The sequence below is a fragment of the Deltaproteobacteria bacterium genome, from assembly GCA_016709225.1.
Lineage (GTDB): Bacteria > Myxococcota_A > Polyangia > Nannocystales > Nannocystaceae > Xiheibacterium > Xiheibacterium phototrophicum.
The window spans coordinates 630,662-746,004 of the sequence record JADJEE010000012.1; the positions used below are offsets into that span (position 1 = coordinate 630,662).

Here is a 115,343-nt window from a genome sequence, read left to right on the forward strand (position 1 = left end):
CCCGAGAAGCAGCCATACAAGCCGTGGATCAAGCACAAGCGTGCGGCTTGGGACCGCAAGCACGCGGCCCAGGACGACGCTGCGACCCCCGAGTGAACCCAACGAGGCAAGCACCACCATGGCCATCCGCACGATCTCCGAGTTCATGACGCCGACCCCCGTGTGCATCGCGCCCGAGCTCCCGCTGGCGGAGGCGCGCGCGCGCATGTACCAGCTCGAGGCACGCCACCTGCCGGTCGTCGACGACGGCGAGCTCGTCGGCATCCTGAGCGAACGCGACATCGCGCTCGTCGACGCCGTGCTCGGACGCGCCGACACGCTCGCGGTGCGTCAGGCGATGACGCCGATGCCGTTCACCTGCGGGCCGCACGCGCATCTGCACGCCGTCGCGGCCGAGATGGCCGCACACAAGTACGGCGCCGCCGTGGTGGTCGATCCCGATCACCCCGGCCACGTGGTCGGCGTGTTCACGACCACCGATGCGCTGCGGGCCCTCAGCGAGATCGCCGGTCACGGCGTCGCGTAGACGCCGAGGCGCGGCCGCTAGCCGGTGACGATCGGCTCACCGGTGTCGACCACCTCGAAGGCGGCGCCGGTGATGTTGTCGATGTCGTGCAGCGCCTCGTCGTTCCACATCGGGTGCGGCGCGCCCGAGAGGTACCAATTGCTGCCGTTGTCGGCCACGAACATGCCGTAGGTCTTGAGCGCGGCGCAGATCACCTGCACCTCCTCGCCGTACGCGGAGCAGTCGTAGTCGGCCTTCATGCGCACGCGCAGGCCCATCGGCGGCAGATTCTCGTCGGTGAGATCCGAGGCGAAGTGGGTCGCCGGGTGGATGTACGCGCGGCGCGAGTTCTCGACGGTGAAGCGCAGCGCGTGGTGGATCGCGCCGGCTTCGACCACCTCTTCGTAGCGCACCAAGCCCGGGTAGATCGGCAGGCCGGCGGCGTCGGCCGAGGTCCAGCCCTCGGGCCGCAGCGCGTTGCTGCGCAGATCGAAGATCGCGCCCGAGCCCGCGCTCCACGAGCTGCCGCCGCCCTCGGGGTACGCGGCGAAGAGCTCGTACAGCATGCAGTTCTCGCGATCGAGCGCGATCACGTGGCGGTCGCCGTCGGCGTTGGGGCCACCTTCGATCGGCGCGTCGGGTGGGATCGGATAGGGCCCGGGATCGCTGTCGTCGTACTCGAAGGTCACCGGCACGCGCGGCTGGTCGCCGGGTATCTCGACCCACGGGATGCCAATGGGCGCGCCCTCCCAGACGGTGCCGAAGTCGGCATGCATGCCGGTGTCGAGCCCGATCGACGCGATGATGGCGTCGGAGTTCGCCATCACGGGCAGCGCCGAGACGTCGGTGTTCCAGGGGTTGTCGGCGGGGAAGATCGTGCACGTGCCGGCCTGGCCGGTGTCCTCGCCCGCGCTCGTGGTCGAGTCGGCGGCACTGGTCTGGCCAGCGCTGACCGAGCCCGCAGAGGTGTTCGACGCCGTGGTCGCGGTCGAGGCCGCGCTGGCGCTGCCGTCGGAACCACCGTCGGCGGTCCCACCGTCGACGCCACAACCGACGAACCCCGCGGCCATCAGACATCGCAGCGCTCGAACCCGAGGTGCTCCCATCGTCATCGCCCTCCCCCGCCCAACACGGTAGCCGAGTGCGGGCACGACCGCGACGTGCGCTACGCAGTTCGACGCATCGCCGCGACGCCGACGGTCGCAGGCTGCGATTGCGCACGCCCACAGACCCGATCGGCGAAGTCGTTCGGGGAACCCCGGCCACGCGTTCGGCAACCCACGGGGCAACCATGACGCCGCCTTGGAGCCCGCGCGCCCCCGCGATCCGTGCCCTGCCGCAACGCGGCGCGATCTTGCTCGGCCTCGCGCTCGCTGGCTGTGCCGACGTCCGCCCGCCCGAGGGCGACGGCCTCGGGGCCGACACCACCGCGGCCAACGGCGCCAGCGCGAGCGCCAGCGACGAGGCCGGCCACGCCGACACCGCCGACGTGCTCGACGTCGGCCAAGGCACCATGGGCAGCGGCTTCGACCCCGACAGCGGCAAGGGCTGCGACAAGGTCGACTTCCTGTTCGTGGTCGACAACTCGGGCTCGATGGCCGACGAGCAGCAGGCGCTGATCGACAGCTTCGGCCCGTTCGTGGAGGCGATCGAGGATCGCGTCGGCGACTCCAACGACTTCCACGTGATGGTCGTCGACGTCGACGCGTGGGTGTTCGGCGAGTGCCCCGACGCCTGCGATCGCGCCGCGACCTGCGACGCGAGCAACAACTGCGGCGTGACCGACGAGTGCTTGTTTCCGTGTGCGCTGCGCGAGGTCTGCAACGACGGCGGCTTCACGTGCAACCAGACCATGCCGATGACCTGCGAAGACGTGATGGGCGCCGGCGTGCAGTACCCGCGCGGGATCGGGGCCTCCAACGTCGACTGCGCGTTCGCGACCGGCCGCAGCTACATGGACGCGAACGAGCCCGACCTCGCGGCCTCGTTCGCGTGCGCCGCCAAGGTCGGCACCGGCTCGTCGGCCGACACCGAGCAGCCGATGGACGCGCTGACCCAGGCCGTCATGGCCGGCACCGCGGCGGCGAGCTGCAACGAAGGATTCCTGCGCGACGACGCGATCCTCGTCGTCACCGTCATCACCGACGAGAACGACGAGCCCGACGACTCGACCGGCTCGCCGCAGGGCTGGTACCAGGCGCTGAAGGACGCCAAGCACGGCGACGACGGTGCGGTGGTGGTGCTGGGCCTGGTCGGCGACAACGACCTGCCCGGTGGCATCTGCCAGCCGCTGTCGATCGACTTCGCGACCGGTGCCGAGCCAGCGCCGCGCCTGCGTGAGTTCGTGGGTCTGTTCGGTGAGCGCGGCCTGGTCGGTAGCGTGTGCGCGACCGACTACGCGCCGTTCTTCGCCTCGACGATCGAGGCGATCGGTCAGGCCTGCGACGCATTCGTGCCACCGGGCTGAAGCGACGGCCTGCGACGCCACGCGCGGCGTCGCGGGAACCGAGGTGCACGTCGCGACCACATCGCTGTCGACGTTGGCGATGACGACGATGCCGGAAGCCAAGACCGCCGCGCGTGCACTGACCTGGCTGCTCGCGCTCGCACCAGTGGCGTGCGACGAGACCGAGACACTCGACGAGCCCGTGGGGCACGACGAGCCCAGCGACCTCGAACCCTACGACAACCAGAAGTTCGACGGCCCGCTGCAGGCCTTCGATCGCGACGCCATCGTCGACGACGCGCTGTTCGAGAACGACGGCGCCGCCACCGTGGCTGCGATCCAAGATCTGCTCGAGGTGTCACCCTACGGCAAGCGCTCGTTCCTCGCCGACGAGCTCGTCGACGGGCGACGCTTCTCCGAGGTGCTGGTCGAGGTCGCGACCGAGCACCACTTGAACCCGGTGCTGCTGCTGACCCGCCTGCAGGTCGAGAAGAGCCTGGTCTCGAAGTCGGTGCGCCCGAGCGGCAACGCCGTCGACTTCGCGCTCGGCTGTGGTTGCTCCGATGGCAACCACTGCAACACCGCGTTTCGCGGGCTCGACCGCCAGCTGACCTGCGCGGCCGACGTGCTGCGTGCATCGTTCGACGCCTCGGTCGCCGGCTCCGGCACGTGGCTGCAGGGCAAGGCCCGCAAGACCCTCGACAAGATCACCGTACGGCCACGTAGCCACGGCACCGCGGCGCTGTACGCCTATACGCCCTGGGTGCTGCAGGGCAAGGGCGGCAACTGGCTGGTGTGGAACGTCAACCGCAAGTTCATCGGCGCGATGATCGATCGCGGCACCTGGGACGTGGGGCCGACGGCCGCCGATACCGAGGGCGACGGCGACGACGGGGGCGACACCGGCACCGCGGGCGACACCGGCACCACGGGCGCGTCGGGCTCGAGCGGCGATAGCGAAGGCGGTGCGCCCGAGCCCGGCTCGTGCGTCGGCCACTGCGGCGACGGCTCCGCGGTGCCGCTGGGCGATGGCCACGCGTGCTTCTGCGACGATGCGTGCGTGGGCCAGGGCGACTGCTGCGACGACTTCGCCCTCGCCTGCGGCGGCTGATCGCGTCGCCCGTGACCAAACGGCCCCGTGATCGGCGGCCGCGCCGTCGCCCGGCATCGACAGGGATCGAAATCGCCGCGCCGCGCACTGACGCCAGCGAGGCCCGCGATGGACATCCCCCGAATCCGACCGATTGCCATGCTCGTGCTGTGCTCGCTGCTGGGTGCGTGCGTCTACGACCCCGAGCGCCAGGACGACTCCAGCGCCGACTTCGAGGGCAAGATCGATGACCCCGGCGACGGCGAGGCCTGCGATCCACTCGACCAGGACTGCGGCGATGGCTATGGCTGCTACTACGACAACGGCAGCTTCGCCTGCTTCGAGGAGGGCGACGTGGGCGTCGACGGGGTGTGCGAGTTCCTGCACTCGTGCGAGCCCGGCCTGGGCTGCATCAGCGCCGCCGCGGTGCCGTGCACCGGCGACTACTGCTGCACACCGATGTGTGAGGTCGGCTCGTCGTGCGCCGGCGGTCGCGTGTGCTCACCGCTGATCGACGAGGTCGGCATCTGCACGCAGCCGTGATCACGCCGTCGGGTCGACCACGCGCCCGAGGAAGAGGATCGCGCCGCTGCGGGTGTCGCGGAGCACGAACAGGAACGGGCGATCCGCGACGACGTCGATGCCGTCGGGCTCCACGGAGGCCGACTCGGTCGCCATCACCACCGCGGTCGCGGCCGCGGCCTCGGTGCCCTCCTCGTCGACCGCGACGAAGGTCCGGTGGAACACGTCGTCGATGAACAGCGGACGAATCGTGCGCGACATGCCGGTGAAGTCGGCCCCTGTGCCGAACGCCAGCGGCATGCCCAGCTCGACGAGCGCCGGCTCGAGGGACAACGATGCCGGCATCTCGAGCTCGAACCTCGGCAACGTGAGCTCGACCATCGCGGGCTGTAGCGCGCCGACCATCGCGGCGAAGCCATCGGCATCGAGGCCACGCTCGAGCGTCTCGAGGCCATCGCGCTCGCGTGGGATGATCAGCGTCATCGCGAGATGCTCGCCGCGGTACGGCAGCTCGACCATCTGCACGGCGTCGGTGCTCGCGTACGCCAGCTGTGAGACCTGGCGCATCATCGTGCGGCGCTCGGGCGTCCGGCCACCGACGTAGAAGGCGCCCTCGTGGGTCGCGTTGGGGTCGAACGCCCGCAGCCAGTCGCCCTTGAAGTACACGGCGTTGGTGAGCACGAGCCGTGTATCGCCATCGATGCTGCCGGCGGGCAGCAGATCGACGATGCGGTCCTTGGTCTGCTGCTCGACCCAGCCGTTGATGCGCTCGCGCGCGCCCTCGAAGTCGCGGCGGAAATCGACCGACTCGAGCGGCGCTGCGAAGCGCTCCTGCAGCGCCGCGAGGAACTCGGGCTCGAAGGTCGCGGTCTGCTCGCCGAAGAGGCGCTCGACCACCGCGAGCTCGTACGCGCCGTCGACCGGCGCGTTCCACTGCGCGAGCTGCTCGCCCATCGCGGCTGCGGCCGTGCCCGCGTCGGCGAGGTGGAGCACCTTGGCCATCTGTGCGGCCGTGTCGCCGCGAGCCCCGAGCCAGGTCATGCCCAGCGCGATCGACACGCTGGCGGGTGCGATCGCGAGGTTGCCCGACTGGTGCAGGGCGCCCCACAGCTCGAAGCCGAAGGCATTGTTGGCGGCCGCGAAGCTGCGCGCGACCGCAGGGTCGCCGACGTGCGGCGTGCGGTCGATCGGGAGCGGCGGGTTGCCGCCGAGGGTCGTGTCAGGGGTCGTCGCGGCGCAGGCACAGGCCAGCATCGCCCAGCAGAAGGCACGTCGGTTCATGTGCCCTGCGAACGCGCGATCGCAGACGCAGGTCTCGCCAGTGGGCCCACGCGACCGGCCGTTACGAACTCGCGACAATCGTGCGGCCGCGACCGCGGGGCCGATACGCAAGCCCTCAGCTGCCGCAGGCGACGTTGCGCTTCTGCAGCGCGATGGCCTCGGCGTCCTCGACGTGCTCGGCCTCGCGGAGCAGCCAGCGGAACATCTGGTGCGCGTGCACGCGGTTCTTGCGGTCGTTCCACAGCCACGCCGCGAGCGCGCACACCGAGGCGTGCACGATCTGGAACGCCATGCGGTGCAGGCCCTCACCGGTCAGTCCGATCGCGCGCTCGTACGCGGTGCGGATCGCCAGGTACTCCCGCCACTCCTCGTGCACGGGCAGTGCCTTGCGGGCCTTCACGCGGGTGTGCAGTGCATCGGCGAGCACCTCGAGCTCGTCGAGCAACCGCTGCCGCACGGCGCGGCGCAGGCGGCCGAAGCTGTCGTGCTTGGCATGGGGATCCTCGCCGACCGCAAGCTCGGTGCTGCGCACGACGGCGAGCAGATCGCGATCGACGCTCTCGCGCAGACGCACCGGCGCATCGAGCTTGGCGCCGAGCTCCGCGGCGCGGGTGCGCATGGCCCTGGCGACCGGCGCGTCGTCGAGCACGCGATCCCACGCGCGGCACGTGGCCTCGAGGGTCGGCAGATCGATCCGCGCCCGACGCAGCGCGGCCGCCACGACGACCGCGTGCATCCGCAGCGCATGCTCGCGCGGTGTGCCGATGGTCGGTGGGATCGGCTGGGCCGGCGGCGGCACCGGAGCGGACGTGGCGTGGTCCGGCGCGTGGGCACTCGCGCGCTCCACCAGCGCAACGAAGCCGGCGCGACCCACCACCGCGCGCAGCAGCGCCTGCAGCTCGCGCGGCTCGGGCACCGGCGGCCGGCCCAGCAGGCGACGGCCGACCGCCGCCAACAGCCGCGTCGCCCGATCGGCATCGCGATCGTCGCCGAGCTCGATCACCCGGGCCCACGCACCACGCTCGGCAGCCTCGGCCGCGCACCACTGCACCGCCAGCACGCGCGCCATCCGGGGCGCACTCTTGCCCTCGAACTCGACCAGGCTCGCGATCCACTGCCGCGCCGCCGCACGATCACCCCGCGCCTGCGCGAGCAGGCCGGTGGCGAGCAAGTTCGCCGCGCCGGCGTCGTCGGGCCCGAGCCGCCGCTCCACGAACGCCATCGCGGCCGGCTTCGCCCCGCCACGCAGGGCCGCCCACGCGGCGGCGACGAGCGCACCACCTTTGTTGTCGTCGAACCACACCCAGGTGCTGCCGCGCACGACGAAGTGGGCCGCCGCGACCATGCCGCGGGGAATCAGCACGCGCGTCGCGAACGCCCACGGCCAGCACGACACCACGATGAATGGCAGCGCCACGAACGCGACCGGCTCGCCGGCGAGCATGCCGAGCACGCACGTCAGCGCGAGCCCGACGAGCAGGACCCACTGCAGCAGGCCGAAGAAGCCCGGCCGCGAGTCCTCCTTCTGCGCGCGCCCCAGCAGGTGGGCGAGCCCGAGCGCGACCGCGAAACCAGCCCAGCTCGGCATCGTCAGCGCCCGCTCCAACCCAGCGGGGTCATCGCGTCGAAGCCGAGCGCCGCGAGGTCATCATCCGCCGACATCGCTGCGTCGTCCGCCACCTCGGCCGCTGCCACACCCGCGTCGGGCGACCACCACAGCTCCGCGAGCGCGCGCTTGTCGGGCTCGCGCAGCTGCGCCATCGCGGCCCGCACGGCCTCGGGCGTGCGCGCGCGTGGGCCCAGCGGGGTCGCGTACAGCCGCGCGCTGGCCAGGCCCAGCTCGAGCATCGCGAGCCACTTCTGTCCGGCGCGCTCGACCTCGGCCCGCGTGGCGCTGGCGTCGAGCTCGAGCACGGCGAAGGGGTTCTCGGCGATCGCAGCTCCGAGCTCGGTCATCGGTGGCCGCGATCGTAGCGCCGCGACGACGCGGCGGCCACGACGAAGTCAGCGCAACGCCTCAGCGGACGCCGGAGTCGAAGCCCTGTCGCCGCGCGGCGGGATCGTGGGGCAGCAGCTTCCACAGCTTCTCGGTGATGCGCCGCAGCGCGACCACGTCGTCGCGGCCACGGGCGTCCTTGCCCTCCTTCACCAGCGCCTGCGCCTTGGGCAGGTCGGTGGCGGCGTCGAGGTGGCTGACGGCATCGTCGAACAGCGCCGGCCACGTGTCGGGGTCGCGGTACCACGCGGTCTCGCCCAGCTGCGAGGCCAACCGCAGCTGCCGCTGCAGCTCGCGAATGTTGCGCTCGTCGCGGGCGCGCTCGACCGCGTGGGCGATCTCCTCGAACAGCGCCTGCTCGCGCTCGGTGCCGAGCTGTGAGACCTGGCTGCCCGACCACGTCATCGTACGCACTGCGCGTTGCTCGAGCTCGGGCCACTGCTTGGCCTGCTCTAGCACGTCGAGCGAGGCATCGATCTCGAGCAGGTTGCGACGCGCCCGCTGGCCGGCGTCGTCGTTGCCGCCCTGGGCCGCGCCGAGATCCCGCGCGACGTCGCCGAGGTCCTGCTCCGCGCGCTCGAGCGCCGCGATGATCTGCGGCATGCCGCGGCGGAAGGCCTCCGCCCGCAGGTCGTCGACACGCTGCCGCAGCGCCCCCAGGCTCGCCAGCAGCACCTCGGGATCGGCGGCCGGCACCAACAGCTGCGCGACGTGATCGAACATCTGATCGAGTGCGGGCACCAGCGCGCGCACCACCAATCGACCGCCACGATCGAGCTCGAGTGTGAGCTCGACGTCGGATCCCGCGGGCAGCGAGCGCGGCAGCGCCGAGCCGGGGATCTCCAAGGTCCCCACCAGGCGGCACAGATGGGCGTGGTCGTGCTCGCCCTGCACCACCGGCACCTTGAGCACGCTCTGGGACGCGCCCTTGGCCACGCTCTCGACCGTCGCGTGGGTGAAGCTGCGCCGCGCCGGCAGCGGGGTGCCGCGCTCGAAGTAGACCTGCACGCGATCGTTGGCGAGTGCGACCCCGATCGAGCGCGACAGCGGCGGATCGGTGATGGTGAGCCCCTGCACGATCGTGATCGTCCGCGGATCGACCGGGATGCTGGCACCGGCGCCGTCGTCGGCGAGCACCTCGAACACGTTGGAGCGTCGCGGCTGCAGCTCGACGAGCAGCGCGAACGCCTGCTCGGCATCGAAGGTGGCCCACTCGCTGCGCCACTCGCCGTCGGCCCGCGCGAGCGCGACGCGCTTGGGCTGCGGCCCGCTGTCGCCTCCGACCACGCGCCCGACCACGTGCGGCGTCAGGTCCGAGGACACCGCGGGGTATTGCAGCCACAACCGCACGCCACGGCGTACCAGCGGACCGGCCGGCCGCGCGTCGAGCCCGGCGGTCGCGGCGTAGATCGCCGCGCCCTGGGCCACCAGTGTCATCGGATCGAGGCCGTCGGCGATCGGCGCGGCGAGGGCCTCGCCGACGCGCATGCGCAGCAGCGGCGTGACCGTCGGCCCGCCCACGAACACCACCCGCGCGAGCCGACCGACCTCGGTGTCGTGCTCGCGCAGCAGTCGCTGACAGACCTCGATCGAGCGCTCGACCAGCGGCGACACCGCGGCCTCGAGCTGCGCGCGCGTCATCACCAGCTCGGGCTCGAGCTCGCGACCGTCCGGCAACACCAAGGGTGACGCGAACGAGAACTCGGCCTCGTCGGCGCGGCTGAGCTGCACCTTGGCGTCCTCGGCCGCGTGCTTGAGCTGGGCGACGACGCGGGCGCACGCAGGGTCGTCGCGACGGATGTCGACGCCGTGCTCGCGCGAGAGCTCGCCCAGCGCCCAGTCGACCACCGCCCAGTCGAAGTCGCGACCGCCGAGGAAGTTGTCGCCGTCGTGACCGACCACGCGCAGGAAGCCGCCATCGGTCTCCAGCAGCGACGCATCGAACGTGCCACCACCGAGGTCGTAGACCAACCAGCGACCGTCGCCCTCGGCGGCGGTCCAGCCAGCCGCGAGCGCCGACGCGATCGGCTCCTGCAACAGCTCGACCTTGTCGAAGCCCGCCAGGCGAGCGGCCTCCGAGATCGCGGCGCTCTGCGGCAGCTCGAACAGCGCAGGCACGGAGATGACCGCGCAGGTCGGCATCACGCCCAGCTGATCGGCGACGTCCTGCCGCAGCGAGCGGAGCACCTCGGCGGCGAGCTCGGGGGGCGACGCCTGCCGCCCCGCCGCCGGGAAGTCGAACGCGCGCGCGGTGCCCATGAGACGCTTGAACTCGCTCTTGGTGTTGTCCGCGTCGCGCTCGAGCCACTTGCGCGCATTGGCACCGACGACCACCCGCCCCTTGCCATCGATACGAACCACCGAGGGCGTTAGGCTCGCGCCTTGGGCATTGCGCACGACGACGGTCGACTCGCCGTCGAACACTGCGACCGCGGAGTTGGTGGTGCCGAGATCGATTCCGACGTACACGGGGCGTTCGGACATTGATCGCGAGCATACCCCCGCGGCCACGCTCGCACGCGTCGCGGCCCCACCTGCGCCGCCGCCCGCGCCTGCCCGCGCCAATGCGCCGGCACGTCCGCGATCCCACGCCGTGCGATCACCCCGGGCCCACCGTGCTTGAAGTCGGGACACGGCTCGCAGTAGCGTCCGCGCTTCCACCCCTCGACCAGGGAAATCCGACCATGAACCTTCGCCATGCCTTCCATGTCCCGGCCCTGTGCGCACTGCTCTCGATCGCCTGCGGCGATGGTGGTTCCGACACCGGTACGACCACGGGCGACTCCGACACCGACTCGAACAGCAACTCCGCGTCCGACTCGGTGACCATGGGCGTCACGCTCTCGGCGGGCTCGATGAGCGCGACCACGACCGACGCCAGCAGCGACAGCTCGGCCACCGACGCCACCACGACCACCGCCACGGGCAGCGACAGCGGCTCGACCAACGCCGACGGCAGCTCGTCGTCGGGCGCCGCCGACGGCTCGAGCTCGTCCGGCGGATCGTCGAGCGGCGGCGACATGGGCAACACCATCTACGAGATCCAAGACGGCACCATCGCCGAAGACACCGCGGTCGAGGTCTACGGCGTGGTCGTGACCGCCGTGAACGTCGGCGGCTTCTGGGCGCAGGAGCCCGGCGGCGGCGAGTACAGCGGCGTGCAGGTGTTCTCCGGCATGGGCGGCCCCGACGTCTCGGGCGTGCAGGTCGGCGACATCGTCGACTTCAGCGGCACCACCAACGAGTTCTTCGAGGTCACCCAGATCGTCATCACCGACGGCACCTTCGACATCACCGGCAGCACGACCCCGCCCGACGCAGAGCTTCTGCCGATCGCGACCCTGATCGACGGCACCACCGGCGAGCCCTGGGAGTCGGTGCTCGTGCGCATCGAGGGCACGCTGACCGCCGGGGCGCTGTCGATGTTCGACGAGTTCCCGGTCGCCGACGGCCCGGACTCCATCATCATCGACAACTTCGCCTACAGCGTCTCGATGTCGGGCGACTTCCCCGGCTTCGGCACCGGCGCGACCTTCGACGCCATCCAGGGTCCGCTGAACTTCTCGTTCATGAACTTCAAGATTGCGCCGCGCGACGCCGACGATCTCGAGGGCTACCAGGCCCCGTGAGCCGCTACGGCGGGCCGGCCTCGAGGGAGACCACCCGCCAGTTGTTGATGCCGTGGTTGTGCAGGTGCATGACCACCGGCGCCCCCGCTGCGATCGCGCGCGGTGGGGTCCAGCTGGCCTGCACGATGTCGTAGGCCTTGGGGATCTCGATCTCGAGGTCGAACGCGACCTCACCGTCGATCGTGAAGAGCACGTGGCCGACGGCGGGCTCGGGCGCCAAGAGGTCGTCGTGGGTCAGCACGAAGGTGACGATGTCGCCGGCGTCGATCGCGGCGACGCTCGGCTGCGTGAACACGCCGTAGTTGCAGGCGCCGGTGTCGACCTCGAACAGGCCGATCTCGTCGTCGAACCCGAACTCGCACGTGACCGTGGCCGGTGCGTGTGCTGGCATCGGATCCACGGCGCCGTCGCGCACCCACGCCGACGACAGCACGAGGTCGACCGGACCATCGTGCGTCGCACCGCTGCTCTCGCCCGCGCCGCTGGTGTCGCCGCCCTCCGACGTCGCGCCGGGGTCGTCGCCGCTGCCGCGCTCGCTGGCGCACGCGAGCGCACAGGCGAGCGCGAGCAACGAAGGCACGGCGGATCGAGCTCGGTTCACGACACCTTCGAGCATGCACGAACACTCACGTGGGCTGAACACCGCCGACTGCAGAATCTGCTCCCACGCCGCGCCGCCCCGCACCCGCCCGCGATTCCACGAGCTTCGCGCGCTCCGGCCGGAGGCCGCACGGGGTCGCCATGGACGATGGTCCAGGGGCGCGCGCCCATCGGGCACCCGCGCTATTCTCGTCAGCGGTGCGAAGCCTCGCGTTGACGCTGGTGCTCGCGACGCCGGCCTGCGCGGAGGACACCCTCGAGGTCGAGCTGTCGCTGCGCGATCACGGTTGCAGCGCCGACGCACTCGCCGAGGTGTCGGTGGTGTCGATCGAGATCTACGGCGAGCACGACGGCACCCTGTGCACCCTCGGCCGTCGGTGCCTGTTCGGGGTCGGCCCACTCGACGACATCGCCGGGCTCTCTCAGACCCTCGCCGACGCCAACCAACCGCTGGTCGACGCCGCGCTCACCGGCGCGGAGTACATCCACGTGGTCGGGCGCGCCGAGAGCTGTTGGGACCTACCGGACCCGGTCGACGGCGCGGTGCCGGACCACCCGGTGTGCGGCTCCAACGATCTCGCGGCCATCGATGGCGACGTGCTGCCGATCGAGATGCAGTGTGGTGGTTGCAAGGCGATGGAGGTGCCGCTGTGCCCGTGAATTCGACCGCCGGACGGCGTGGTCGCGGGGCCATGGATCGCAGTCCATGGTGGGGCCGCGACGGCCACCCGCCGGGCGCGGTGCCGCGCCCGCCGGTGCGCAACGACGCGCCTGTGGTCGCCTCGCGCGCTGGCTCGGGCTTGGAACCGATCGTGCAGCGTCGCGGGCGTACCCGCATGCACCACCCACCGGCCCTGCTCGCCCTGTGCCTCGCCGTCGCGTCCGCCTGCGACGTGGCCGACGACGCAGTCGATGTCGCGGTCGCCGAGCGCAGCGTGAACGCGCTGTCGGCCAACACCAACCTCGCCTTGGTGGCGGAGCGGTTCGCCGGTGAGCCCGCGATGGCCGCGATGTCGGTCGACGCCGCACGCACCCGTGCGGTCGAGCTGGTGGCCCAGCGCGTCGGTGCGCTCGCGCTGCTCAGCTGCGACCCGCAGGTCACGGCCGACCCGGTCGCAGGCACGGTGCACGCCATGGTCGCCGACTGTCGCATCGGCCCGGTGCGACTCGACGGCGAGATCGACGGCAGCGTCGCGATCGAGACCGCCGCGTGCGACACCGGCGAGTGCCCCAGCACGGTGGTGTGGACGCTGGACGACTTCGACCTGCAGATCGGCGCCAATCTGCTGGCGAACCGCCGCCCGCACTTCGTCGGGCCGGTGACGTTCCGCGACCCGATCGACGCGGCGCTGCCGATGTCGTGGGCGACCGGTGAGGGCTTCGTGACCGACATCCCGTTCGGGCTGTTCGACACAGTCTCCCACGCGTCGTGGACCTTCGACGCCGACGACTGCGTGACCATGCAGGTCGAATCGCGCCTCGACCGTCAGCTCGAGGTCGGCGACGACGCGACCAGCCAACGCGATCGCGAGCGACGCATCGGCACCATGGTCGTCTCGGTATCCGAGCTGCGTCGCTGCCCTGCGAAGTGCCCCACCGCCGGTCACGTGCAGCTCGCCTTCGGCCGCGGCCACGTGCTCGCATGGGAGTACGACGACGATCGCACGGTCGAGGTCACCGCCCCGGGCGGCCGTCACTTCGAGACCGAGCTCGCCTGCGACGAGTGACGCCCCGTGCGGGCTCACCGTGTCCACGGGTCGCGGAAATCGAGCGGGACCTCGATCTCGACCGGCGCGTCGTCGGCGGGCGCGTCGAACACCAGGTCGAGCGCGCGGCTGCGAAGGCAGTCGCGAAAGCCGGGATCCTCGAGCTCGGAGTCGCGGGAGAACTCGGCGACGGTCACGACCCCTCGGCCGTCACGACGGACCACGGTCAACTCGAGCACGAGCTGGCCCGAGTACTGGACCGCGTTGATGATCAGCGCGCCGTGGCACATCTCGGCGAACGGCATGAAGTCCTCGCGCAGCGTGCGGCCGATCGCCTCGCGCGAGAGACCCGCGGCGGGCGCGGCCTCGATCTCGCCGGCGACCTCGAGTGCCGCTGGCGGTGGCGGTGCTGCGGACGGTTCCGATGATGGTGATGGCGACGGCGACCGCCACCACAGCACCGCCAGCACCGCGGCGGCCGCGGCGATGCCCGCGAGTACGATGACCGGTGCCCGACGCGGACGCGGCGGGGGCGTCGGGGGCACTGGGTCGAGTGACACGTCGTCGTCGTTCATGCGGGCGAGGACTTGATCGGCGAAATCGTCGGACAGTGGCGCCACGCGCCAGGCATCGAGCTCGGGCAGCCGGGGTGGTTCGGGCGTTTGGGGTGGTTCAGTCATGCGCCAGCTCCTCCAGCGCGCGTTGCAGCGCAGCGCGTGCCCGCCACAGTCGCGACTTCACGGTGCCGAGATCGATCCCCAACGATGCGGCGATCTCGGCGTACTCGAAGCCGTGGTACTCGCGCAGGACGAAGGCCGCCCGATGCGGCGGCGGCAGCCGACCGATCGCGTCGGCGATCGCCTCGCCGAGGCGACGACGATCGGGCGCGAGCTCGTCGGCATCGATCGACGCGTGGTCGTCCCCGTCGTCGAGGCTGGTGGTGGGTAGCCGTCGGCGCTCGATCGCCTGCAGCGCGAGCCGGGTGGCGATCGTGAGCAGCCAGGTCGACAGCCGCGCGGGCCCGTCGGGATCGAACCGCGGCAACGCAGCGAACGCGCGCAGGAAGGTCTCCTGCGCCAGGTCCTCGGTCAGCGCATCGAGCCCGGAGCCCGCGAGCACGCGCCGCAGCAGCGACCCGACCGCACGCTGGTGCCGCTCGATGAGTGCCCGACACGCCGCGCGATCGCCCGCCTGCGCTCGCAAGATGACGTCGCGCTCCTGCGTCGGGTTCGGCGGGAGCGGCACGCCCACGCTTGCTCTCATCGCATCGGCCACGTCGATGTACCCTGGCCCACGTCCTACGTCGCGTCACGGTAGCAGAACCCCTGCGCACCCTCGGGCAGCGAGGCGGGATCGGGACACTGCGCGCCCTCGGGGCACTGCTCGGAGCTCGTGCACAGCAGCAGACAGATGTGGTCCTCGCTCGAACACGCTGGGGTCGCGCCGGTGGCGGGATCGGGGCAGTCGTCGGCGACCTGGCAGGGCGGCGCGCAGATGCACCAAGGGCCGCCGTCGAGCTCGACCTCGTCGGGCCCGCAGGGGTCGCAGGTCCCGTATGGCGGCGGCGGCTCGGCGGTCCCGCTCGAGCTCGTGTCCCCACCCGAGCCCTGCGATCCACTCGAGCCACCGCCGCCGGAGCCCGACGACGAGCCTTCGCCGCTGCTCGCCGCACCACCCGTGCTCGCTCCCTGGGTACCCGCACCGCTGGTACCCGGCGTTCCGGTGCTCGGCTCGCCGAGCGTCCCGGTCGACGCGACCGTCGTGCTGTCGTCGCCCTTCGCGGCATCCATCCTGGGCGTCGGCGTGCAGGCGAACGCGGCGAGACCATGGACGACGAGCACCGACGATCGAAGCGCGACCATGTCCCCTTGCATCGCAGCGCGACCCGAATGTTCCCGATCCTCGGGTGCGGACGTCGAAGCAACGCGCCGCCCTACGGATCGTCGGCTTGCCTCGGGCACGAGCGTCACGGGCATTCCGCACGTCGCCCCGACTTGCGACCGCCGACCGCTCCGCGCTAGCATCACACCGATGCGTCGCGTCACCACCATCGAGTCCGCCTTCTGGGGCGGCTGGATCATGGGCGGGTAGTCGCGACGGAGTCATCCTCGTTCGCAGCAAGAACCCGCTCTCGGCCCCGCCGGAGCGGGTTTTCGCGTTTCTCACCCCTGCACGCTCTCGCCCTCCATGCGCCCCTTCCTCCACGCGCTGCACGAGCTCCTCGTCGGCGACCGCGCCCGCTTCGCGGCGGCCGTGGTCGCGCTCGTGGTGGCGTCGTGCCTGCTGTACGTCGCGCCGTTGGTGCCGCAGCTGGTGATCGACGGCGTGCTGGCACCCGCCGACCAGGCCTCGCCCGCGATGCAGCGGGCGGTCGCTGCGCTCGGTGGCCGCAGCTGGCTGCGCGAGCACCTGTGGGCCCCGGCCACCTGGCTGGTGGCGATCACCGTGGCGGCCGGCGTGTTCACCTACCTGCGCGGTCGGCTGTCGTCGATCGCCAGCGAGAACACGATTCGTCGTCTGCGTGAGCGGCTCTACGATCGCCTGCAGCACCTGCCGTCGTCGTACTTCGACCGCGCCGAGACCGGCGACCTCGTGCAGCGCTGCACCTCCGACGTGGAGACCGTGCGGACGTTCCTCGAGAGCCACGTGGTCGAGATCGGCCGCGCCTCGATCATGTTCGTGGTGCCGCTGCCGCTGATGTTCCTCATCGACGCGCGCATGACCGCGATCGCCGTGATGCTGGTGCCGCTGCTGTTCGGCTTCTCGCTGTGGTTCTTCCTGCGGGTGCGGCGCAGCTTCACCGCGGTCGACGAGGCCGAGGGCCGCATGACGGCGATGCTGCAGGAGAACCTCGCCGGCATCCGGGTCGTGCGGTCGTTCGCGCGGCAGGACTTCGAGTGTGCGCGCTTCGCCGTGCACAACGCCGAGCACCGCGACGCGACCGCGCGCATGTTCGCGTTGCTGGCGTGGTACTGGTCGTCGACCGACCTGCTGTGCCTGGCGCAGCGGGGCTTGGTGGCGGTCTACGGCATCGTGCGCATCGTCGACGGCACGTTGCAGGTCGGCGCGTTCCTCTACTTCCTCACCGCGGTGTCGATGTTCGTCTTCCCGCTGCGGATGATGGGTCGCGTGGTCGCCGACCTCGGCAAGACCACGGTCGCGCTCGCGCGGCTGGACGAGATCCTCGGCCACGCGCCCGAGCCCGCGCCCGCCGAGCCGGCCCCGTTCGCCCCCGCCCGCGGCGAGCTGGTGCTCGAACACGTGCGCTTCGCCCACGGTGACGCCGCGCCGGCGCTCGAAGACCTGTCGCTGCGGATCGCCGCCGGCACCACGGTCGCGATCGTGGGCGCCTCGGGTGCCGGCAAGTCCACGCTGGTCGAGCTGCTGCTTCGCCTGCGCGATCCCGACGCGGGTAGCATCCACCTCGACGGCGTCGAGCTGCGCACGCTCGATCGCAAGCAGGTCCGCGAGCGGATCGTCGCGGTGCTGCAGGAGCCGTTCCTGTTCTCGCGCAGCGTCGCGGAGAACCTGCGCTTCGCCCGACCCGACGCCGAGCTCGACGCGCTCGTCGAGGCCACGCGCACGGCGTGCGTACACGCGGCCATCGAGGGCCTGCCGGGTGGGTATGACACCGTGGTGGGCGAGCGCGGCGTGATGCTCTCGGGCGGGCAGCGGCAGCGCGTGGCGCTGGCGCGGGCGCTGCTGCGAGAGCCGACCGTGCTGGTGCTCGACGACTCGTTGTCGGCCGTCGACACCCGCACCGAGTCGACCATCCTGGGCGCGCTCGCTGCCCGCCGCGGGCGTCACAGCACGATCATCATCGCGCACCGCCTGACCACCGTCCGCGCCGCCGATCGCATCGTCGTGCTCGAGCGCGGGCGCGTGCTCGAGCAGGGCTCGCACTGCGAGCTGCTGGCGGCGCACGGCGCCTACGCGCGCATGTGGGCCCAGCAACAGGACGCCGCGGCGTCACCGGCGGCGGACGCAGTCGCGGTAGGAGCAGCGACATGAGCGGATTCGACGAGTTCGACGAGGAGCCCAGCGGGCCGCGACGCATCGACTGGTCGCTGTGGCGGCGCATGCTCGTGCACGTGCGTCCGCACTGGCGCGCGGTGGTCGCGATGATCGTGCTCGGTCAGCTGCTGGCGGCGGTCGACCTCGCGTTGCCGCTGCTCACGGCATGGTTGGTCGACGCCGCCGTCGGCGGCCGCGGCCTGGCCGAGCTGACGTGGGGCTGGGTCGCCTACGGCGCGTCGGCGGTGCTGTTCGCCTGCCTCATCTGGGGCATCGTGGCGGTCGCCGGCCGGCTGGCCTCGGGCGTCGGCCACGACCTGCGCCGTGCCGGCTTCGCGCGCCTGCAGGAGCTGTCGTTCGGCTACTTCGACCGGCGCCCGGTGGGCTGGCTGGTCAGTCGCGTGACCTCGGACTGCGGCAAGGTCTCGGGGCTGCTGCCGTGGTTCTCGCTCGACATGACCTGGGGCCCCGCGCTGGCGCTCGGCGTGACGATCGCGATGTTCGTGGTGCACCCGGTGCTCGCGGCGTGGGTACTCACCATCGTGCCCGCGCTGGCGGTGACGAGCGTGTTCTTCCAACGCCGCATGCTCGCGAGCGCCCGCGCGATGCGACGCGCCAACGCCCGCATCACCGCGAGCTTCGGCGAGGCCGTGATGGGCGTGCGTACCACCAAGGCGCTCGTCCGCGAGCACGGTGCGCTGTCGGAGCTGTCGGCGCTCGCCGGTGAGGCCCGCGGCCACGCCGTGCGCAACGCCCTGCAGGGGTCGCTGTACCTGCCGATCGTGGTCTCGCTCGGTGCCGTGGGTACGGGCCTGGCGCTGTGGCGCGGCGGCCTCGAGATCGTCGGCGGCGTCAGCATCGGCACGCTGGTGGCATTCATGCAGTTCGTCGCGCTGTTCCACATGCCGATCGAGGACATCGTGCGTCGACTGACCGACCTGCAGGCCGCGCAGGCGGCGGCCGAGCGTGTGCAAGGACTGCTCGACACCGCGCCCGAGATCACGGATGCGCCCGAGGTGCGCGCTGCGATCGCGGCGGCAGCGATGGCTCCACGCGCGCCGGGCATCGCCATCGACGGTGGTCCTGCCCGCATCCGCCACATCTCGTTCTGCGACGTCGGCTTTGGCTACGACCCCGCGCGACCGGTGATCCACGGCGTCGATCTCGAGGTCCACGCCGGTCAGACCATCGCGTTGGTGGGCGAGACCGGCGGCGGCAAGACCACGCTGGTGAACCTACTCGCACGCTTCTACGAGCTGCAGACCGGTGCGATCCTCATCGATGGCATCGACCACCGCGCGCGAAGCCTGCACTGGCTGCAGTCGAGCATCGGCGTGGTGCTGCAGGCGCCCTACCTGTTCGCCGGCACGATCGCCGACAACATCCGCTACGGCCGTCTCGACGCGACCGACGACGAGGTCGTCGCCGCGGCCCGCACCGCCTGCGCGGACGCCTTCGTGTCGCAGCTGCCCGAGCGCTACGACACGCCCGTCGGTGAGGGTGGCGCGCGGCTGTCGACTGGGCAGCGGCAGCTGGTCGCGCTGGCGCGGGCGATCCTCGCCGATCCGCAGATCCTCGTGCTCGACGAGGCGACCTCGTCGGTGGACACGCACACCGAGTCGCTGATCCAGGCCGGCATCGCCGCCGTGCTGCGCGGCCGCATCGCGTTCGTGGTCGCGCATCGCCTCTCGACGATTCGCAGCGCGGACCAGATCCTCGTGATCGAGCAGGGCCGTGTGATCGAGCGCGGCAGCCATGCCGCGCTGCTGCTCGCACGCGGGCACTACCACGAGCTGTGGTCGCGCAACGCCGCCGAGGCGGTCGGTCGTGGCGACGCCTTGGCACTCGCCGGCAGCTAGCTCGAACGGCGGTGGCGCGCGACGAAGCGCTCGCCGTCTTCACGACCGAGCTCGAAGGTCGGGCGGATGAGCGCCGGGCTGGCGTAGTCCCACATCGCGATCGGTGGCTTGCGCGAGGGCGCGACGTAGGTGCGACCGGGCACCTCCGGCAGACGCGCGTAGGGCCGCGAGAGCATGACCAAGGTCGAGTCGTGGCCGGCGACGGCGTCGAGCATCGCGTCGTTGACGATCGCGCCATCGACGACGATGCCGTCGCCGCGACGGTACAGCGGCAGCAACGGCGGGATGCACGATGATTGCAGCACCAGATCGGCGACTTCGTCGACGCTGCCGCAGCTGCGCACCGACACCAGCTCGCCGACGAAACCGAGTCGGCGCGCGAGCGACGAGTGCACCGCACCGCGCACCGCGGTGTCGAGCTTGTACGCACCAAAGCCGAGCAACAGCGTCGGCACCACCGCCCGCTGGGTCGGTGGACGGGTGACGAGGATCTTCAGCTCCGGGCCGGCATGCAGCCGCGCGAGTGCCTCGTCGTCGAGCAGATCGAGGATGGTCCCGCGATAGATCTGGGCGTGCGGGAACACCGGGCGCCGGCGCACCAAGTTGGCGGGGTAGACGTTGCGGGGGTTGCGAGCGGTGCGGCGCGCGAACGACTCGACGATGGCCTCAAGCCGATCGGCGATGGCGGCACACGCGAAGGCCGCCCCCGCGCTCGCGCCCACCATGGTGCGTGGTCGCAGCGCCAGCGCGGGTGCGACGACCGACCAAAAGCCCGCCTGCCAGAAACAGCGACAGCCGCCGCCGCTCCACAGCACCGCGTCGAAGTCGGCGGCCCTCTCGGGGGCTTCGCGTCGGGCGGGCGCGGGCATGTCGGCGCGGACGCTAGCACGCGCGCGCCCACGCGGTCAGCCGTGCGCGCGGCGCCTGGCTCACAGACCGGTGAGCTCGGCCAAGGTGGCCTCGATGCCGCAGTTGGCCTCGGCGACGCGCTCGTCGAGTTCGGCCCAGCGCTTGCCGGCCTCGAAGCCGCGCGCGGGGTCGTCACACTGCACCAAGCCCATGTCGATCTGATGCGCCGGGTCGGCAGCGGCGTAGCGATCGCTCCACGCATGCCACGACGCACCGAGCACGAAGGGATGCTGCGCGAACTGCCGCAGCTGGCTGCGGTAGTACGCACCGCGCTGGATCTGGTCGTCGACGCCATCGTTGACGGGCACGAAGACGCCCGCGCCGCCTTTGTTGGTCCAGCCCTGGATGCGCGCGCGCACGCTGAACTCGCTGATCACGATCGGCAGCCCCGAGCGCTCGTGCAGCTTGATGAGGCCGTCCGAGAGCCACGGCTCGGCAAACTCGGCGCTCCCGTCGTAGACGTTGATGGCGATGAGATCGAAGCCGAGTTCACCGTCGCGCGCGAAGAGGTCGTAGGGGCAATAGGTCACCGCAGCGTCGGTGGGCACCGGAGTCTGCGGCGCGTCGGCCCACACCTCGGCGCCGGGCTCGCTCGCCGGGGCCCAGAAGCGGTAGGTGCCGGCGTCGCCGACCGCCAGCCGCGGCGTCGTCAGCAGGTGATCGGGATCGGTCGCGCGGATGGTGCCGGTGACCACCGCGATCCAGCGGCGTAGCAGCTCGTCGTGCACGAAGCGCTGCAGGTCCTCGCGGCAGGTCTGGTTGCAGTCGTGCTCGTACGGCACGGGGTGGATGGCCAGCACGTCGGTCCAGTCGTCGACGGGTAGCTCCCACGCCGCCGCCAACGCCCCCGGATCGCCGTAGTGCTCGCGCAGCATTGCCAGCAGGCCGTGGGGTGCACACGCCGGCGTGTCGAGGTCGGAGCCCTCGGGGCACGGCGACCAGATCCAGCGCCGCAGGTCTCGTACGCCGACGGTGCCGTGGCCGGCGCGATCGAACAGCCCGATCTCGTTGCCGAGGAACCACATCTGCAGCCGCGGATCGCCGACCCGCGGCGCGACGTCGTCCGCGACCATCGCCGCGATGTCGGCCGCGAATGCAGGGTTGTAGGGGTCGCCGATGCGCGCCTCGGCGAAGCCGCCCTGCAGCACGTTGCCGTGCTCGTCGGCCAGCGAGCGATCGTCGCCACGCGCGTCGACGACCAGCACCTGCCCGAACGGCGCGCCCGCGCCACCGTCCTCGGTCGCGCGGATCATCCACGAGTCGCCGCCGTCGTCATCGAAATCGTTGGTGTCACTGAAGCCACCGACCGAGTTGAAGCAGTAGGGCTTGGCGTTGCTCTCGCCGCCGCTGCTGCCAGTCGACAGCCGCGCCCACTCGACGTTCGCCGCCGTCGAGGGATCGGTGCGCCGGATCCAGTCGAGGATGCCGTCGCAGGTCTTGTCGCGCATCACGGTGTTGACCCCGAGCCAGAACACGCGCTCGCCCGCGGGCGAGACCAGCCAGGTGCGCGCGCTGTCGGCCGGCTGCTCGACGTGCCACACCGCGGCCGGCGGCGCGACACCGACGTCCATCGGCGGCACGCCGCCGTCGTCACCGCGGGTCGAGTCGCTGCCGCCGACGCCGCTCGATCCATCGTCGCCGGTCGTCGTCGCAGCGGTGCCAGCGTCGCCCGCGATCGTCGAGTCGCCCTCGGTCGTCGACGCGCCCGCGTCCCCGCGCGCCGCCGCGCCGCCACAGGCCATCGAACACAGCACCCAAGCGAGACTCGTCCGTCGCACGCTCGGTGGACGTGCGTCGCTCGAACGACGCTCGCGCGTCGCGGCCGATCTGCCGCAGAACCGGTAGAGGGCGCCCGGCGCCGGCGATTTCCGATGTGCGCGGATGCCGGCTCCTCGCGGGGGGACCGAGCGGGGCTCGGGGGCAGCCGTGCGCGCTCCCCGTTCGCGTGCCAGGCGTCAGAGCCCGTTCCACCACGCGGGCACCGCGGCCGCGGCATCGTAGTTCGGGTTGTGCCCGCCGGTCGCCGGTGAGCACCACACCACCGGGTTGCCCGCGCTGCAGCCGTCGTGCACCACGCATGGCGACGGCGCGATCGCCTGCGTGGTCTCGGCGCAGCCGTTGGCGGCGATCCACTGCGCGTGCAACGTGTCGCCGTAGGAGATCGGCACGGTCATGTCGTCCTGGTTGTGCATGATCCACACCGCCGTCTGCCCGCAGCCGAAGCCACCGGCAGAGCCCCCTTCCATGATCGCGACGCCGCGGAACACATCGGCACGACTGCACGCGACCGCGTCGGCCATGAAGCCGCCGTTGCTGTAGCCCGACGCGAACACGCGCGCGTGATCGAGGCACAGCTCGCTCGATAGCGTCGCGAGGATCGCATCGACGAACTCGAGATCGCCGGTGGTGTTCCACGCGCCGCCGGCGGGCACGGCATCGGGGCCGACCACGATCGGCGCGGGATCGAGTCCGCCGGGGATGTAGTAGCCGCTGCCGCTGCCGCCGAGGCCGTGGAATCCGAACGCGACCGGATGCGGCACCTCGGGATCGTAGGCATCGGGGATCGACACCGTGAAGGTACGCATCTGCCCCGCGACCTCGATCATCCGCGTGACCGCGCCGACCTCGGCCGGCAAGCCGCAGCCGTCGGAGGGCTCGGGCTCACCGCCAGTGGTGGTGGTCGAGGGCTCGGTGGTGCCACCGTCGGACGACGCGTCGTCACTCCCGGTGCTCGCATCGGAGGACATCGAGGTCGCGGCGGCCGTGCTCGCGCCGGTGTTGCCACTCGCGCCCGTCGACATCGTGACGCCGGCCTGCGTCGTGCTCGAACCGCCATCGTCGGACCCACCCCCCGCGTCACCACAGGCGAGCGACAGCACGAGCGACGACAGTGCATGGCGAATCGGGGGACGAGGCAGCATCTCGAGCCACGGTAGGTCATGCGCTGCGGGTTCCGGAAGCGGGCGCGGCCCCCCAATCGCGCCGCGATCGACTGTGGCCTCGATGCCGCGTGGGCTAGCGGGGCCCGTAGACCACGAGGTGATCGGGCTGTCGCTCCCGCAGCCCCAGGCCGACGCCGAGTCCCACGCCGAGCTCGACCGCGATACCGACGATCGTCCACAACCACCAGCTGTGCACGACCTTGCGCCGCTGCTTCGGCGACGCGTCGACCCGCTGCGCAGACGCGGAGACGTCGGCGCTCGCCGGTCGCGTGAGGTGCCCGTCGGCATCGACCCACGCGAGCGCGGCAGCGACCGCTTCACCGAGCTCGCCATGACGCGCGGTGGGGCTGATGCCGGCCCCGACGAGCGCGCGCGCGACCACGGCGTCGTCGCGACGTCCGACCAGCACCACCGCGTCGATGTCGCGGGCCGCGGCTGCAGCCACCAAAGCGCGACGCTCGTCGTTCCGCTCGAGCCGCAGACCGCCGTCGAAGCTGTCGGCCGCGAGGCGTCGCAGCGCGTCGGTCTCGTCGGAGGGCGGCAACGACAACGCGACCGGTGCCGATGCGGGGGTCTCGATCAGGCGCGCGACGGTGCGATGACCGACCGCAGCGGCGTGGACGACGTGGAGGCCGGGGCGCAACGCGGCGCGACCACTCGCGTCGAGCGGCTGACAGTCGACGTGGATGCTCGCATGCGTCGGGTCGCTGCCGATTGCGGTCGCCAGCGGCACCGCGACGCTCTGCGCCTCGACCACGCGCAGGAACTCGGCGACGACCTCGGGCCCCCACAGCTCGCGCGCGGGTCGACGCTCGGGCGCCAGCGCCAGCGCCAGCGCGAACCGCCGCGCCGCCTCGTCGGCGTCGCCGACGGCCTTGCGCCCGCGATGGGCGAGCCCGCGTCGCAGCTCGATCTCCCACAGCGTGTCGCACCGCGCCGGGATCGCCAGCAGCGGCAGGCGCTCGCGCTCGAGCGCGTCGAGCTGCTCGATCATCACGTCCCAGCGCTGGCCGAGCCACGCGTCGCGCACCGCCGCGAGCTCCCGCTCCATCGCCGCCACCTGGGTCGCGACCGCGGCCGCGGCGGCCGTCCGCGCGCCCTCGAGCTCCGCTGCGAAGGCCGCGCGTGACACCAACGCGAGCCGCGACGGCACCAGCGCGCGCGCAGCTGCGCTCGCCTCGAACTCCGCCAGCTCCGACGCGATCGCGGGCTGGTCCGGCCACAGCATCACGCTCGGCCGCGTGGGCGTGGGCGCCGTCTCGGTCGGCGCCGGGGTGTGTGCCGCGAGGCACCACGCGACGGCGAGCGACGGGGCGCGGAGCAGCATCCGTGGCCGACGAGGATACCATGGCGTCGATGCCGTCCCCAACCCGCAGTGCCCGCGACGGCTCGCCCGGGACCCGCGTCGGAGGCCGCTACGAGCTCGCCGACGTGATCGGTGTGGGCGGTGTCGCGGAGGTGGTCCGCGCCGCGGTCGTCGGCGCGGGCGACTTCCGCAAGCCAGTCGTGATCAAGCGATTGCGCGCGGAGCTGCGCGACGACCCCGAGCTGCAGGCTGCGTTCGCGCGCGAGGCCCAGCTCGCGCAGCGGTTCCAGCACGCGAACGTCGTGGCCGTGCTCGACCTCGGTGACGACGAGGGTCGGCCATACATCGTGATGGAGCTGGTCGACGGCTGCTCGCTGCAGCGCCTGCTGGAGCACCGCGGGCGCGAGCACGTGCCCGTCGCGTTGGCCTTGCATGTCGCGCAGCAGATCGCCGCAGCCCTGCAGTACGTGCACGGCCTGCGCGACGACGACGGTGCGCCATCGCAGCTGGTGCATCGCGACGTGACACCGGGCAACGTGCTGCTATCGAAGGACGGCGCCGTCAAGCTCACCGACTTCGGCATCGCACGCACCCGCGCCGGCGGCAACGACACCCTGCCCGGCCTCATCAAGGGCACGCCGCTCTATCTCTCGCCCGAGCAGGCCGCGGGTCGGCCGCTCGACGGCCGCAGCGACGTCTACGCGCTCGGCCTCGTGCTCCGCCGCATGATCGCCGGGGACGGACCTCTGGACGGCCACGATGCCGGCCTGCAACGCCTGGTCGAGCACGCCACCGAGCCGGCGCTGCGCGATCGTTGCGACATCGACGGCTTCGTGGCGGCGCTGCATCCGTTGGTCGCGCGGCTCGGCGATCCCCGGGCCCATGCCGAGCTGGCACGACTGGTGCGCGACGCGATCGGCGAGCACGCCACCGTCGTGCGCTCGCTCGACGTCGCGTTGCAAGCGGATCCGTCGCCCCGCACCGCCGCGATGGCGGCCACGGCAGCCCCGCCGCTGCCTTCGGCGTGGTGGTTCCCGCTCGCGGCGCTCGGCATCGTCGCACTCGTGGTCGCCATCGTGTGGCCGCGCGCGCCAGCCCCCGCGGAGCTCGCCGCACCGATCGCCGCGGCACTCGACGGCGCCGACGCCCCAGCCGCGCGCCCACCTCGGTTGGCGACGCCGCCCGCCCCGGCCGCGCCAGAGCTGACAGGGAGTCCGGCCGCTGGATCCACCGGCGACGCCACGGCAGCTCCCGCGGCTGCGCCGGGGCCCATGCGCCCCGCCATCGCGCCGCGGGGACGCGGACGCCTGAAGGTCAACCTCATGCCCTACGCCGAGGTCTCGATCGACGGCCACCCGCGCGGGCAGACCCCGCTCGACCTGCCGCTGCGCGCGGGCAAGCACACGGTGGCGCTCTACAACCCCGACAGCGCGCAGCGACGAACGCTCGAGATCGAGATCGAGCCCGGCGGGACTGCGAGCATCACCGCGTGGTGACGATGGCGGCCACCGGTGCACGACCGCACGATCGACGTCACGATCGGAACAGTCGCTCGTGCAGGCCCTGCAGCTCCTCGCGCAGCTTGCCGACCACGCCGTCGATCTCGGTGCCCGCCTTCGCGGTCACCTGCTCGAACTTGTGCTCGAACTCGTGGACCTTGGGCTCGAGCTTCGCCCACGCGTCCTTGAGATCCATCCCCGCGAGGTGGATGCGCACGCGGATTTCGTCGGCGATGCGGCGGACCTCGTCCATCGTTGATTCGGCGGTGACGCTCATGCGCCCAGTCTGGACCACGGAATCCGAGGCGCCAGCGCAAAAGCGACCGTGCGGCGCCGCCACGCACGCCGCTCGCCGCCTGGCGGTACACTGACACCAAAGCGACGAACTTGGCCTCCCCAGTCCAACACACGATCCAGATCCACGCCGGCCAGGAGCTCACGGCGCTGCGCCGGCAGCGACTGCGCGTCGAGGTCGTCCGCGGCCCCGACCGCAAGCGCCAGGGCGACTTCGACGGCGATCGCATCGTGGTCGGCACCCACGAGGGCTGCGACCTCGTGCTCGAAGACCCGACGGTCTCGCGCCACCACGTCGAGATCGCGCTGGTGCCCGAGGGTTACCGCATCCGCGACCTCGACTCGAAGAACGGCACCTACCTCGACGGCCTGCGGGTGTTCGACGTCATCGTCGACGGCGGCGCCAACATCCGCATCGGCGAGACCATCCTCAAGACCACGCCACTGCGGGACACCGTCGACCTGGCGCTGTCGCCCGCGACCCGCATGGGCCCGCTCATCGGCCGCAGCGCCGCGATGCGACGCATCTTCGCGTTGGTCGGCAAGGTCGCACCGACCGACACCACCGTGCTGCTCCACGGCGAGTCGGGCACCGGCAAGGAGGTCACCGCCCGGGCCATCCACGAGCACAGTCGGCGCGCCGACGGGCCGTTCGTGGTGGTCGACTGCGCCGCGCTGCCGCCCACGCTGATCGAGAGCGAGCTGTACGGGCACGAGCGCGGGGCCTTCACCGGTGCCGATCGCTCGCGCTCGGGCGCGTTCGAGGCCGCGAGCGGCGGCACCCTGTTCCTCGACGAGATCGGCGAGCTCCCGCTCGATCTTCAGACGCGGCTGCTCGGCGTGATCGAGCGCCGCCAGGTGCAACCGCTGGGTAGCTCGCGCGCGCGCAGCATCGACGTGCGGCTGGTCGCCGCGACCAATCGCGACCTGCGACGCGAGGTCAACCGCGGCAGCTTCCGCGCTGACCTCTACTTCCGCATCGCGGTCGTCACGCTGGTGCTGCCGGCGCTGCGCGAGCGCCCCGAGGACATCCCGCTGTACGTGGAATCGTTCCTCGCCGAGCATGCCGCCGCCGGCTACCCGCTGCAGATCGATGCCCAGACCATGGGCGAGCTCGCCTCGCGCCCCTGGCCGGGCAACGTCCGCGAGCTCCGCAACGCGCTCGAGCGCGCGGCCGCGCTGGGCGTGGTCGATCGCGACGACGCACCGGGGTTCACGCCCGTGCACGGCGATGCGCCCGAGGATCCACCGGCGCGCGCGAGCGCCCATGTCGAGGCCGACCCCGCGGTGCCGTTCAAGACCGCCAAGGGCCTGCTCATCGATCGCTTCGAGCGCGCCTACGTCGAGGCCCTGATGAAGGCCCACGGCGGCAACATCACGCAGGCAGCTCGATCGGCCGAGATCGACCGCGTGTATCTGCTGCGCCTGCTCGACAAGTTCGACATGCGCGCGACCAAGCGCACCTGATCGCGGCCGCGAAATCGATTCACATCGGACAACGCGGCGGGCAAACTACCGCCGATGTCCGACACGGTCCGTGCCAGCCACATTCTGCTCATGTACAAGGGCTCGATGCGCTCCACCGCCTCGCGCTCGAAGGACGACGCCGCGGCGCAGATTGCCTCGATCCAGCAGCAGCTGCAGGGTGGAGCCGACTTCGGCGAGCTCGCGCGCGCCCACTCCGACTGTCCGTCGAAGGCGCGCGGCGGCGACCTCGGCAGCTTCGGTCGCGGGCAGATGGTCGGCGAGTTCGAGACCGCCGCGTTCGGCCTGCCGGTCGGTGGTACCAGCGGGGTCGTCGAGACGCCGTTCGGCTACCACCTCATCACGCGCACCGGTTGATCAGGTGCGAAGCCCGATCGGGCAGCTGACGCCGGTGCCCCCGAGCCCGCAATAGCCGCCGGGATTCTTGCCGAGGTACTGCTGGTGGTAGTCCTCGGCGTAGTAGAAGGTCGGCGCCTCGCGGATCTCGGTGGTGATGTCGCCGTGACCGGCCGCGCGCAGTCGCTCGCCGTAGGCGCGCGCCGACTGCTCGGCGGCGGTGCGTTGATCGGCGTCGTAGCAGTAGATCGCCGAGCGGTACTGGGTGCCGATGTCGTTGCCCTGCCGCATGCCCTGGGTGGGGTCGTGGTTCTCCCAGAACACCCGCAGCAGCTGGTCGTAGCCGACCGCGGTGGGGTCGAAGACCACGCGCACGATCTCGGTGTGGCCGGTGCCGCCGCTGCAGACCTCTTGATAGGTCGGGTTCGGCGTCACGCCGCCGGCGTAGCCGACCATCGTCGTGACCACGCCCGCGGTCTGCCAGAACTTGCGCTCGGCGCCCCAGAAGCAACCCATGCCGAACATCGCCAGCGCGTGGCCGGCTTCGAAGGGCGGCACCGTGCGGGCACCGCTGACGAAGTGGACCGGCGACACCACCAGCGCCTCGGCGCGGCCGGCGAGGGCCTCGGACGCGGTGGGGATGCGGAGCTTGCGGGGGTCGGCGAGCGGCATGGTGGCGGCCACATTAAGAACGCGGCCCACCGCGGTCAACTCCGCGGCCACCGCCGGCCGATCAGGTCTCGCCGCGGCCGATCCACTTCGTGACGCGCGGGGGCACGTAGGCGGCGACGCGGTCGAGCAGCGCGTGGGCGTCGGTATCGACCAGCAGCATGGCGCGGTGCTCGGCGCGGATGAAGCCCTCACCACGCATGTGATCGAGGAAGCTCGTGAGCGCCGCGTAGTAGCCGGCGACGTCGAGCAGCGCGCAGGGTTTGTCGTGATGCCCGAGCTGCGCCCACGTCCATACCTCGAAGAGTTCTTCGAGCGTGCCCGCACCCCCGGGCAGCGCGATGAAGGCGTCGGCGTGCGCCGCCATCTCGCGCTTGCGCGTGTGCATCGAATCGACCACGCGCAGCTCGGTGAGCCCGCGATGCTCGACCTCCTTCGCGACCAACGCCGTCGGGATGATGCCGATCACGCGGCCGCCCGCTGCGAGTGCAGCGTCGGCGACGGCACCCATCAAGCCGACCGACGACCCGCCGTAGCAGAGCGTCGCGCCGCGCGACGCGATCGCAGTGCCGAGCGCGGTCGCGGCCTCGCGATACTCCGGTCGCGTACCGGGATTCGAACCGCAGAACACCGTGATCGTCGTCATGCGTGTGGGGTCTGGCGCGGACGGTAGCACGCACGTCCCGGGCGATCTTGCAGGTGGGGGCGGCGTGGCCACGCGACCCCAATGCTGCGGGCTCGCGCGCGACGGAACTGTCGATTCGCCCTCGTGACAGCAACCGCGGCGACGGACCCCACAGGCAGTGCACGACCACCCGACTTCGCGCCATCTGCGCTACGTCGTGCTCGCAGTTCTCGAGGGGTTCTGGTGGCGATCGAGCGCTCGAGCTGCGAAGGTGGATGCGATCGGTCGCGCTGGAGGATCGTCCTTCGATCCGCAGAGTCGACCGAACGGGGCGGGGTGACGTGGCAGGCGTAGACAAGCACCAACGAGGAACACACGCGAGCGTGCGAACGCACGCAGGGTCGGTGGCTGCCCGCGCGGCGAGCGGGGGTTCGTCGCGCGGGCTCGCGCTCGCGGGCGCGACGCTGCTGATGGCGATCGGGCTGACCGCGTGCGACGACGAGAGCCCGCGGCGCATGTTCGATGCAACCGCAGCCGGCGACACCGCGGCCGCGTCCACCGGCGGCGCCATGCCGGACGACGACGGCGATGGCAGCACCAGCGAAGGCGAAGAGACCGACGACACGCCCGACGTCGCGACGCCGTTGACCCCCGAGCAGGTGACCTTCTACCTCTCGCGCATCGCACCGACGTTGGTCGGTCGCTCGCTCGACGGTGACGAGGCCGCGCTGATCGAGCTCGGCGGCGAGGCTGCGCTCGCACCGATCATCGATGGCTGGACCGCCGAGCCTGGTTTCGCCGAGGCGGTGCGCTTCATGGTCTCGGACATGCTGCACACCAGCGGCGAGCGCGACGGCGTCGACTTCGATCTGCCCGGCAACCTCGCCGCCGAGATCGCGGCCGAGGATCTCCCGTGGTCGACGCTGCTCACCGCCGACTACTGTGTCGACGGCGCGGGCAAGCACATCGCGTGCGACACCGGAGCCCCGTACGAGTCCGGCGTGCTCGCGACCCGGGCATACCTCATCGCCAACAAGGGCCGCTTCAACCTGACGCGCGCCAAGCGAATGCTCGAGACCTTCGCCTGCCGCATCTACCCGATGGAGCAGGAGATCCAGGTGCCGCTCGAGAAGGCGTCGCTGATCCCGATGTTCCAGGCCGAGAAGGCCGACGAGCAGACCGTCGAAGAGGCCAAGGGCGGCTTCGGCAACGGCGTGGCCTGCTACGGCTGCCACTCGCAGTTCGGTGCCCACGCCCAGCTGTTCGTGCGCTTCGACGACCAGGGTCTGTGGCGCGAGGACGCGACCGGCGTGCAGGACCCCGAGGGCGAGCTCGGGCGCTCGATCTCGGGCCTCTACACCTCGCACTTCGCCGACCCGACCCGCGCGCCCGACGAGACCTCGCAGATGTTCGGCGTCGAGGTGGAGAACCTCCGCGCCGCCACCGACGTGCTCACCGACAGCGCGCTGTTCCAGCAGTGCACCGTGAAGAACCTCGTCGCGCGCAGCTTCAACCTCGCGTCCGGGGTCTCGAACGACATCGACGCCGAGCTCATCGCCGAGATCGCCCAGAGCGTCTCGGCCGACACGCCGCACCCGACCATCCGTCACTACGTGTGGTCCACGTTCACCGATCGCAGGGTCGTCGACGCCGTGCTCGCGACCATGGAGGCCCCATGAAGAAGCCCCGCATCCTCGACATCGCGCCGACCCGTCGGCGCGCGTTCATGAAGCTCTGCGCGGGCGTGCTGGCAGCACCGGCGGTGCCGGCCGCGGTGCGCTTCGCCCTCAACGAGGAGTTGTTCGGCGAGGCCCACGCCTTCACGGCCGAGCAATCGCTGCCGACCTACTTCATCGAGATGAACCTGCGCGACCAGTGGGACTTCGGCCACGTGTTCGTGCCGCCCAGCATCGCGCAGAACGCCGCGAACCTCATGCGCGGTGGCTCGGGCGACGCGCTGTCGCTGTTCTTCACCGCCGACCAGATCACCGCGCACGATCGCAACTTCTACCTGACGCCCGACTCGCAGGTGCTCGTGCCGCACCTCGACAACATCGCGGTCGTCGAGACCAACGCGCTGTGCGAGGGTGCGATCCACGGCCACGAGTCGGCCAACCCGATGCGCTCACCGGGGCGCACCAAGACCCAGGCGGCCGGCAAGCAGCCGATGTGGATGGGCGAGCCCGGCTACGAGGAGCAGGGCAACGACTTCTGGTACTCGTCGACGCCGACCCCCGCGACGCTGCACAACTATTGGCAGAAGCAGCTGACGCCCGATGTCGCCAACGGCATCACGATGAAGTTCATCAGCCGCTTCCACACCATCAGCCACTTCGCCGCCGGGCTGACCAACGCCGAGCTCACGCGCATCCAGAGCGTGCAGATGCTCTTCGACACCTTCCCGACCTCGGTGGAGGACCTCGCGATCGCGACGCCCGAGGAGGCGGCGGTGTTTGCCGCTGCGCTGAAGCGCGCCGACGGTGGCTTCTTCAAGCGGCACGGCTTCGACGCCACCGCGCGCATGCACCACGAGGCGCACCTCGCCGCCGCCGAGGGCAAGTGGTACCACGTGCCCAAGGTCGTCGACCTGCCGTTCACGCCCGACGAGATCGCGTACTGGCAGACCGGCGTGCCCGACCAGGTCGGCGACAACAAGAAGGCCAACATCTGGGAGCAGGCCGGCTGGGCCTTCAAGCTGCTGTCCAACGACGTGACGCGCACCGTCTCGCTCGAGTTCGACTACCTCGACGTGCACGACAGCCGCGAGGAGTCGGTGATGAAGACGATGGCCGCGCAATCGGCACTGCCGCTGGCGCGCTTGATCGAGAGCATCAAGGCGATCCCCGGCATGTGGGAGCGCACGGTGATCGCGGTCTACAGCGCCGACGGCGGCCGCTCGCCGTCGGCCAACTCGTACGGCAACGAGGGCAAGAGCTCGTTCGTGCTCGCCGGCGGTCGCATCAACGGCGGCTACTTCGGCGACGTGCGCGTCGCCAGCAACACCGGCAGCGGCCACACGTGGTCGTACTTCTCGCCCGACGAGAGCGGCGCCCCGGTGGTGCCGGTCAGCGGGCCCGATGGTCGTCTCAGCGGCGCCCGCAGCTGGCGCACGGTCATGCGTGCGCTCGACATCCCCGACGACATCGCCGACAGCTATCCCGACGTCGCCGGCCAACAACCGATGAGCTTCATGCTCGCCTGAGGGGGACCGACATGCGTACGACCACGACCACGACCCTCGGCATCGTAACGGCCCTCTTCGCGCTCGCGATCGGCGGCTGCTATCAAGGCCTCTCCGGCGACGCGCCGGGCCAGGCGGACACCGGGCCGACCCGCGACGACGGGGCGGCCGGCGAGGGCGGCGAATCGGGTGAGGCACCCGGCACGCCCGAAGACCCCGGCATCGAGCAACCATTCGAGCCACCGACCAGCGAGGTCGAGCTGCTGCCGTTCCACGTGCGCATGGCGAACCTCGCGAAGGTGGCCGGCGTGTCGACCGACGACGCGATGTTCCTCGACCTCTACACGCGCCGGTACCAGCTGGGCGATCACGACTACGCCAACGGCGTCGCGCCCGATCTCAAGTGGTCGCCCGAGCGCATGGAGACCTGGCTGAAGGGCATCAAGCCGGTCTGCAACGACCCGCGCTTCCAGGCCCGCTACCCCGATCTCGCGACCGATCCCACGGCGCTGGTGAAGGCCGCCTTCGCACGTGCACCCGACGACGAAGAGCTCGCGGCCTTCGAGCAGGTCAAGTCCGGCCAGCCCGACGGCGCCGGCCAGTACCGCATGGTCTGCCTCGCGGTGCTGACCTCGCTCGAGTTCGTCGCCCGCTGACGCGGGCTGCGGGCAAGCTCATCCGCCGGACGTGTCCTCGACCGGCCGCGCGAACTCGGCGATCGTGGTGTTCACGCCGTACAGCTCGCCGTCGCCGCCGTTCTCGAGGAAGTACTGCATGACGCCGCTCATCCCCACGACGTCGAGCCGGGAGGTCGCGAAGGTGAGGAAGATGCGGAGCTGGCGATCCTCCCAGGCTTCGCTGACCCCAGAGCGCTCTGCGACCCTGAGGGTCCCCGCGAAAGCGGCCGGAGGATCGATCTCGACACCGAGAGTGCCATCGGCTCCTAGGTGCCCCGTCACCCCGTAGGTGCCCTCGCCACGCCAATCCTCCACGAGCGCGCCGTCGGCCGTCTCGATGTGAACCGACACGTCGAAGACGAACTCGGTCGGACAAGCGATGCGAAGCTGGGGCACCCCGCCCTTGCCCACGATGCCCTCACGGAGTCGCACCCGCGGCCCCGCGCTCGCCTGCGCAGTGAAGGTGGTGGTGCCCGAAGCCCCATGCACCTCGAGGAATTCGCTGTCCTCGAGCGGGAGCCAAGTGACCGTACCGCTCGCTGGACGCTCGAGCAGTTCGATCACCTGACGCGGCGTTTCCCAGCTCGACGCGTCACCGAACCTCGCATCCGGCGAAATCTCGCGCAGCTCCTTCGGGCAGCCCTGCTCCGCCGCGCCGCCGAAGCCCCCATCGCTGCACGCCGATGCGACGCTGCAGCAGCAGAAGATCCACCACTGTTTTCCGTGCAGAGATCGCATGATCAGCGTCACAGGTAGAGATGCCGAATCGCGCCGGTCACCGCGACACTCGCGATATGCGTCGAGCAAGACTGTATCACCCGTCGCGAGCCGCCGGCACTGCGAAGTCGCAGGTCACGACCGTCTGCGACATCGCGTGTCCGGTCTCGATGTCGGCGAACGCGATCGTCGTCAGCGCCTCCGCGAGGCAGTAGCTGAAGGTCACGTCGCCGACGCTCGAGGTCTGCATCAGCGCCGCACCTGCGAGGCCACTCGGATCGATGGCGAACTGGATCCTCGCGACGCCGGCGGCGGCAGGGCGCCGCGCGTACAGCTGGGCGTAGCACTCGCGCAAACCATCCCCCTGCGATGCGAGGGTTTCGTCGATGCGCTCGCGATCGCGGCCGTCGCCGGCGAGCTCGACGATCGTGCACGGCGACGTCGCGGCCGGTGCCGCGGCGGCGTCGGCCGCTGCGGCCGGATGCGTCGCCGCTGGCGCTGCGTCCGGGGACAACGTCGACGACACGCGGCGGCACGCGACCAACAGCGTCACGGCGCAGCCGAGCGACGCGAGCCCGGTCGTCCACCGACGGCGGGCACGGCCGCGACGAGCGGCGAGCGTCGGGGGCGAAGCGCGCACGGCCGCATCGTCGCACATCACCTTCGAAACGAAGGCGGTGCGTGCCCGTCGTCGGCACGACGCGGCCTGTAGCGGCCGTGAAACACGTCGCGCTTCAACGCGTTGCAGCGGCGCCGCGTCGCGCGGGCTCGTCGTCGATTCTGCCACGGTGCGCGCGCCTGGCACGCGCGTTGCTGTGGTGCGGCCCAGGCGAGGCCACGCATGGACGCAGCAACCGCATCGATCGCTCCCCATGGCAGCAAGCCGCCGGCAAGCCCGACGTCGCCGATCCTCGAGGCGCTGTCACGCATCGAGGCGCGGCTCGATCGCCTCGAAGACGCGGCGCAGCAGAGCCGCCGTGCGATCGGCGGGACCCTGGCCGGCCTCACCGACACGCTCGACCACGCGGCCGAGACGGCGCGCGCCCGGGGCATCGACCTCGACGAACGCGTGAGGCTGTCGCTCGCCGTGCTCGAGCGTGCGACCCAGCCCGCGACGCTGCAGGCGCTCGAGCGCGTGCTCGCGTGGGCCCCGACGGCGCCAGGCACGCTCGCGATGCTCGTCGACAGTCTCGACGGTGCGATCGGGCGGCTCGCGGCGCGGGGTGTCGAGCCCGATCGCGCGCTCGGCAACCTGATGGCCGCGCTCGAGCTGCTCACCTCCGACGCCGTGCTCGAGCTACTGCGCACCACGATGGAGCGCGCGCCGGCGCTCCACGCCCTCGTCGCCTCGCGCATGCTCGACCCCGACGTCATCGCCGTGCTCGCGCGCAGCGGCGAGGCCCTGCGCACGGCGGCCACCGAGCCCGGCGAGGGCGTCGGTGCGTTCGGCATGCTACGTGCGCTCGGCGACCCCGACATGCGCAGTGCCACCGGCTTCCTGCTTCGCTTCGCCCGAGCTTTCGGGCGCAGCCAAGACCGCCCCACCGCGGCAGCGATCCCCGAGCGCGCCACGGCGGCGCAGAAGGACGAGCGACCATGACGACGCAGGACCATCGGCACTCCATTCTCGTGATCGGCGGCGGCACCGGCGGGCTCTCGGTCGCCGCCCGCCTGTGCGCGCAGCCCAACGCCCCCGCGGTCACGGTGCTCGAGCCGTCCGGCACCCACGACTACCAGCCGCTGTGGACACTGGTCGGCGCGGGCGTGTTCGATCGCAGCGTCACCAGGCGCGCCGAAGCCGACTACATCCCGCGCGGCGCAACGTGGATCCGCGACGCCGCGGTCGACATCGATCCGGTCGCGCACACGGTGACCACCCGCGGCGGGCTCACGCTGCACTACGAGCAGCTGGTGATGGCGCCGGGCATCCAGCTCGACTGGCAGAAGATCGAGGGGCTCGAGGGCCACCTCGGCAAGGACGGCATCTGCAGCAACTACAGCTGGGACTCCGTCGACAGCACGTGGAAATTCCTCGAGCGCTTCGAGGGTGGCAACGCAGTGTTCACCTTCCCGTCGACACCGATCAAGTGCGCCGGCGCCCCGCAGAAGATCATGTACCTCGCCGACGAGCACCTGCGACGGCGGGGCGTGCGGCAGCGCTCGCGCATCATCTATGCATCGGCGGCGGCAGGGATCTTCGGCGTGAAGAAGTACGCCGCTGCGCTGAACGAGGTCGTCGAGCGCAAGGCGATCGAGACCCGCTTCCGGCATGATCTCGTGGCGGTGCGCCCGAGCCAGCGCGAGGCGGTCTTCCGGCACCTCGACACCGGTGACGAGCACGTGATCGCCTACGACCTGCTGCACGTGGTGCCGCCCCAGAGCGCGCCAGACTTCGTCAAGCGCAGCCCGCTGGCGAACGCCGCGGGCTGGGTCGACGTCGACAAGTACACGCTGCAGCACACGCGGTACCCGGACGTGTTCGCGCTCGGCGACGCCAGCAGCCTGCCGACCTCGCGCACCGGCGCGGCGATTCGCAAGCAGGCCCCGGTGCTGGTCGAGAACCTCATGGCATACCGGCAGGGTCGTCCACTCACCGCCAGCTACGACGGCTACGCGTCGTGTCCACTGGTGACCGGCTACGGCAAGCTCATCCTCGCGGAGTTCGACTACGACGGCACGCCGTGCGAGAGCTTCCCGTTCGATCAGGCCCAGGAGCGCTACAGCATGTGGGCGCTCAAGGCCTACGGCCTGCCCGAGCTGTACTGGAACGGCATGCTCCGCGGCCGCGCGTGAGCCCGGCGTTACGACGCACGGGCGTCGTCGCGAACACGGATCAGCTGCTCACCCTGTACGCGCCAGCCGAGCGCGCGCAACACCGCCGGCAGCTCGCGCTTGCGCGTGCCGAGGCGTGCGCCGAGGTCCGCCGGCAGCGGCCCTGCGCTGGGCAACGCGACCAGCTCGTCGTAGACGCGCTGCAGCACGTCGGCGCGAATCGCCCGCGGCCCCCGCACGAGGTAGCCGACGTGGGGGTAGTACGCGATGTCGATGACGTCGTCGCACGCCAGTGACACCGCGTGGGCATCCGGCACCGACGCCCGCACGCGCGGGCCGTGTTGCGCGTGCCACAGGGCGGCGCGCAGTCGCAACAGCGCCGGCCGTGCCATCGACGGCACGTGCACGACCTCGGCGCCCAGCTGCACGCCCGCGGCCGCGAGCCGCTCGCGGTCGTGCCCCCGGAGCCGCTCGAGCTGGGCCCGCAGCGGGCGAGCGTCGAGGGTCCCGAGCCCCTGCTCGAGCTGGTACAGCAGACCGCGCGCGCTCGGGCTCCACGGTACCGTGGCGTCGTCGGTTGCGACCGCCTCGAGCGGGGCGAGCAGCTCGCTGGTCGCGTCCTTCGTCCACGCCTGCAGCCGTCGCAACAGGCGCGCACGCACGCCCGCGCCGACGCCGAGTTCGAGCAAGCGCAGCTCGGGGTGCAGCAGGCCCGCACCGCGCACGAGCTCGGCCAGCACCCGTCCCTCGTGCACGATGTGCCCGGCTGCGTCGAGGCCGAGCTCGTCGTGCGGGGCCTCGATGACCGCATCGAACCACTCGCCGCGCGCGGCGGTGGACGACGACGGCCCCGCAGGTACCTGCAGCGCGCGCAGGCGTGCGAAGGGATGATCCTCGTCGGCGCGGGCCTGCTCCGGCTGGCCCGGCAGCGGGCGACGCGGACGCTCGACCCGCACGTGCCCCTCCTGGTGGCGTGCGACGAAGCGCTCGGCAAGCCGTTGGTGCAGCGCGTCGCTGCAGCGGTCCTCGAGCTCGCGGGTGCGTGCCTGCCAGCCGGCGGCGTCGGCGAGCCAGCGCTCGTGATGCGCCACGTACGTCCACGTGCGAATGAACGAGATGCGATGGGTGAGGACATCGATGTCGCCGTCGACCGAGTCGAGCGTCCGCAGGCGCTGACCGATCCAGTCGGGCTCGATGCGCTCGCTCGCACCGGTGAGCTGCAGGTAGATCGCCGCGAGCAGCTGGACGTGGCTCTCGAGCAGGAGCTTGCGGTAGTCGGGGATGCGGCACACGTCCCACAGCAGCTCGACCGCCTCGGGCGTGCGCGCGCGGGCCCGGATCTCATCGTTGCGAACCAGCTGCAGCAGCGCTTCGAAGTCGTCGGCGCGCTCGACCAGCCGCAGCATGCGCTGCCCCGAGCGGCGGCGGAGGCTCGCAATCAAGGCGTCGATCGACGCGAAGTCGAGGTCGCTGTTGCGCCACACCAGCTGGCGGATCTTGTCGAAGGCGTGGTGTTCGACCGCGGCCACGACCCGCGGCTCGAGCCCCGGCAGCGGTCGCAGCGTGCCGAAGCCACCGTCAGCGGTGTAGCGACCCGCCCGACCCGCGATCTGGCCCAGCTCGGCGAGGTCGAGCGGCCGCACCTCGCTGCCGTCGTACTTGTGCAGCGCCGCGAACACCACGCGATCGATCTCGAGGTTCAGGCCCATGCCGATCGCGTCGGTCGCGACCATGTAGTCGACCTCGCCCGCCTGGTACATCGCGACCTGGGCGTTGCGCGTGCGCGGCGACAGCGAGCCCGTCACCACCGCGGTGCCGCCGTGTCGCTGTCGCAGGCGCTCGGCGAGGTCGTAGACGTCGGCGACCGAGAACGCGACCACCGCAGTGCGCGGTGGCAGTGCGCCGATCGACAGGGTGCCGACATACGACAGCCGGGAGAAGCGCGGGTTGTCCTGGATGCGCGCCGTCGGCAGCAGCTCTTCGACAATCGGACCCATCGCGGCCGCGCCCATGAACCACGTCTCGCGGACCCCGCGGGTGTGCAGCAGACGATCGGTGAAGGTGTGTCCTCGCTGCGGGTGCGTCGCGAGCTGCACCTCGTCGACCGCGACGAAGTCCACATCGCGCATCACCGGCATCGACTCGACGGTGCAGATCCAGTACCGCGGTCGCGCGGGCACGCGCTTCTCTTCACCGGTCACGAGCGCAACCGCCTGCTCGCCGATGCGGGCCGTCACGCGGTCGTAGACCTCGCGCGCCAGCAGGCGCAGCGGCAGCCCCATCATGCCGGTGCGATGCTCGAGCATGCGCTCGACCGCGCGGTGGGTCTTGCCGGTGTTGGTCGGCCCGAGCAGGGCGGTGATGCCGTCGGTCACGTGCGGGCGAGGACGAGCGGGTCGACGTCGAGCGCGGCTAGCGGGCCGCCGACGGCGGGATCGGTGGCGGCACGAAGACGAAACCGGCGGGCAGTCGCACGTCGAGGCCGCCACGGCGGATCTTCGCGGCCATCGATTCCAGCGCCTCGGCCAGCGCTGCATCGATGTGCTCGACGCTGTCGCACGGCTCGTAGCCCAGGCGCTTGACCGCGAGCGTCTCGCGGGCACTGCAGACCTCGATGACCAGCTCGCAGTGCTCGGGCTCGTCGCTGCCGCGCAGCTCGAGCGAGACGCCTCGGCGCCGCACCGTCATCGTGCGCGGAGCGACCGGCGCGCGTGCGGGGATCGGCGCCTTGGCAGACTCGCCAGAGGGCGCGAGCCAGGCGTCGAAGGTCCCCTTGCACAGCTCGCGCAGCACGGCCTTGTGCTGGGCGCGGAGCACCGCTTGGACCTCGCGCTCGTCCATCGCTGCGCGCAGCGGGGTGCGCTCCGTGGCGAGCACCGCCCCGCGCACGAACAGCTGCGTGCACGCGTGGCCTCGGGCGCCACCCGAGACCTCGGACTGGACGTGGAAGACCTGCCCGCGGTAGCGCACGTCGTGGTTGTAGCCGCGCGGAACCGACACCATCTCATGATGCTGCACGCGCGCGTCGGCGCTCGCAATCGCTTTCGCGCCGCCCCCGTGCACGTCGGACGCCGAGGTACCGCGCACCTGCAACGCGGCGGTGGGTGGGGATCCGACGTCGGCCGACCCACGGTGACCTGCCCGCGCGCCCAACGGCGTTGCAAGCTCGCTGCGATCGCGTCGCGAGCGTGGGCACCACTACGTGGAAGCCGCGTCGACGGGCTGCGACCGACCACCCGTGGCCGACCACCCGCGAGCCGCCGCGCGATCTACCGCTGCGGCTCGATGGAGCGCATGAGTCCGGCGACGAACATCTCGCTGAAGCGATCGAGATCGGTCACCGGGAAGATCGGATGCGTCGAGCTCAGGCGGCCGCTCAACAACAGCGACGCGGCGCCATGCAGCGAGGCCCACACCGTCAGCGCAGCCTCCTGCGGGTCGACGTCGTCGCGCAGGCTGCCCTGCCGTGCGCCCTCGACGAAGGTCGCACGCGCGGCGTCGATGGGGCCGCGCGCTCGCGCGACGTCCTCGGGCGTCATCGTGTGCCAGTCGAGCTCGGGCTCGTCGAACAACAGACCGTACAACCACCGGTTCGCACCCGCGAACCGCAGGTACGCCAGCGACATCTCGCGCACCCGCGTCGCGACGTCGTCGTGGTGCATCGCCGCCTGCAGCACCTCCAACAACATGCGGACACCGTGGAACCGCACCTCGCGGAGAATCGACGCCTTGCTGTCGAAGTGCTGGTAGATGCCGGTCGAACTCATGCCGAGGCGACTGGCAATCGCTCGCATGGTCAACCCGTCTTCGCCGGACTCTCCGCCGATCTCGATACTGACGCGGATGATCTCGTCGTGAAGACCCGCCTTGGCCGGCAATCTCACGAAGATCGAGCGTAACACCGTTCCGCGCGGTGTCCCGAGGAAACTGCGAGGGCACCTGCGGCCTGCTCGCAGGTGGCGACCGTACGACCGTTCGGACACCGACTCGCTCGTCACGCACGCGCTCGCGAGCTGCGGTGTCCCCCGATGTCACAGACTGACGCGACGCGCCTCCATGGTCATTCGCCCGGCGTCAGCTCCCACCGGGCACCGTTGGGCGTGTCTTCCACGGCGATTCCTGCGCGCTTCAGCAGGTCACGGATGAGATCGGCGCGCGCGAAGTCCTTGCTGCGGCGCGCTCCTGCGCGGAGCTCCAGCATGCGATCGATCGCCGCGCGGAAACCAGCGACCTGCTCGTCACCCGCCCTGCGCCCGTCGGGCATGCACTCCGCCGCCAGCTCGGGGTAGAGCTCGTCGTCGACGGCCTCGATCCCGAGCACGTACAGGTGCCGCGCGAGGCACCGGTAGGCGGCCATCAGGCTGGGCAGGTCCTCGGTGGTTTCGAGGCCACCGGCGAACAACGCCGAGACGTAGTCGAACATCGCGGCCGTGGCCTGCGGGCAGCCCATGTCGGCGTCCATGGCTGCGACGAAGCGATCCATGAAGCTGCGCGAAGCCGCACCGAAGTGGCCGTACTCGAAGGTCTCGCGCTCCCGCGGGACGCCGTGCTCGGCCCCGCGCAAGCTGGCGTAGCGCCCAGCCACCGGCACGCGCCGCGCGTCCGCATCCACCGCGCGCAGACGCTGCGCCATGAACTGCAGCGCGCGGGTGATCTTCTTGAAGCCCTCGGCGCTCGCGAGCACGAGGTCGGGGGTGAACGCGAGCTTGGTGCGATAGTGCGTGCTCGCGAAGAACCACCGGATCTCGTCGTAGCCGTGGCCCTCGAGCAGCTGCGGGATGCCGACCACGTTGCCGAGCGACTTCGACATCTTCACGCCGCGCAGATCGAGGTGCTCTGGGTGCATCCAGTAGCTGACCCACGGGTGCCCGCACAGCGGCTCGGACTGTGCGACCTCGTTCTCGTGGTGCGGGAAGAGGTTGTCGACCGCGCCACCGTGCACATCGAAGTGCGCGCCCAGCATCGCAGTGCTCATCGCCGAGCACTCGATGTGCCAACCCGGTCGGCCCTGCGGCCACGCGGCATGCCCGGTCTCCCAGCGCGGCTGTTCGGCGGTGCTGGGCTTCCACAGCGTGAAGTCGGCGGGGTGACGCTTGCGCTCGAAGTCCTCGCCCACGCGGCCGCTGGCGCCGACCTGTTGTCCATCGATGGTGTTGCCCGACAGCTCGCCGTAGCGCGGGAAGCTCTGCACGTCGTAGAAGACCTCGCCGTCGACGACGTACGCGTGGCCGCGCTCGATGAGCCGCGCGATCATCTCGATCTGTGCGTCGACGAAGTCGGTTGCGCGGGTGTACGCGGCATAGTCCTTGATGCGCAGCGAGCGACAGTCGCGGCGGAAGGTCGCGATCACGGACTCGGCGACGTCGAGCCATCCACCCGGCGTGCCGTCGGCGCCGGCGCGCGCCATGATGCGATCGTCGATGTCGGTGTAGTTGATGACACTGAGCACGTGGTAGCCGCGGTACTCGAGGTAGCGGCGGAAGACGTCCCAGAAGCAATAGGTCCGCGCATGGCCGATGTGCATCGCGGAATACACCGTCAGTCCGCACGTATAGATGCGCACCACGTGGGGGTCCGCGGGCACGAACGGTTCGAGACGACGGGTGCGAGTGTTGAAGACTTGCAGGGCCACGGATCTTGCTCCCCCACGAACGTCGGCGCGGGCGACTGGCCCCCCTGATACACTGTTTTTCGGCATGGCGTCGACCCCTCGCCTCGCGATCGGGACCGTCTTCGCAGACGACTACCGGATCATCGGGCCCCTGGCGGAGGGCGGCATGGGCTCGGTCTATCGCGCCGAACAGCTGAGCACGCGCAAGCCCCGGGCGATCAAGGTCGTGCACGGGCGCCTGCTCGACGACGAACGCAGTCGCGCACGCTTCGTCCGTGAGGCGACGGTTGCCGCCTCGATCGCCAGCGAGCACGTGGTCGAGGTCATCGCCGCCGGCATCGATCGCACCACCGAGCTGCCGTACCTGGTGATGGAGCTGCTCGATGGCGGAGACCTCGCCGCGGTGGTGAAGCACCGCGGACACCTGTCGGTCGACGAAGTCGGCGCGCTGCTGCGGCAGCTGTGCCACGGGCTGGCGGCCGCCCACGCGGCCAAGGTCATCCACCGCGACCTCAAGCCCGAGAACATCTTCGTCGCGTACCCACTGCACGCCGGCACCGCGTTCACCGTGAAGATCCTCGACTTCGGCATCGCCAAGGTCGCGCAGGAGTCGAAGTCGGTCGCGACCCTCACCGGCACCGTGGGCTCGCCGTTGTGGATGGCGCCCGAGCAGATCAACAACGAGGCACTCGGCTCACAGACCGACATCTGGGCGCTGGGCCTGCTGGCGTTCTGGGCCCTCACCGGCCAGTCGTACTGGCGCACCGCCCGGGCCGAGCGCCTCACCGTGCAGGCGCTGTTCGCCGAGCAGTTGTTCCGCCCCATCGAGCCGGCGTCCGTACGGGCCCGCGAGTTCGGCATGGGCGCCGCCATCCCGCCCGCGTTCGACGATTGGTTCGCACACTGCGTCACGCGGTCTCCGAGCGATCGCTTCGAGGAGGCCGGCGCGGCGTGGGCGGCGTTCGAGCAGGCCATCGACGCCGGGCTCCGCACCGAGCGGTCGTTGCTGCCGCCCAAGGGCGAGCGCTGGGAGTCGACCTCGCAACACCTCAAGCTGGTCGAGTCGACGCTCACCGATGCGTCGCCCTCGGCGTCGGTTGGCATCGCGACCGGCTTCGGCACGACCTTCGGCGGCGCAGCGACGATCTCGAGCACCAGCGGCGTCGAGTCGGTGCCCTCCGAGGAGACGCCGATCGTGCGCGAGGCCGCAGGCGCACCGCCGGTCGCCTCGCCCGCGCCGGCGCGATCGCGACGTTGGCCATGGCTCGTTGCGCCGCTGGTCGTGCTCGCGGCGGGTGCTGCGACGTGGTGGCTGTGGCTAGACCCGACGCCGGAGCAGGAGCTCGCGAATGTCGTGCTGCCCGAGGAACCACCCACCGCGACCAGCGGCCCCGCCGAGCCTCGGCCCGACGAGCTCCACGGCGCGGAGGGTTCGACCCCGCAGCCACCGCGCGATCCCACCGGCGAAGACGAGCGCATCCCCGACCTGCACGCGCTGCCGCCCCCGGCCCAGGACGAGCCCACGCTGCTCTTGCCGGTGCGACCGCTGCCGACGCAGCCGAGCTTCAGCGCGCAGGCGCTGGCGTTCGCGGGCTGGAGCGCCGACGGAGCTCGCTTCGTGATCGACGCGCAGTACGGCGATCGCCCCGACGCGCCGATCAACCGCCTGCGTCTGCTGCAGGTGCACGACGCGCTGTCGGGCGCGATGCTCGAGTCGTATCTGATCGAGCGCGAGGCCGACGCCAGCATCGCGTCCCGCGATCGCATCGCGCGACAGGCCGCCGAGGCCGAGCCCTACGACGAGTGGGAGCTGGCGCGTCGCCGCTTGCGACTGACCATGCTCGAGCCCCGCGGGCGCCCGCCGGTGGGCGAGGCCCGCATCGAGGCGGCGATCGAGGTGCGCACCGCGGGCAGCGAGTTCGAGATCACGCCGACCGACACCGGCGCGAGCTTCTCGTGGACGATGAACGCGGCGCCCCCCGACGACGCCCCGATGCCGCAGCTGGTCCTGCAGCTGATCGACGCCGAGGGGCGCTGGCACGCGCTCGAGGTCTCGCTGGGGATGTCGCCTCAGGCGTTGTGGGCGGCACGGGAGCCCGATGCGTCACCGAGCTACCGCGGCACGATCACCTACCAGTGGTCGCCCGACGGGCGCCGCGTCGTGCTGCGCACGAGCGCGGCGGCCGAGCGCGTGGTCGCGCCGACGAGCACGGTGGAGGCGCGGTGGTTCGTGCGTGCCGTGGGGCCGCAGCTGTATCTCGTCGACGGTGGCGCGGGTCAACGACGGCTACGCCGCGCCGCGTGGGCGCTCGAGCAGGCCGGCATGCCGGTCGCGGCGGTCGACCTCGACCACGCCCAGGTCGCGAGCTCGCGGATCTACGTGAGGGTGCGCGATCCGAGGGCCGCGACGCTGGCCGAACGGATCGCCCGGGGCCTGGCGCACGACGTACCGAGCGCGATCCTCCCCCGGGGGCGGCTGGGACGCGAAGGTCGTGCTCGGCACCGACTACGCCGAGCTACAGCCGGCGACGCCCTGAAGCCCCGGATTCGCGGCGTGGACGGCCGACCGACGGTGGCAGCGCAACCCGCTTCCCCCCCGACCGTCTCTTCTGCCAAGTTTAGGCCCCCATGTCCCCCCGCTCGACCTCGCCCTCCGCCCGCGCCGCCCTCGTCTTGTTCGCCAGCATGCTGGTGCCCACCGCCTGCGACGACAAGAAGGGCGACGAGAAGGCCGACGCCGACAAGGCGAAGGCCGACGAAGAGGCCAAGAAGAAGGCCGACGAAGAGGCCGCCAAGAAGGCCACCGCGGACGAAGAAGCCAAGAAGAAGGCCGCCGCAGACGAAGAAGCCAAGAAGAAGGCCGCCGCAGACGAAGAAGCCAAGCAGAAGGCCGCCGCAGACGAAGAGGCCAAGAAGAAAGCCGAAGAAGAGGCGAAGAAGCCGGTCCTGCTGTCGGAAATCCAGATCAAGGGTGCCGGCGGGATGTTCTCGGGCAGCTCGGGCGCGCTGCAGATCAACGCCAAGATCAAGTTCAACGAGCAGCTGAACTCCGGCACGTTCGTGCACGTGAAGTCGGTGTGCAAGAAGGACGCGCGGCTGGTCGCCGACGTCGCGTGGGTCAACCTCACGACCTACGACAAGCAGATGCATCAGTACACCGCCGGCGAGACCGCCGAGGTGATGGGCCAGGTCTATACGCAAGGGGCCGACGCCGCGATGTCGCCGTGCCAGATGGAATTCCGGCTCGGCTCGGGCAGCGGCGGCGTGTCGGTGCCGCTCAAGACCGCATGCTTCGACGGCAGTGCGACCAAGGAAGGCCCATGCGAGCCGCCGATCGCCGCCGCCGCGATGTCGGGTGCGAGCCAGCCCATCGAGGTCGCCGACGTCACCGCCAAGGCCACGACGGGCTACGGCAGCAGTCAGGGCCTACAGCTGTCCGAGGTGCTGCAGATCAACACGCCGGTCGATGACAGCGCACGCATCACGACCAAGGCGACCTGCACCGTCGGCACGCAGAAGTTCGTCGACGTCCAGTTCGCGCCGATGTTCGCCGGTCCGTTCAAGTACGAATCGGGCGAGTCGGTGCTGCGCACGAGCACGCACTTCTGGTCGCAGGGCTTCGCGTTCACCGATCCGCTCAGCCTGTGCGACGTGACGTTCGCGCTGTGGAAGCAGAAGACCGGCAGCTGGGGCGAGTACGAGGAGACCCGGCTCAAGCAGGTGTGCTGGCGCGACGCCAAGATCAACGAGGGCGCCTGCGATCCCGCCGCCCCCGCGGCCGCAACCCCGACCCTGCTCGCGGCCGGCTCGGTCACCGTCGACGGCGTCAAGCTCGAGCTCGCCGCACCCTACGGCGGCGCGGCCAACACCTTCAACGCGAAGATCCAGGCCGACGTCACGATCAAGACCCCGGTCGACCAGCAGTCGGGCATCGACGCCCACGTCACCTGCAAGGTCGGCAGCGCCGAGCGGGTCGAGAAGACCTGGGTGATGGGCGTCGATCTCTATTACCTCGCGCCCGGCGAGACCACCCGCATCACCGGCCAGGCCTTCACCAGCGAGCCGCTGGCGGCGGCCCCGAAGAGCTGCGAGGTGGTGTTCACCGGCGGCAAGCGCTTCGCCGGCCCCGGCGAGACCCAGGCCGAGCTCGGCCGCTGGTGCCTCAAGAAGGACAAGCTCAAGGCCGGCAAGTGCTGAGTCGCGGCTAGTACCTCGACACAGCGATTGTGACGGGCCATAACACCGCCCTGACCGCGCCTCGCTGCGTTGCCGCACCTTGAAATACGCCCGGTATTCCGGCGGCACGGCGCCTTGCGGAGTCGCGGCCATGACGGCGTTCTGACCCATCACAATCGCTGTGTCGAGGTACTAGAACCCGACGCGAGCGCGTCATCCCACCAGCGGTAACACGGCGAACGCCGTCACGATGGCGATCACCACGGCGAGCGCGAGCAGGCGCATCCGTGGTGAGTCGTCGGCCGTGGCGCCGACCAACGCGACGTGGCTGTGGTGCGCCGCGCCGGCATCGTTGGCGGCCGGCTCGAAGCTGAGCAACGCGTCGCTCACCGCCGCGGGGCCGTCGTCGAGCGTGTCGCGCAAGATGCGTTCGACCACCGTGGTGCCGGCGCTGGTCGGCGAGCCTGGTGGGCGCACGTGCGCCGGGATCGGACCGACATCGTCACGCAACCACCGCTGCGCGCCGCGCTCGTCGTCGCCGCGGATGCGCTCGCGGGTCAGCACCAGCGGCACCACGGTACCGGTGGGCTCGGCGGTCGCGTCGCGATCCGTCGAGGTCTCGCCGGCGCAGAGGCTCTCGCCACCGCTGTCGCGCATGCCGGCGATCCCGATCGAGGTGCTGGGCTCGACCTGCGCCCGCGTCAGCGCGGCAGCGGCCGCGCGGACGGTGCCCAGCCACCGCGTGCCGCGGCGCGGCTCCAGCTCCACGACCAGCAGGCGATGACCGGCGGCACGACGCCCGGTGAAGCACTCGACCGCGGGGCGGGCCTTGGCGGCACCGAAGTTGACGGTGCGACACAGGACGAACAGCGTTGGACTCTCCGCCATCGCGACGGCCTCGCGCAGCGGCTCGACGTCGTGATCGACGCCCACCACCAGCTCGACCCGCGGGCGTTCCAGCACCGCCTGGGCCTCGTGCAGCGTCGACGCGTCCGCGCTCGCACCGATGAGAACGATCGGCGTGAACTCACCGCGATCGACGACGCGCAGCCGCACGCGCGACGTGACCTGCGATGGCTCGGCGATCGGCATCAGTCCTGTCTGCGTGCATCGGCCGGGTGGCACTGCAGCTTGAACGGCGGCAGCCGGGGCGAATGTCGCCGGTGGCGAAGGCCGTCCGGCGGGTGCGTCCGGGCGGGGGCCACACGCACGGGCACGCGCGGGCGCGGCGCGGCGATCGAGCGTCGCCAGCGCGGGCCTGTTACTCTCGCTGCCACGACGTGAACACCGCAGCGACCACGCATCCCATCCTGCGCATCCACTCGCCGATCATCGGCCGTGGCGAGCAGGTGTTCGTGCTGGGCGGAGACATCGTGACGATCGGCCGCGCCGACGACTGCGACATCGTCCTGCTCGAGCAGTCCGCATCGCGTCTGCACGCCCGCGTGCTGCACGAGAACGGCCGCTGGGTGCTCGTCGACGAGGACAGCCACGGCGGCGTGTTCCTGCGCGGGCAGAAGATCTCGCGGGCGGCGCTCGCCGACGGCGACGAGTTCCGCATCGGCGAGACCGAGTTTCGCTTGGTCGAGCGCCCCGCGTCGCAGCCCACCTTGGTCGGCGCGACCGTGTCACCGCGCGGCGCCAGCTCACCGGAGCAGAGCATGAACATCGGCTCGGCACCGACCATCGCCTCGGGGTCGTTCGCGCGACCGTTGCTCGAGCCCGACGAGGCCGCAGCCGCACCGGCCCCGCCGAGCGTGCCGCAGCCGCCGGTCGCCGCACCGCCCCCGGCCGCGCCGCCGGTGGCCGCGGCCGTGGTGGCGCCCGCCCAGGTCCGGTCGCCTGCGCGGCCGGCCCCCGCCTCCGCGCCCTCGTTCGTCGACTTCGGCGCCGTGGGCAACCCCGGTGGCGGCCCGGTCGGCGCCCAGGTGGGGTCTGCACCGTCGTTCGTCGACTTCGGGCCGGTCGGCCGCCCCGACCAGGGCTCAGGCCAGAGCGACGCGTTCAGCGGCCGGCTCGCAGATGATCCCTCGCGCATCGACGCGGTCGAGGATCACCGCGTAGGCTCGCGGTGGGGCACGTGGATCCTCGTCATGCTGCTGTTCGTGGGACTGTCGCTGCTGGTGCTCGCGCTGGCCTTCGACTACCAGCTGTCGGATCTGATGGGCGTGTTCGACTGACGTTCGCATCGCGGAGGGCTCGAAGGATGGGACACGACACTTGGATTCGTTCGTTGAGCGCGGTGGCCTGCGCGGCCGCACTGGCGGCGCCGTCCCACGCGATGGCACAGGACCCCGTGCAGGTGCAGCGGCCCCACACCGCCCCGCCCGCGGCGACGCCGAGCCCGGCACCGACCGACACGGCAACGCCGGCGCCTGAGCCGACGACGCCGACCGACGCTGCCGCAGCGCCGACCACCGACGAGGCGACGGCGAGTCCCGGCGACAGCCCGACGAGCGAGGCCACCACCGAGGCCACCACCGAGGCCAGCACCGAGACCTCGACGCAGGCCGACGCCGCCGAGGACGCCGCGATCGCGCCGTTTCGCAGCGCGTGGGAGCAGCAAGACGCGCCCGACGACGCCGACGTCGCGGCGAGCGAGCCGGTGACCTACGACCTCGATGACAGCGAGCGCAAGCTCGCGCGTGCGCAGACGATGATCGCTGCCGGCTCGGTCGCAGGCGTCGGCGCGCTGGTCATGCTCATCGCCGCCGGCGTCGAGCACAACAAGCCACCGTGCATGTTCGGCCTCGACGACTGCTCCAACGCGCCGCGCCCCGCGGTCGCGACCGGACTCGCGATCGGCGGTGCGTTGTTGCTGGGCGTCGGCGCGACCCTGATCGGCTTCGGTGCCGCGAAGCAACGACGCCTGCGCATGGGCATGCGTGGCGATCGCACCCAGGTCAGTGTCGCGATCTCGGGCCGGTTCTAGCGACGGTCGCCGGCGTCGGCCATCGCCAGCACACCGAGATCCACCAGCGCCTGGAGTAGCTCGCGCGCACCGTCCCAGTCGAGCGCGGGATCCCAGCTCAGCACCTCGTCGGCGCGCACGCGCGGGTGGGCCCCAAGTGCGACCAGGAAGCGCTGCGCCACCAACGGCAGCTCGATCTCGCCGCCGGCGAACGACACGTGGCAGGCCTGGTCGCCCACGACGAGCACGAACCCGCGAGGGTCGGCGTGCACGAGCACACTGCTACGCCGCACCTCCCCGCGCGCAGCCAGCTGCGCCGCCTGCAGTCGTGCGAACGCAGTCATCGCCCACGCGCGCTGCAGGAGCACACCGTCGACCTCGTGGACCACGGCGCGAAGCTCCGACACGGCGTGATCGAGCGCGCGACGAATGGACGCTGCCACCAGGCCCGCGCCCGCGGGCCCCCGCACCAGGTCGCGTCGCCATGCAGGGCGGCGCACGAGCTCCTGTTCGAGCAGCGCCATGACCACGCGCAACAGCGGCGCACGCCCGGGGCTCATGCTGATCGCCAGACTCTCGCCGCGGGCTGCGGTCGCGTGCCATGCCCCCGGTGGCACGTACAGACCATCGCCCGGCGCCAGCTCCACCACGCGCAGGTCGGCAGGGTTCGGGGCCTGCAGCGGCACACCGTCATCGCCCACGATAGGGTCGCCCTCGTGGGGCCACACGTGCACCGGCTGGCCTGCGAGCAGCTTGCCGCCACACAGCGGCGCGGTGACGACCGCGTCGCTCACGGTCCAGCGCTTGTGCCCGCGTAGCTGCAGCACGAAGACATGGTGCGCATCCATGTGCATCGCGAAGCCGGCCTGTTCGTGCGAGGCGTAGAGCTTGGCGAACGGCGGCTCACTGGCGGAGGGCACCCAGGTGGCCAGCTCGTCCAGCAGCGGTGCGAGTCCGGGGTCCCGCGACACGTCGGCGCAGATGGTGTGCTGGGTGCTCAGTCGCTCGTCGATCGCATCGGGCGCGCAGGCGTGCTGGTGTTGCACTCCCAGCGCGTCGACCGATGCGGCGTCGACCGGCCCGAGGTCGACGCGCGCGTGCCAGCGGGCGGCCCGCTCGTTGGTCCACTGCGGCGGGACCGCGCCGACCACGTGCCGGCACCTGACACCGAACACCTCGTCGAAGAACTGCGCCGGCGAGGGCGCGGCGAAGATCGTCGCGAGCGTCGGCGTCGCGCTCATACGATGAGACCGGGGATTGCCCCGCTGATCTCACCGAGGGTGTCGGTCTGCAGGCCGGCCGCCTGCATTGCGGTCAGCACCGCGTTGGCGGGATGCATGCCGGGCGCCGAGATGTGCACGCCTGGCATCAACCCACCGGTGCGGCCACCCACCAGCGCAACCATGTTCTCGGTCGAGTGGGCGTGGCCATCGGCGTCGGACTCGGGGTCGTAGCCGTAGCCGCCCTCGAAGAGCATGACGACGGCGGTGTGATCGAGCAGCGACGAGCCGTCGAGCTCCTGGGTATCTCGCAGCAGCGAGATCAGGCGGGCGAAGTGCTTGATGTGCCACCCGACTGCGTCGGCGTGATCGTCGGCCGTGACCGCGCCGTGACTCAGCTCGTGCATGTCGCTGGCGGCTCCCGACAGCGGCAGCATGTTGAGGAAGGTCTGGTCCATCGTCATGCGCAGCGAGACCACGCGCGAGAGGTCGCACGCGAATGCCATGCGGATCATGTCGACCATTGCGGTCGCACGCTCGTCCTCGCCGCTGTAGCCGGCAGTCTGGTCGTAGTCGAGGTTGCCCTCGGCGGTGGTGCCGTGGGGGTCGCCAATCGCTGGGTCCTCGCCAGGGTCGGTCGGCAGCTCGCACGCACCGGTGGTCGGCGGCGGCATCGCATCGAGGCGGGCCTCGAACGCCGCGAGCTCGTCGAAGTGCTGCTGCATGCGCATGCGATCGTAGCCCGACATGCGTGGCAAGAGGGCCTGCGTACGCACGCGCAGCGTATCCAGCACGCTGCGCCGTCGCGAGAGCAGGCGCTGCGCAGCGAGGGCGTCCGCGGGATCGGGCGGCACGAAGCCGCTGAAGAGCGACTGATACGCCAGTCGCGGACTCGCGATGGGATCGACGCCGACGATGTTCCCGCCACCGTCGGCGTACCACGAGACCCTCGCCGAGTCTCCGACGCCACCGTTGGCGCCGACGTAGTTGACGGCCTGCACGCGGTAGCTGAGCAGGCGATGCACGGTGTCACCGGCGATCGCATCGGCGACCAGCTGATCCGCCGATGGACCATTGGCGGGGTTGTAGCGGAACGACTCGCCGCGCATGCCCGAGACCGAAGGGCCCACGGAGTTGTAGTGGAACTCGCGCGAGCGCCCGCCCGGCGGCGGGGTGGCACCGGCCGAGTCCGCCCACGGGATCGTCAGCCCGCTGATCACCGAGACCTCGTCCCGCACATCGAAGCCGCTGCCCCCGTACGGCAGCGCGTCGGTACCCAGCGGCATCAACGAACGCGGCAGGTCGTAGCCGGCCCCGGTCGCGTTGGGCACGATGAGCTGCCCCTCCCCGTCGCGGCCGGTCGAGAGCCCGCAGTACATCAGCACGAAGCGCTTGATGGCGCCGGCCCCACCCGCGCGAGCGCGGCGCGGCGCCGTGAGTTCGAGTGCGGGCATCGCCAGCACGGCCATGCCGGCGGCCTCGAGCAGTGCGCGTCGATTGAGCACGATGGCCATGACTACTCCTGCTCCCTTCGATAGCCGAACGCGTCGCTCGCCACGTACTCGAGCACGAGATCGCGAAACTCGAAGTCGCCGGCGCCGACGCGCTCGATGACGTGATCGATGAAGGCTTCGTCGATCTCGTCGAGTTCGTAGCGACCAACGCCGTAGCGATAGAGCTGCTGGGCAACGCAGCGGTTGAGCAGCCCCGCCGAAAGCGCGAGCTCACCGAGCTCGGCCGGGCCATGAAACGCGCCGATCCCCACCAGCTCGCCCTGGCCTTCGATCTGGCACTGCGACTCGTCGTCGGGCGTGTCGGGATTGTCGAGCTCGTACTCGCGATAGCGACCGACGTTGTCGTAGTTCTCGAGCCCGAATCCCACCGGGTCCATCTGCTCGTGACAGCCCGCGCAGCCACCCGCGCTGTGGGCGGCGTACCGCTCTTGCTTGCACACCGCACCTTCGGGCGCGACGTCGACGTTGACCGTCGGAGGCGGCGGAGGGATGTCCTGACAGAAGAGCCGCGTGCGGATCAGCTTGCCGCGCTGAACCGGCGAGGTGTCGTTGAACTTCGCGCCGACCGACAAGAACGTGCCGTGCGAGAGCAACCCCGCGCGCCCGCTGTCACCGTAGGGCACCCACGTCGGCGTGTCGGAGCCCGGCAACGGCAGGCCGTAGTGCGCGGCCAGGGTGTCGTCGACGTAGGTCTCGTCGAACGAGAACAGGTTCTGCCACGCGATCCGATCGTCGAAGATGATGCGCTGCAGCAGCGCCTTGGATTCGTCGACCATCGCCAGCGCGAGCTCGCCCGAGACCGACAGCTGCGCGTAACCCAGCCACAGCGCGTGGAAGCGAGCCACGCGATCGAGCGCACGGGGGTCGTCGAGCAGCTCCTGTGCCGCGGCGCGAACGTCGGCGGGCGTCGAGAGACCGCCCGCAGCGGCGCGATCGAGCAGTGCCTCGGTCGGGCCGGCACCGACCACGAAGTACGATAGTCGCGTGCCGACTTCGAAGTCGTCGAGCTTGTAGACCCCGGGCTCGCCCTCGACGGGCTGGCCGAGCTCGACGCGGTACAAGAACTCGGGGTCCTGCAGGATGAGGCGCACGAACGAGTCGACGCCGACGTAGAAGTCGCCCTCGGCCACGGCGTAGTCGAGCACGCCGTCGTCGCCGTTCTCACCGTGGAGGAACAGCGCGAGTTCCTCGTCGCGCAGCGGGCGACGCAGGGCGCGACGGCCGAACTGCGTGATGAACGAAGCCATGCAGCCCTCGTCGCCGGGCCCGCTCGGTGTGCAGCCGACCACGAGATCGCGGCGCGCGGGATCCTCGGCCAGACGGTCGGCAGCGTCGGCCGCCAGCAAGTCGGCGCCCTCGACCAGCGCCTTCGACGGGATCTGGTTGGTGTAGTCGTTGTCGAACGGGGTCGGCTTGTCGTAGGGCAGCAACAGCGCCGAGGCGGCCTCGTCGCCCTGCAGCAGGTCGCGCACGGTGTTGTCGTACTCGTTGGCGGTCAGGCGGCGCAGGCCTGTGCGCCCGACCTGCCCCGCGTCCTCCGGCGGTGGCACGCCATCGTCGCTGCTGCCGTCGCTGCCGGCCCCGCTCGCGCTCGCAGATCCTGCACTCGCACCTGCGCTCGTCTCACCGGCGTCGCCATCGGCCTGCCCACCGAGGCCGGTGTAGCAGGCCAGCGACTGCAGCCCGCACCCGAGAAGCGCCCCGCGAACCCAGCCAGTGTGCGTCGAAGCCACGACACCAGCGTACGCGAGGACCTGGCGCTTGCGCGGTCATCAGCCGTGCCTTCTTCGTGGCCTGGCCCCCGGACCCGATCACCCAAGAGCGCAGGGATCGGCCGCGACCGGCTGCGCATCCCTGCGCGATCACGACCGTCGCGGCCGCCCTCACCTGCGGCCGTGGGCGCGCTCCCAGCCGGCCTTGCGCCGCTTGATCCACGGCTTGTAGGCGCCCTCGGGCAGCGGCGGCAGCCCCTGCGCAGCTCGGATGTCGTCGGGCAGCTGGCCGATCACCGCGCTCGCGCAGCGCTCGGTGTGGACCACCTCCTCCTTGCCGGTGCGCGCCAGCAACTCCTCAGCCACGTAGTAGCCGTTGCGCGCGACCTGTTCCGGGGTCGGGATGCGGTACGAGACCTTCACCAGCTTCACCTCGAGCGCCGGCTCACCCCCATGGGTGCGCTCCCACTCGCGGCACTGCCAGCGCGCGTACCACTTGCGGTACCAGTCGCCACCACCGGACTCACCACCGATGATGCGTCGGTTCATCTTGCGCAGGCGGTCGTTCCAGATCCACGGGATCGGCTTGCGCTCCTCGGCATACACGTCCGAGCGCATGTCCCACGACTCGCCCGCGGCGTCGGTCACCAGCACCTTCATGAACACGTTGCTGCGCGGCGGATTGGGCGCGAACATGCCCCAGCCCTGATCGGTGGTGGTTCGCGTGAGCCAGACCGTGAAGACCGCGCGCGCGGGTCCGCGGAAGGCCTGCAGCGAGTCCTTGTCCGGCATCAGCCACGTCGCGACCGCGGTGAGGTGCCAGGCCAGACCGAGGCCCAGCACGAAGCGACCGAAGGCGCCGTAGGCCCACGGTCGAGCCGGTGCGAGCTCGCTCGCACCCGCGTCATGGCGACGGGCGCGGGTCCACGCGACACCCGCGAGGAACACCGCGGTGGCAATCCAGATGAACCGGAAGTCCCACGACGGCGCCGCGACCACGCGCACCACGACGCCGCCGACCACTCCGCCCACGGCGACCAGCAGGCTCCACAGCGGCAGGCGGGCCGGGTTCTTCGCCAGCTCGGGCAGCTGCGGATCCTCGCTCGGCAGCGGCGGCTCGCCGCGCGCGACCGAGGCCGGGATGAACGGCACGCGCCACTGCGCGAGGCGGTGCCCGATGTCCCGCAGCAGCGCTGCGATCTCGCGACCCTCGATGAACGCGAAGGTGGCGGAGAGCATGCCGGTCTGGAATTGCCCGACGCTCATCAGCGTGAAGATGTGGGCGTGGAACGCGATGTGCCACACCAGCCACACGCGACGACCGAACACCCAGCGCCCCATCCACATGCGATCGATGACGACCGGCCGCGCCAGCGTGCGGCCGAACACGCGCTGCACGACGATCGGGCGCTGCTCGAGCTTGCGCCACAGCAGCCACAGCGAGCCCCAGACGCCGACCCACAGCCCCACGAAGGTGCCCGCGCCGATGCCGGGGGTGTAGTGCACCGGCCACGCGGTGTAGACCACCGCGGCGGAGCTCGCGATGAGCGTGGCGAAGGCCGCACGCGCCAACCACCGGCGACCGCCGCTCGGCATCGGCACGCGCTCGCGCAGTGCGAAGCGCACGACCAGACCGACGATCACCAGCGGGAACGCGCTCTGGCCGATCTTCACCGCCCACGTCATCGCGCGCAGCACGGTGGTGCCGGCATAGGAGGCCAGCAGCTGCGGCGGCAGGCGATAGAAGTGGTCCAGGTTCATCGCGTAGTACAGCGAGTCACCCGCCATCCACACCCCACCGGTCTTGAGCATGCCGGTGGTGATGTAGATGGTCGCCAGCTGCAGCATGATGAGCTTGCGCGGCCACGACGGGACCAGCCGATAGACCGCCTGCAGGCCCTGCGGGTGCTGGGCGCTGGGCGCCGCACCGGCGCCACCACCTTGGCCATCGCGCTCGGACAACAGGCCCTGGCGCCGCAGCTTGCGGCAGCGCAGCCAGTTGTCGACGCTGTACGCGTGCCCGCTGCGGGCGAACACCAGGTAGGTCAGGAAGCAGCGATAGACCAGCTCGGTGCCCTCCCACGCCAGCTGGTTGCGCAGCAGGATCGAGTTCATCAGGAACCAGGTCGCGACCGCGGCGGTCCGCGTGCGGAAGCCGATGATCAGCGCCACGCCGGCGATCTCGAACGCGGCCACATGGGCCCAGAAGAACGCCGGCGAGTCCCAGAAGAACAGCAGCGAGTACTTGGGCCCGCGCAGGAACTGCCACAGCGCCGCGGCGTCGAAGAAGCCCCACGGCTCGCCGTCGACGCCGTCACCGAAGCCCGCGAACTGCTCCCGGGCGAACATCTCGCGCGCGACCGCAGTCGGGAAGATGCCATCGCCGGTGTAGAGGAACTCGAAGTACTCCCACATCCCGTTGATGTTCGAGAGCACGAAGAAGCCGAACACGATGCGGAACACCGCGATGCCGCGCGGGTCCTCCTTGGTGAGCCACCAGCGGCGCCACAGCTCGCCGTAGGAGACGAACACCAGCACCGCCGCGACCGCAGCCGCGAACAGCCACCACCCGAGGGTCGGGCTGAGTGCGATGGCATCTTGATTGGGGACGCGATCGGAGAGACCAAGCAAAGGCAACATGGGGACCTCGTGGGGGCGCAGACCTGGCGCGGTTCGCTAAGCGATGTGACCGACGGGTTCGCCGCCGACGACGGCGTCGCGGCCACGCGTGGGCTCGATGCGGGCCGCGGTCCGCGGCCGCGCGCCGTCACCCGGGAGCTCGGCCCGCTCGCGGCGGAGGATCCAGCGGTAGAGCACCACGATGAACACCGCACCGCCGATCCACAGCCCGCCCAGGGTCCCGAAGATCGCGAAGTCGATTGCACGAGCTGCCAACAACACCATCGTAGAAGTCCTCCCCTCCTTGGTACCCGCGGGGCAGGCGTTTCGGCAGCGATGGGTTTGCGGGCGGGCCCCGGCCACGCCGAGGCGGCGGCGCACAGGATTCGCGCCCGCGTCGTGCCCGACGTCACGTGGTCGGGCTCACGCCTCGCGACATGCGTCGCTTCAGCCGCCGCAATCGACGATCTGCACCTGATACTCGAAGTCCTCGCCGATGCCGGTCACGCGCACGTCGTAGGTGCCGACGCTCGTCTGCCACCCCATCGGGAGCATCGAGATCGCGAAGGTGCTCCCGTAGCCGCCCAGCAACGGATGCAGCTCGATCGGCAGCACGGTGCCGTCGCGCGTGATCTCGATCTGCGCGCTGGCGAAGTCGAGCGTGTCGCTCTGCAGCGACCACCCGGTCTGGTCGAGATTGGAGAAGCCGATCGTGGTCGCGGCCAGCGGGAACGCGCCCGGCGGTGGATAGGCCACCCACCGCGCGCCCGCCGAGCCGGTGCCGCCCAGGGTCCACAGGCACGAGTAGGCGTTGGTCGAGCCGATGCCAGTGGGGCCGATGCTGTTCGAGAGGATCCAGCGGCGATGTCCGATGGTGTCGGGGTTGCCGGGGTCGACCATATAGAGATCGACGGCGCCGACGCCCCCGATGGTCGCGATGTTGCTGCTGCCGGCGGCCTCGGCACCGACATCGCTGAAGCAGGCCCAGCTCGCATCGGGCGTGTGCGACAGCGTCATGTTCGCGTCCATCATCAGCGCGCACGCCTGGGTCTTCTGGTTGAGGGTTTCGTCGAGCGTGATGGGCGGGAGATCGGCGAGCCAGCGGTAGAGGTTCACCAGGCCGAGCGCACGCTCGCGGGCGTCGGCCGCGACGTCGCCGGGCTCGCAGCTCGCGACGTCGCCGGACCACGCGCCCTCGGACATGTCGGCGCGATCCGCCAGCCATCGCTCGCACATCGCGGCGGCCTCGTCGGGATCGCCGGCGCTGCTCGAGCCATCGGCCGAGCCCACCGCCGTCGACCCCGCGCTGCCGTCGCTGCCGCTCGAGCTGCCCCCGCTGCCGCCGTCGCTGCCACAGGCCAACGCGAGCACGCACACCCCACCGAATCCAATGCGACGCATCGTCACCCAAGGTAGCGCACCGCCCCCGGCTTGGCGACCAACGCTCCAAGCGGCGCGGTCCCCTCGACGCCGACGCAGGATCGAGCGTAGCGTGGGCGGCGTTGTCGACCTCCGAGCTCGCGCTGCGCCAGGGCGCCACCGCGCTCACCCTCGACCTCGAGCGGTTGCTCGCCGCGTTCGACGGCGGCAGCGAGGCCGTCCGCGAGCGCGTGGCCGCGGTGAGTCGACGCATCGACGAGCTGCTCGCAGTCGACCACACGCAGTGGCCAAACCTCGCCGGTGCGATCGATCGCGTGGCCGCGTTGCTGGGGACCACGGCGCCCGGCGAGGCGCCGCACTCGGAGTCGTGGACGTCGCTGCGTCGCCAGCTCGGTGAGGCCTATGACGCGCTCGTGGCGACGCTCGCCGCCGAGGTCGCGCCGCCGCAGCCGCGGCCGACCAACTACGCACGGGTGGCGTTCCACGTCGGCTCCGCGGGGCTCGGTCTGCTGGCGACGCTGGTCGTGTTCACGCCCTCGCAGCTGCCGTACGCCGCGTCGACACTGGCCGGCACCGCGTGGTTCCTCGAGCTGCTGCGTCGTCGCAGTCCGGCGGCCAACGCCCGGCTGATGCGGTTCTTCGCCCCGATCGCGCGGCCGCACGAGGCCGATCACGTCAACTCCGGCACCTGGTACATGACGGCGCTGGTGCTGCTGACGCTGACCTACTCACCGCTGCTGTGCGTGGTCGCGGTCGCGGTGCTCGGCTTCGGCGATCCGGCCGCGGCGATCATCGGCCGCCGCTTCGGTCGCGTGCGACTCCGGCATGGCCGCTCGCTCGAGGGCACGCTCGCGTTCGTCGTCGCGGGCACCTGTGCGGCCGCGTCGTTCGTCGGCTTCCTGCCGGCACCACCCGCAGCCGCGGTCGCGTGGCCCGTGGCACTCGCGGCTGCGATCGCCGGCGCGGCCGCCGAGCTCTACAGCCGCCGCATCGACGACAACTTCGCGATCCCGATCGCAGCGATGGGCGGCGCTTGGGCGATGCTGTGGGCCCTGGGCGCGTCGGCGTGGTGAGCGGGCCCGCGACCGGGGACGGTGGGTCGCGTCGGAGCAACGTCGAGCGTTGCTCCGCAACCCTGCTACCCATTGGTGTCGATGTACACGCGGCCCTTGCTGAACGCGTAGGTGACCTTCCACGTGGCGATGAGCGCCGCGTTGAGGTAGCCGCCGAGCTCGAAGCCGGTGCCCGAGAGCACGCCACCGAGACCCGGATCGGGCGGGGTCTTGAGCAACACGTGGGCGCCGACGCCGGGGATGCTCTGGCCGCCGATCGAGACCTTGTCGAGGTAGAGGATCTTGAGCCCGTTCTCGGCGTCCTCGGGGTTCTCGAGCGTGCGCGGCAGGTAGCCGCTCTTCAGGAACTGCTTGCGCGCCAGCGACAGCCCGCTGGGGAACAGCCCGCCGAAGTAGACGTAGAACGTGAAGTCCGAGCCGTTCAGCGACACCGGCACCGCGGGCCAATTGAACGCGTGCACCGTGAGCAGCACGAACGGCAGCTCGGCCGAGCCCTCGGGCGCCGCCGCGGGTGCCTCCTTGCTGACCGTCAGCGTGTGCTTGGGGTAGTCGAACGAGAGGCTGCCGAAGGCCTGCATCGCCTGGCGACCGAGCATGACCGAGGGCTTCTCGCCGATCATCGAGAAGCCCTCGAGCGAGCGGACGATCGCCGGCACGTTCTCGAGCTTCAGATCGCCGAACTTGATCTCGGGGATCAAGACGATGGTCTCTTCCTTGTCGGAGTCGATCGGCTTGAGCTTGCCGACCGCGGCGAGCTTGAGCGCGGCGGCGAGATCGGCATCGATCAGCGCCTCCTCGCGGCCCTCGTTGAAGATGATCTGGCCGAACTCGCCGCCGATGGTCGCGCCGGAGAATTTGAAGCCCGAGCCGGCGTTGAGGTTGGCGTCGGAGCTGCCGGTGGTGCCGGCGATCGCGAAGAACGGACCCTTGCCGGCGAGCGGACGCGTGAACGCGGCAGCCGCCTGCACGAGCGCCAGCTGCGGATCGTCGGCCGGCAACAGCTTGAAGATCTCATCCAGCTCGCCGGCGGCCTTGTCGAAGTCGCCCATGGCATAGAAGCTCCAGAACTTCGTCAGCCGCGGCGCGACCTGGGACTTGTCGTCGGCGATGAGCGTGTCCTGCAGGGTCGCGGCCTCGGCGAGCTGACCGCCGGCCTGGAGGTTGTTGGCGAGCCCGAGCACGGCGCCGAAGTTCTTCGGCGCCAGCTCGATGGCCTTGCGGAAGTGCTCGGTGCTGCCGACGTAGTCACCGGCGCGCCACCGCGCCGCGCCCAGCACCGCGTAGGCGTCGGCGTCCTCGGGGTCGCTCGCGAGCGCCTCCTCGGCGCGCTTGGTCGCCGAGACGTAGCGACCGGCGGCGAGGTCCTTGTTGGCGAGGTCGACCAGACTCGAGGCCTTGGCCGCGGACTTCGCCTCGCGCACCTTCTTCTCGATCTCGTCCTGCGAGAGCTGCGGGGTGTCGGTGCCCTTGCCCTTCTTCTTGTTGCAGGCGGGCAGCGCCAGGGTGCTTGCGGCGAGCAGCAGTGCGATCAGGCGGGGACGGGCGGGGACGACGGTCGCGAACATCTGCGTGGAGCTCCCTGGAGACCTGGACCACCGCCCTTGGCGGACGCTTCGAGCACGCGCACGGGGTCGTGGCGCGCGGTCGACGGGCCGCTGGCGGGGCGTGAACGATACCCGCGGGCGCCGGGCCCGGGCAACGCCTGCGTCAACCGTCCACGCAGCGCGAGCTTACGCCCGGCCAAGGGGGCCCCGCCGGACGAGGACGCGCACCCATCGTGCCCCAGCCGACGGTGGCCGCCGGCGGCCGCCCGCGTCAGCGCAGCACGCCGTCGGCGGGCGCGGCCGCGGCGGTCGCCCGCCGTACGCGCGCCAGCAGCCACGCACCCGGGATTGCCATCACCACCGCACCCAACAGCGGCAGTGCGAACATGGTCGCGACGAACGCGTGGGCGGGATCTCCGACCTGCGCGAGGTCCACGAACAGGCTCAGTGCCGCGGCGGCGCCGACCTGGAAGGTGCCGGTCTGCGCCGGCCCCCCGGGCAGCTGGATCGACAACCCGATGATCGCGACGGTCGCGGTCGCGGCGGCCGCCGACAGCGGCAAGCCGCTGGCCCGCGCCACCGCCCACAGCTGCAGCACCGTGACCGCCCAGTAGCCCACGGAGACCAGCACCAGCGCGAGCAGTCGGCGCGCGTGCAACAGCGCAGCGAAGGTCTCGGCCAGACGCTCGACCACGCGTCCGAGCACCGCGCCCAGCCGTGACGACAGCGGCGCGAACACCCGCGCCACGCCGCGCCCCCACGCCGCAGGCGCGCGCGCGGCCAGCACGGCGCACACCAGCGCGCCGAGGAAGATCGCGCCCATGCCCTGCCCGAAGCGCGACACCGTCGCGAGTTGATCCGCGCCGGCGAAGGCCTCGGTCTGCGCGTGGGCGGCCGCGAGTCCGCCGAACAGCATCGTGCAGATCAGCAGGCCGTCGATCACGCGCTCGAGCCCGACCGCGGCCACCGCCTCGGCCAGCCCCACGCCGGGCTGTCGTGCCTGCGCCAGCAGCAGCGGCCGCGAGGCCTCGCCGAGCTTGAGCGGCAACACCAGCAGCACCAGGAACGACACGAAGCCGCTGCCATACAGCGCACCGCGATCGAAGCGGGCCCGCGGCTCACCGCCGGCATGCGCGACCACGGGGTCGAGCGCGAACGCCAGCCGGCCCGCCCGCAGCGCCGCGTAGATCGGATGCAACCCGATCGCGAGCACCGCTGCACCGACGTCGACCACCTCGAAGGCGTCGGGCACGAGCCGCACACCGAACTGCGCACGCGCGACCCACAGCATGACCAGCGACGCCACCAGCGAGAGCGACCACAGCAGTGCGGCGCGGCGCCGCGATCGAGGCCGTCCGTCGCTCACGACCGCCTTGCACCACCGCCGTGTCCGCGCGACGCGGCTCCACGTGTGATCGCTGCGGAGCTGCCGATCGCGTCCGCTGCGGCACGAACCGTCGGCGATTGCGTCAGCGCCATCGCATGGTTTGCCGTCACTGCCAGCGTCGACGCCGAATCGATGGAGACGAGCGACACGAACGCCGGTTGCACGCGCCCACGGGTGTATCACGTCGCGATCGCGAGCGGGTACCATCGCCGACCGCATGTCCGAGCTATTGCCATGCGTCGAGGTCGAGCCTGCCGGAGTCGTGCGCGCGGACGCGAGCGTGATCTGGCTGCACGGGCTCGGCGCCGACGGTCACGACTTCGAGCCCGTGGTGCCGCTACTCGGCTGCACCGGCGTGCGCTTCGTGTTCCCCCACGCGCCGGCAATCCCGGTGACGATCAACGGCGGCATGGTGATGCCGGCATGGTACGACATCCGCTCGCTGGACTTCGACGACGACCGCCGCGAGGACCTCGCCCAGGTCGAGGCCTCGGCCCGCGAGATCGTCGGCCTCGTCGAGCGCGAGCGGGCGCGGCGGGTGCCGCCCTCGCGCATCGTGCTGGCCGGGTTCAGCCAGGGTGCTGCGATGGCGGTGCACGTCGCCGTGCGCTACCGCGACGCGCTCGCGGGCCTGCTGGTGCTCTCGGGCTACCTGGTCGCGCCCGCTCGCTTCGACGCCGAGGCGTCGGCGGCCAACCGCGGCATCCCGGTGCTGCAGTGCCACGGCCGCTTCGACGACGTGGTGCCGATCGCGGCGGGCCGCGACCTCTACGACACGCTGCACGAGAGCGCGGCGGAGCCGACCGACGTGCACTGGCGCGAGTACCCGATGGGCCACGAGGTGTGCCCCGAGCAGCTCGACCTCATCGGCGCGTGGCTGCGCGAGCGGCTGCCGCCGCTGCCGTAGTCGACGCGTCGGTCGCGGCCGGCTCGGCGGGCGCCACCACGGCGCCGGGCGAAGACCCGGCACGATCGAACTGGGCGATCGCCGATCCACCCAGCTCGAGCGTGTGCGTGGGGAACGGGATCGTGATGTGGCCGTCGTCGAGCGCGGCCTTGATGGCCATCACCGCGTGGGAACGCGCCCGCAGGAACGCACCCGGATCGGCGCCGTAGTCGACCCAGAATCGCACGTCGAGATCGATCGAGCTGGCGCCGAAGCCCTTGAAGAAGACCTCGACCGGACGCGAGCCGTCGCGATCGGCCACGCCCTCGACCGCGGTCCGCACCAGCCGCTCGGCCTCCGCGAGATCGTCGTTGTACGAGACCCCGACCTCGAGATCGACACGGCGCTGCTTGGCCGCGCTCACGTTGGTGAGCGGCTCGGAGAAGACCTTGCGGTTGGGGATCATCACGACCTCGCCGGTGAACCGGCGGATCATCGTCGCGCGCATGCCCAGCTCGGTGACGGTGCCGACGAAGCCGTTGGTCTCGATGACGTCGCCGACCGCGAACGGCTGCCGCACCGCCATGATGATGCCGGACATGAAATTGGCCGCGATGTCCTGGAACGCGAAGCCGAGCGCGAGCCCGATGACGCCGACGCCAGCGATCGCGGTCGCGACCGCCTTGCTGAGGTGCAGCGTGTTGAGGGCCAGCACCAGGCCCGCGCCCCACACCGCCAGCTTGGTCAACGACACGAACAGGCCGATGATCTGCGGCTGGAAGTGCGTGCGATCGAGTGCGCGCTGCATCACCTTGCCGACCCAGCGTGCCGCCAACCAGGTGAGCCCGACGATGACGAGGGCGAGCACGAGGTTGGGCACCATCGCCGCGCCTTCGTTCCACCACTGCAGCAGCTTGGCGAGGATCTGATCGACGGCGTCCAACGATGACTCGGGCATGACGGTCGGCACGGTGTGCAACGCATGCGCCATCGTTTCCCATCGTGTCTTCTCGGCGCGGTCCATCGATCGTGCGGGCGCAGGCGCACGACCGTGTCGGATGCGCCCAAGCGGCGCGGTGGCGCGCCCACGCAAGCCGCGCGTCGCCGTGCCGGCGGGCCTGGCATCGCAGCTGCACCGTGCTCGCATCACGATGAACCCGCGACGCAGCACATCTCCGATCACGATGGCGACCATGACCGCGGCCCTCGTCGCATCGAGCGCATGGCTCGTCGCCTGTCATCCACCGGCCCCGCCGACGCCGCCCCACCCCGTGTTCCCCGAGGCGGTGGCGCTGGACGACGATGCGCCGCGGCTGGCGCGAGCGCAGGCCGCGGGCGACGAGGGCACGCCGCCGACCACCGCCGATGCGGACATTTCGCTCGGCCTCGCGGCGCGCGAGCTCGCGACCCCGTCGTCGACGAGGCCGCTGGTGGATCCGCTCGCGCCGCCCACGATCGAGGCCCCGCCCGCGCGAGCGGCCAAGCCCGCGCGAGAGACCAAGCCGGACCAGCCCGTGAAGAAGGCCGACCCCTGGGACGCGCTCGTCGGTCGCTACCACTACAGTAGCGGTGGCGGCTCGGTCGGCCCCGCGATCGAGTCGGTGGTCGCAGAGATGAACGGCCTGGTGCGCAACATTGCGCGCAAGCGTCTGACCGCCGCCAACGAGGTGCCGAGCGCACTCGCGATCGCCCACGACGGCGACACCGTGCGCATCACCCTGGACGGACGCACCTACGAGGCCAAGCTTGGCGGCGCCGCGAAGTCGGTCACCGACCCCAATGGCGAGGCCTCGCAGATGCGCGTGCGGATGGTCGGCAAGTCGCTCCACCAGAGCTTCGACGCCAGCCAAGGCGACCGCACCAACATCTACACGCCCGGCAAGGCCGGCCGCGTGACCATGTCGGTGCGCATCACCTCGAAGCAGCTGCCCAAGGACGTGCGCTACTCCCTGGTGTTCGTGCGCTGATCGTCGAGGCGTTGGAACCCGCCGCCTGCCCGGGCAACTATGTGGCCGTGGGGCTGCGTGCGCTCGGGCGGTGGGTCGTGGGGACGGTGCTGGCATGGGGCTGCGAGGCCGGGCGCCCGCCGGTCGTGGCCGGCTCGCCGCCGGCGGCAGCGACACCCGCCGTAGCGCCCGGCGTGGCGCGCGATCACGTCGCGTACACGCTCGCGCCCGTGATCGAGAACGGTGACGTGGTCGCGCTCGCGGTCGAGCTGCGCTACCACCTGGACGCCAGCGGGCACTCGCTGCTGCAGCTGCCCGAGCGCTGGGCCAGCGAGGACGCGCTGTGGCGCTTCGTCGATGACCTGCGCATCGACGGCGCGCAGATCGTCGAGACGCCCTCGCCGGCGCAGCGCGAGCTGGAGGGTCCCGCCGACGCCCCGGTGGTGGTGCGCTACCGCGTGCGCTCGGCCTACGACGCGGAGCCCAGCGCCGCCGACGGTCAGCCGTTCGCACCGATCGTGCGCCCGCGGTGGTTCTACGCCTTCGGTCACGCGCTGTTCGCCGTGCCGGCCGAGCGCCTCGAGGCCGAAGGCGGCACGGTCTCGTTCGCGTGGTCGGGCGCGCCGGAGGGCTTCGGCTTCGCGTCGGATCTCGAGCAGCTCGATGCGCACGCCGGGCTGCCCGCGATGCTCGACGCGGTCGCGATGGGCGGGCACGAGCTGCGCGTGTTCGCAGGCGCGGGCGCAGACCCGTCGGTGCGCGTGGCGGTCCTCGGTGCATTCGACTTCGACCTGCGCGCGTTCGCGGCCCTCGCCCGCGAGGTGATCACCGCCGAGCGTGACTTCTGGGACGATCACGGCGCGCCGTTCTTGGTCATGTTGACGGCGATGCAGCCGGTCGAGGGCCGGCAGTCGCTGGGCGGCACCGGACTCGGCGACGGCTTCTCGTTGATCATGGGCAGCGACACGCCACTGCCACCGGTGCGCCACCTGCTCGCCCACGAGTACTTCCACACCTGGAACCCGACCCGGCTGGGCGGCACCGATCCCGCGGTCGACGAGATGGTGGGCAAATGGTTCGCCGAGGGCTTCACCGAGTACTACACGTGGCGACTGCTGCTGCGCGCCGGCATCTACACGCTCGAGGACTTCGTCGCGGAGTGGAACGCGGCGCTGGTCGAGTACGCGGCTTCGCCGGTGAAGCACGAGCCCAACGCGCGCGTGCTCACCGACTACTGGACCAACCCCGACGTCGGGCGTCTGCCCTACCGCCGCGGTCCGCTGCTGGCGGCGCTGTGGCAGCAGCGACTGCACGCGGCGACCGGCGGCCAGCGCAGCCTCGACGACGTGCTGCAGCGCATGCGCGACCGCGTGCGCGAGCCATCGCCGACCGCGGCCATGCCCGACGCCTCGGTGCTGTTCCCCGCGGTGTATCGCGAGCTCGGCGGCCCCGACCTCACCGACGAGCTGGCCCGCTACGTCGATCGTGGCGAGCCCATCGAGCTGCCCGCGGACGTGTTCGGCCCCTGCGTGCGCGTGCAGACCGACGAGGTGACCACCCGCAACGGCGCGCGGGTGCTCGCGCAGCAGCTGGTGCTCGAGGTCGGGCCCGAACCGGGGGCGCGCGCGAGCTGTGTTCGCACGCTCGCCGGCGGATGAGTCGCCGACGACCGCGCGCCGCTCGGTGTGGGCGACGCTGCGGAACATCAGGGCGTCAGCGCGACCAGGTACCCGTAGGACGCGTCGATCGTCACCGACATCCCAGCGACGACGATGCCGACGCCCTCGTCGGCCGCGATCGTCTGCACGAACGCCGAGCTCGAGTCGACCTCGGGCGTGTGGGTCCAGAGCACCTGGTCCTGCGCGGAGATGCGGCCGATCCACGGTGAGATCTGGCTGGACCCGCCGTCGACGTAGCCACCGACGATCACGTCGCCGCCGTCGGTGCCAGTGGCTGCGATCGCGTGGGCGACGGTCGCCACCGTCGATGCGCCCACGAACGATCCATCGCGGGTGACGCGACACAGCTGCATCCCTTCGTCGGCGTACGACACCAGCGTCACGTCGTCGTCGCCACCGACGGCGAGCAGACCGGTGCACGGCGTCGTCGTGGACCACAGCGGCGCCCCGTCGGCGTCGAGGCGACCGACGGCGTACCCACCGCCTGGCCCGGCGACCGCGTCGAGCACGTAGAGCCCACCGGTGCCCACGCCCGCCACCGCCGCCACTTGTGCGGATGGTTGTGCGAACCACCGCGTGCCGCCGTCCTGGTCGGTGCCCTCCAACCACGCGGCGTTGGTGTCGGCGTCGAGGCCAAGGGTGATCACCGTGTCGAGGCCGTCGATCGTGCTCGCGGCGGCGTAGCTCTGGCTGCCCGTGCCCACGAAGACGCCGCTGCGCAGCGCGCCATCGGCATCGTAGGTCTGGACGACGGACGCGTAGGTGCTCTGGAGAATGGTCGAGGTGAACATGGACGGGTCGCCGGTCGAGCTGGCGACGAGGCCGAACACCTGCTCGATCTCCGCCTCGAACGAGCTCTGCGCGGCCCAAGCCACGCCGCCCTCGCGGTCGAGCGCCCAGAGCTCCGCGCCACCATGGCCGCCGGCATCGAAGTGCGTCACACCGGCGAACACCTGCCCGACCGCAGAGATCGCCACGCGGGTGGCGTAGGTGCTCTCGCCGTCAGCATGGTCGATGACCACCGTCCACAGCGGATCGCCGGAGCGCCGGCAATCGACGTTGCAGCCGTCGCCGTTGTCCGCGTCGCCATCGTCGCAGGCCTCGTCAGCGTCGACGATGCCGTCGCCGCACACCGGTGTGCCGCCATCGGCGACGGTGTCGTCGGCGCCTTCGCCCGCGGAGGCATCGGCATCGGCGCCGCCCGTGACCGTGGCGTCATCGCTCCCCGTGTCACCCGCACTGCCTTCGCCACCATCGTCGGCGGCAGGGACGATCGGGCCACAGCCCAGGAGGAACGATGCGAGCACGCCCGCGGCTACGCCGCAGCGGAGGGGATCATGAAGATGCATGGTCAAGCCTCGAGGTAAGTCGGCGAAGCACGCCGGAAGAGCCGACAGCGTAGCGCGACGCCCCGACACGGCACTGCGAAACCATCCCAAACGTCGGCGGGTCGCTGGGTGTCGTTCACACGACACCCGGCCGCGACCCGCGAGCTGCATGCACGCGGGGCTCGCCGTCGACGGCCGCCCTCACGACCACGGTCGGCTGAGCCGGAACGCCGCGTTGATGAGGCCGACGTGGGAGTAGGCCTGCGGAAAGTTGCCCGACTGTCGACCGGTCGCGACCACGATGTCCTCGGCGTAGAGCCCGAGCCCGTTGTGCAGCGACAGCAGGTGCTCGAACAGCTCGCGAGCCTCTTGCTCGCGCCCGACCATGTGCAGCGCCTCGACCAACCAGAACGACACCACCGTGAACGCGGCCTCCTGCACGCCGAAGTCGTCGGCGACGTCGTAGCGCCGCAGCAGCTTGCTGTCGCCCAGCTTCAGGGTCTTGGCGATCGCGTCGACATGGGTGGCCGCGCGGGGGTCGTCGCCGGTGAGCAGGCCGAAGTGCATCACCAGCAGCATCACGGCGTCGAGGTTGGTGCGATCGGCGGCCTGGGTGAACGCACCGGCGGCGGCGTCGAAGCAGCGGCTCTCGAGCAGACCGCGCGCGGCGGCGGCGATGCGTTCGCCGCGGGCGACCAGCTCGGGCAGACCGAGCTCGCGGCCGACGTCGGCGGCTCGGTGCGCGCCGGCCCAGTGGGTGAGCAACGTGAAGGCATGCAGCTGCTGGTTGCCACGCAGCTCCCAGGGCCCGGCGTCGGGCTCATCGAGGGTCGCCTCGATGCGCGCGAGCAGCCGCTCGAGCAGCGTGAGCGTGCCGTCCTGCTGCGAGCGCTCGCGCAGTCGCACGTCCAACATCGTGCGGCTGATGGCGAGCACCATCTCGCCGTACACGTCGTTCTGCACGTGCTCGCGGGCCTGGTTGCCGACCCGCACCGGGCCATCACCCTCGAAGCCACGCAGCTCCTCGATGATGCGCTCCTCCATGTGGCTGTCGCCGGCGATGGTGTAGACCGGTCGCAGCACGTCGCCGTGGTTGGTGCACACGTTGCGCAGGTAGACCAGGAAGCGCTCCATCTCCTCGAGGTGCCCGAGACGCTCGAACGCGTCGAGCGTGAAGTAGGCGTCGCGCAACCAGCAGAAGCGGTAGTCCCAGCAGCGTCCCGAGCCGGGGAACTCCGGCAGGCTGGTGGTGGTCGCGGCCAGCAGCGCGCCGGTGTCCTCGTACTGGTGGAGCTTGAGCGCCAGCGCCGAGCGCAGCACCTCGCGCTGGTAGTCCCGCGGGATGCGGGTGTGCTTCACCCAGCCGATCCAGTAGTCGAGCGTGCGCTGCAGGAACCGCTCGCAGGTCTCCTCGAGGTGGTCCTCGAGCGGCTGCCCCCACGTCAGGGCCATGTGACCGTCGTGCGTCAGCACGAACGGGCGTTCATCGGCGACGTGGGTGAGCGGCAGGTTGCTCGTGAGGCGTAGCGGCGCCGGCGCGCCCTGGAACGCGATGTGATTGCTCGCCAGCCAGTGGGAGGTCGGCGTGGCGCCATAGTCGTAGACCGGGCGGCAACGCACGCGGACCAGCGGCGCGCCCTCGATCCGTCGAAGAATCCTCACGAGCATGGTCGGACGAAAAAAACGTCCGTGCTGCTGAAAACGCGGCACGAAATCGAAGACCTCGAACGCACCGTCGTCGGCTTCGAATCGCGTTCGCAGCACGTTGGTGGTGTCGACGTACTCCTGTGACACCACGCGCCCGGCCACCGCCTCGATGTCGAACACGCCACCGCGCTCGTCGTCGAGCAGCCCGCCGAACACGAAGCTCGAATCGGGTCGTGGCCAACACAGCCAACGCACGGCACCACCTTCGATGAGTACGTTGGTCGAACAGTTTCCAATGAGCGCGAGTCTTGCCACGGGCGGCCACATCATATACCCACGGGCATGAAATGACCGACGCAGACACGATGCCTGCCGATGCACGCGCGCTGGTGGTGGTGAGCCACCGACTGCCGATCGCGCTGAGCCTCGGCAAAGACGGTGCGATCGAGCTGCGCGAGACCGTCGGTGGCCTCGCCACCGCGCTCACGGGTGCGCGCGAGCGCCACGCATTCACGTGGGTCGGATGGGCCGGTCAGCCGCCCGCGGGCGCGGATCACGGCGCGGTCGAGGCATCCCTGCGTGCCGCCGGCTACGAGCCGGTATCGGTGCCGGCGGCGCAGCACGACGCGTTCTACAACGGCATGTGCAACTCGGTCATCTGGCCGCTGTTCCACTACTTCCTCGGCCGCATCTCGACCGAGGCGGGCCTGCTGCCGGCCTACGCAGCGGTGAACCAGGCCTTCGCGGACGTCGTGATCCGCACCGCGCCCGAGGGCGCGCACGTGTGGATCCACGACTATCACCTGATGATGGTGCCGGCGATGTTGCGGGCGGCGCGACCCGACCTGCGCATCAGCTTCTTCCTGCACGTGCCGTTTCCGTCGTCCGAGATCTATCGAATCCTGCCGTGGCGCGCGGAGCTACTCGCTGGGGTGCTGGGCGCGGACTACCTCGGCTTCCACACCGGCGACTACGCGCGGCACTTCCGCTCGTCTTGCCTGCGCGTGCTCGGGCTCGAGTCCGGCTTCGATTACGTGGTCCACGATGGACGGCGCGTCGGTGTCGGCGTGCACCCGATCGGCGCCGACGTCACGCGACTCTCGGCGGCCCTGCACACCAGCGGTGCGCTGGAGCGCATCACGTCGCTGCGCACGCAGTGGCGCGGCCGCCGGGTCATCCTCGGCGTCGAGCGTCTCGACTACAGCAAGGCCATCCCGCTCAAGCTGATGGCCTACGAGGAGTTCCTCCGCCGCGACCCCCGGCGCGCGGCCGAGAACGTGCTCGTACAGGTGGTGGTGCCGTCGCGGCTCGACACCGAGGATTACCGCGACCTGAAGGACGAGATCGAGCAACAGGTCGGCCGCATCAACGGCTTGTATGGCACCCCCGGCGTCACGCCGATCGAGTACCTGCACCGCCAGTTCGACACCGACGAACTGGCACCGCTGTACCGCGCCGCCGATGTCGGCATCGTGACCCCGGCCCGCGACGGCATGAACCTGGTGGCCCACGAGTTCGTGCTGTGCCAGTCCGAGCCCATCGACGACGGCGCACCCGCAGGCGTACTGCTGCTCAGCGAGTTCGCAGGTGCTGCCCACAGCCTCTCGCACGTGCTGCTCACCAACCCCTGGAGCCCCTCGGGGGTCGCCGACGCGCTCGAGGTGGCCTGCGCGATGCCGGCCGAGGAGCGCAGCGATCGCATGGCGCGGATGCGCGAGCGAGTGATCGACATGGACGCCCAGCGGTGGGCAGCCCGCTTCCTCGCAGCGGTCGACACCGTCGTGAGCGAGCGTGGGCACTACGACGACGTCGCGCTGCTGGGCCCGTCGCAGCAGGCCGAGCTGCTCGAGCAGGCCGCACGCGCGTCACGCCGCGTGCTGTTGCTCGACTACGACGGCACGCTGCGCGAGCTGACGCGACGCCCGCTCGACGCGCGCCCCAGCGACGAGCTGCGCACGCTGTTGACCGAGCTCTCGCGCCTCCCCGACACCGAGGTGCACATCGTCAGCGGACGTGACCGCCGCACGCTCGCGACCTGGCTGGGCGACCTGCCGATCTCGATCTGCGCCGAGCATGGCTTCGCGTGGCGGCCGGCTGGCCAGGGCCAGTGGTCGATCCGCGAGGACATCGACCTGCGTTGGCTGGCGCGGGCCGAGGCAATCCTGCGGGGGGTCGAGGTCGAGGTCGACGACAGCGAGGTCGAGCGCAAGCCATGTGGCGTCACGTGGCACTACCGCCGCGTCGATCCCGACTACGGCGAGTGGCGAGCGCGGGAGCTGCGGCTCCACCTGGGCGAGCAGTTCGCCAACGAGCCGGTCGAGATCCTCGCGGGCCGCAAGGTCGTCGAGCTGCGCGCCGCGGGCGTCGACAAGGGTCACTACGTGCGCTCGCTCGATCTGCGCGACGCGTTCGTGTTGGCGATCGGCGACGACCGCACCGACGTCGACATGTACAGCGCGCTGCCGCCGGGCTCCACCAGCGTCCACGTCGGCGTGACCGGCGAGCTCAACCTCTACCGCGTCGAGTCCCCGGCCGACGTGCGCGGTCTGCTGGCGCGGCTGCGCGACCGCCTGCGTTAGCACGCCTCACTCGAGGCCAAGATCGTCGGCGCACACGTGAACGCCGAGATCCGTCGCGCCTTCACAGCGGCACGCGGTCACGCCGGGGGTGCAGATCCGCGTGCACCGGCGGTCGTCGTCGGGCGTGCCCACGCAGATCGAGCCGTGGCCGCAGGCGATCGCGCCGCCGCAGCGCCCGCCCGGGTTGGCGGCGCCGTCCAGGTCGCAGCGCCATGCGGTCGTCGCCGCACCGTCGCCGCCGTCTAAGGGCACGCACGTCATGCCCGCGGGGCAACCCTGCGCGGCCGGATCGCAGGTGCAGCCAGGTGTCCGCAGGCACGGCTCCCACGCGCGTCGCTGCGCGAGCGTGCGCCGCATCCATCGCATCTGCTCGTCGGAGAAGCCGGTACGACAGTCCGGGTAGTACGCCATCATGTTGCCGACGTCGGGCCGGTCGCCGGTGCTGCAGTGCACCGCGCACTCGCCATCGACGCTGCACATCGCCGGCCCCGGATCGTAGGCGGTGTCGCAGATGCCGTCGGTGTCGTCGGGACAGTGCTCGTCGCAGCGCGGCGCCGCATCGAGGTCGTCGCCGGCGGCCACCCGCTCGACCGGCGCGGGCGCCTCGTGGGTGTGGCACAGCCCGAGGAAGTGGCCCATCTCGTGTGCGAGCGTGCTCGACCAGCGGGTCTGCGCCAGCGCGACGTACCCGACCGGCGGCTGGCGCTCCCACACCCTTCGCTCACCGCCGCAGCTACCGTTGGGCACGGTCGACAGCCCGGGTCGCGCCACACCGTCGACCTCGAGGCCATCGGTGAACAGCACCGGCACGTGGAACCCGGTGCTCTCGGTCGCCTGCCCGCGCCGCGCCAGCCACTCGTCGACGTCGATGATGGTGTTGCGTTCGGCTTGGTCCAGCTCGAGCAGCTCCGGTGCGACCACCTCGATGCTCTGGGCGAGCTCGAAGGCCAGGCCACCACCATCGTCGCGCGCGAACGCGGCGTTGAGCTCGGCGATGGCCGCGATCACCTCGTCCTCGCCGGCGCTGGGCTGGCCGTCACGCGCGGCGACGACGACCGCGAGGATCGGCACCGGCTCGCACTCGACCTCCTCGTCGACGGCACCGTCGCCGTCGTTGTCGACGCCGTCGCAGATTTCCTCGCCGCTCTCGTCGTCGCAGCCGCAAGCGTCGCAGGCGGGATCGACCACCGGCAGCGCGAATACGCAGCGCGCCGGCCGTGCACCCGCGGCGGGCAAGCACACGCCACCGGTGGCCTCGCACGCGAATGCCTGCCAGCGCCCGTCGACGCAGCTGCGCAGGGTCTGGCCCTGGCACCGCGGCGGCGATCCGGGCGTGCAGTCGTCGGAGCTCGGTGCGCGACACATCGGCCCCTCGCTGCCCATCACGCAGCGGGCACCGCGGGCGCGGCAGTCGACCTCGATCAGCCGATCGACCAGGCACGTGCGCGCGACATCCCGCTCGCAGCGACCGAAGGCCGAGACGTCGCCGCACTCGGCCGCCGCCGGTGCCCGGCACTCGCCCGACACGCAGCGCTGGGCGCCGCAGTCCTGCGCCGGCCCCTCGAGCTCGCCGCAGGCATCGATCCACCACGCGTCGCCATCCTTGCACGTGGTCGCGGCATGGCTCGCGCACGTGCGCGCGTCGACGGCTCGGCGGCGGCGCCAGGTCTCCGGCGCCTGGGCGGCGGGCTCGGCGGCTGGGCGCACGGAGCCGGGCGTGGGCCCGGGCTTGCTGCGCCACGCCCACCACGCGACCACGGCGAGCAGCAGCAGCGGGAGCACGACGATCGTGCGACGCAACCACCGGCCCTCGCGCATCGTCGGCGAGCATACGCGATGCGACCGCGCGCGGGCGGCCCCAGGGTGCGCGCACCGAGCGTGGGCGACGGCCTCACGCCGCGACCGCGGCTTGCACCGGCAGCTGCAGGCGGAACACCGCGCCACACCCGAGCCCCGCGCTCTCGAACGTCAGCGATCCACCCATCGCCTGCGCGAGCGCGAAGCTGCCGTGGAGGCCGAAGCCGTGTCCGTGGGCCTTGGTGGTGAACCCGCGCGAGAAGATGCGCTCCGCGAGCGCAGGCGAGATCCCGATGCCATTGTCGGCGACTTCGATCACGACCGCGTCGGCACGCTCGTGGGTGCGGATCGTGATGGCCCGCGTGCCGTGCTCGAGGGTGGCGTCGTAGGCGTTCTCGAGCAGGTTGACGAGTACCTGCAGCACGCGCGGCCGGTCGACCCGTACGCTGCTGCCCGCGGCGACGCGCGCGTCGTGCTCGACGTGGAGATCGGCCTGTGCGGCGTGGGACAGCCCGACCGCAGCATCGATCAGCTCGACCACGCTGCAGGCCTCGAAGCCGCCGAGCTCGCCAGCGAGGTCCTGCTGGCGCCGCACGATGGTCTCGATGAGCCGCAGGCCCTCACGCAGCCGCCGGGCATCGGCGGCGGCTGCGTCGGCGTGCTCGCGCGACGCCTGCGAGAGCGCGCCGACGAAGCGTGCGAGCTTGGGTCCGTCGCTCGCCAGGAACGCCTGCAACGTGTCCGCATCGCGCTCGAACAGTCGGGCCATGCGCTCGAGGTCCGCCGCCGGGTGCCGTGCACCGGCTGCAACCAGTCGCTCGGCGGCGACCTTGACCGCGCTGAGCGCGTTGCCGACGTCGTGCAGCACGTTGGTGGCGTTCTCGGCCATGCCGGCGTGCCGCGAGACCCGCGCGAGTCTGCTGGAGTGCTCGTCGAGTCGCGCGGCGGCGATCTGGGCGTCCCACCACGCCTGGTGCCCCTGATCGATGAGGCGCTTCAGCACGGGGATGTACAACGCGAAGATGAGCGCGAGCAGCTGCGCAGTGGCGTCGGCGCGCACGGCGAAGACCAGCAGGCTCGGCGCGATCGCAGTGAACGTCCACACCTGCGCCAGCCGCCGATGCGTGCTCGCGACCATCGCGATGCCACCGACGATCGCCGACATCCCCACGTAGCCGGCGGCGACCCCCGCATCGCCGCCCCGCGCGAGATAGCCCAGCCCGAGCGACACCGAGAACAACGACGCCGACACCACGCCGAGCACGAGGTGGCCCTTGCCGGCCGTGCTCGGCCGCGTGGTGTCGCGCAGCGCCCGGCGGTAGAGCACGAGCCGCACCGCGACCAGCACCGACAGCAGCCCGACCATGCCCAGCACCGGCGCGGGGTGGTCGACGAGCAGGCCGGTGACGCCGGCGACCACCAGCCATCCCACCGGATAGACGAACGTGCCGGTAAACGTGCGCTGGAGCAGCTCGCGTCGCGCCAGCGCGCGCAGGCGCAGCTGTGTCACCGGCATCAGCCCCGTGGCGGCTGCCGGTAGTGCCGGCTCGAGGATCGAGCGCTGCGTCATCGCTGCAGCCCCGACGCGATGAGCCGCGACTCCGCGGCGAGCTGCCACTTGCGGCACAGCACCTCGGCGAATCGAAGCACCTGCGCGGGGTCGAACGGCTTGCGCAGGAGGTGCAGTCCTGCCGAGCGACCGACGGCCGCCAACACCTTGTCCCACGTGAAGTCCGAGTACGCCGTGCTCAGCACGATCTGCACCGCGGGGTCGAGCCGCCAGATGCCCTTGATGGTGTCGACCCCGTTCCAGCCCGGGGGCATGCGCATGTCGACGAACGCGGCGGCGAACGGGCGGCCCGCGGCGAGCTGACGCTGCACCGTGCGGACCCCCTCCTCGCCGCCGTACGCGTGCGCGAGCTCGAACTGCGGGGCCTCGCCGGTCGCGCTCGAGGGCAACGGTCCGAACAGCTCGTCGCGTGCGCGCGCGAGCGCCTCGCTCTCGCGGCGCGGCGGTGCGAGGCACCGCTCGTAGGCGTCGTGGACATCGCGATCGCCGTCGACGATCAGCACGCGGGGCGGCTCCGACGCCCCAGGCGCGGTGGGGAACGGGAACATCCCATGGACCCATCGTCGCGAGCGCTCCGGACTGAAGCGCGCTGACGCGGGCGCAGCGGCGGGCGCCCGCGCACGTGTTCGGCGGATCGAGTAGTCTTCCGCGCGCCGATGCTCGCTCGAGCCAGTGGCTGGCTATTCCTGCTCGTGAACCTCGCGGGCGTGGCCTTCACGCTCAACGCGTTCCTGCCGGTCCGGCGCCGCACGCTGTTGGTGATCCCCAGCTTCTTGCTGTCGATGTTCGCCGCCGAGCTGGCGGTCCACCACTTGTTCTGGCAGCTGCTCGCGACGGCTGGCTTCGCCTGGCTGGGCGCGCTCGGCACGACGCCGGGGTTGATCGGGCTCGGGCTCGCGGTGGTTTCGTGGCTGGGGCTCGCGGTGCTGGTCATCGAAGGTCCTGGATCGGGCCGCACGATCCGCGAGGCGCTCGCGCAGCTGGGCCCGCCATCGACCCCGCGGCGGCCGCAGTGGTGGCGGGTCGCCGTGCCGTTCCCGCTGCGTCGCGCCGGCACCCGCGTGACCCGCAACGTCGAGTTCGCGCGGGTCGGGGGCACGCGACTGCGGCTCGACGTCTATCGCCCGCTCGCCGCGCCCGGTCTGCGGCCTGCGCTGGTGCAGATCCACGGCGGCGGCTGGGTGGTCGGCGACAAGCGCGAGCAGGGCGTGCCGATCATGACCCGCATGTCCGATCGCGGCTGGGTGGGCTTCAACGTCAACTATCGCCTGAGCCCCGGCGCGACGTGGCCCGATCACCTGGTCGACATCAAGCGCGCGATCGGGTGGATCCGCGAGCACGCCGCGGAGTACGGCGTCGACCCCGGCTTCATCGCGGTGACCGGTGGCTCGGCGGGCGGTCACCTGGCGGCGATGGCCGCGTTGACCGCCAACGACCCGTCGCTGCAGCCTGGCTTCGAGCACGCCGACACCCGCCTGCAAGCCGCAGTGCCGTTCTACGCGATCTATGACTTCACCAACCGCCTGCACAGCCACGTGCCGGGCTTCCTCGAGCGCCTGCTCGAGCCGCTGGTGATGAAGGCGTTCTACGCCGACGCACCCGAGCGCTTCGCGGCCGCCTCGCCACTCGACCGCGTGCACGCCGACGCGCCGCCGTTCTTCGTGATCCACGGCCGACGTGACACGCTGGCGCCGCTGGTCGACGCGCAGGCATTCGTCGCCGCGCTGCGCCAGGTCTCGCGGGCGCAGGTGCTGTTCGCCGAGGTCGCGGGGGCGCAGCACGCCTTCGACGTGTTCCTCTCGCCGCGCTCGTTGCCGGTGATCGAAGGGGTCGGCGACTTCCTCGAACGCGTGTGGCAGGACGCGGTGCAGGCACGGGCGACGCGCGAGGGCGAGCCGGCAGCGCCCGACGACCCCACCGCCACCTCGTCGGGGCCTGTCGCCCACGCCCCCCCGTGACGCGGACGGCGGGCGGCCCGGCGCGCGAGCTGGCGTACACCGGCTTCGCCTCGGATGCGGGTCCAACTGCTCCGGCGCCCCGTCGAAGCGCCGACTCGTTGCGATTCGACGCGGCGCGCTGCTAGGGTGGCGGGATGCGAACCACCCTTGCTTGGATCTTCGGCCCCCTCGGGCTCGCGCTCACCCTCACGGCGTGCCCGGCCGGCGACGACGGCAGCGCCGACACCACGGGCGCGGAGAGCTCGACCGGCGCGACCACGACCGCGTCGACCACCGACTCGACCACCGCATCGACCACTGCGTCGACCACCGACTCGACCACTGCATCGACCACCGACTCGACCACCGCATCGTCCACGATGACCACGAGTGACACGACCGACTCGAGCGGCGGCGCCGACTCGAGCAGCGGCGGCAGCGGCTCGGACAGCGGCACCACCGGCACCGCGATGTGCGAGATCGCCCCGGACGACGACGCGTGCGCCGTGTGCACGAAGGAGAACTGCTGCGCGGAGCTCACCGCGTGCGAGGCCAACGAGGACTGCAACTGCCTCGTGCAGTGCGTCAACGAGATGGGATTGGGCATGCTCGCCCAGTGTCAGATGGATTGCATGATCCAGGGGTTCCCGCCCGGCTCGCTCGATCTTCAGATGTGCAACGGCGCCAACTGCATGACGGAGTGCTCTGGCTGAGCCCGCGATCGCCTGCGCGGCCAGCCGTCGCGCGCGACGATCGCCCGCATGTGCCCGCTCGAACGACGAAGGGCCGCTCCGATCCTCTGCGGATCGGGCGGCCCTTGCCGTGTGGTTCGTGCGAACGCGCTACTTCTCGGCGCGCAGCGCCTCGAGCTTGGGCAGCCGCTCCCACGTGAAGTCGTGCTCTTCGCGGCCGAAGTGGCCGTAGGCGGCGGTCTGCGCGTAGATCGGCTTGAGCAGATCGAGCTCGGCGATGAGCCGCCCGGGCCGCGCGTCGAAGTGCTTGAGCACAATCTCGCTCAGGCGGTCGTCGGGGACCTTGCCGGTGCCGAAGCTCTCGACCAACACGCTGACCGGCTTGGCCACGCCGATGGCGTAGGCGAGCTGGACCTCGACGCGCTCGGCGAGGCCCGCGGCGACCAGGTGCTTGGCGATGTAGCGCGCGTAGTAGGCCGCGCTGCGATCGACCTTCGAGGGGTCCTTGCCCGAGAACGCGCCACCACCGTGGCGACCCATGCCGCCGTAGGTGTCGACGATGATCTTGCGGCCGGTCAGACCCGAGTCACCCATGGGGCCGCCGATGACGAAGCGGCCGGTCGGGTTGACGTAGTACTTGGTGTCGTGGTCGAGGAGGTTCGCCGGCACCGTCGGCTTGATGACCTCCTCCATGATGAACTCCTTGAGCGTCGCGTGGGTGACGTCCTCGCTGTGCTGCGTGGACACGACCACCGCGTCGATGCGCTTGGGCACGCCACCGTCGTACTCGACGGTGACCTGGCTCTTGCCATCGGGGCGCAGGAAGCTGTCGCTCTCGCGACGACGCACGTAGGTCAGCCGGCGCGCCAGCTTGTGCGCGAGGCTGATCGGCAGCGGCATGAGCTCGCTGGTCTCGGTGCAGGCGTAGCCGAACATCATGCCCTGGTCGCCGGCGCCCTGCTCGTCGCTGTAGACGCCCTTGCCGTCGACGCCGAGCGAGATGTCCGGGCTCTGGGCCTCGAGCGCGACCAGCACGCCGCAGCTGTCGGCGTCGAAGCCCATCGCGGAGCTGGTGTAGCCGATCTCGCGCACGGTCTTGCGGACGATCGACGGGATGTCGACGTAGGTGCTGGTCGTGACCTCGCCGGCGACGTTGACGTACCCGGTCTTCACCAGCGTCTCGCAGGCGACGCGACAGCGGGGATCCTTGGCGATGATGGCATCGAGGATCGAGTCGCTGATCTTGTCGCAGATCTTGTCGGGATGTCCTTCGGTGACGGACTCGCTGGTGAACAGACGGCGGGCCATGACGTACCTTTCGCGGGCGATGCGGGTGGGGCCAAAGCACGTGCGCCGGCAAACTACGAGCCGGTCGCGCGCGACCCCTTTAGGTTGCGGGGCGGAGCATGGCAGCGCCCCCCAGGCCGATCAACCCCGTTATGGCCGCGACAGCGCGAGCGATACGGCGAAGGGACCTAGCTCACTGCGCGCGTCTGCGGTGGTCGGCAGCTCGATGAACACGAACGCGCTGGCGAGGCCAGCGGCATCCACTTGCAACGTGCGCGGGGCCGCGGCGGGCGAAGCGTCCACGCAGGCGCGTTCGTCGGCGGCCAGGCAGCCCGGTGAGCGGATCGCGAGCGCGACGTCAGCGGCTTCGCTCGACGCCGTGAGCAGGAGATCGCCACCATCGGCGGGCGCATCCCAGGACACCAGCAGCACGGCCTCTGGACGCCGCGCGCCGGCGCACGAGTGCGCGTGCGCGTCGTCGTGGGGCGACGCGGGATCGATGGTGATGGTACTCGCGGCGTCTGGCGACAACACCACTGGGATCGCCGAGGCACAGGTGTCACCGAGCACCGTCGCGCAGCGCTGACTGCCGTCGGCCGTGGCGATGCAGGCCGTGCCGGTCTCGCAGCGTCCCTGGCCCGGCAGACCGCAGCCCTCGCCGCGCGCGATGACGTCGCGCCACCGCGTGGTCAGCTCGAACGACAGGCCCTCGAGATCGTTGGCCTCGTCCAGGCGTGGGTCGGCGGGATCGATGCCGACCGCGATCCATGCCTCGGTGCCCGCGGCGAGTTCGAGCACCTGCGCGGGCAGCCCGGTCGCGCAGGCCAGCACGCCGTCGTCGTCACAGCCGCGATCGCGAATGTCGATGCGGGGCGTGAAGCCGTTGCCGCGCGCCTCGACCTCGAGGTCGGCACGCACCGGCGTCGATACCCGCACGAACACCTCGGGGCCGCCGCGACCGCAGGCGCCACCGGCCTCTGCGTCGGCGTTCCACAGCGAACCGCGCCAGGTCGACTGCGTCAGCACCGGCGCGTCCGCGCAGCGATCGCCCACTGCCTCGACCGCCGCACCGTCGCTGGTCGAGCCGACCTCGCTCTCGCCGGTCATCGGCTTGTTCTTGATCGGCGGATCCGCCTCCGGCGGGCTCGCGCACGCGCCCACGCCCAGCGCCACCAGCACGGCCGCGCGCGCACGCCACCACGCGTGAAGCCGGCGCCGATCCTGTGTGCCCCGCACCACGACTGGACGGTAGCATCCGCGAGGTTGGCGCGCGAGCGTGGGGCAGTTCGCCGCGCACCACCTCGGTCGCGCCGCGGACCGCCACGAACGCCGCCAGGCCTGCTAGCGTCGTTGTCGATGACATCGCGATTCCAAGCGCTGACCAGGATGGATCTGCGTGCCGACGACGCCGAGGCGCGTCGGCTCTGGCGTGCCCGCTGCGCGCGTGCGGCCGGCCTCGCGGGCGAGGCCGATGCCGACGCCAAGCGCATCGTCGACGACGTGCGCGTGCGCGGCGACGTCGCGGTCGCCGAGCACACCGCGCGCCTCGAGCAGCGCACGCTCGCGCCGGCCCAGTTCGAGCTCGACGCCGCCACGCGGGCCGCCGCTGCGCGTCGCGTGCCGACGGCGATCGCCGATGCGCTGCGCTTCGCGGCCGCGCGCATCACCGCGTTCCACCGCACGCAGGTGCCGGTCGCCACCGGCCTCACCGACGCCCAGACCACGCTGCAGAGCCGGCCGACGCCGCTGCGCCGGGTCGCGGTGTACGCCCCCGGCGGCACCGCGGCGTATCCGTCGTCGGTGCTGATGGCGGCGATCCCCGCCAAGGTCGCGGGGGTCGACGAGGTGGTGCTGTTCACGCCGCGGCCCGCCGACGTGGTGCTGCTCGCGGCCGAGCTCGCGGGGGTCGACCGCGTGTTCCAACTCGGCGGCGCGCAGGCGATCGCGGCGGCGGCGTTCGGCACCGAGACCGTGCCGCGGGTGGACAAGATCGTCGGCCCCGGCAACGCGTGGGTCACCGCGGCCAAGCGGCAGGTCTTCGGTGTCTGTGACATCGACGGCATCGCCGGGCCGAGCGAGATCCTCGTGATCGCCGACGGCAGTGCCGATCCGGTGATCGTCGCCGCCGACCTCATCAGCCAGGCCGAGCACGATCCGCTGGCGTGCGCCGTGCTCGTGACCGACTCGCCGAGCCTGATCGACGCCGTCGACGGCGCACTGCAGGGCCAGCTCACGAACCTGCCGCGGGCCGAGATCGCCCAGGCATCCCTCGTCGAGCACGGCGCGGCGGTGCTGGTCGCCGATCGCGACGCCATGGTCGTCGCTGCAAACGACTACGCGCCCGAGCACCTGGAGCTGCTGGTCGAATCGCCGTGGGCGTTGGTGCCGACGCTGCGCACCGCCGGTGCGATCTTCGTCGGACCGCACACCCCCGAGGCCGCCGGCGACTACACGGCGGGCCCCAGCCACGTGCTGCCGACCGCCGGCGCGGCGCGCTTCGGCTCGCCGCTCGGCGTCGGCGACTTCACGAAGATCACCAGCGTGATCCAGCTGTCGGGGGCCGCGCTGACGGAGCAGGCCCCGGCGATCACCACGCTCGCCCGCGCCGAGGGCCTCGAGGGCCACGCGCGCGCGGTCGAGCTCCGCCTACCCTCGCCGCGGACCCAACGCACCACGCTGACGCCGCAGAGCCGATGACAGACCACACCCCGGCCTGGACTCGACACCTCCAACCCGCGCTCGCGGGGCTCGGGGTCTATCACGCCCCAGCGAGCACTGCGTTCGCGCGCATGCACGCCAACGAGAACCCCGAGCCGTGGCCCGACGAGGTCATGCAGGCGCTCGCGCAGTGCGTGCAACAGGTCGAGCTCGGTCGTTACCCCGACAGCTCGGGTCGGATGCTGCGCGAGGTGTTGGCGGCACGCCACGGCTGCGAGGCCGATCGCATCGTGCTCGGCAACGGCAGCGACGAGGTGATCTCGCTGCTGCTCACCGCGCTCGCCGGCGGATCGCCGCCGGTGTTGGTGGTGCCGAGCCCGACCTTCGTGATGTACGGCCACAGCGCCCGCGTGCTCGGCTACGAGGTCCGCGAGGTCCCGCTCGACGACGCGCTGCAGCTCGACGGCGACGCGATGCACCGCGCGCTGACGGGCGCGACGATCTGCTTCTTGGCGCGGCCCAACAACCCCACCGGCACCGTGTGGTCGGCGGCGCTCATCGACGATTTGGTCGCGACCCACCCGTCGGTGGTGTTCGTGATCGACGAGGCCTACATCGCCTATGCCCCCGGCGCATCGCTGTGGCGGGCCGACGCGCCAGCGCACGTGGTGCACATGGCGACGCTGTCGAAGATCGGCCTCGCTGCGCTGCGGGTCGGCTACGCCATCGCGACGCCGGTGCTCGCGCACGCACTCGACAAGGTCCGGCATCCCTACAACGTCTCGCAGACCTCGCTGCTGCTGGCGCACACGGTGCTCACGCGCTTCGACCACGTGCAGCAGGAGCTCGTCGCGCGCGTGATCGGCAACCGCGAACGCCTCGCGCAGCTGCTGGGCACGCTGCCGGGGGCCCACGTGTACCCCTCGGGCGCAAACCTGGTGCTGGTGCGGTTGCGCTCCGCCGCGGCCGCCGATGCGGTGGTCGAGGGGCTCGCGGCCGGCGGCGTGCTGGTCAAGCGCATGAACGCGACGCCGCTGCTGCGCGGCTGCGTGCGTGCGAGCGTCGGCACGCGCGAGCAGCTCGACCGGCTGGCGGGCCTGCTGCCGGCGCTGGGCGAGCGGATCGCCCGACTCTAGCGGCAGTTGACGTCGGCCGCGGCGGCGGTCGACCATGGAGCCCGACGTGAACCGACCGCCGCAGGCCAACCGCCACCGCACGGCGATCGGCATCGCACTGATCGCCCTGGGTGGCTCGTGCAACGCCGTCGGCATCGGGCTCACGGTCGCGCCGCGCCGCGACGGTGACCCCTCGGCAGGCATCTTCTGGATCGCCGTCAGCATCGTCGCGATGATCGGGCCCGGCATTGTCCTGGTGTTGGCGGGCCGTCGCGCGGCCCGGCGCGCCAAGCAGCTCGACACCATCGCTGCACTGGCGTCCGCGAGCCAACGGATCTCGTTCGCCGTGCTCGCAACCGACCTCCAGGTCACGCAGACGGTCGCGCGGGCATTGCTGCTCGAGGCCATCGCGGCGGGCCGCATCGTCGGTCGGCTCGACCTCGACGCTGGGGCCTTCATCTCTGGCTCCACCCACGGCGGCGTCCAGCAGGTGGAGATGGTCTGTCGCAATTGCGGCGGCCGCTCGCGGGTCATCGTGTCGATGTCGGCGCCATCGCTGTGCTCGTACTGCGGCTTCCGCCTGGCGTGAGTCCGCGATCGATCTGCGCGTGGCACCTTCGGGGGCGCCCGCGCGTACGCTCGTGCAGCCATGCTCCGCCGCCTCCGACTCGCCGCCCTCGAACGCGCCGCCCTCCTCTCGACCTGGACGATCGCGTGCACGCCCGCTGCGGGTCCGAGCGCGGCCGAGGCCCCGATCGCCGCGGCCATGCCCGCCGCGCCGACGCCCGTCGACGCGGCCCCGAGCTCCGTGACGCCGGCAACGGCCACGACCTCGGCGCCCACGGAGCTGACGCTCGTCAACCTCGCCCCGGGATCCTTCGCGCTGAAGGCCGACGCGGCGATCGGCCTGCGCACGGTCGCTCGGCTGGAGCGACGCGACGACCAGGGCCACTGGCAGCCGCTCACCGGGCTCGACGTCGGCGAGGGGTATCGACTGGTCGCGAGCTGCAGCGAGACCCCCGGTTCGTGCCTCGAGCTGGCCGCGGGTGCCGAGCTGCGACCGGTGCCGTTCTCGGGCATGAGCTGCAGCTCGCAGTGCCAGAAGAGCTGCCGCGCGAACGTGTTCCTGGGCCCCGCGACCCTGCGACTGTCGGTCGACACCTGCGATGGTCGTCGGCTCGACGGCCCCGCGTTCGAGCTGCCCGCGGTCGGCGGTGACGAGCACCTCGCGCGGGTCGGCCTCGCCACCGGCATGCTCACCGGCGAAGCGGTGCGCATGCACGAGCCCAACGCCGCCGAGGATCGCGTGGGCAAGACGCGGATCTTCGAGTGGCGCACGCGCGAGGACACCCGCCGCGCGCTGAGCCCGACCCAGCTCACCACGCTCGCGACGCTGCTCGCCGATCCGAGCGGCTACGACGACCAGATCCTCAAGCGCTGCCGCATGGGCGAGCTGGTCGGCTTCACGCTCACGCAGCGGCTGGCCTCGACCGGGGCAGAGGTCGAGCTGCGCCACGATCTGCTGGTCGATCTGCACTGCAACAAGATCTTCTTCGGCCCCGCCGGTGGACACGGCGACGCGGCGATCACCCACGCCAGTCACTTCGACGCCTCACACCCCGCGTGGCTGGCGTTCGTGCGCGACGTGTTCCCCGGCGACCGCGCGCTGGCCCGCGTGAAGTGACGGCTCGCCGGCCAAGTGCGCCTCATCCTGCGCAGTCGAGGTCGCCGTCGTCGCACGGCACCACGACCAGCAGGTAGGCACCGCCGAACACGCTGGTGCCGTCGGACCAGCTGTCGACCACGATGCGCACGGGCCCCGAGAGCGTGGTCGAGATCGCGGTGTCGTCGCGTGCGAGACAGGTGGTCGGATCGAGGTCGTCGCCGAGCAGCTGCACGTCGACATCGGTGCCGACACGATCGAGCACCACGATGCGCACCGGGGTGTCGACCTCGGGCGACAGCGCGTAGACCAGCTCAGGCCCCGATTCGTCGGCGCTGCCGCAGCCGGGATAGCCGTCGATCACCGCCGCGCCGTCGCGCAGCGTGTCGCGGGCATCCGCGAAGGGCAGTCGCGCAGGCTCGATGACGATCGGTGAGGCCGCGAGGCCGTCGCCAAGCGGTGGCGCGATCTCGTCGGTGGGTGCGTCGAGGCCCTCGACCTGCTCCTGCACGACCTCGAACATGCGCGCGAGCAGCTCGAGCTGTGCGAGGTTGCGCCGGTTGTAACCGTGCATGAGGCCGGCGTCGTCGAGCGTGCAGGCGCCCCGCGGGTCGGGCTCGAGATGCAGACCATCGGCACCCAGACCGTGACCCGGTAAGCCGTCGATCGCGAGGTGGGCATCGACGAACGGGATCTGTCGCGCCTGCGCGACGCCCCGCAGGACCGTGTTGTAGAGCGCGATGAAGCGATCGGCGTCGGGGTCGTCGCCGCGGCGCGTGAGGCCGACCAGCACCGGGATCACACCGGCCGCCTCGGCGTGGTCGAGCAGGTCCATCAACGCGCCGTAGAAGCCCGGCAACGCGGTGAGCGGCGTGATGCCGAGGTTCATGTCGTTGGTGCCGTAGTGCACGAACGCCAGCGACGGCGCGAGCGCGTCGATCTCGAGCTGCAGCGGCGAGGGCTCGCCGGTGATGGCCCACGCCGCGGTGCGCCCGACCTCGGTCGCGACACTGTCGCGATCGAACGGCGAGCTGCCGGCCGCATCACCACCGAGGAAGAACGACCACGCGTCCTGCAGCTCGACGTGCGCCGCCCACACGAGGCCGTCGCCGGCGAAGCAGTGCAGGTTGTTCGGGTTCACGTCGCTCGAGGCGCCGACCTTCATGAACACGTCCTGCGCGCCCTCGGACGCATCGACGCGGGCCCGCAGCGCCGCGGCGACCGACGCGGTGATCGGCGAGTGCACGCGCGACGCCGGGTAGTACGCCCACGGCGGTGCCTCCGGCTCGCCGGTGTCGCCGGCGTCGGTGCTGCCCTCGCCGCTGCCGTCCGCGTCGGTGCCCGTGCTCGCCGGCTCGTCGACGAAGGTGGTGCCCGTGCTCGCGTCGGAGGCTTCGCCGCCGGCGTCGGTGCTCGTGCCCGCCGATGGGATCACCGCCTCGCGCGATGCGGCTTCGTGGCACGCCGCAGCCGCGAGGCCGAGCGATACGGCGAAGGAGCATCGGATGCAGGGGCGGCGCGGCGGCACGGTCGCTTCGGCCGACCATGGTAGCGGGATCCCGGCCGCCGCGCGGGCGCGGGGGCGCACCCGCACAGGGAATGCGGCTATCGTCGAACCGACGGGCTCCGCCCCTCGAAGGCGGCACGACGATGCTGATCCCACCACCGACCTTCGCGAAGCTGTGCCGCGCGCGCCGCCTGCTCGTCGACCCCGATGCGCGCGCGCTGCCGCTGCGCGAGCTGGCGGCGGCGGTGGGCCTCTCGCATCACCAGATGATCCGCCAGTTCGCGGCGCTGTTCGGCGACACGCCCCACCAGCTCCGCATCGCCGCGCGCGTCGAGCTCGCGCGCGAGCTGCTCGCGCGGGGCGACCGATCGGTGACCGAGGTGTGCTTCGAGCTGGGCCTGTCGAGCCTGGGCAGCTTCAGCGCCGGGTTCGCGCGGCGCACCGGCACGTCGCCGTCGCGGGCGCGACGCGGCTTCGTCAGCGTGCCGCCGCCGCTGCCGATCCCCGGTTGCTTCGGCCTGATGTGCGTCGCGCGCTGACGGCCGACGCAACTCTGGAGAAGCGCACGCGCGCGCGCCCAGGCAGAGTACGCCCACGCCCGCCGAACGCGGCGGCGAAGGACGCCAATGCGCATCAAGCTCGTCAGCATCATGGTCGACGACCAGACCAAGGCCCAGCGCTTCTACACCGAGGTGCTCGGCTTCCAGGTGAAGCACGAGATCCCGATGGGGCCGTACAAGTGGCTCACCGTGATCTCGCCCGAGGGCCCCGACGACCTCGAGCTCTCGCTCGAGCCCAACGCCAACCCAGCCGGCAAGGCCTTCCAGCAGGCGATGTTCGAGCAGGGCATCCCGGTCGCCGCGTTCGAGACCAGCGACCTCGTCGCGGACTTCCGTCGGCTCGGTGGCCACGGCGTCGCGTTCACCCGCGAGCCCACCGCGATGGGCCCGGTGATGGTCGCCGTGTTCGCGGACACCTGCGGCAACCTGATCCAGCTCTACCAGCCGCTGCCACCTTCGTGAGGCGCACGCGGGCGCCGATCGCCGTCGGTGCGCCGGCGTCCACGACGACGCGCTGCGCCCCCCTTGGTCGTCGCCGACCTGGCGATGGCGCCGCGGACGACCGCAAACGTTTCGCCCGGGAGTTTCGCGGGTGAGACGCCCACGTCACCGGGCCGGCACGCACCCATGCGACGAGCAGGGCGGTGCGAACGGTCCTCACCAGCCTCGCGGTCGTCGTGCTCGGATGCAGCGCCGGCCCGCGACGCGAGGTCGTGCAGAGCAAGGGCTCCGACACGATGGTGAACCTCGCGCAAGCCTGGGCCGAGGCCTTCGAGGAGGCCCAGGTGGAGGTCTCGGTCGCGGTCTCGGGCGGGGGCTCCGGCACCGGCATCGCAGCGTTGATCGAGGGCACGACCGACATCGCCAACACCAGCCGCCCGCTAACCGCCGACGAGATCGCCGACGCCGCGGCGCGACGCCGCGGGCCCACGTGGTCGCGCTCGACGCCCTGAGCGTGTTCGTCCACCCCGACAACCCGCTGGTCGGCCTCGACTTCGACGAGCTCGCGTGCATCTACGGCGACGCCGGTGACTGCGAGTCTTGGAGCGACGTGCGCGACACGGTGGTACCGGGCTGCCCCGACAATCGCATCGTGCGCGTGAGTCGGCAGTCGAACTCCGGCACCGCGCAGTACTTCCGCGAGCACGTCTTGGGAGCGCACCACGATCTGCGGCTCGGCTCCCTCGATCTCAACGGCTCGAGCGAAGTGGTTCGCCTGGTTCGCCACACGCCCTGCGCGATCGCCTATGTCGGGCTGGGCTACCTCGGCGACGGCGTGAAGCCGCTGTGCATCGCCGCACACGCCGGTGGCCCGTGCGTGCCACCGAGTCCCGACAGCGCGGCTGCGCACAGCTATCCCATCACCCGCGAGCTGTTCATGGTCACGGTCGGGACCCCGAGCACGGGTGCGCAGGCGTTCCTCGAGTGGATCGATGTCGACGCGGGCATGGCGGTGCTCGCCGAGACCGGCTACGTGCCACCGCGACCCGGAGGCGGGTGGTGAAGGTGCCGCGCACGCCGCTCGGGCGATCGCGCCTGGGCAAGCTCGGCGAACGCGGGATCGAGCTCGCGATCCGTGTCGGTGGGATCTCGGCCGTGGTCCTCGTGCTCGGCATCCTCGTGTTCCTCGTCCACGAGGCGTGGCCGTTCCTGACCACCCGCTTCGACGCGACCGAGCTGCTGGGCTCGACGCGGTGGATGCCGAACTCGGTGGTCGCGCCGAGCTACGGCGCACTCGCGCTCGTGCTCGGCACGCTCGCCGTGACGCTGACCGCGATGGCCATCGCGGTGCCGCTCGGTCTGCTCGGCGCCGTCTACCTCGCAGAGCTCGCACCACCGCGGGTGCGAGAGCTCGGCAAGATCGCCGTCGAGCTGTTGGCCGCGGTCCCGTCGGTCGTGTGGGGGTTCCTCGCGCTCACCGTCACCAGTCGCATTACCAGCCTGGTGTTCGGCGTACCGGTCGGGCTCAACTCCTTCAACGGGGCGATCGTGCTCGCGTTCATGGCGTTGCCGGTGATCGTCTCGCTCGGCGAAGACGCGCTGCGAGCGGTGCCCGACAGCTATCGCGAGGCAGCCGAGTCGCTGGGCGCGACCCGGTGGGAGTCCACGATCCGCGTGGTGCTGCCGGCGGCGCGGGGAGGGCTGTCCGCTGCGGTGCTGCTGGGCGTGGGGCGGGTGATCGGCGAGACCATGGCGGTGCTCATGGCCACCGGCCATGCCGTGCGCGTACCGACGAGCCCGTTCGACCCGGTGCGAACCCTGACCGCGACCATCGCCGCGGAGCTCGGCGAGGCGCCGCAGGGCGGCGAGCACTACGGCGCACTGTTCACCCTCGGACTCTTGCTGTTCGCGATCACCTTCGTCGTCAACCTGCTCGCCGGCGTGCTCGTGCGCCGCGGAGGGCACCGCCGTGGCTGAGCGCGCGCCGCGGGGCCGCACGCACGTCCGCGAGCGCCGCGGGCGGGTCGCGGCAGCGCTCGCGAGTCTGCTCGTCCTCGGTTTCGCGCTGCCGCTGGTGGCGATCCTCGCGTGGCTGGCCTGGCAGGGTGCCCCCGCGCTCTCGCTCGAGTTCCTGTTCACCTCACCGCGTCACGGCATGACCGAGGGTGGTATCGCGCCGGCGCTGCTCGGCACCTTGCTGCTGGTCGGCGTGAGCCTGGTGGCTGCGATGCCGCTCGGGGTACTGGCAGCCGTCTGGCTCACCGAGTACGCCAGGCCGGGCCGCTTCGTCGACATGGTCCAGCTGGCGATCGTCAACCTCGCAGGCGTACCGAGCATCGTCCACGCGCTGTTCGGCGTCGGTGCCTTCGTGCTGTTCTTCGGGTTCGGCACCAGCATCCTCGCCGCCGGATCGACGCTCGCGGTGATGAATCTACCGGTGATCATCGCAGCGACCCGCGAGTCACTGCTCGCGGTGCCGAAGGTCTATCGCGAGACCGCTTGGGCGCTGGGTGCGAGCCGCTGGCAGACCGTGCGCCACGTGGTGTTGCCGAACGCGCTCCCGGGCATCCTCACCGGCATGGTGTTCGCGGTCGCTCGTGCCGCCGGCGAGACCGCGCCCATCCTGTTCACCGGCGTGGCGTTCTACCTGCCGCGACTGCCCGATGGACCGTTCGACCAGTGCATGGCGCTGTCGATGCACTTGTTCACGATCTCCACCCAAGTGGTCGGCGTGCCGGAGTCGTATCCCGCGGCGACCGCCCTCGTCCTCATCGCCGTGGTGCTGACCGCCAATGTGATCGCAATCGTCATGCGACTGCGCCTCCGGAGTACCCGGCGATGGTAGGCGCTGCGATCGCGATTCGCGGCCTGCACGCCCGGCACGGCCAGGTGATCGCGCTGCGTGGCGTCGATCTCGAGGTGGCGGCCGGCTCGATCGTCGCGATCGTCGGGCCGGCGCAGGCGGGCAAGAGCACGCTGCTCCGATGTCTCTCTCGCATGAGCGACGAGGTGCCCGGGATGGTCGTCACGGGCGAGATCCTGGTCGACGGGGTCGACGTCCGCGCATTCGCGGATGTCGCCGGGCTGCGCCGCAAGATCGGCCTGGTCTCGCCCCTGCCGGTCGGCTTGCCGATGAGCCTATACGACAACGTCACGTTCGCGCCGCGCATGGCCGGCGTCCGCAATCCCGCCGAGCTGCGCGAGCGGGCCGAAGAATGCCTGCGGGCGGCCGCGCTGTGGGACGAGGTCGCGGAGCGCCTCGATCAGCTCGCCACGCGTCTCTCGGGTGGACAGCAGCAGCGCCTCGCGATCGCGCGCGCGTTGTCCCACGAACCCGACGTACTGTGCCTCGACGAGTTCTCGATCGCGATCGACCCGATCACGACCGAACGGATCGAGGCCGTGCTCCGCGGCATGCGGGGCGAGCGAACCATCGTCGTCGCGACCAACCTCGTGCACCAAGCGCGTCGGCTCGCCGACACCACCGCGATGATGATCGGCGGGCGCATCGTCGAAGCCCAGCCGACCCCCTCGTTCTTCGCCGCCCCGCGACACGAGCTCACCCAGCGCTGGCTCGAGGGCGGGATCGGGTGAGCGCGGCAGTGGAGATCGCCGGGCTCTCGCTGTGGTACGGCGACTTCCAGGCCTTACGCGACGTCGACCTCGAGATCGCGGCCGGCCAGGTCACTGCGCTCGTGGGCCCCTCGGGCTGCGGCAAGACGACGCTGCTCAAGTCGATCAACCGCATGCACGAGCGCAGCGGCGGCACGCGCACGCGGGGCTCACTGCGCGTGCACGGCGACGACGTGCTCGCCCCCGGGGTCTCGTTGCTCGAGCTGCGCCGCCGCGTGGGTCTGGTGTTCCAGCGCCCGAATCCGCTGCCGCTGTCGGTGCGTGACAATGTCGCATTCGCCGCGCGACTGCACGAGCGTTGGGACCCCCGCCGGCTCGACGATGCGGTCGCGTACGCGCTCGACCGCGTGGGGCTCGGCGACATCGACACGCAACGACCGGCCCTCACGCTGTCGCTCGAGCAGCAGCAGCGCCTGTGCATCGCCCGGCTCCTCCCGCTGCAGCCCGCGGTGCTGTTGATGGACGAGCCCACCTCGGCACTCGACCTCGGCGGCACCGAGACGATCGAGCAACTGGTCCGCAGCCTGAAGGGCGACTACACCGTGGTGATCGTCACCCACAGCATGGCCCAGGCCCGCCGTGTGAGTGATGCCTGCGCGTTCATGTTGCTCGGCGAGCTCGTCGAGCATGGTGCGACCGAGCGCGTGTTCACCGACGCTCGGGACCCACGCACCCGCGAGTACCTCGCGGGTCGCTTCGGCTGACGGGCAGCGCGGTTGGTTCGCTCGGCTGCCGCGATCCGCGACGCTACCGACGTACCGAGGCCGGCGCCTGGCGGCGGAACGCGTCGGGTGTGGTGCCGGTCCAGCGGCGGAACGCGCGGAAGAACGAGGCCTGCTCGACGTAGCCGAGCAGCCACGCGATCTCGGCGAGCGTCAGCTCCGGCTGGCGCAGGTAGCCCTCGGCGAGGCCTGCAAGCGTCTCGTCGAGCACCTGCTGGTAGCTGGTCCCGAGTTCGCCGAGCCGGCGCTGGAGCGTGCGCGCGCCGATCGCCAGCGCACGGGCGACATCGTCGAGCGTCGGCTGCCCCTCGCGGACGCAGGCGCGGACGTGACGGCGCACGGCGGCCAGCAACGGCGGCTCGTCGACCGCACGCGGCAGGGCGCGCTCGAGGACCTCGAGGAAGTACCGCTCGAGCTCGGCGTCGGCCTTCGGTACCGGCCGGCGCAGCAGCTCGGGCGCGAGCACCAGCGCCGCCCGGGCAGCACCGAGGTGTACCGGCGCCGCGAGCTCGCGCTCGTACACCTCGCGCTCGTCGCTCGACATCTGCGTGCGACGCGAGAACATCGCGCGCACCGGCACCGGCGCGCCGGCCATGATCGCGATCAGACGCACCGCGACCAGCATCGTGTAGTCGGACACCAGCTCGCTACCGCGGCTCGGATCGGGGCGGTGCTCGACCACATGGAGGCCGTCGGCCTCGAGCGCACTCGCATAGGTCGCCGTACGATTGACGAGACGCTGGAAGCGGGCGTGGCACGCCATCGCGTCGGCGACCGTCGGCATCGTCTTGCACGCGAGGCCGACGATGCCGAGACTCGCGGCATCGTGGGCCCGCGCCGCTGCGATCACGAAAGCGGGGTACGCCGGCCGCTCGAACATCAGCTCCATGTGGCGATACGTCGAGCTGCCCGAGACCGCGGCGTCCGGCTGCATCAGCAGCTCGCGGCGCCAGCCCAAGGCCGCGGCGAGCTCGGCCTCGGTGGCACCGAAGCGCAGCGAGGTCTCGAAGGCCGGCAGCACGTTCGAGGCCGCGATGTCGCCCTCGGACAGCGGATTGGCAGCCGATGACATGGTCTTGGCCACCCGCAGGATCGCACGCTGGGGCCGACATGCGATCGCCACTGCCGTTCTTCGCCCTGCTCCTGGGCTGCGCCCACGCCGAGCTCCCACCCACCGCGGCCGCCGCGCTCGCCCGCCCTGCCGACGCTTGGGGCACGCACATCTACACCGGCATCGTGACGCCCGCAGGCGCCGACGCCCCTGCCTTCCGCTACGAACGCCGCGTCCACGACAACCCCGACGGTACGCGGGTCTCGACCCACGTGACCTGGGTCGGACAGGGCTCCGGGCAGGGTTCTCGCGAGGTCCCCATCGTCGTGCAGCGCGCCACGCAGGATGCCCAGGGTTCGTTGCTCGCGTACGACGAGGTTCACGCGCAACGCGGCAAGGCGTACCACTACGACGGAGGAGACCGCATCGTCGGCCCGACGCTCTTCGAGTTCGTGCGCCGTCACCTGCCACAGCTGCGCGCAGGCGAGGTGGTGCCCCTGCGGTTCTGGGACCGCGGGAGCAGCTACCGCTTCGAGCTGCGCCTCGCCGGCGACACCGTGCAGATGCGCGCGCGCAACCCCATCATCCGCCGCGCGATCGCGCCGATGCAGCTGCGCCTGGGCGCCGACGACGAGATCGTCGCGTACCACGGGCGCATCCCGCCCTTGGTCGATGGCCACGCGGTCGATGCCGCGTCGACCTACGAGTACTTCGCGGCGTTTCGCTGATGCTGCGGCCCTGTCGGGTGAGGGCGGCTCGCGATCGCGGGTACGGCGCCCCGCGACTCGCCTCGTGCCCTGCCCAGACGGCAGCGGCGCTCACATCTGCGTCGGAGCGACCGGACGCGATGGGTCCATCGCTGCGCCGATGCGGCCCAGCACGAGGCCGACGATGGCGCGACGCGCAGAACTGGGCAACATTCGTGGCACACGCCCCCGCCGCCGATGGATGCCCTCGATCAGTGCGTAGCGTCCCTCGACGAGCTGCTCGTCCGCGTGCGGTCCCTGGACCTGCGCGAGGCGGAGACGCGCAGTGACATCGAGGCACACGCGCTCGTCCCGCTCGTGCTCGCGGCACTCGCAGACGCGCACGAACTGCTGCAGCAGATCGAGGCCTCCGTCTCGTCACCCGCGCTCGGCATCCACCCCTCCGGGCTGCACCGCCTCGCCGCCAGCTTCTTTCGCATGGTCGACACGCTGATGGCGGAGCCACCGCGCACCATGGTGATCGACCTGATCGCGATCACGCGCTGGGAGCTGCGCAGCCGCGGCCAGGCGCTCGAACGTCTGCGCGCGAGCGACACGCTGTGGCATGTGCTCGAGGCGATCGAAGGCGCGCGTCGGGGCCTCATCAAGGCGCTCACGGCCATCGCCACCGCGTTGCGGGCCCTGCTCGGACTGGACGCGGGAGATGACCGTGCCTATCGCACCGAACTCGCCACCAGCCTCGAGACGCGCTGCGCGTATGCCGAGCTGCGACGCAAGCTGGCGATCACGCGCCCGCCCGAAGAGCACGAGATCTACGCGCGACTCCGACTCGTGGGCACGCAGATCACGATGTTCATCGGCAAGGACATCTACCCGATGCTACGCATCGGCGATCGCGCGGCCCTGCGGCAGTCGCAGACGCGGATCCTCGCGTGGCTCGCCGCGCGCCCCCGCGACCTCCGCGAGGGCGTGCGCACCTGGCAGGACATCGCTGCGTTCATGGATCTGCTGCGCAAGGTCAACGATCGACCGGAGCTGGTGCAGCACGATCGCCAGGTCGTCGACGAGGTCGTGGCGCTGCTACACCGCCCGGTGCCGCCGCGATCCGAGCTGCTCGCCGTGGCGCGCTCGCTGTGCGGCCGTGACGACGAACTCGACGACCTGCTCGCCAGCGACGGCGCACTTGAGCTCCTTCGCTGGCAAGAGGTGGCCCTGCGCCTGCAGGCGCAGCACGCCGCCGGGGTTCCCCGCAGCGATGTCGGCGAGCCCACCGGCGAGCTCGAGCTCGACCTCGAGCTCGACGCCGCGTTCGAGCCGTGACGACGCACCCGAGCGCCGGCATCGGCGGCTCGCGTCACCCTCCGCCCCCACAATCGCCGTTGTTGCAGCCCTGCCCGGCGTCGCAGACGTTGCCACAAGCGCCGCAGTTGAGCGGGTCGTCATCGGTATCGACGCAGCTGTGCCCGCAGGCCTCGAGGTTGTTGTCACACTCGGCCCTGCACTCGGCGTTGCTGCAGAACTGCTCGCCGCAGTCGTTGCCGCAGGCACCGCAGTGCGCGGGATCGGTCTCGGTGTCCACGCAGGCGCCGTCGCACTCGTCGAAGCTCTGCCCGCACACACACGCGCCCTGCTCGCAACGCTCGAGCACCGCCGCGCACGCGAGACCGCAGCCACCACAGTTGGCCTCGTCGCTGTTGGTGTTCACGCACTCGCCGGCGCACTCGGTCTGGTCGGCCGCGCACGCGCACGCCCCCGCGACGCACTCGCCGTCACCACAGTCGACCTCACAATCGCCGCAGTGATTGGGATTCGTCTGGAGGTCGACGCAGCTCTGCCCGCACTGCATGAAGGGCGCGCTGCAGGTGCAGTTGCCGGCGACGCAGGCCTGCCCCGCGTTGCAGTCGTTGCCGCAGCCCCCACAGTGCACCGGGTCGGTCGCCGCGTCGGCACAGTCGGCGCCGCACGCAATCGCACCCTCGGGGCACACGGCCTGGCAGATGCCGTCGCCGCAGACCTCGGCATCGCCACACGCCACCTCGCAGCTGCCGCAGTGATCGGCGTCGGAATTCGTACTCACGCATTGCGTGCCGCACTGGGTCGCGCCCACGGCACAACCCCCGCTGCAGTGACCAGCGACGCAGGACTCGCCGGCGCCGCAGCCGTTGTCGCAGCTGCCGCAGTGGTCGACGTCACTCGAGACGTCGAAGCAGCCATCGTTGCACGCGACCTCGCCCGGTCCGCAGTTGCCACCGGTAGCATCGGCCGATCCGATGGTCAGGGTGGCGGAGACCGAAGCGTCGGCGCTGCCGCTGCTGCCACCGGCGGAGTCGGTGCCGCCCCCGACACCACCGTCGTCGCGTCCACACGCCGCGAGGAGCACGAACGCGCCGACCATGAATCGATGTACGTAGGTCATGCAAACCACCTCGTTGCCCGCGTTGCCGCACCGGCGGAGGCGTTACAGGTGGCGCGCAGATCGGTCGGCGCCAGGCCGTCATCGGCACACCCGCACGGCCATCGCGGCACAGCGCGCGATCGCCCAAGGTGCCACCGCGATCGCAATCGAGGATTGCTTCGGCACCGGCTTGCCCGGCTTGCCCGGCTCGTCGTTCGGGAGCGCGGCAATGAAGCGGGCACGGTTCGCCCGCTCGCCGGCGTCGTGTGCACCATCGACGACGACGCCGGCCCTGCGTTGCGATCGACCGGTTTCCCGCGCGCGTCGCGTCACACGCCGCGGCCCGGATTCTCCATCACGCCGAGGTCGCAAGCCCCATGGTCCAACCCCCGTTCGATCCGACCGTGCAGCCGCACGTACCGCACGGCGGCGACCCGCAGCCGTTCCAGCCGCAGCCGTTCCAGCCGCAGCCGTTCCAGCCGCAGCCGTTCCAGCCGCAGCCGTTCCAGCCGCAGCCGGCCTACCGATCCTCGGCCGCACCGCCGCGGCCCAAGTCGTCGCACAGCGCCCCGCTCGCGGTGTTGTTCGTCGTGGCCGGCGCGCTCGGCCTCGGCACGCTGTCGATGGTGGCGCGCTTGGTCTGGTTCGCGCTCTCGACGGACACGACTGAACTCGCGACGCGCTCGGACGCGCTCTTGAGGGACTGCGCGAGCGCTGGCGATGCGATGCAGTGCGCGATGACCTCGGGGTCCCCCGGCGACGGCAACTTCACGAGGGAACTGCGCGCGCGCATCTCCCACTGGGAGGCAAAGCACGGTGAGCTCGCGAACGTCGATACCGCGCGCGGGTGCGACGAGACCGAAGGATTCGGCCACATGGCGGTGGTGGTCGTCGTGGCGACGTTCGGCGACCACGAACAGCCGATCGCGATCCGCTGGGTGCGGCTGCCCGACAGCACGAAGTGGATGGCGATGAGCCTCGAGCCGATCGCGTCGATCTCCGCCGTCTGCAAGTAGACGGGCTCGAGCGCCGCAGCGAGCACCGAACGTGGCCAGCCGCGCAGCGGTCCACGAATGCCTCACGCCCCCGCGGTGTGCTTGTAGAAGTAGACGTCATCCATCGAGTTGACCAAGATGAAGACATTGTACTCGCAGAGGTAGCGCCACCGTCCGAAGCTGCCGTACGCAAGGTCATCGACGGGCGCATCGGTGCCGCTCTTGCGGGTCCATGCCTTGGTCGCGAGGTCGAGCACGTAGGGGCCACCCCCGAGCCAGGCGACCATCTGATCCACCGTGGGATCGTAGGCGAAGCCAGGATCGGTCGCGAGGATCACATCGCCACCGCCGGAGGTGAATGCCTGCTCGGGGTACTGCTCGGCGAGCCCGTTGTCGAACATGCCTGCACCGGTGGTCACCCACTCGTTGGTCACGGCATCGTGGGCGGCGATGTCCCAGACCAGGTACTGACCGCCGCCGACGAACCACACCAATCCGCGGTTGGGATCGATGGCCGTGCCCGGGTTGCCGCCGTAGTAGCGCGGCCAGTACGGCGGGTGGCCCATGTCGTTGAGGAGCGTCCAGGCATTGGTGTCGGGGTCGAGCTCGTAGAGCGGACCGCCGGGGACCTTGACGAACACGTGCTGACTCGCGGGGTCGTAGACGAGGCTGGCGTCGTAGGCCGGGCCCGGGACGTTCGTGCCCGGTGGATTCACCCAGGTGGTCGACGCCGGATCGAACAACCAGGTGACGTTGGTGCCGACCCCGTCGATGGCACGCGATCCGCCCCAGGCGAGCATCTGGTCGAGGTGGTCGATCCACACCAGGCCGTTGTAGGTGTGACGCGACACCGGCTGGCCGTCGTCGAGTGGATCGCGATCGTAGGGTCCGTGCGACGGCTCGGTGAGCCGCGACCAGGTGAACGTCGGGACGTCGAAACCATAGACCTCGTTGCCCGCGTACCCACCGTGGCCGCCGCCCCACAGCAACATCTGCCGACGCCCGGGGTCCCAGGCGCCGCCACTCCAGTCGTTGATCACTGCCGAGCACCCCTCGACCAGGTGCCACTCGAGCTCGAACGTGTCGTCGCAGACAGCGCGATAGCCCTGGGGGATCCGCAGCCACGAGTCGGCGGGCATGTCGACCAGCATCTGTTCGCTCGGCGACAACGGACGCTCGGCGGGGTTGCAGCCGAGCGGTCGATCGACATTGCCGGTGGTTGAGGTGCCCGAACCTTCGCTGGAACCCTCGCTCGTGCCGCCGGGGTCGGAGGTCGCCGCCGTGGCCGAACCGTCCGCCGCACCGGTAGCGTTGCCCGCGCTCACGCCATCCGACCCTGCGCTGCCCGAGCCCGCGCCAGCGAGGCCGTCACTGGCCCCGTCGTCGTGGTCGGAACATCCCGATCCCAGCATCAGCAGTGCGACGCTCGTGCCCACACGCACCAGAGGATTCGCCCGTCGCCGCCCCATGTGGCAGTCGAGTGCCGGCTGGCGGCGGGTCGGACAGTTTTTTCTACGCGCCGGCGGTGTGCTTGTAGAAATAGACGTCGTCCATCGACGTGACGAGGATGAACACGTTGTAGGCGCACACGTAGCGCCAGCGTCCGAACGTGCCGCGGGCAAGCGCGGCGACCGGGGCATCGGTGCCGCTCCGGCGCGTCCACACCTTGGTGTCGAGGTCGAGCTCGTAGGGCCCACCGCCGACCCACGCCATCATCTGATCGGTGCGCGCGTCGTAGGCAAAACCGGGATCGGGCTGCGAGATGACGTCGCCACCGCCGCTGACGAAGGCCTGCTCGGGGTATTGCTCGGCCAGGCCGTTGTCGAACATGCCCCCGCCAGTGGTCACCCAGTCGTCGGTGACCGCCATGCCTTGGTCGATGTCCCAGACCAGGTACTGCCCGCCGCCGACGAACCACGCCAGTCGCCGCTCGGTGTCGAGCGCGTTGCTCGGACTGCCGCCGTAGTAGCGCGGCCAGTCGGGCGGGAAGCCGAGGTCGGCGACCATCGTCCACGTGTTCGTCGCGGGATCCAGATCATACAAGAGGCTCGGCAGCTTGGTGAGCACGTGGCCTGTCGCCGGATCGTAGACCATGCTCACCTCGTAGCCGCTGGCGGGGACGAAGCGACCGGCGGGCTGAGTCCACAGTGCCTGGGCCGGATCGAACAGCCAGGTGACATCGGTTGCAACGCCGTCCTGCGCACGCGCACCGCCCCAGCCGAGCATCGCGTCGAGGTGATCGACCCAGGCCAGTCCGTTGTAGGTCTGGCGAGAGACGGGTCGACCGTCGTCGAGCGGATCGCGACTGTAGGGGCCGGGCGATGGCTCCGTGAGCCGCGACCACGTGAACGACGCAGCGCTGAACGCGTAGACCTCGTTGCCAGCGTAGCCGGTTCCGCCACCCCACAGCAGCAGCTGACGGCCTACGGGATCCCAGACCCCGCCGCTCCAGTCGTTGATCACGCCCGCGCAGCCCGCGACCGAGTGCCACTCGAGCTCGAACGCGTCGTCGCAGACGGAGCGATAGCCTTGGGCAACGCGCAGCCACGAGTCCGCCGGCATGTCGACGAGCATCTGTTCGCTGGCGCCAAGCGGTGCGTCCAACGCGGCGCAGTCGCCCGCTGGCTGCGGCGCGCCGGTCGAGCCAGCGCTGCTGCCGTCGCTGGACGCCGTCCCACCGTCGTTGGAAGTCGTCACGACCGCAGTGCCGCCGCTGTCGATCGGAGGCGCGGAGTCCCAGACGACGCCGGAATCGAAGCCGGTGGGGCAGCCACTGCCTGCGAGACCCACGGCGACGAAGACGGATGCGACGCGATGCCCCACGGTGTCCGTCATGATGTGCAGGCAGGGGAATCGGACGGCCATCGACTGGGGCGGACCGCTCGACGGCCCGGAAGCACTCTATCATGCGAGCGAGAGGTGACCTCCGGTTCGATCGCGTGCTTGTGCTCATGAGAACTCGATCGCTGCGCGCGAAGGCACCCCGACACCCTCGGCGTGCGTGGGCGGCGAGCCGCGTCGCCATGGTGCTCACGCTGGCTTGGCCCGTAGCGGCGGCCGCCGAGCCCGACACGGATGCGACGCTCGACGTCGGAACCACCGACGTGCCCGCATCAAAGTCGAAGCTGGTGCTGCTGCGCGACCCGGCCCATCCAGTTCGCGAGGGCGCGGCGGCAGCCGTCGCTGACCATCTCGCGGCGATCGGATACGCCCTCGAGGTCGTCGATCACGAGCTCGCTGCCGCACCCGATGCAGTGTGGATCGACCGACTCGCGGCCGACCTCGCGCCCTCGCAAGCACGCGCGATCGCATGGCTCGCCGCCGAGGGTGAGCGCCTCGACCTCTACGTCTACGGCTGCGAGACCCGGACCCTCGGGCGCCGGGCGATCGACGCGGTCGCGCCCGGGCCTGCCGGTGATGAGGCGATCGCCCTGCTGATCAAGGATGCAGCGGCGGCGCTCGCCGATGGTGCGCCGATCGGGATGGAGACCGTCCGACTCGATCATCCACCTCCGCCGCGGCCGCCCGCGCCCGCGCCCGTGCCACCGCCCCCTGCGCCGCGTGTGCATGGGCTGCGCATCGTCGCGGGATATGCGGGCACGAGCTACGCCGCGAACGTCACCTGGCAGAACGGCGTGCACGTCGGCGTCGGTTGGCGGCTTCCCTTCGGGTTGGATCTGTCGGCTGGATATACCTGGTTGCCACCGCTGCACGCGGCGCGCGGCCCCTCGCGGATCGAGCTGCGGCGACATCCGTTCGAGTTCGCCCTCGGCTACGCGTATCAGCGGGGTCGCCTCGAGATCGCGGGCCACGTGGCCGCGCTGCTCGATCCTGTGCGACGCGTCGCGACCACCGTCGATCCTGGACTCCGCGCGCTTGCCCCCGCCACGCGATGGTGGGTCGCCCTCGCGCCGCGGCTGCGGTTCGACGTGTCGATCGCGCGCTGGTTCGGCTGGTGGGCGATGGCCGGGGCGGAGATCTGGCTCGACCCGGTCGACTATGGCGTCAGCGCGCCCACGAAATCCGTCGTGATCGCCCCACAACGCGTGCGTCCGAGCGTGGTCACCGGCCCCCGCGCACGCTTCGAGCTGGTGAGGCGACGATAGTTCTGTCCGGATCGGCGACTTCTCGCACGATGACGGGTGAACGAATGGGCGCCCCCAGCTCGAGCACCGTCGCGCAGCCGCATGCCGAGGATCATCGGCTGATGCAGCGCGTCGCGGCCGACGACCCGCGGGCGTGCCGCATGGTTGCGCTTCGTCTCGCGACGCGCGTCCGTCGCCTGACCACGGCACTGCTCGGCAGCGGCTCCGTTGCCGAGGATGCGGCCCAGCAGAGCCTACTCGAGTTGCTCCGCGGTGCGCACGGGTTCCGTGGCGCCTGTTCGCTGGAGTATTGGTGCGATCGGATCTGCAGCCGCGTCGCACTGCGGATGGCCACCCGCGAGCGGACGCATGCGCACACGGCCGGGCGCATCGATCCCGATGAACTCGCCGGTGCCGTGGCGATGGTGATGCCCGACGCGGTCCCGAAGCCCATCCTGCACTACCTCGCGGCGCTCGACGAGGATCAGCGCCAGGCCCTGGTTCTGCGCCACGTGGCCGATCACTCGATCCCGGAGATCGCGGCGCTCACCGGCGTCGGCGAGAGCACGGTGAAGTACCGCATCAACGCGGCGTTGCGCACGATCCGCAAGGCGATCGCGCGCGACCGGCTGCGCACCGTACCGCTTCGAGGTGCGCTATGAGCGACGCACACGAGTGGGAGCAGCGGGTGCTCGCATGCGTCGTCGACGGCGACGTGAACGACGAAGCGGCCCTGCGGATCGCCTGTGGCAGCGACGACGACCGACGCGCCGAGCTCGCGCTTCTCGACGAGCTCGGTGGGTTGCTCGACGCCCCGGGTGTGGACGCGGCGGCGCGGGCCCTGGCCGCGGCCACGCTCGAACGCCTCGGCGAGCCCAGGCTGCGCGCGCAGCCGGCCCCGCGACCCCAGCGGTCATCGACCTGGCGCCGGGTCGGCCTGATCGCCAGCGGCGTGACCGCAATGGCCGTCGCGTTGCTGCTGGTGCTGGTGTGGGCCGTGCCGCCGCGCGCCGTGACACCACCCGTCGTGACCCTCGCCACCATCACCGGTGACGTGCGCGTGGACGGTATCGCCGTCGGCGACGCTCCGGTCGCACTCACGCTCGGCTCGGTCATCGAGCCCGGCGCCGATGCGACGGCCTGCCTGCACTTCGATCCACAGATCGACGCCTGCATCGACGCGCAGAGCTCGGTCCGCATCGCCGCACTCGACGAGGCCGAGATCGGCCTCGAGGTCACGCGTGGACGGGTCGTCGCGGCGCTCGATCCCCTGCCGACCGGCATGCACTTCCGGTTGATGGGCGGCGGCATGCGGGCGACCGCGGTCGGCACCGCGCTGTCGTTGGAAGTGCAGGATGGATTCGCGAGAACCGCCGTGCTCGAGGGCAAGGTCGCCGTGGAGGCCGACGGACAGGAGCAGCCGCTGGTCGCGGGCGAAGGGGCGTCGCAGCGTGCCGGCCGTCTACACGTCGATGCCCTCGGCGCCGACTCGGTGGCGCGCGACTGGTCGTTGCTTCGCCGTGCACGGCTCGGCGACGCGCAGGCCCACGGGGAGCCATCGGTCGACGCGCAGCCGGCCGCGGCCGCGGCTGCGATCGGGGCCGAACTGCCGGCGGCCTCGCCGACATTCACCGCACCGCCACCGCCAGTGCCAGACGACCAGGCGTCGGTGCGCACGCCCACGACCAAGCCACCGCGGCGCTCGGCCATGCGCCTGCTGGGCGACGCCCGGGCAGCGTTGGGTCGCGGCGAGCTCCGCGAGGCGGCGCGCGCCTACGAGGACTTGATCGCCAGCCATCCCCGCGCGGCCGAGGCCCACGCGGCCTGCGTCTCGCTCGGCGATCTGTACATCGGCCATCTCAGCAACCCGCGCGCCGCGGCGCGGTGGTTTCGCCGCTATCTCGCCGAAGGCGGTGGATCGTTGGCACCGGAGGCGCGGCACGGGCTCGTGCGCGCCGCACGGGCGCTCGGTGACGAAGCTGGCGAGCGCGCGGCGATCGACGCGTTCGTCCGCGCCCATCCCCGCGATGGTCGGGTGGCGACGCTACGTCGACGCCTGACGAGTCTGAACACCGCCGATCCCTAGCATCGGCCGGCACCCCGGAGGTCACATGATCGTCGAACGAGTGCCACGCGATCGCGTGGCGTGGTTCCCCCATTGTCTCGCGATCGCCACGATCGTGGGCGGCACGAGTGCGCGGGCGGACGCCGCCGAGATTCCCGCCGATCCCAGCAACTACCAGGAACTCATCGCCGGACTGCAACCCGGTGACACGCTGCAGCTGGCCGCGGGGACCTACAACCGGATCCTCATCAGCGGGATCCACGGGACCGCCGACGCCTGGATCACGGTCGAGGGACCTGCTAGCGGAGCACCAGCGATCATCGGCAGCGAGTCGTGCTGCAACACCGTGCAGCTGTACGACAGCTCGTTCGTCGCGATCCGCAACCTGACCATCGACCTGCAGGGACTGTTCGTCGACGGCGTGAACGCAAAGGACAGCGTCAGCCACCACATCCTGATCGAGAACAACACCATTCAGAACTTTCCGCCCGGCTCGCAGTCGATCGTGGGGATCAACACGAAGTCGCTGGCGTACCACTGGACGATTCGCGGCAACACGATCCTCGAGCCGGGGACCGGCCTGTACCTCGGCGGCTCGAGCGGCGACATGCAGTTCATCGCCGGAGTCGTCGAGAACAACCTGGTGGTGAACGCGGTCGGCTACGACATGCAGATCAAGCACCAGGTCGAGTACGCCCAGCCCGAAAGCCTCGAACCCGGTCCACACGTGACCATCGTGCGCAACAATGTATTCATCAAGGACGATCGCGCGAGCGAGGACGGCGATCGTCCCAATCTCCTGGTCGGCGGGTTCCCCGAGGGGGGACCGGGCAGCGAGGACATGTACCACGTCTACGGCAATCTGCTGTTTCACAACTCGCGCGAGGCCCTGATGCAGGCCTCGGGACGCGCCTCGATCCACGACAACATCTTCATCGGATCGTCGGCAGCGATCCCGGCATTGGTCATCCGCAACCACGCCGGCAAGGACGTGAAGCTCATGCACGTCTACAACAACACCTTCTACGCGGAGGGCACGGCGATCTCCTTCGTGAACATGGCGACGCAGGACGACGCGGTGGTCGGCAATCTGATCTTCGCAACCACGCCGTTCACCGGCCCCATCACCGATGCCCGCGACAACCTGTTCGCCCCGCTGGCCGAGGCCGCGAACTATGTGCAGATGCCGGCAGCAGCCCTCGGCGCGATGGACTTCTACCCGCTCCCAGGCGCGGTGGAGGGTCCCGCGCTCGACCTCGAGAAGTTCGCCGACCAGGTCGACTACGACCGCGACTACAATGGCCAGCCCAAGGGCGGATTCACCTTCCGTGGGGCCTACGCCGGCGCAGGTGACAACCCGGGCTGCCCGCTCGAACAGGCGACCAAGGACGACGACTGCGCCGGCCCGGGTGATCCCAGTGATCCGGGTCCGGGGGGTCCGGGTGGTGGTGGTGGTTCGACGAGCGGGAGCAGCGACGGTGGCTCGAGCAATGAATCGGGCGGCGAGGTCGGAGCCGCCGAGTTCGGCGGCTCGGCGGAATCGATCTCCGGCGAGGCCGGCGGCCAATCGGACGCGGCTGGCGACGAGAATTCGGGGTGCGGCTGTCGCACACGCGGGCGCGAGCACGGGCGCGGGGCAGCGGTGCTGGCATTGTTCGTGACCGCACTGCGTCGTCGGGCGCGTCGACGGCGTTGAAGTGGTCGGGTCGAGCGTGGGCCAGCGTGGGGCCAGCCATGGATCGAGACCAGGCTCGCCCCGCGCGGCGGCTCACCACAATCCGTCGATCACATCGGTCGACTCGCCGAAGCTCGGCGCATCGGCACCGAGGGTTCCGAGTACCGTGGCCCAGAGGTTTGCGATCGGCGTGGCTGCGACGGCGTCGGTGCAACCGAGGTTGTACGGCCCGTAGGCCCAGGATGGGTAGCTGGGGTCGACGATTGCGCACGGCACGTGCAGGTGGCGGCCACCGACGTGACCGGCTCCGCCGACGATGCACGGCAGGTTGTACGGGCTATGGTTGGCGCCGAACCCCATCTCCGAGAACCCGACCACCACCGTGCGTTCGACGATCGGCGCACCACCGTCGTCGCCGTGCAGCAGGTCGAGCAGCCGGGCCATCTTCGACATGTGATAGCGGTTGGTCTCGAGCCACCAGAATCGCCGTTCCTCATCGGTGGTACCGGCCTGCAGGTGCGAGGTCTGATGGGCATCAGCCAGCGGAGTGCCGGCGTCGAGGAACGAATACGTCGGCGTGCCCTGCGACATGCCAACCGAGAACAATAGGACGTCGGTGATGTCGCAGCGCAGCGCGGTGACCGCCAGGTCCATGAGCAGATCGGTACGCGCTGGCAGCTCGGCATCGGGCGGATCGGCGGGATCGCTACCGGGCGGGGCATCGGGGGCCGTACAGGCCTGCGCGGCAAGATCGGCCTCGATTTCGAGCTGGCGCACCGTGTCGAGATGATGCTCCAGCCGCTGGCGATCGGCGGTGCCCATCGCAGCTTCGAGCTCATCGATTTCGTCGGACACGAAGTCGAGGATGCTGACCCGGCGCGCGCGCAGCTGCTCCAGCGCCTCCGGTGTCAGGCTGCCGTCCGCAAACAATGTGGTGAACAGCACACTCGGCCGGGTGATCGGCGTGACCCCGGTGCCGCCCCCGGCTGCCGTGACCGACGGGTTGTAGCCGGCCCCGTAGGGTCGCACGTACAGCGACGGCACCGCGGTCGGGCCGAGGACCTCCGCGGCCGCAAAATCGATCGACCGACCAGCGGGCCAGTTGGTCTCGGTGCACGACAGCCCCAGGCCGGTCATGCACGTGAGCACCGGCAGCATGTGCGGCGACCCCGACGAGCAGCCATAGTCCGCGCCCGCGGCGACGCTGCTGAGCCCGCTGACGACCGTGAGTTCGGCGCGACGCGGCTCGAGGGCCGAGAACATCGGTGGCAGCTGGGCGATCTCGCCGACCGGGCCGAGCGACCAGTCCTCCGGGTGCGCACCATTGGGAAAGTGGAACAGCGCGAGCTTCTTGCGCGGCGTGGCACCACGCGCCGGTGCAGGGCGCAGTAGCTCGAACGCTGGCAACGCGAGTCCGATGCCCACGGTGGCGGAACGCAGGAACGCCCGCCGGCCCCCTCGAGCCAGCGACGCGGGAACCTTCGATTTCGAGCGCGACATCATCCACCTCCTTCAATTGCCGCCGGCATCACCCGCCGGGTGATCGCGTCGTCGCCGACGAGCTCGCGCACGAGCGTACGCATGTTGAACTCCGCGGCGATGAACGCCGGTGTCGACGCCTCTGCCACGCAAGTCTCGGCCGCGCGAGGAATCTTGGCGTAGAACCACTTCATGGCATTCTCGGCCGCGCAGCCCACGAAGCTCGGGTGCGCGAGCACGGCCGCGCCGAGCTGGGCGGCGTCGGCGAACTCGAGGTCAGCCCCTTCGTCGAAGTAGCCCGATTCATGCAGCGGCCGGCCGTCGGGCGCAGCGGTTCGCAGCGAGCCCGATGGCCCGTAGCGGTCGAGGCCCCAACCGATCGGATCGAGGGCGACGTGGCACCCCCAGCAGGCTGGATTGGCGGAATGCTCGTCCGAGGTCGCGTCGTCCATCGGGACCCCGGGCGGCGGCGGCGGCGGTTCGCTGCACAGCGAGACGCGCCGCACGAACACGCCGCGTTGGACCGGCGACGCGTGGGTGCCCGACGACGTCATCGCCAGGAATCCGGCGGTGCCGAACAGACCACCACGGTGGTCATCGGGCGCGAATTCGACGTCCTCGCCCGGCGTGACGCCGTAGATCGCAGCGAGTGCGGGCGTGATGGCGGCGTGCTGCGATGTATAGAGTTCGCGCAGATCGCCTTGGACGACGTGGGCGTCGAGCAGGCGGAGCACCTCGGCCTTGGCGTCGGCGCGCAGGGCCGCAGCCTCCCCATTCGCAGCCTCGACGAAGTCGGCCCCGTCGATCGCGTCGACGCGGAACCAACGGCTCGCGAACTGGCGCACCGCGGTCTCGGCCCGGGGGTCATCCAGCATCTGCGCGATGATCCCGAGGCGCTCGGTGCGATCCGTGAAGGCACCGGCATCGGCGTGATCGAGCAGATCGGCGTCGGGGATCTGGTCCCACAGCGCGAGCGCGAGTCGGGTCGCGATCTGGTGGTCGTCGAGCGGCAGGCGCTCGTCGGCGATCTCCGAGCTCGGCTCCACCACGAGCACGAACTTCGGCGATTGCAGCACCGCCTCGACCACGGTCGACCAGGGCGCCCATGGCCCGATGCCCCCGGCATCGACGGCGGCATCGGCGAGTGCCCGCAGGTTCGCGCGCTCCGTGGCGGTGACGGGCCGGCGATACGCCAGTCGTGTGAACCGCTCGATGAAGTTCTCGAGGCAGGTCGGTTCGCTGCTGGCGCATCCGACCCACGCGGCGATGGTCGCGTCGTCACCCGAGAACCGCTCGCGCGCGACCGACTCGGCGATGCGCTGGTAGGCCTCGGCGTCGGATTGCCGGACCAGCAGCGTATCGGCGAGGTTCTCGAACGCATCGAGTGGCGGCTCGACTGGCGCGAGCAATCCGAGCAACGCGGCGGACAGTTCGATCCCGGTCAGCGCGGTGACCGAGCGGGCATACTGCGAGCCCGTCAGCCGCCGCAACGCGTCGGGGGCGGCAGCTGCACACGCGTCATCGTCATCGCCATCGCCATCACCGGTGTCGGAGCCGGCGGCCGTCTGGGCGCCGTCGCTGGCGGCCCCGTCGCTGCCGACCCCGACGTCGCCATCGGGCCCCGCGCCGAGCCCGTGGTAGCAGCCTGCTGGCAACACGCACGCCAGCAGAGCAATCGTCTTCACTCCCATGCGGTCGACCCCCGACGGACGAGTGCACGGGCGCCGCGGATCGGACAAAAGAGTCTGGGCCAGGGGCGCCGCCTGCTCACACCCAGAGCGTGTCGCCGAGCCGGCGCAGATCTGCCAGGCTCGACGGCGGTGGCACCACGCGCGGGACCACCACCACGGGCGTGCGCGGCCAGCGGGTCCGCAGTGCCCGCTCGCCGTCGATCGCGAGACGCTCGTGCTGGGCGATGTCGTCCCGCAGCGCCCGCAGGCGCTCGCGCTCGCCGACCACATCGGTCACGCCCGCGGCCGTGAGCGCGGCCGTCACGGCGTCGTCGCCTGGCCACGGCGGCACCTCGGCGTCGACGCGGTTGAACACGACGCCGTCGATACGCAGCTTGCGTTCGGCGAGCACCGCCAGGAACGCGAGCGCCTCGCGCACGCTGAAGTCGGTAGCGGCCGTCGTGAGGATGACGCCGGTGCCGGGCGAGACCAGCAGGTCGGCGAGCTCACCGGCGCGGTGCTGGAACTCGGTGAGCACGGCACCGAAGTCGCCGAGGAAGCGGCCGAGGTCGCCCACGAACGCGCCGCCGCCGACCGACTCGAGCACCTTCATCACCAGCCCGCTGCCCAGGCCGAGGAAGCGCATGCCGATGCGACCCGACTGCGCGAGGAACTTCGCCGCCGGGTTGTTGGCGACCTCGGCGATCTGCGCCGGCGCCTCGAGGAAGTCGATCGCGTTCGCCGTCGGTGGTGTGTCGAGCACCACCAGATCGTAGGCACCGCTCGACGCCAACATCTGCACCTGCGCCGACGCGGCGTACTCCAGCGCGCCGCCCAGCGACCGCACCATCGCGCGGTAGATCGGGTTGACCAGCATCGCGTCGGCGGCCGCCTTCGAGGGCGAGTGCTCGCGCACGATGGTGTCGAACGTGCGCTGGGTGTCGAGCAGCAGCGCGTCGAGTCGCACGCCGTCGTGCTCGACCCGCGCGACGTCACCGGCGACGTGACCGTCCTGGGCCAGCAGCCCGAGCGCCTGCGCGAGCCGACGCGAGGGATCGATCGTCACCACGATCGTGCGACGCCCGGCAGCGGCCGCCCGCATGGCCAGGGCCGCGGCGACCGTGGTCTTGCCGACCCCGCCGGGCCCGACCACCAACGCGACCCTGCGCGAGGCGGGAATCTCGAGGGTCGCCCGCGACGAAGCGACGCTGCGATCATCGGCCATGGCACCACCATCGCGTGCTAGGGTCGCGCTCGTGAGCGGACATCGGAGCTTTTCCGTGCGCGTGGGCGAGCGGGAGCACAAGGTCGAGATCGTCGACGACGGTCACGCGGTCGTCGACGGCGTGACGCTGCGGGTGGTCGTCGGTGCCGACGGTCGCATCGCCGTGCAGGACGACGACACGCGCTCGCTGGTCTCGATCGCGCCCGGCGTCGACCCCAAGCAGGCCGGCCTCGACGGCCTCGTGCACGAGATCGCGGTCGTCACCGCACAGCAGGCCGCGCTCGCTGCCCTGGGCGGCCGCTCGCGCCACGACGCCGGCGGACGCACCCTGAAGTCGCCGATGCCGGGCCGCATCGTCCGCGTGCTGGTGGCGCAGGGCGACGTCGTCGAGGCCAACGCCGCGGTCGTCATCGTCGAGGCGATGAAGATGGAGAACGAGGTGCGCTCGGGCGCGCGCGCCAAGGTCGTGCGCATCGCCGTCGCGGCCGGCGACACCGTCGACGCCGGCCAGCTGCTGTGCGAGCTCGAGCCTCACGGCGACACCTCCGGCGAGACCGCGCCGGCCTGATCGATCGAGGTCGCCGCGGCCGCGAGGCCGGCCAGGGCGTCGGGCCCCGCGATGCCGTCGAAGCGCCACGGCAGCCCGATCACCGCGCGCCAGCTCGTCTGGGTGCTCGCGCGCCACTGCTCGATCTCGTCGCGCTGCCGCTCGCCGACGTCGGTGACCCGACGTGCGCGCTCGATCAACGCTGCGACCGCGGGGTCGCCGACCGTCGTCACCGCGGGCGCCTGCGCCGGCCACATGCCGTTCACGAACACGCCCGCGACCGCGATGCCCACGTCGCGGCCCAGCGCGCCCGCGAGCTCGTCGAGCTCGGTCAGCGGCCAGCGCTCGGGCAGCCCCACCAGCACCGCGCACGACTGCGCCGGATCGGTGAGGTGCTTCTGCATCAGCTCGGCCTCGCGCGTGAGCGGGCCCGGCGCGATGGTCGAGAGGATCGCCCGCGGCACGCCCAGCGTGTACAGCAGGTGCCCGGTCGCCGGGCCGTCGAACACCACCACGTCGTACTCCCCGCCGCGGAAGGCCTCGTGCCAGGCCTTGCCCACCAGCGAGAAGTCATCGAGTCCCGGGATCGCGCGCATGAGCTTGGCGACCACGCGGTTGTCGAACACCAGGCTCGAAACCCGGGCGCTGCGCATCACCAGCGCGCCGTACTCGCGGATGCAGGTCGGCGCGAACAGCCGCTGCACGAACACGCCCGAGGGCGCGCGCACGGGCCGGTCGGTGAGCGTCGATGCGCCCATCATCCACGCCAGGCGATCGTCGTGGCCGGTGGTCGCGACCAACACCTTCGCACCGCGGGTCGCGAGCTCGCGCCCGATCATCGCGGCGACCGTCGTGCGCCCGACCCCGCCCTTGCCGCTCACGACCACGAAGCGTCGCGAGGCCAGTGCCTCGAAGACCGGCCTCGCCGTGCGCGTGACAGCCGGGGCGGCGCCATCGGACATTGCGGGCGGGAGCGTTGCACAGCCATGCTCGGCGTGCCAACCGCCGCGTTCGCGCCCGCGCACGTGCGCTTGCCCCGGCATGCCGCCGCGACATCCTGCTAGACTCCGCCAGGGGTCGCGCCCGCAGCGCGATGGATCGCGCCCCCGCGCACACCCGTGGCCATCGACATCAAATCCAAGCCCGAAATCGAGAAGATGCGTCGCACCTGCCGGCTGGCGGCCGACGTGCTCGATCACGTCGAACCGTACGTCAAGCCCGGCGTCACCACCGGTGAGCTCGACCGCATCTGCTACGACTTCATCGTCGCGAACGGAGCCTATCCGTCGCCACTCAACTACAAGGGCTTCCCGAAGTCGATCTGCACCTCGATCAACGAGGTGGTCTGCCACGGCATCCCGGGCGACCGCGTACTGGTCGACGGCGACATCGTCAACCTCGACATCACGACCCTGCTCGACGGCTTCCACGGCGACACCTCGGAGATGTTCTTCGTCGGTGACGTCGATGAGTCGGCGCGCAAGCTTGTCGAAGTTACGCGCCGCGCGATGTGGCTGGGGATCCAGGAGGTCGGCCCGGCCAAGCGCATCGGCGACATCGGGGCCGCAATCCTCGAGTACGCCCACACGCAGCACGGCTACGGCGTGGTCGAGGCGTTCTGCGGCCACGGCATCGGCCGCGAGTTCCACACCGCGCCGCAGGTCTCGCACGTCGGGCGTCGCGGCACCGGCCTGCGCATGCGCGCGGGCATGACCTTCACCATCGAGCCGATGATCAACGAGGGCACCCACCAGTGCGACGTGCTCGAGGACGGCTGGACTGCAGTGACCCGCGATGGCCGTCGCTCGGCGCAGACCGAGCACACCGTGCTGGTGACCGACGACGGCGTCGAGGTGCTCACGCTGCGCGCGGCCGAGCGCCGCTAGCTGCCCTGGCGCGATGACGACCACGCTGCCGACCGCCTGCCCGCTCGACTGCCCCGACGGCTGCAGCCTCACGGCCACCGTCGGCGACGACGGGCGCCTGGTCGCGCTCGACGGAGATCATCGCAACCCCTTCACCGCCGGGTTCGTGTGCGCGAAGGTCCGCGGCTTCGGACGCCACCTCGACGGCGACGATCGCATCGCCACGCCGCTGTTGCGCACGGGCCCCAAGGGCGCCGGCCAGTTCACGCCGATCGGCTGGGACGAAGCGCTCGATCGCGTCGCGGAAGGCCTTGCCGACGTGCGGGCACGCCACGGCGGTGAGGCGATCCTGCCGCTGTGCTACGGCGGCAGCAACGGCGCGCTGTCCCACGACTGCGTCGACGCACGGCTGTTCCGGCGGCTGGGCGCCGCACGGCTGGCGCGGACGGTCTGCGCGGCGCCGTCGGGGCGCGCTGCACAGGGGCTCTACGGCAAGATGCCCGGGGTCGCGCTGCCCGACTACGCGCACGCGTCGCTCATCGTGCTGTGGGGCGCGAACCCTTCGGTCTCGGGCACGCACCTGGTGCCGGTGCTGCGGCGCGCCAGGGCCAACGGCGCGACGTTGGTGGTCGTCGATCCCCGGCGCACGCCGCTGGCCAAGCAGGCGGACCTCCACCTGCCGGTGCGACCGGGCACCGATCTGCCGCTGGCGCTGGCGCTGGGCGCTGCGCTGCTCGAGCGGGGCCACGCCGATCTCGAGTTCCTCGCCGCCCACGGCACCGGGCTCGATCGCTACCGCGAGCGCGCCCGCGCGTGGAGTCTGTCCCGCGCCGCCGAGGTCTGCGGCCTCGAGCTGGCGGCGATCGAGGAGCTGCTCGCGCGCTACGTCGCCGCGAGCCCGGCGGTCGTCCGCTGCGGCTGGGGCCCCGAGCGCAACCGCAACGGCGGCAGCGCGATCGCAGCGATCCTGGCGCTGCCGGCCCTGGCGGGCAAGTTCGGCGTGCGCGCGGGCGGCTACACCATGAGCAACTCGCGGGCGCTCGCGCTGCACAGCGAGCGCGCCATCGCCGAGCCCGAGCCGGCAACCGTCGAGATCAACATGAACCAGGTCGGTCGCGTGCTGCTCGAGCAGCCCGCCCGCGTGCATGCGTTGTTCGTGTACGACTCCAACCCGCTGGCGACCTTGCCCCACCAGCGCGCGGTGCAGCAGGGGCTCGCGCGCGACGATCTCTTCACCGTGGTGTTCGAGCAGGTCATGACCGACACCGCGCGGTGGGCCGACGTGGTGCTGCCGGCGACGACCTTCCTCGAACACGACGAGCTGCGCACCAGCTACGGTGCGCTTGCGGTACAGCGGGCCCGGCCGGTGATGCGCCCCCGCGGCGAGGCGCGCTCGAACCTCGAGGTCTTCACCGCGCTGTGCGACCGCATGGGCCTGTCGCGGCCCGACGATCCGCGCGGGGTCGAGGCACTGACCGCCATCATCCTCGAGGACAGCGCGCTGCCCGAGGTCGCGCGCGCGGGGCTCGAGGCCGCCGATCTCGGCACGCTCGCAGGCGGCGTGCAGTTCGTCGACGTCTTCCCCGGCACCGCCGACCGCCGCGTCCACCTGTGCCCCGACGCGCTCGACCGCGAGTGTGACGGCGGGCTGTACCACTACCGCGAGCTGCAGCACGACGGCGACGCTCCACTCACGTTGATCTCGCCGGCGGTCTCGCAGCGCACCAGCTCCACCTTCGGCCAGCTCGACCGCCGCGCCGCCGCGGTGCACGTCAACCCCGAGGACGCAGAGGCGCGATCGCTACGCGAGGGCGATCGCGTGCGCGTCTTCAACGCCCAAGGCGAGGTCCACTGCCGCGTGAGCATCGACGCCGACGTCCGCCCCGGCGTCGCCGTGCTCGCCAAGGGCCTGTGGTCGCACCACACCGACAACGGCGCGACCGCCAACGCACTCGCACCCGACACGCTGGCAGACCTCGGCGGCGGCGCGACCTTCAACGACGCGCGCGTGCAGATCGAGCGCCGCGCCTGACGCAGGCGGCCGCGAGCCGTCACACTTCGCCGGGTGGCAGCTTCACCACCGGCACGCTGCCCGAGCTGGTGAGCGCCTCACCCACGGTCAACGGCGCGCCGCACCGGCGACAGAAGCGGCTGTCGGCGGCGTGGCCTCGCGCCTCGCAGCTGCTGCACACCAGGCGCTTGCGGTAGGCCTCGACGGTCTGCGCGATGTCGGAGGACACGATGCCAACCGGCACCGCGATCACACCGTAGCCGAGCACCATCACCAGCGACGCGAGCATGCGACCGGGGATGCTGGTCGGCACCACGTCGCCGTAGCCGACCGTGGTGAGCGTCGAGATCGCCCAGTACATCCCCTTGGGGATGGTGTCGAAGCCGCCCTCGGGGCCCTCGACGAGGTACATGGTGGTGCCGAGGATGACCGCGATGATGGTCACCGCCGAGACGAACACGACCACCTTGGGCACGCTGGCCTTGATCGCGTGGACCAGCAGCCCGCCCTGATCGGCCCAGCGCCCGTGGCCGAACAGCCGGAACAGCCGCAGCAACCGCAGGCCCCGCAGCACCACCCCCGAGGCCGCACCGGGCACGAACAGCGCCAGGTACAGCGGCAGGGTCGAGACCAGGTCGATGATGCCGAAGAACGACAGCGCATAGCGCAGGCGCACGGGCGCGGCGTACAGCCGCAGCAGGTACTCGGCGGTGAACGCCAGCGTGACGACCCACTCGATGCGCTCGAACACCGGGCCGTGGGCGGCCTGCAGCTCGGGCACGCTCTCGAGCACGACCATGACCATGCTCGCGAGCACCAGCGCGATGACGAACAGGTCGAACGCCCGCGCGGCCCGGGTCTGCGGCTGATACAGGAATTCGTGCAGTCGCTCGCGCGTGGTCTGCATCACCGGCAGCCTACCAGCGTGGGCCGCTGGGGCCTGCAAAACCCGCGCGGGTTCACGCCGGGGGCCGCGATCGCGCGCTCGGCCGTCCACGGCGGTCGTCTTGACCCGATTGCGCGCGGGCGCCCGCGCTATAGTCCGCGCCGGTGAGCGACCCACGCGACGACGACGATGCCGCGGCCGAGCCCGGTCCTGTCGCGGCACCCGACGCCGACGTCGAGCCCGACGCGACAGCGTCCTCGAAGCCCCCGCCGAAAATGCCCGAACGCGAACCCGACGCGCCGGACTCGGGCTCGTTCGAGGAGGAGACCCAGCCGATCGAGGCCCCGCCCATCGAGGCCAGCGAGCTGCTGCAGCTGCGCACGATCGCCAGCACGCGCGCCGCGGCGCTCGGCACCGCCGACGAGGAGACCCTCGAGCTGCCGGGTGGCGAGCCCATCGAGGCGCTGCCGCGCGGCACCACCATCGCCAGCTTCGTGGTCATCGCGCACATCGGCGAGGACGCGCTCGGGCCGATCTACTCGGCGTTCGACGTGGTCGCCAATCGCAAGGTCGCGCTGCGTTTGTTGCCGGTACCGACCGACGATCCCGAATCGGCACAGCGGCAGCTCGCGGTGGTCGACATCATGGCCGCGGTCGCACGGCTGTCGCATCCCTGCATCCTCGCGGTCTACGACGTCGGCACCTGGCAGGGCGGGGTCTACGTTGCGATGGAGTCGTTCGACGGCATCGAACTCGCGAAGTGGATGGAGGCGCGCGACGAACCGTTCCCCTGGCGCGCCGTGATCGGCAACGCTCGCGATGTCGGCCGCGCG

General features: G+C 71.3%; 98 protein-coding genes and 1 pseudogene (2 of these 99 running past the window's edge). 50 read left to right on the forward strand and 49 right to left on the reverse strand.

The window, feature by feature from the left end:
- Window positions 1–96, forward strand: partial view of a hypothetical protein gene (locus tag IPH07_27605; GenBank protein ID MBK6921194.1) — the final stretch only. 2,424 nt of this gene lie to the left of the window's left edge; the window shows 96 of its 2,520 coding nt (coding positions 2,425–2,520); the start codon falls outside the window, past its left edge; it ends in the stop codon at window positions 94–96.
- Between the two features lie 22 nt (window positions 97–118).
- Window positions 119–526, forward strand: coding sequence for a CBS domain-containing protein (locus tag IPH07_27610; protein MBK6921195.1), 408 nt, complete (start codon window positions 119–121; stop codon window positions 524–526).
- A gap of 17 nt (window positions 527–543) precedes the next feature.
- Here IPH07_27610 and IPH07_27615 read toward each other — a convergent pair whose 3' ends face one another.
- Complete coding sequence (locus IPH07_27615) at window positions 544–1,575, reverse strand: hypothetical protein (protein ID MBK6921196.1); 1,032 nt, start codon at window positions 1,573–1,575, stop codon at window positions 544–546.
- A 221-nt stretch (window positions 1,576–1,796) separates the two neighbouring features.
- Between IPH07_27615 and IPH07_27620 the strand changes: the two genes are divergently transcribed.
- The 3 genes from IPH07_27620 to IPH07_27630 all read left to right on the forward strand — a co-directional run bounded on the left by IPH07_27620 (window position 1,797) and on the right by IPH07_27630 (window position 4,584).
- Window positions 1,797–2,972: a hypothetical protein gene (locus IPH07_27620; protein ID MBK6921197.1), complete on the forward strand. Its 1,176-nt coding sequence runs from the start codon at window positions 1,797–1,799 to the stop codon at window positions 2,970–2,972.
- Between the two features lie 79 nt (window positions 2,973–3,051).
- Window positions 3,052–4,062 carry a hypothetical protein gene (locus IPH07_27625; GenBank protein MBK6921198.1) on the forward strand — a complete coding sequence of 337 codons (1,011 nt, stop codon included), beginning with the start codon at window positions 3,052–3,054 and terminating at the stop codon, window positions 4,060–4,062.
- 108 nt (window positions 4,063–4,170) lie between these two features.
- A complete protein-coding gene (locus IPH07_27630) occupies window positions 4,171–4,584 on the forward strand; it encodes a hypothetical protein (protein ID MBK6921199.1) in 414 nt (137 codons plus the stop codon).
- Here the strand turns inward: IPH07_27630 and IPH07_27635 are convergent, their stop codons facing one another.
- The 4 genes from IPH07_27635 to IPH07_27650 form a co-directional block, all read right to left on the reverse strand.
- The gene (locus IPH07_27635; protein MBK6921200.1) at window positions 4,585–5,844 is read right to left on the reverse strand and encodes a serpin family protein; all 1,260 of its coding nucleotides are present in this window, start codon (window positions 5,842–5,844) and stop codon (window positions 4,585–4,587) included.
- Between the two features lie 115 nt (window positions 5,845–5,959).
- Entirely contained in the window at window positions 5,960–7,432 is a 1,473-nt protein-coding gene (locus tag IPH07_27640) for a hypothetical protein (GenBank protein MBK6921201.1), read from the reverse strand.
- Between the two features lie 2 nt (window positions 7,433–7,434).
- Complete coding sequence (locus tag IPH07_27645) at window positions 7,435–7,800, reverse strand: hypothetical protein (protein MBK6921202.1); 366 nt, start codon at window positions 7,798–7,800, stop codon at window positions 7,435–7,437.
- Window positions 7,801–7,861: 61 nt separating this feature from the next.
- A complete protein-coding gene (locus IPH07_27650; GenBank protein MBK6921203.1) occupies window positions 7,862–10,324 on the reverse strand; it encodes an Hsp70 family protein in 2,463 nt (820 codons plus the stop codon).
- 200 nt (window positions 10,325–10,524) lie between these two features.
- Here IPH07_27650 and IPH07_27655 point away from each other — a divergent pair, with 200 nt between their 5' ends.
- Window positions 10,525–11,469: a hypothetical protein gene (locus tag IPH07_27655; GenBank protein ID MBK6921204.1), complete on the forward strand. Its 945-nt coding sequence runs from the start codon at window positions 10,525–10,527 to the stop codon at window positions 11,467–11,469.
- Between the two features lie 4 nt (window positions 11,470–11,473).
- Here IPH07_27655 and IPH07_27660 read toward each other — a convergent pair whose 3' ends face one another.
- Window positions 11,474–12,049: a hypothetical protein gene (locus IPH07_27660; GenBank protein MBK6921205.1), complete on the reverse strand. Its 576-nt coding sequence runs from the start codon at window positions 12,047–12,049 to the stop codon at window positions 11,474–11,476.
- Window positions 12,050–12,267: 218 nt separating this feature from the next.
- Between IPH07_27660 and IPH07_27665 the strand changes: the two genes are divergently transcribed.
- Both IPH07_27665 and IPH07_27670 read left to right on the forward strand, forming a co-directional pair.
- On the forward strand, window positions 12,268–12,729 hold the full coding sequence (locus tag IPH07_27665; protein ID MBK6921206.1) for a hypothetical protein: 462 nt from the start codon (window positions 12,268–12,270) through the stop codon (window positions 12,727–12,729).
- A 32-nt stretch (window positions 12,730–12,761) separates the two neighbouring features.
- Window positions 12,762–13,796 carry a hypothetical protein gene (locus IPH07_27670; GenBank protein ID MBK6921207.1) on the forward strand — a complete coding sequence of 345 codons (1,035 nt, stop codon included), beginning with the start codon at window positions 12,762–12,764 and terminating at the stop codon, window positions 13,794–13,796.
- A 14-nt stretch (window positions 13,797–13,810) separates the two neighbouring features.
- Here the strand turns inward: IPH07_27670 and IPH07_27675 are convergent, their stop codons facing one another.
- The 3 genes from IPH07_27675 to IPH07_27685 are packed head-to-tail and all read right to left on the reverse strand — an operon-like array spanning window position 13,811 to window position 15,637.
- Window positions 13,811–14,455, reverse strand: coding sequence for a hypothetical protein (locus IPH07_27675; GenBank protein MBK6921208.1), 645 nt, complete (start codon window positions 14,453–14,455; stop codon window positions 13,811–13,813).
- Window positions 14,448–15,026 (reverse strand): sigma-70 family RNA polymerase sigma factor, encoded by a 579-nt coding sequence (locus tag IPH07_27680; GenBank protein ID MBK6921209.1) that lies wholly within the window; start codon window positions 15,024–15,026, stop codon window positions 14,448–14,450. The genes IPH07_27675 and IPH07_27680 overlap by 8 nt, the downstream gene beginning before the upstream one ends.
- A gap of 47 nt (window positions 15,027–15,073) precedes the next feature.
- Window positions 15,074–15,637 carry a hypothetical protein gene (locus IPH07_27685; protein ID MBK6921210.1) on the reverse strand — a complete coding sequence of 188 codons (564 nt, stop codon included), beginning with the start codon at window positions 15,635–15,637 and terminating at the stop codon, window positions 15,074–15,076.
- 325 nt (window positions 15,638–15,962) lie between these two features.
- On the opposite strand from IPH07_27685, the gene IPH07_27690 reads away from it, so the two are divergent.
- Complete coding sequence (locus IPH07_27690) at window positions 15,963–17,786, forward strand: ABC transporter ATP-binding protein (protein MBK6921211.1); 1,824 nt, start codon at window positions 15,963–15,965, stop codon at window positions 17,784–17,786.
- Window positions 17,783–19,648, forward strand: coding sequence for an ABC transporter ATP-binding protein (locus tag IPH07_27695; protein MBK6921212.1), 1,866 nt, complete (start codon window positions 17,783–17,785; stop codon window positions 19,646–19,648). Before IPH07_27690 ends, IPH07_27695 begins: the two co-directional genes overlap by 4 nt.
- Here IPH07_27695 and IPH07_27700 read toward each other — a convergent pair.
- The 4 genes from IPH07_27700 to IPH07_27715 all read right to left on the reverse strand — a co-directional run bounded on the left by IPH07_27700 (window position 19,645) and on the right by IPH07_27715 (window position 24,826).
- Window positions 19,645–20,517, reverse strand: a complete 873-nt coding sequence (locus IPH07_27700; GenBank protein MBK6921213.1) for a patatin-like phospholipase family protein — start codon at window positions 20,515–20,517, stop codon at window positions 19,645–19,647. The two genes, IPH07_27695 and IPH07_27700, sit on opposite strands and share 4 nt — an antisense overlap.
- Window positions 20,518–20,577: 60 nt before the next feature.
- Window positions 20,578–22,311, reverse strand: a complete 1,734-nt coding sequence (locus tag IPH07_27705) for a hypothetical protein (protein ID MBK6921214.1) — start codon at window positions 22,309–22,311, stop codon at window positions 20,578–20,580.
- 201 nt (window positions 22,312–22,512) lie between these two features.
- Window positions 22,513–23,478, reverse strand: a complete 966-nt coding sequence (locus IPH07_27710) for a hypothetical protein (protein MBK6921215.1) — start codon at window positions 23,476–23,478, stop codon at window positions 22,513–22,515.
- 94 nt (window positions 23,479–23,572) lie between these two features.
- Window positions 23,573–24,826: a hypothetical protein gene (locus IPH07_27715; GenBank protein ID MBK6921216.1), complete on the reverse strand. Its 1,254-nt coding sequence runs from the start codon at window positions 24,824–24,826 to the stop codon at window positions 23,573–23,575.
- Between the two features lie 29 nt (window positions 24,827–24,855).
- On the opposite strand from IPH07_27715, the gene IPH07_27720 reads away from it, so the two are divergent.
- Window positions 24,856–26,301: a serine/threonine protein kinase gene (locus tag IPH07_27720; GenBank protein MBK6921217.1), complete on the forward strand. Its 1,446-nt coding sequence runs from the start codon at window positions 24,856–24,858 to the stop codon at window positions 26,299–26,301.
- A gap of 37 nt (window positions 26,302–26,338) precedes the next feature.
- On the opposite strand, the gene IPH07_27725 is transcribed toward IPH07_27720, so the two are convergent.
- Window positions 26,339–26,581 (reverse strand): hypothetical protein, encoded by a 243-nt coding sequence (locus IPH07_27725; protein ID MBK6921218.1) that lies wholly within the window; start codon window positions 26,579–26,581, stop codon window positions 26,339–26,341.
- 110 nt (window positions 26,582–26,691) lie between these two features.
- On the opposite strand from IPH07_27725, the gene IPH07_27730 reads away from it, so the two are divergent.
- Window positions 26,692–28,065 (forward strand): sigma 54-dependent Fis family transcriptional regulator, encoded by a 1,374-nt coding sequence (locus IPH07_27730; GenBank protein MBK6921219.1) that lies wholly within the window; start codon window positions 26,692–26,694, stop codon window positions 28,063–28,065.
- A 54-nt stretch (window positions 28,066–28,119) separates the two neighbouring features.
- The gene (locus IPH07_27735) at window positions 28,120–28,440 is read left to right on the forward strand and encodes a peptidyl-prolyl cis-trans isomerase (protein ID MBK6921220.1); all 321 of its coding nucleotides are present in this window, start codon (window positions 28,120–28,122) and stop codon (window positions 28,438–28,440) included.
- Here IPH07_27735 and msrA read toward each other — a convergent pair whose 3' ends face one another.
- Window positions 28,441–29,091 carry a peptide-methionine (S)-S-oxide reductase MsrA gene (gene msrA / locus IPH07_27740; GenBank protein MBK6921221.1) on the reverse strand — a complete coding sequence of 217 codons (651 nt, stop codon included), beginning with the start codon at window positions 29,089–29,091 and terminating at the stop codon, window positions 28,441–28,443. It abuts the gene before it with no gap.
- Window positions 29,092–29,152: 61 nt separating this feature from the next.
- Window positions 29,153–29,734 (reverse strand): TIGR00730 family Rossman fold protein, encoded by a 582-nt coding sequence (locus IPH07_27745; protein ID MBK6921222.1) that lies wholly within the window; start codon window positions 29,732–29,734, stop codon window positions 29,153–29,155.
- Window positions 29,735–30,117: 383 nt separating this feature from the next.
- Here IPH07_27745 and IPH07_27750 point away from each other — a divergent pair, with 383 nt between their 5' ends.
- From IPH07_27750 to IPH07_27760, 3 genes are read left to right on the forward strand one after another with little or no spacing between them, the layout of a single operon-like run.
- Window positions 30,118–31,392, forward strand: a complete 1,275-nt coding sequence (locus IPH07_27750; GenBank protein ID MBK6921223.1) for a hypothetical protein — start codon at window positions 30,118–30,120, stop codon at window positions 31,390–31,392.
- Window positions 31,389–32,915: a hypothetical protein gene (locus tag IPH07_27755; GenBank protein MBK6921224.1), complete on the forward strand. Its 1,527-nt coding sequence runs from the start codon at window positions 31,389–31,391 to the stop codon at window positions 32,913–32,915. Before IPH07_27750 ends, IPH07_27755 begins: the two co-directional genes overlap by 4 nt.
- 11 nt (window positions 32,916–32,926) lie before the next feature.
- Window positions 32,927–33,550, forward strand: coding sequence for a hypothetical protein (locus IPH07_27760; GenBank protein ID MBK6921225.1), 624 nt, complete (start codon window positions 32,927–32,929; stop codon window positions 33,548–33,550).
- Between the two features lie 18 nt (window positions 33,551–33,568).
- Here the strand turns inward: IPH07_27760 and IPH07_27765 are convergent, their stop codons facing one another.
- Together IPH07_27765 and IPH07_27770 are read right to left on the reverse strand one after the other, a co-directional pair.
- Window positions 33,569–34,378: a hypothetical protein gene (locus IPH07_27765; GenBank protein MBK6921226.1), complete on the reverse strand. Its 810-nt coding sequence runs from the start codon at window positions 34,376–34,378 to the stop codon at window positions 33,569–33,571.
- A 7-nt stretch (window positions 34,379–34,385) separates the two neighbouring features.
- A complete protein-coding gene (locus tag IPH07_27770) occupies window positions 34,386–34,928 on the reverse strand; it encodes an AgmX/PglI C-terminal domain-containing protein (GenBank protein MBK6921227.1) in 543 nt (180 codons plus the stop codon).
- 201 nt (window positions 34,929–35,129) lie between these two features.
- Here IPH07_27770 and IPH07_27775 point away from each other — a divergent pair, with 201 nt between their 5' ends.
- A complete protein-coding gene (locus IPH07_27775) occupies window positions 35,130–35,888 on the forward strand; it encodes a DUF1641 domain-containing protein (protein MBK6921228.1) in 759 nt (252 codons plus the stop codon).
- Window positions 35,885–37,081, forward strand: coding sequence for an NAD(P)/FAD-dependent oxidoreductase (locus IPH07_27780; GenBank protein ID MBK6921229.1), 1,197 nt, complete (start codon window positions 35,885–35,887; stop codon window positions 37,079–37,081). Before IPH07_27775 ends, IPH07_27780 begins: the two co-directional genes overlap by 4 nt.
- A gap of 8 nt (window positions 37,082–37,089) precedes the next feature.
- Here the strand turns inward: IPH07_27780 and IPH07_27785 are convergent, their stop codons facing one another.
- From IPH07_27785 to IPH07_27800, 4 genes are all read right to left on the reverse strand, one after another.
- Window positions 37,090–39,435, reverse strand: coding sequence for a helicase (locus tag IPH07_27785; GenBank protein MBK6921230.1), 2,346 nt, complete (start codon window positions 39,433–39,435; stop codon window positions 37,090–37,092).
- Between the two features lie 37 nt (window positions 39,436–39,472).
- Window positions 39,473–40,063, reverse strand: a complete 591-nt coding sequence (locus tag IPH07_27790; GenBank protein MBK6921231.1) for a hypothetical protein — start codon at window positions 40,061–40,063, stop codon at window positions 39,473–39,475.
- A 266-nt stretch (window positions 40,064–40,329) separates the two neighbouring features.
- Complete coding sequence (locus IPH07_27795) at window positions 40,330–40,944, reverse strand: TetR/AcrR family transcriptional regulator (GenBank protein MBK6921232.1); 615 nt, start codon at window positions 40,942–40,944, stop codon at window positions 40,330–40,332.
- A gap of 176 nt (window positions 40,945–41,120) precedes the next feature.
- Window positions 41,121–42,692, reverse strand: coding sequence for a cysteine--tRNA ligase (locus IPH07_27800; GenBank protein MBK6921233.1), 1,572 nt, complete (start codon window positions 42,690–42,692; stop codon window positions 41,121–41,123).
- A gap of 64 nt (window positions 42,693–42,756) precedes the next feature.
- Here IPH07_27800 and IPH07_27805 point away from each other — a divergent pair, with 64 nt between their 5' ends.
- Window positions 42,757–45,717, forward strand: a complete 2,961-nt coding sequence (locus tag IPH07_27805; GenBank protein ID MBK6921234.1) for a serine/threonine protein kinase — start codon at window positions 42,757–42,759, stop codon at window positions 45,715–45,717.
- Between the two features lie 1,343 nt (window positions 45,718–47,060).
- Here the strand turns inward: IPH07_27805 and IPH07_27810 are convergent.
- Window positions 47,061–47,939, reverse strand: coding sequence for a hypothetical protein (locus IPH07_27810; GenBank protein MBK6921235.1), 879 nt, complete (start codon window positions 47,937–47,939; stop codon window positions 47,061–47,063).
- A gap of 188 nt (window positions 47,940–48,127) precedes the next feature.
- Between IPH07_27810 and IPH07_27815 the strand changes: the two genes are divergently transcribed.
- Together IPH07_27815 and IPH07_27820 are read left to right on the forward strand one after the other, a co-directional pair.
- On the forward strand, window positions 48,128–49,027 hold the full coding sequence (locus IPH07_27815) for an FHA domain-containing protein (protein MBK6921236.1): 900 nt from the start codon (window positions 48,128–48,130) through the stop codon (window positions 49,025–49,027).
- A gap of 26 nt (window positions 49,028–49,053) precedes the next feature.
- Window positions 49,054–49,779 carry a hypothetical protein gene (locus IPH07_27820; GenBank protein MBK6921237.1) on the forward strand — a complete coding sequence of 242 codons (726 nt, stop codon included), beginning with the start codon at window positions 49,054–49,056 and terminating at the stop codon, window positions 49,777–49,779.
- Here the strand turns inward: IPH07_27820 and IPH07_27825 are convergent.
- From IPH07_27825 to IPH07_27850, 6 genes are all read right to left on the reverse strand, one after another.
- A complete protein-coding gene (locus IPH07_27825; GenBank protein ID MBK6921238.1) occupies window positions 49,776–50,999 on the reverse strand; it encodes a hypothetical protein in 1,224 nt (407 codons plus the stop codon). The two genes, IPH07_27820 and IPH07_27825, sit on opposite strands and share 4 nt — an antisense overlap.
- The gene (locus IPH07_27830; GenBank protein ID MBK6921239.1) at window positions 50,996–52,492 is read right to left on the reverse strand and encodes a DUF1552 domain-containing protein; all 1,497 of its coding nucleotides are present in this window, start codon (window positions 52,490–52,492) and stop codon (window positions 50,996–50,998) included. Before IPH07_27830 ends, IPH07_27825 begins: the two co-directional genes overlap by 4 nt.
- 2 nt (window positions 52,493–52,494) lie before the next feature.
- On the reverse strand, window positions 52,495–54,225 hold the full coding sequence (locus IPH07_27835) for a DUF1588 domain-containing protein (GenBank protein ID MBK6921240.1): 1,731 nt from the start codon (window positions 54,223–54,225) through the stop codon (window positions 52,495–52,497).
- A gap of 150 nt (window positions 54,226–54,375) precedes the next feature.
- Window positions 54,376–56,844, reverse strand: a complete 2,469-nt coding sequence (locus tag IPH07_27840; protein MBK6921241.1) for a hypothetical protein — start codon at window positions 56,842–56,844, stop codon at window positions 54,376–54,378.
- A 36-nt stretch (window positions 56,845–56,880) separates the two neighbouring features.
- Window positions 56,881–57,099 (reverse strand): hypothetical protein, encoded by a 219-nt coding sequence (locus IPH07_27845; GenBank protein MBK6921242.1) that lies wholly within the window; start codon window positions 57,097–57,099, stop codon window positions 56,881–56,883.
- A gap of 171 nt (window positions 57,100–57,270) precedes the next feature.
- Window positions 57,271–58,224: a CAP domain-containing protein gene (locus IPH07_27850; protein ID MBK6921243.1), complete on the reverse strand. Its 954-nt coding sequence runs from the start codon at window positions 58,222–58,224 to the stop codon at window positions 57,271–57,273.
- Between the two features lie 101 nt (window positions 58,225–58,325).
- Here IPH07_27850 and IPH07_27855 point away from each other — a divergent pair, with 101 nt between their 5' ends.
- Window positions 58,326–59,276 carry a hypothetical protein gene (locus tag IPH07_27855; protein MBK6921244.1) on the forward strand — a complete coding sequence of 317 codons (951 nt, stop codon included), beginning with the start codon at window positions 58,326–58,328 and terminating at the stop codon, window positions 59,274–59,276.
- Window positions 59,277–59,341: 65 nt separating this feature from the next.
- Here the strand turns inward: IPH07_27855 and IPH07_27860 are convergent, their stop codons facing one another.
- Window positions 59,342–60,841 carry a tetratricopeptide repeat protein gene (locus IPH07_27860; GenBank protein ID MBK6921245.1) on the reverse strand — a complete coding sequence of 500 codons (1,500 nt, stop codon included), beginning with the start codon at window positions 60,839–60,841 and terminating at the stop codon, window positions 59,342–59,344.
- Between the two features lie 250 nt (window positions 60,842–61,091).
- Complete coding sequence (locus IPH07_27865) at window positions 61,092–62,186, reverse strand: flippase-like domain-containing protein (GenBank protein ID MBK6921246.1); 1,095 nt, start codon at window positions 62,184–62,186, stop codon at window positions 61,092–61,094.
- Between the two features lie 238 nt (window positions 62,187–62,424).
- Between IPH07_27865 and IPH07_27870 the strand changes: the two genes are divergently transcribed.
- A complete protein-coding gene (locus tag IPH07_27870; GenBank protein ID MBK6921247.1) occupies window positions 62,425–63,114 on the forward strand; it encodes an alpha/beta fold hydrolase in 690 nt (229 codons plus the stop codon).
- Here the strand turns inward: IPH07_27870 and IPH07_27875 are convergent.
- Entirely contained in the window at window positions 63,071–64,084 is a 1,014-nt protein-coding gene (locus tag IPH07_27875; protein ID MBK6921248.1) for a mechanosensitive ion channel, read from the reverse strand. The two genes, IPH07_27870 and IPH07_27875, sit on opposite strands and share 44 nt — an antisense overlap.
- Window positions 64,085–64,286: 202 nt before the next feature.
- Between IPH07_27875 and IPH07_27880 the strand changes: the two genes are divergently transcribed.
- A complete protein-coding gene (locus tag IPH07_27880) occupies window positions 64,287–65,060 on the forward strand; it encodes a hypothetical protein (GenBank protein ID MBK6921249.1) in 774 nt (257 codons plus the stop codon).
- An 11-nt stretch (window positions 65,061–65,071) separates the two neighbouring features.
- The gene (locus tag IPH07_27885) at window positions 65,072–66,697 is read left to right on the forward strand and encodes a hypothetical protein (GenBank protein MBK6921250.1); all 1,626 of its coding nucleotides are present in this window, start codon (window positions 65,072–65,074) and stop codon (window positions 66,695–66,697) included.
- 1,055 nt (window positions 66,698–67,752) lie between these two features.
- Here the strand turns inward: IPH07_27885 and IPH07_27890 are convergent.
- Window positions 67,753–68,217, reverse strand: a pseudogene (locus IPH07_27890) (hypothetical protein).
- A 30-nt stretch (window positions 68,218–68,247) separates the two neighbouring features.
- Window positions 68,248–70,008: a glycoside hydrolase family 15 protein gene (locus IPH07_27895; protein MBK6921251.1), complete on the reverse strand. Its 1,761-nt coding sequence runs from the start codon at window positions 70,006–70,008 to the stop codon at window positions 68,248–68,250.
- Between the two features lie 32 nt (window positions 70,009–70,040).
- On the opposite strand from IPH07_27895, the gene IPH07_27900 reads away from it, so the two are divergent.
- Window positions 70,041–72,272 (forward strand): bifunctional alpha,alpha-trehalose-phosphate synthase (UDP-forming)/trehalose-phosphatase, encoded by a 2,232-nt coding sequence (locus tag IPH07_27900; protein MBK6921252.1) that lies wholly within the window; start codon window positions 70,041–70,043, stop codon window positions 72,270–72,272.
- 6 nt (window positions 72,273–72,278) lie between these two features.
- Here IPH07_27900 and IPH07_27905 read toward each other — a convergent pair whose 3' ends face one another.
- The 3 genes from IPH07_27905 to IPH07_27915 form a co-directional block, all read right to left on the reverse strand.
- Entirely contained in the window at window positions 72,279–74,090 is a 1,812-nt protein-coding gene (locus tag IPH07_27905; GenBank protein ID MBK6921253.1) for a hypothetical protein, read from the reverse strand.
- Window positions 74,091–74,163: 73 nt separating this feature from the next.
- Window positions 74,164–75,639, reverse strand: coding sequence for a sensor histidine kinase (locus tag IPH07_27910; protein ID MBK6921254.1), 1,476 nt, complete (start codon window positions 75,637–75,639; stop codon window positions 74,164–74,166).
- Window positions 75,636–76,187 carry a hypothetical protein gene (locus tag IPH07_27915; protein ID MBK6921255.1) on the reverse strand — a complete coding sequence of 184 codons (552 nt, stop codon included), beginning with the start codon at window positions 76,185–76,187 and terminating at the stop codon, window positions 75,636–75,638. The genes IPH07_27910 and IPH07_27915 overlap by 4 nt, the downstream gene beginning before the upstream one ends.
- Window positions 76,188–76,295: 108 nt before the next feature.
- Here IPH07_27915 and IPH07_27920 point away from each other — a divergent pair, with 108 nt between their 5' ends.
- Together IPH07_27920 and IPH07_27925 are read left to right on the forward strand one after the other, a co-directional pair.
- The gene (locus IPH07_27920; GenBank protein MBK6921256.1) at window positions 76,296–77,597 is read left to right on the forward strand and encodes an alpha/beta hydrolase; all 1,302 of its coding nucleotides are present in this window, start codon (window positions 76,296–76,298) and stop codon (window positions 77,595–77,597) included.
- 134 nt (window positions 77,598–77,731) lie between these two features.
- The gene (locus tag IPH07_27925; GenBank protein ID MBK6921257.1) at window positions 77,732–78,289 is read left to right on the forward strand and encodes a hypothetical protein; all 558 of its coding nucleotides are present in this window, start codon (window positions 77,732–77,734) and stop codon (window positions 78,287–78,289) included.
- Between the two features lie 129 nt (window positions 78,290–78,418).
- On the opposite strand, the gene IPH07_27930 is transcribed toward IPH07_27925, so the two are convergent.
- Together IPH07_27930 and IPH07_27935 are read right to left on the reverse strand one after the other, a co-directional pair.
- A complete protein-coding gene (locus tag IPH07_27930) occupies window positions 78,419–79,576 on the reverse strand; it encodes a methionine adenosyltransferase (GenBank protein ID MBK6921258.1) in 1,158 nt (385 codons plus the stop codon).
- Window positions 79,577–79,705: 129 nt separating this feature from the next.
- Window positions 79,706–80,734 (reverse strand): hypothetical protein, encoded by a 1,029-nt coding sequence (locus IPH07_27935; protein MBK6921259.1) that lies wholly within the window; start codon window positions 80,732–80,734, stop codon window positions 79,706–79,708.
- Window positions 80,735–80,911: 177 nt separating this feature from the next.
- Between IPH07_27935 and hisD the strand changes: the two genes are divergently transcribed.
- From hisD to IPH07_27955, 4 genes are read left to right on the forward strand one after another with little or no spacing between them, the layout of a single operon-like run.
- Complete coding sequence (hisD, locus tag IPH07_27940; GenBank protein MBK6921260.1) at window positions 80,912–82,252, forward strand: histidinol dehydrogenase; 1,341 nt, start codon at window positions 80,912–80,914, stop codon at window positions 82,250–82,252.
- Window positions 82,249–83,349, forward strand: coding sequence for an aminotransferase class I/II-fold pyridoxal phosphate-dependent enzyme (locus tag IPH07_27945; protein MBK6921261.1), 1,101 nt, complete (start codon window positions 82,249–82,251; stop codon window positions 83,347–83,349). Before hisD ends, IPH07_27945 begins: the two co-directional genes overlap by 4 nt.
- A 46-nt stretch (window positions 83,350–83,395) precedes the next feature.
- Entirely contained in the window at window positions 83,396–83,917 is a 522-nt protein-coding gene (locus tag IPH07_27950) for a hypothetical protein (protein ID MBK6921262.1), read from the forward strand.
- A gap of 60 nt (window positions 83,918–83,977) precedes the next feature.
- Window positions 83,978–85,012 (forward strand): hypothetical protein, encoded by a 1,035-nt coding sequence (locus IPH07_27955; protein ID MBK6921263.1) that lies wholly within the window; start codon window positions 83,978–83,980, stop codon window positions 85,010–85,012.
- A gap of 22 nt (window positions 85,013–85,034) precedes the next feature.
- Here the strand turns inward: IPH07_27955 and IPH07_27960 are convergent, their stop codons facing one another.
- The gene (locus IPH07_27960) at window positions 85,035–86,426 is read right to left on the reverse strand and encodes an SGNH/GDSL hydrolase family protein (protein MBK6921264.1); all 1,392 of its coding nucleotides are present in this window, start codon (window positions 86,424–86,426) and stop codon (window positions 85,035–85,037) included.
- Window positions 86,427–86,641: 215 nt separating this feature from the next.
- Here IPH07_27960 and IPH07_27965 point away from each other — a divergent pair, with 215 nt between their 5' ends.
- The 7 genes from IPH07_27965 to IPH07_27995 all read left to right on the forward strand — a co-directional run bounded on the left by IPH07_27965 (window position 86,642) and on the right by IPH07_27995 (window position 91,836).
- Window positions 86,642–87,037 carry a helix-turn-helix transcriptional regulator gene (locus IPH07_27965; GenBank protein MBK6921265.1) on the forward strand — a complete coding sequence of 132 codons (396 nt, stop codon included), beginning with the start codon at window positions 86,642–86,644 and terminating at the stop codon, window positions 87,035–87,037.
- Window positions 87,038–87,124: 87 nt separating this feature from the next.
- A complete protein-coding gene (locus tag IPH07_27970) occupies window positions 87,125–87,520 on the forward strand; it encodes a VOC family protein (GenBank protein ID MBK6921266.1) in 396 nt (131 codons plus the stop codon).
- Window positions 87,521–87,702: 182 nt separating this feature from the next.
- Entirely contained in the window at window positions 87,703–88,011 is a 309-nt protein-coding gene (locus IPH07_27975) for a substrate-binding domain-containing protein (protein MBK6921267.1), read from the forward strand.
- Window positions 87,990–88,562 (forward strand): substrate-binding domain-containing protein, encoded by a 573-nt coding sequence (locus IPH07_27980; protein ID MBK6921268.1) that lies wholly within the window; start codon window positions 87,990–87,992, stop codon window positions 88,560–88,562. The genes IPH07_27975 and IPH07_27980 overlap by 22 nt, the downstream gene beginning before the upstream one ends.
- 2 nt (window positions 88,563–88,564) lie before the next feature.
- Window positions 88,565–89,476 carry a phosphate ABC transporter permease subunit PstC gene (gene pstC / locus IPH07_27985; GenBank protein ID MBK6921269.1) on the forward strand — a complete coding sequence of 304 codons (912 nt, stop codon included), beginning with the start codon at window positions 88,565–88,567 and terminating at the stop codon, window positions 89,474–89,476.
- Entirely contained in the window at window positions 89,469–90,344 is an 876-nt protein-coding gene (gene pstA, locus IPH07_27990; GenBank protein ID MBK6921270.1) for a phosphate ABC transporter permease PstA, read from the forward strand. The genes pstC and pstA overlap by 8 nt, the downstream gene beginning before the upstream one ends.
- 370 nt (window positions 90,345–90,714) lie before the next feature.
- Window positions 90,715–91,836 carry a phosphate ABC transporter ATP-binding protein gene (locus IPH07_27995; protein MBK6921271.1) on the forward strand — a complete coding sequence of 374 codons (1,122 nt, stop codon included), beginning with the start codon at window positions 90,715–90,717 and terminating at the stop codon, window positions 91,834–91,836.
- A 43-nt stretch (window positions 91,837–91,879) separates the two neighbouring features.
- Here IPH07_27995 and IPH07_28000 read toward each other — a convergent pair whose 3' ends face one another.
- Complete coding sequence (locus IPH07_28000) at window positions 91,880–92,926, reverse strand: AraC family transcriptional regulator ligand-binding domain-containing protein (protein ID MBK6921272.1); 1,047 nt, start codon at window positions 92,924–92,926, stop codon at window positions 91,880–91,882.
- A 38-nt stretch (window positions 92,927–92,964) separates the two neighbouring features.
- Here IPH07_28000 and IPH07_28005 point away from each other — a divergent pair, with 38 nt between their 5' ends.
- Both IPH07_28005 and IPH07_28010 read left to right on the forward strand, forming a co-directional pair.
- Window positions 92,965–93,633, forward strand: coding sequence for a hypothetical protein (locus IPH07_28005; protein MBK6921273.1), 669 nt, complete (start codon window positions 92,965–92,967; stop codon window positions 93,631–93,633).
- 267 nt (window positions 93,634–93,900) lie between these two features.
- On the forward strand, window positions 93,901–94,932 hold the full coding sequence (locus tag IPH07_28010; GenBank protein MBK6921274.1) for a hypothetical protein: 1,032 nt from the start codon (window positions 93,901–93,903) through the stop codon (window positions 94,930–94,932).
- 34 nt (window positions 94,933–94,966) lie between these two features.
- Here IPH07_28010 and IPH07_28015 read toward each other — a convergent pair whose 3' ends face one another.
- The gene (locus IPH07_28015) at window positions 94,967–96,028 is read right to left on the reverse strand and encodes a hypothetical protein (GenBank protein ID MBK6921275.1); all 1,062 of its coding nucleotides are present in this window, start codon (window positions 96,026–96,028) and stop codon (window positions 94,967–94,969) included.
- A 356-nt stretch (window positions 96,029–96,384) separates the two neighbouring features.
- Between IPH07_28015 and IPH07_28020 the strand changes: the two genes are divergently transcribed.
- Window positions 96,385–97,023: a hypothetical protein gene (locus tag IPH07_28020; protein ID MBK6921276.1), complete on the forward strand. Its 639-nt coding sequence runs from the start codon at window positions 96,385–96,387 to the stop codon at window positions 97,021–97,023.
- 62 nt (window positions 97,024–97,085) lie between these two features.
- Here the strand turns inward: IPH07_28020 and IPH07_28025 are convergent, their stop codons facing one another.
- Complete coding sequence (locus IPH07_28025; GenBank protein ID MBK6921277.1) at window positions 97,086–98,438, reverse strand: hypothetical protein; 1,353 nt, start codon at window positions 98,436–98,438, stop codon at window positions 97,086–97,088.
- Between the two features lie 76 nt (window positions 98,439–98,514).
- Window positions 98,515–99,867: a hypothetical protein gene (locus IPH07_28030; protein ID MBK6921278.1), complete on the reverse strand. Its 1,353-nt coding sequence runs from the start codon at window positions 99,865–99,867 to the stop codon at window positions 98,515–98,517.
- Window positions 99,868–100,025: 158 nt separating this feature from the next.
- On the opposite strand from IPH07_28030, the gene IPH07_28035 reads away from it, so the two are divergent.
- The 4 genes from IPH07_28035 (at window position 100,026) to IPH07_28050 (ending at window position 104,848) form a co-directional block, all read left to right on the forward strand.
- Window positions 100,026–101,108 carry a hypothetical protein gene (locus tag IPH07_28035; protein MBK6921279.1) on the forward strand — a complete coding sequence of 361 codons (1,083 nt, stop codon included), beginning with the start codon at window positions 100,026–100,028 and terminating at the stop codon, window positions 101,106–101,108.
- A 326-nt stretch (window positions 101,109–101,434) separates the two neighbouring features.
- On the forward strand, window positions 101,435–101,749 hold the full coding sequence (locus IPH07_28040) for a hypothetical protein (protein MBK6921280.1): 315 nt from the start codon (window positions 101,435–101,437) through the stop codon (window positions 101,747–101,749).
- Window positions 101,746–103,173, forward strand: coding sequence for a hypothetical protein (locus IPH07_28045; protein ID MBK6921281.1), 1,428 nt, complete (start codon window positions 101,746–101,748; stop codon window positions 103,171–103,173). The genes IPH07_28040 and IPH07_28045 overlap by 4 nt, the downstream gene beginning before the upstream one ends.
- Before the next feature lie 25 nt (window positions 103,174–103,198).
- A complete protein-coding gene (locus tag IPH07_28050) occupies window positions 103,199–104,848 on the forward strand; it encodes a hypothetical protein (GenBank protein MBK6921282.1) in 1,650 nt (549 codons plus the stop codon).
- A 72-nt stretch (window positions 104,849–104,920) separates the two neighbouring features.
- Here IPH07_28050 and IPH07_28055 read toward each other — a convergent pair whose 3' ends face one another.
- The 3 genes from IPH07_28055 to IPH07_28065 all read right to left on the reverse strand — a co-directional run bounded on the left by IPH07_28055 (window position 104,921) and on the right by IPH07_28065 (window position 109,201).
- Window positions 104,921–106,252, reverse strand: a complete 1,332-nt coding sequence (locus IPH07_28055) for a DUF1552 domain-containing protein (GenBank protein ID MBK6921283.1) — start codon at window positions 106,250–106,252, stop codon at window positions 104,921–104,923.
- A gap of 74 nt (window positions 106,253–106,326) precedes the next feature.
- Complete coding sequence (locus tag IPH07_28060) at window positions 106,327–107,991, reverse strand: DUF1592 domain-containing protein (protein ID MBK6921284.1); 1,665 nt, start codon at window positions 107,989–107,991, stop codon at window positions 106,327–106,329.
- 82 nt (window positions 107,992–108,073) lie between these two features.
- On the reverse strand, window positions 108,074–109,201 hold the full coding sequence (locus IPH07_28065) for an AAA family ATPase (GenBank protein ID MBK6921285.1): 1,128 nt from the start codon (window positions 109,199–109,201) through the stop codon (window positions 108,074–108,076).
- Here IPH07_28065 and IPH07_28070 point away from each other — a divergent pair.
- Window positions 109,200–109,769 (forward strand): hypothetical protein, encoded by a 570-nt coding sequence (locus tag IPH07_28070; GenBank protein ID MBK6921286.1) that lies wholly within the window; start codon window positions 109,200–109,202, stop codon window positions 109,767–109,769. The two genes, IPH07_28065 and IPH07_28070, sit on opposite strands and share 2 nt — an antisense overlap.
- On the opposite strand, the gene IPH07_28075 is transcribed toward IPH07_28070, so the two are convergent.
- Window positions 109,733–110,710 carry a hypothetical protein gene (locus tag IPH07_28075; protein ID MBK6921287.1) on the reverse strand — a complete coding sequence of 326 codons (978 nt, stop codon included), beginning with the start codon at window positions 110,708–110,710 and terminating at the stop codon, window positions 109,733–109,735. The genes IPH07_28070 and IPH07_28075 overlap by 37 nt on opposite strands.
- A gap of 156 nt (window positions 110,711–110,866) precedes the next feature.
- On the opposite strand from IPH07_28075, the gene map reads away from it, so the two are divergent.
- Window positions 110,867–111,634, forward strand: a complete 768-nt coding sequence (map, locus tag IPH07_28080) for a type I methionyl aminopeptidase (GenBank protein MBK6921288.1) — start codon at window positions 110,867–110,869, stop codon at window positions 111,632–111,634.
- 13 nt (window positions 111,635–111,647) lie between these two features.
- Window positions 111,648–113,645, forward strand: coding sequence for a molybdopterin-dependent oxidoreductase (locus tag IPH07_28085; protein MBK6921289.1), 1,998 nt, complete (start codon window positions 111,648–111,650; stop codon window positions 113,643–113,645).
- A gap of 19 nt (window positions 113,646–113,664) precedes the next feature.
- On the opposite strand, the gene IPH07_28090 is transcribed toward IPH07_28085, so the two are convergent.
- Window positions 113,665–114,531 (reverse strand): ion transporter, encoded by an 867-nt coding sequence (locus IPH07_28090; protein MBK6921290.1) that lies wholly within the window; start codon window positions 114,529–114,531, stop codon window positions 113,665–113,667.
- Between the two features lie 143 nt (window positions 114,532–114,674).
- On the opposite strand from IPH07_28090, the gene IPH07_28095 reads away from it, so the two are divergent.
- On the forward strand, window positions 114,675–115,343 hold the 5' portion of the coding sequence (locus IPH07_28095; GenBank protein ID MBK6921291.1) for a serine/threonine protein kinase. 405 nt of this gene lie beyond the right edge of the window; 669 of the gene's 1,074 nt are visible here — the first part of the coding sequence; it begins with the start codon at window positions 114,675–114,677; its stop codon lies beyond the right edge, outside the window.

Coding starts and splice junctions, on each gene's coding strand:
- IPH07_27610 (MBK6921195.1), top strand. CDS start 119: ATGGCCATCCGCACGATCTCCGAGTTCATGACGCCGACCCCCGTGTGC.
- IPH07_27615 (MBK6921196.1), bottom strand. CDS start 1,575: ATGGCCGCGGGGTTCGTCGGTTGTGGCGTCGACGGTGGGACCGCCGAC.
- IPH07_27620 (MBK6921197.1), top strand. CDS start 1,797: ATGACGCCGCCTTGGAGCCCGCGCGCCCCCGCGATCCGTGCCCTGCCG.
- IPH07_27625 (MBK6921198.1), top strand. CDS start 3,052: ATGACGACGATGCCGGAAGCCAAGACCGCCGCGCGTGCACTGACCTGG.
- IPH07_27630 (MBK6921199.1), top strand. CDS start 4,171: ATGGACATCCCCCGAATCCGACCGATTGCCATGCTCGTGCTGTGCTCG.
- IPH07_27635 (MBK6921200.1), bottom strand. CDS start 5,844: ATGAACCGACGTGCCTTCTGCTGGGCGATGCTGGCCTGTGCCTGCGCC.
- IPH07_27640 (MBK6921201.1), bottom strand. CDS start 7,432: ATGCCGAGCTGGGCTGGTTTCGCGGTCGCGCTCGGGCTCGCCCACCTG.
- IPH07_27645 (MBK6921202.1), bottom strand. CDS start 7,800: ATGACCGAGCTCGGAGCTGCGATCGCCGAGAACCCCTTCGCCGTGCTC.
- IPH07_27650 (MBK6921203.1), bottom strand. CDS start 10,324: ATGTCCGAACGCCCCGTGTACGTCGGAATCGATCTCGGCACCACCAAC.
- IPH07_27655 (MBK6921204.1), top strand. CDS start 10,525: ATGAACCTTCGCCATGCCTTCCATGTCCCGGCCCTGTGCGCACTGCTC.
- IPH07_27670 (MBK6921207.1), top strand. CDS start 12,762: ATGGATCGCAGTCCATGGTGGGGCCGCGACGGCCACCCGCCGGGCGCG.
- IPH07_27675 (MBK6921208.1), bottom strand. CDS start 14,455: ATGACTGAACCACCCCAAACGCCCGAACCACCCCGGCTGCCCGAGCTC.
- IPH07_27685 (MBK6921210.1), bottom strand. CDS start 15,637: ATGGTCGCGCTTCGATCGTCGGTGCTCGTCGTCCATGGTCTCGCCGCG.
- IPH07_27690 (MBK6921211.1), top strand. CDS start 15,963: ATGCGCCCCTTCCTCCACGCGCTGCACGAGCTCCTCGTCGGCGACCGC.
- IPH07_27695 (MBK6921212.1), top strand. CDS start 17,783: ATGAGCGGATTCGACGAGTTCGACGAGGAGCCCAGCGGGCCGCGACGC.
- IPH07_27700 (MBK6921213.1), bottom strand. CDS start 20,517: ATGCCCGCGCCCGCCCGACGCGAAGCCCCCGAGAGGGCCGCCGACTTC.
- IPH07_27710 (MBK6921215.1), bottom strand. CDS start 23,478: ATGCTGCCTCGTCCCCCGATTCGCCATGCACTGTCGTCGCTCGTGCTG.
- IPH07_27715 (MBK6921216.1), bottom strand. CDS start 24,826: ATGCTGCTCCGCGCCCCGTCGCTCGCCGTCGCGTGGTGCCTCGCGGCA.
- IPH07_27720 (MBK6921217.1), top strand. CDS start 24,856: ATGCCGTCCCCAACCCGCAGTGCCCGCGACGGCTCGCCCGGGACCCGC.
- IPH07_27725 (MBK6921218.1), bottom strand. CDS start 26,581: ATGAGCGTCACCGCCGAATCAACGATGGACGAGGTCCGCCGCATCGCC.
- IPH07_27735 (MBK6921220.1), top strand. CDS start 28,120: ATGTCCGACACGGTCCGTGCCAGCCACATTCTGCTCATGTACAAGGGC.
- msrA (MBK6921221.1), bottom strand. CDS start 29,091: ATGCCGCTCGCCGACCCCCGCAAGCTCCGCATCCCCACCGCGTCCGAG.
- IPH07_27745 (MBK6921222.1), bottom strand. CDS start 29,734: ATGACGACGATCACGGTGTTCTGCGGTTCGAATCCCGGTACGCGACCG.
- IPH07_27755 (MBK6921224.1), top strand. CDS start 31,389: ATGAAGAAGCCCCGCATCCTCGACATCGCGCCGACCCGTCGGCGCGCG.
- IPH07_27760 (MBK6921225.1), top strand. CDS start 32,927: ATGCGTACGACCACGACCACGACCCTCGGCATCGTAACGGCCCTCTTC.
- IPH07_27775 (MBK6921228.1), top strand. CDS start 35,130: ATGGACGCAGCAACCGCATCGATCGCTCCCCATGGCAGCAAGCCGCCG.
- IPH07_27780 (MBK6921229.1), top strand. CDS start 35,885: ATGACGACGCAGGACCATCGGCACTCCATTCTCGTGATCGGCGGCGGC.
- IPH07_27790 (MBK6921231.1), bottom strand. CDS start 40,063: ATGGTGTCGGTTCCGCGCGGCTACAACCACGACGTGCGCTACCGCGGG.
- IPH07_27805 (MBK6921234.1), top strand. CDS start 42,757: ATGGCGTCGACCCCTCGCCTCGCGATCGGGACCGTCTTCGCAGACGAC.
- IPH07_27810 (MBK6921235.1), bottom strand. CDS start 47,939: ATGCCGATCGCCGAGCCATCGCAGGTCACGTCGCGCGTGCGGCTGCGC.
- IPH07_27820 (MBK6921237.1), top strand. CDS start 49,054: ATGGGACACGACACTTGGATTCGTTCGTTGAGCGCGGTGGCCTGCGCG.
- IPH07_27825 (MBK6921238.1), bottom strand. CDS start 50,999: ATGAGCGCGACGCCGACGCTCGCGACGATCTTCGCCGCGCCCTCGCCG.
- IPH07_27830 (MBK6921239.1), bottom strand. CDS start 52,492: ATGGCCATCGTGCTCAATCGACGCGCACTGCTCGAGGCCGCCGGCATG.
- IPH07_27840 (MBK6921241.1), bottom strand. CDS start 56,844: ATGTTGCCTTTGCTTGGTCTCTCCGATCGCGTCCCCAATCAAGATGCC.
- IPH07_27850 (MBK6921243.1), bottom strand. CDS start 58,224: ATGCGTCGCATTGGATTCGGTGGGGTGTGCGTGCTCGCGTTGGCCTGT.
- IPH07_27860 (MBK6921245.1), bottom strand. CDS start 60,841: ATGTTCGCGACCGTCGTCCCCGCCCGTCCCCGCCTGATCGCACTGCTG.
- IPH07_27870 (MBK6921247.1), top strand. CDS start 62,425: ATGTCCGAGCTATTGCCATGCGTCGAGGTCGAGCCTGCCGGAGTCGTG.
- IPH07_27875 (MBK6921248.1), bottom strand. CDS start 64,084: ATGGCGCATGCGTTGCACACCGTGCCGACCGTCATGCCCGAGTCATCG.
- IPH07_27880 (MBK6921249.1), top strand. CDS start 64,287: ATGACCGCGGCCCTCGTCGCATCGAGCGCATGGCTCGTCGCCTGTCAT.
- IPH07_27900 (MBK6921252.1), top strand. CDS start 70,041: ATGACCGACGCAGACACGATGCCTGCCGATGCACGCGCGCTGGTGGTG.
- IPH07_27905 (MBK6921253.1), bottom strand. CDS start 74,090: ATGCGCGAGGGCCGGTGGTTGCGTCGCACGATCGTCGTGCTCCCGCTG.
- IPH07_27910 (MBK6921254.1), bottom strand. CDS start 75,639: ATGACGCAGCGCTCGATCCTCGAGCCGGCACTACCGGCAGCCGCCACG.
- IPH07_27915 (MBK6921255.1), bottom strand. CDS start 76,187: ATGTTCCCGTTCCCCACCGCGCCTGGGGCGTCGGAGCCGCCCCGCGTG.
- IPH07_27920 (MBK6921256.1), top strand. CDS start 76,296: ATGCTCGCTCGAGCCAGTGGCTGGCTATTCCTGCTCGTGAACCTCGCG.
- IPH07_27925 (MBK6921257.1), top strand. CDS start 77,732: ATGCGAACCACCCTTGCTTGGATCTTCGGCCCCCTCGGGCTCGCGCTC.
- IPH07_27930 (MBK6921258.1), bottom strand. CDS start 79,576: ATGGCCCGCCGTCTGTTCACCAGCGAGTCCGTCACCGAAGGACATCCC.
- hisD (MBK6921260.1), top strand. CDS start 80,912: ATGACATCGCGATTCCAAGCGCTGACCAGGATGGATCTGCGTGCCGAC.
- IPH07_27945 (MBK6921261.1), top strand. CDS start 82,249: ATGACAGACCACACCCCGGCCTGGACTCGACACCTCCAACCCGCGCTC.
- IPH07_27955 (MBK6921263.1), top strand. CDS start 83,978: ATGCTCCGCCGCCTCCGACTCGCCGCCCTCGAACGCGCCGCCCTCCTC.
- IPH07_27965 (MBK6921265.1), top strand. CDS start 86,642: ATGCTGATCCCACCACCGACCTTCGCGAAGCTGTGCCGCGCGCGCCGC.
- IPH07_27970 (MBK6921266.1), top strand. CDS start 87,125: ATGCGCATCAAGCTCGTCAGCATCATGGTCGACGACCAGACCAAGGCC.
- IPH07_27995 (MBK6921271.1), top strand. CDS start 90,715: ATGCCTGCGGGCGGCCGCGCTGTGGGACGAGGTCGCGGAGCGCCTCGA.
- IPH07_28000 (MBK6921272.1), bottom strand. CDS start 92,926: ATGTCATCGGCTGCCAATCCGCTGTCCGAGGGCGACATCGCGGCCTCG.
- IPH07_28005 (MBK6921273.1), top strand. CDS start 92,965: ATGCGATCGCCACTGCCGTTCTTCGCCCTGCTCCTGGGCTGCGCCCAC.
- IPH07_28015 (MBK6921275.1), bottom strand. CDS start 96,028: ATGACCTACGTACATCGATTCATGGTCGGCGCGTTCGTGCTCCTCGCG.
- IPH07_28020 (MBK6921276.1), top strand. CDS start 96,385: ATGGTCCAACCCCCGTTCGATCCGACCGTGCAGCCGCACGTACCGCAC.
- IPH07_28030 (MBK6921278.1), bottom strand. CDS start 99,867: ATGGCCGTCCGATTCCCCTGCCTGCACATCATGACGGACACCGTGGGG.
- IPH07_28035 (MBK6921279.1), top strand. CDS start 100,026: ATGGTGCTCACGCTGGCTTGGCCCGTAGCGGCGGCCGCCGAGCCCGAC.
- IPH07_28040 (MBK6921280.1), top strand. CDS start 101,435: ATGGCCACCCGCGAGCGGACGCATGCGCACACGGCCGGGCGCATCGAT.
- IPH07_28045 (MBK6921281.1), top strand. CDS start 101,746: ATGAGCGACGCACACGAGTGGGAGCAGCGGGTGCTCGCATGCGTCGTC.
- IPH07_28050 (MBK6921282.1), top strand. CDS start 103,199: ATGATCGTCGAACGAGTGCCACGCGATCGCGTGGCGTGGTTCCCCCAT.
- IPH07_28070 (MBK6921286.1), top strand. CDS start 109,200: ATGGCACCACCATCGCGTGCTAGGGTCGCGCTCGTGAGCGGACATCGG.
- IPH07_28065 (MBK6921285.1), bottom strand. CDS start 109,201: ATGGCCGATGATCGCAGCGTCGCTTCGTCGCGGGCGACCCTCGAGATT.
- IPH07_28075 (MBK6921287.1), bottom strand. CDS start 110,710: ATGTCCGATGGCGCCGCCCCGGCTGTCACGCGCACGGCGAGGCCGGTC.
- IPH07_28085 (MBK6921289.1), top strand. CDS start 111,648: ATGACGACCACGCTGCCGACCGCCTGCCCGCTCGACTGCCCCGACGGC.
- IPH07_28090 (MBK6921290.1), bottom strand. CDS start 114,531: ATGCAGACCACGCGCGAGCGACTGCACGAATTCCTGTATCAGCCGCAG.